Origin of the sequence: Corynebacterium sp. Marseille-P4611 (assembly GCF_916618765.1) — a bacterium.
GTDB classification, from domain to species: Bacteria; Actinomycetota; Actinomycetes; order Mycobacteriales; family Mycobacteriaceae; genus Corynebacterium; species Corynebacterium marquesiae.
Genome location: NZ_CAKAKD010000001.1, coordinates 623,270 through 738,612 on the forward strand (window position 1 = coordinate 623,270; position 115,343 = coordinate 738,612).

Annotated in this window: 102 protein-coding genes and 12 pseudogenes (2 of these 114 running past the window's edge); 57 read left to right on the forward strand and 57 right to left on the reverse strand. The window is 57.6% G+C overall.

Annotated elements, in window-relative coordinates; translation table 11 throughout:
• Together betT and LG376_RS03145 are read left to right on the forward strand one after the other, a co-directional pair.
• Positions 1-735, forward strand: partial view of a choline BCCT transporter BetT gene (betT, locus tag LG376_RS03140; RefSeq protein WP_225746138.1) — the 3' end only. It extends 1,515 nt beyond the left edge of the window; the window shows 735 of its 2,250 coding nt (coding positions 1,516-2,250); its start codon lies beyond the left edge, outside the window; the stop codon is at positions 733-735.
• Between the two features lie 45 nt (positions 736-780).
• Entirely contained in the window at positions 781-2,358 is a 1,578-nt protein-coding gene (locus tag LG376_RS03145; protein ID WP_225746139.1) for an aldehyde dehydrogenase family protein, read from the forward strand.
• Positions 2,359-2,441: 83 nt separating this feature from the next.
• Here the strand turns inward: LG376_RS03145 and LG376_RS03150 are convergent, their stop codons facing one another.
• The 5 genes and pseudogenes from LG376_RS03150 to LG376_RS03170 form a co-directional block, all read right to left on the reverse strand.
• Complete coding sequence (locus tag LG376_RS03150) at positions 2,442-2,987, reverse strand: NADPH-dependent FMN reductase (RefSeq protein WP_049377089.1); 546 nt, start codon at positions 2,985-2,987, stop codon at positions 2,442-2,444.
• 38 nt (positions 2,988-3,025) lie between these two features.
• Positions 3,026-3,715 (reverse strand): alpha-ketoglutarate-dependent dioxygenase AlkB, encoded by a 690-nt coding sequence (locus tag LG376_RS03155; protein ID WP_225746140.1) that lies wholly within the window; start codon positions 3,713-3,715, stop codon positions 3,026-3,028.
• An 843-nt stretch (positions 3,716-4,558) separates the two neighbouring features.
• Complete coding sequence (locus tag LG376_RS03160; protein WP_225746141.1) at positions 4,559-5,296, reverse strand: catalase-related domain-containing protein; 738 nt, start codon at positions 5,294-5,296, stop codon at positions 4,559-4,561.
• Between the two features lie 140 nt (positions 5,297-5,436).
• A protein-coding gene (locus LG376_RS03165; protein ID WP_225746142.1) for an IS3 family transposase occupies positions 5,437-6,629 on the reverse strand; the annotation gives its coding sequence in 2 pieces (ribosomal slippage) (positions 5,437-6,350 and positions 6,350-6,629; 1,194 coding nt in all).
• Between the two features lie 72 nt (positions 6,630-6,701).
• Positions 6,702-8,030 (reverse strand): annotated as a pseudogene (locus LG376_RS03170) (catalase); the annotation flags it as partial.
• A gap of 264 nt (positions 8,031-8,294) precedes the next feature.
• Between LG376_RS03170 and LG376_RS03175 the strand changes: the two are divergent.
• The 6 genes from LG376_RS03175 (at position 8,295) to LG376_RS03200 (ending at position 14,415) form a co-directional block, all read left to right on the forward strand.
• On the forward strand, positions 8,295-10,463 hold the full coding sequence (locus LG376_RS03175) for a glycosyltransferase (RefSeq protein ID WP_225746143.1): 2,169 nt from the start codon (positions 8,295-8,297) through the stop codon (positions 10,461-10,463).
• A 256-nt stretch (positions 10,464-10,719) separates the two neighbouring features.
• The gene (locus tag LG376_RS03180; protein ID WP_225746144.1) at positions 10,720-11,271 is read left to right on the forward strand and encodes a glycosyltransferase; all 552 of its coding nucleotides are present in this window, start codon (positions 10,720-10,722) and stop codon (positions 11,269-11,271) included.
• 47 nt (positions 11,272-11,318) lie between these two features.
• Positions 11,319-12,553 (forward strand): IS3 family transposase gene (locus LG376_RS03185; protein ID WP_172953431.1). Its coding sequence is split into 2 segments (ribosomal slippage): positions 11,319-11,607 and positions 11,607-12,553, totalling 1,236 coding nucleotides; the frame shifts between segments, so codons are not numbered across the junction.
• A complete protein-coding gene (locus LG376_RS03190; RefSeq protein ID WP_225746145.1) occupies positions 12,546-12,785 on the forward strand; it encodes a hypothetical protein in 240 nt (79 codons plus the stop codon). The genes LG376_RS03185 and LG376_RS03190 overlap by 8 nt, the downstream gene beginning before the upstream one ends.
• Positions 12,782-13,594 (forward strand): glycosyltransferase family 2 protein, encoded by an 813-nt coding sequence (locus LG376_RS03195; protein ID WP_225746146.1) that lies wholly within the window; start codon positions 12,782-12,784, stop codon positions 13,592-13,594. The genes LG376_RS03190 and LG376_RS03195 overlap by 4 nt, the downstream gene beginning before the upstream one ends.
• A complete protein-coding gene (locus LG376_RS03200) occupies positions 13,591-14,415 on the forward strand; it encodes a glycosyltransferase family 2 protein (protein ID WP_225746147.1) in 825 nt (274 codons plus the stop codon). Before LG376_RS03195 ends, LG376_RS03200 begins: the two co-directional genes overlap by 4 nt.
• Positions 14,416-14,646: 231 nt before the next feature.
• On the opposite strand, the pseudogene LG376_RS03205 reads toward LG376_RS03200, so the two are convergent.
• The 5 genes and pseudogenes from LG376_RS03205 to LG376_RS03225 all read right to left on the reverse strand — a co-directional run.
• Positions 14,647-14,877, reverse strand: a pseudogene (locus LG376_RS03205) (integrase core domain-containing protein); the annotation flags it as partial.
• A 24-nt stretch (positions 14,878-14,901) separates the two neighbouring features.
• Positions 14,902-16,094 (reverse strand): IS3 family transposase gene (locus tag LG376_RS03210; RefSeq protein ID WP_225746148.1). Its coding sequence is split into 2 segments (ribosomal slippage): positions 14,902-15,815 and positions 15,815-16,094, totalling 1,194 coding nucleotides; the frame shifts between segments, so codons are not numbered across the junction.
• Positions 16,095-16,348: 254 nt separating this feature from the next.
• Positions 16,349-17,107, reverse strand: coding sequence for an ATP-binding protein (locus LG376_RS03215; protein ID WP_049377799.1), 759 nt, complete (start codon positions 17,105-17,107; stop codon positions 16,349-16,351).
• Positions 17,108-17,124: 17 nt separating this feature from the next.
• On the reverse strand, positions 17,125-18,732 hold the full coding sequence (gene istA, locus LG376_RS03220) for an IS21 family transposase (protein WP_198492028.1): 1,608 nt from the start codon (positions 18,730-18,732) through the stop codon (positions 17,125-17,127).
• A gap of 156 nt (positions 18,733-18,888) precedes the next feature.
• Positions 18,889-19,826, reverse strand: a pseudogene (locus LG376_RS03225) (IS3 family transposase); the annotation flags it as partial.
• Positions 19,827-20,323: 497 nt separating this feature from the next.
• Between LG376_RS03225 and LG376_RS03230 the strand changes: the two are divergent.
• Positions 20,324-20,929 (forward strand): sugar O-acetyltransferase, encoded by a 606-nt coding sequence (locus LG376_RS03230; protein WP_225747354.1) that lies wholly within the window; start codon positions 20,324-20,326, stop codon positions 20,927-20,929.
• Positions 20,930-23,197, forward strand: a complete 2,268-nt coding sequence (locus LG376_RS03235) for an ATP-dependent RNA helicase (RefSeq protein WP_225746149.1) — start codon at positions 20,930-20,932, stop codon at positions 23,195-23,197.
• Here the strand turns inward: LG376_RS03235 and LG376_RS03240 are convergent, their stop codons facing one another.
• Entirely contained in the window at positions 23,198-23,968 is a 771-nt protein-coding gene (locus LG376_RS03240) for a TSUP family transporter (RefSeq protein ID WP_225746150.1), read from the reverse strand.
• 113 nt (positions 23,969-24,081) lie between these two features.
• On the opposite strand from LG376_RS03240, the gene LG376_RS03245 reads away from it, so the two are divergent.
• On the forward strand, positions 24,082-25,173 hold the full coding sequence (locus LG376_RS03245) for an AbrB family transcriptional regulator (protein ID WP_225746151.1): 1,092 nt from the start codon (positions 24,082-24,084) through the stop codon (positions 25,171-25,173).
• Here LG376_RS03245 and LG376_RS03250 read toward each other — a convergent pair.
• Both LG376_RS03250 and LG376_RS03255 read right to left on the reverse strand, forming a co-directional pair.
• Positions 25,170-26,840 carry a DUF885 domain-containing protein gene (locus LG376_RS03250; protein ID WP_225746152.1) on the reverse strand — a complete coding sequence of 557 codons (1,671 nt, stop codon included), beginning with the start codon at positions 26,838-26,840 and terminating at the stop codon, positions 25,170-25,172. The two genes, LG376_RS03245 and LG376_RS03250, sit on opposite strands and share 4 nt — an antisense overlap.
• Positions 26,841-26,909: 69 nt before the next feature.
• Positions 26,910-27,479 (reverse strand): TIGR00730 family Rossman fold protein, encoded by a 570-nt coding sequence (locus tag LG376_RS03255; RefSeq protein WP_225746153.1) that lies wholly within the window; start codon positions 27,477-27,479, stop codon positions 26,910-26,912.
• Between the two features lie 108 nt (positions 27,480-27,587).
• Between LG376_RS03255 and LG376_RS03260 the strand changes: the two genes are divergently transcribed.
• Entirely contained in the window at positions 27,588-28,721 is a 1,134-nt protein-coding gene (locus LG376_RS03260) for an ROK family transcriptional regulator (protein WP_225746154.1), read from the forward strand.
• Here LG376_RS03260 and LG376_RS03265 read toward each other — a convergent pair.
• The 13 genes from LG376_RS03265 to kdpF all read right to left on the reverse strand — a co-directional run bounded on the left by LG376_RS03265 (position 28,704) and on the right by kdpF (position 44,044).
• Positions 28,704-29,300, reverse strand: a complete 597-nt coding sequence (locus LG376_RS03265; RefSeq protein WP_225746155.1) for an HAD-IA family hydrolase — start codon at positions 29,298-29,300, stop codon at positions 28,704-28,706. The genes LG376_RS03260 and LG376_RS03265 overlap by 18 nt on opposite strands.
• Before the next feature lie 13 nt (positions 29,301-29,313).
• On the reverse strand, positions 29,314-29,667 hold the full coding sequence (locus LG376_RS03270) for a hypothetical protein (protein ID WP_225746156.1): 354 nt from the start codon (positions 29,665-29,667) through the stop codon (positions 29,314-29,316).
• 82 nt (positions 29,668-29,749) lie between these two features.
• Positions 29,750-30,250 (reverse strand): ferritin, encoded by a 501-nt coding sequence (locus LG376_RS03275; RefSeq protein WP_005326358.1) that lies wholly within the window; start codon positions 30,248-30,250, stop codon positions 29,750-29,752.
• Between the two features lie 285 nt (positions 30,251-30,535).
• Complete coding sequence (locus LG376_RS03280) at positions 30,536-32,017, reverse strand: SulP family inorganic anion transporter (RefSeq protein WP_005326357.1); 1,482 nt, start codon at positions 32,015-32,017, stop codon at positions 30,536-30,538.
• Positions 32,018-32,038: 21 nt separating this feature from the next.
• Positions 32,039-32,551, reverse strand: coding sequence for a phosphoribosyltransferase (locus LG376_RS03285; protein ID WP_005326355.1), 513 nt, complete (start codon positions 32,549-32,551; stop codon positions 32,039-32,041).
• Positions 32,552-32,624: 73 nt separating this feature from the next.
• Entirely contained in the window at positions 32,625-34,028 is a 1,404-nt protein-coding gene (gene amn, locus LG376_RS03290; protein WP_150851022.1) for an AMP nucleosidase, read from the reverse strand.
• 233 nt (positions 34,029-34,261) lie between these two features.
• Positions 34,262-35,410, reverse strand: coding sequence for an MFS transporter (locus LG376_RS03295; RefSeq protein WP_005328255.1), 1,149 nt, complete (start codon positions 35,408-35,410; stop codon positions 34,262-34,264).
• Between the two features lie 884 nt (positions 35,411-36,294).
• Entirely contained in the window at positions 36,295-37,008 is a 714-nt protein-coding gene (locus tag LG376_RS03305; protein WP_225746157.1) for a response regulator, read from the reverse strand.
• On the reverse strand, positions 37,001-39,595 hold the full coding sequence (locus LG376_RS03310; protein ID WP_225746158.1) for an ATP-binding protein: 2,595 nt from the start codon (positions 39,593-39,595) through the stop codon (positions 37,001-37,003). Before LG376_RS03310 ends, LG376_RS03305 begins: the two co-directional genes overlap by 8 nt.
• A 12-nt stretch (positions 39,596-39,607) precedes the next feature.
• Complete coding sequence (locus tag LG376_RS03315; RefSeq protein ID WP_225746159.1) at positions 39,608-40,159, reverse strand: potassium-transporting ATPase subunit C; 552 nt, start codon at positions 40,157-40,159, stop codon at positions 39,608-39,610.
• 17 nt (positions 40,160-40,176) lie between these two features.
• On the reverse strand, positions 40,177-42,240 hold the full coding sequence (gene kdpB / locus LG376_RS03320) for a potassium-transporting ATPase subunit KdpB (protein ID WP_225746160.1): 2,064 nt from the start codon (positions 42,238-42,240) through the stop codon (positions 40,177-40,179).
• A complete protein-coding gene (gene kdpA, locus LG376_RS03325; RefSeq protein WP_225746161.1) occupies positions 42,237-43,952 on the reverse strand; it encodes a potassium-transporting ATPase subunit KdpA in 1,716 nt (571 codons plus the stop codon). The genes kdpB and kdpA overlap by 4 nt, the downstream gene beginning before the upstream one ends.
• A complete protein-coding gene (gene kdpF / locus LG376_RS03330; RefSeq protein ID WP_225746162.1) occupies positions 43,949-44,044 on the reverse strand; it encodes a K(+)-transporting ATPase subunit F in 96 nt (31 codons plus the stop codon). Before kdpF ends, kdpA begins: the two co-directional genes overlap by 4 nt.
• Before the next feature lie 535 nt (positions 44,045-44,579).
• Here kdpF and LG376_RS03335 point away from each other — a divergent pair.
• Complete coding sequence (locus LG376_RS03335; protein ID WP_225746163.1) at positions 44,580-45,569, forward strand: triacylglycerol lipase; 990 nt, start codon at positions 44,580-44,582, stop codon at positions 45,567-45,569.
• Here LG376_RS03335 and LG376_RS03340 read toward each other — a convergent pair whose 3' ends face one another.
• The 3 genes from LG376_RS03340 to bioB are packed head-to-tail and all read right to left on the reverse strand — an operon-like array spanning position 45,570 to position 47,756.
• On the reverse strand, positions 45,570-46,493 hold the full coding sequence (locus LG376_RS03340; protein WP_225746164.1) for a Sir2 family NAD-dependent protein deacetylase: 924 nt from the start codon (positions 46,491-46,493) through the stop codon (positions 45,570-45,572).
• 10 nt (positions 46,494-46,503) lie between these two features.
• Entirely contained in the window at positions 46,504-46,776 is a 273-nt protein-coding gene (locus tag LG376_RS03345; protein WP_225746165.1) for a hypothetical protein, read from the reverse strand.
• Positions 46,776-47,756 carry a biotin synthase BioB gene (gene bioB / locus LG376_RS03350; protein WP_005326317.1) on the reverse strand — a complete coding sequence of 327 codons (981 nt, stop codon included), beginning with the start codon at positions 47,754-47,756 and terminating at the stop codon, positions 46,776-46,778. Before bioB ends, LG376_RS03345 begins: the two co-directional genes overlap by 1 nt.
• Before the next feature lie 78 nt (positions 47,757-47,834).
• Between bioB and LG376_RS03355 the strand changes: the two genes are divergently transcribed.
• Both LG376_RS03355 and LG376_RS03360 read left to right on the forward strand, forming a co-directional pair.
• Entirely contained in the window at positions 47,835-49,145 is a 1,311-nt protein-coding gene (locus LG376_RS03355) for a M20/M25/M40 family metallo-hydrolase (RefSeq protein WP_225746166.1), read from the forward strand.
• A 22-nt stretch (positions 49,146-49,167) separates the two neighbouring features.
• Positions 49,168-49,734, forward strand: coding sequence for a hypothetical protein (locus tag LG376_RS03360; protein ID WP_225746167.1), 567 nt, complete (start codon positions 49,168-49,170; stop codon positions 49,732-49,734).
• Positions 49,735-49,756: 22 nt separating this feature from the next.
• Here the strand turns inward: LG376_RS03360 and LG376_RS03365 are convergent, their stop codons facing one another.
• Entirely contained in the window at positions 49,757-50,062 is a 306-nt protein-coding gene (locus LG376_RS03365) for a CHY zinc finger protein (protein WP_225746168.1), read from the reverse strand.
• Positions 50,040-50,849 (reverse strand): hypothetical protein, encoded by an 810-nt coding sequence (locus LG376_RS03370; RefSeq protein ID WP_225746169.1) that lies wholly within the window; start codon positions 50,847-50,849, stop codon positions 50,040-50,042. The genes LG376_RS03365 and LG376_RS03370 overlap by 23 nt, the downstream gene beginning before the upstream one ends.
• A gap of 219 nt (positions 50,850-51,068) precedes the next feature.
• On the opposite strand from LG376_RS03370, the gene LG376_RS12660 reads away from it, so the two are divergent.
• From LG376_RS12660 to LG376_RS03385, 3 genes and pseudogenes are all read left to right on the forward strand, one after another.
• Positions 51,069-51,122 (forward strand): chloramphenicol resistance leader peptide, encoded by a 54-nt coding sequence (locus LG376_RS12660; protein WP_011113070.1) that lies wholly within the window; start codon positions 51,069-51,071, stop codon positions 51,120-51,122.
• Between the two features lie 21 nt (positions 51,123-51,143).
• Positions 51,144-52,319, forward strand: a complete 1,176-nt coding sequence (gene cmx / locus LG376_RS03380) for a chloramphenicol efflux MFS transporter Cmx (protein WP_005297378.1) — start codon at positions 51,144-51,146, stop codon at positions 52,317-52,319.
• Positions 52,319-52,417: pseudogene (locus LG376_RS03385) on the forward strand (IS481 family transposase); the annotation flags it as partial. The gene cmx (LG376_RS03380) and the pseudogene LG376_RS03385, both read left to right, overlap by 1 nt.
• A gap of 105 nt (positions 52,418-52,522) precedes the next feature.
• On the opposite strand, the gene LG376_RS03390 reads toward LG376_RS03385, so the two are convergent.
• From LG376_RS03390 to LG376_RS03420, 7 genes and pseudogenes are all read right to left on the reverse strand, one after another.
• Entirely contained in the window at positions 52,523-53,359 is an 837-nt protein-coding gene (locus tag LG376_RS03390) for an aminoglycoside O-phosphotransferase APH(6)-Id (RefSeq protein WP_000480968.1), read from the reverse strand.
• Positions 53,359-53,601, reverse strand: a pseudogene (locus LG376_RS03395) (phosphotransferase); the annotation flags it as partial. The gene LG376_RS03390 and the pseudogene LG376_RS03395, both read right to left, overlap by 1 nt.
• A 36-nt stretch (positions 53,602-53,637) precedes the next feature.
• Positions 53,638-54,830 (reverse strand): IS3 family transposase gene (locus LG376_RS03400; protein WP_225746142.1). Its coding sequence is split into 2 segments (ribosomal slippage): positions 53,638-54,551 and positions 54,551-54,830, totalling 1,194 coding nucleotides; the frame shifts between segments, so codons are not numbered across the junction.
• 71 nt (positions 54,831-54,901) lie between these two features.
• A pseudogene (locus LG376_RS03405) lies at positions 54,902-55,467 on the reverse strand (APH(3'') family aminoglycoside O-phosphotransferase); the annotation flags it as partial.
• A 65-nt stretch (positions 55,468-55,532) separates the two neighbouring features.
• Entirely contained in the window at positions 55,533-55,901 is a 369-nt protein-coding gene (locus tag LG376_RS03410; RefSeq protein WP_012360778.1) for a recombinase family protein, read from the reverse strand.
• A 5-nt stretch (positions 55,902-55,906) separates the two neighbouring features.
• Positions 55,907-56,611 carry an IS6-like element IS26 family transposase gene (locus tag LG376_RS03415; protein ID WP_001067855.1) on the reverse strand — a complete coding sequence of 235 codons (705 nt, stop codon included), beginning with the start codon at positions 56,609-56,611 and terminating at the stop codon, positions 55,907-55,909.
• A gap of 156 nt (positions 56,612-56,767) precedes the next feature.
• Positions 56,768-57,583, reverse strand: coding sequence for an aminoglycoside O-phosphotransferase APH(3')-Ia (locus tag LG376_RS03420; RefSeq protein WP_000018326.1), 816 nt, complete (start codon positions 57,581-57,583; stop codon positions 56,768-56,770).
• A 150-nt stretch (positions 57,584-57,733) separates the two neighbouring features.
• On the opposite strand from LG376_RS03420, the gene LG376_RS03425 reads away from it, so the two are divergent.
• Positions 57,734-58,438, forward strand: coding sequence for an IS6-like element IS26 family transposase (locus LG376_RS03425; protein WP_001067855.1), 705 nt, complete (start codon positions 57,734-57,736; stop codon positions 58,436-58,438).
• 17 nt (positions 58,439-58,455) lie between these two features.
• Here LG376_RS03425 and LG376_RS03430 read toward each other — a convergent pair.
• A pseudogene (locus LG376_RS03430) lies at positions 58,456-58,791 on the reverse strand (recombinase family protein); the annotation flags it as partial.
• 125 nt (positions 58,792-58,916) lie between these two features.
• Between LG376_RS03430 and LG376_RS03435 the strand changes: the two are divergent.
• The gene (locus LG376_RS03435; RefSeq protein WP_225746170.1) at positions 58,917-61,802 is read left to right on the forward strand and encodes a Tn3 family transposase; all 2,886 of its coding nucleotides are present in this window, start codon (positions 58,917-58,919) and stop codon (positions 61,800-61,802) included.
• Between the two features lie 39 nt (positions 61,803-61,841).
• A pseudogene (locus tag LG376_RS03440) lies at positions 61,842-62,732 on the forward strand (IS481-like element IS5564 family transposase); the annotation flags it as partial.
• A gap of 104 nt (positions 62,733-62,836) precedes the next feature.
• On the opposite strand, the gene LG376_RS03445 reads toward LG376_RS03440, so the two are convergent.
• Complete coding sequence (locus tag LG376_RS03445; protein WP_053087552.1) at positions 62,837-64,789, reverse strand: DNA methyltransferase; 1,953 nt, start codon at positions 64,787-64,789, stop codon at positions 62,837-62,839.
• Positions 64,790-64,878: 89 nt separating this feature from the next.
• On the opposite strand from LG376_RS03445, the gene LG376_RS03450 reads away from it, so the two are divergent.
• Together LG376_RS03450 and LG376_RS03455 are read left to right on the forward strand one after the other, a co-directional pair.
• Positions 64,879-66,113 (forward strand): IS3 family transposase gene (locus LG376_RS03450; RefSeq protein ID WP_172953431.1). Its coding sequence is split into 2 segments (ribosomal slippage): positions 64,879-65,167 and positions 65,167-66,113, totalling 1,236 coding nucleotides; the frame shifts between segments, so codons are not numbered across the junction.
• A 19-nt stretch (positions 66,114-66,132) separates the two neighbouring features.
• A pseudogene (locus LG376_RS03455) lies at positions 66,133-66,513 on the forward strand (IS256 family transposase); the annotation flags it as partial.
• Between the two features lie 66 nt (positions 66,514-66,579).
• On the opposite strand, the gene pbp2m reads toward LG376_RS03455, so the two are convergent.
• From pbp2m to LG376_RS03470, 3 genes are all read right to left on the reverse strand, one after another.
• Positions 66,580-68,361: a penicillin-binding protein PBP2M gene (pbp2m, locus tag LG376_RS03460; protein WP_225746171.1), complete on the reverse strand. Its 1,782-nt coding sequence runs from the start codon at positions 68,359-68,361 to the stop codon at positions 66,580-66,582.
• 113 nt (positions 68,362-68,474) lie between these two features.
• The gene (locus LG376_RS03465; RefSeq protein WP_012360808.1) at positions 68,475-69,305 is read right to left on the reverse strand and encodes a serine hydrolase; all 831 of its coding nucleotides are present in this window, start codon (positions 69,303-69,305) and stop codon (positions 68,475-68,477) included.
• Positions 69,302-70,162 carry a LysR family transcriptional regulator gene (locus tag LG376_RS03470; RefSeq protein ID WP_049377578.1) on the reverse strand — a complete coding sequence of 287 codons (861 nt, stop codon included), beginning with the start codon at positions 70,160-70,162 and terminating at the stop codon, positions 69,302-69,304. Before LG376_RS03470 ends, LG376_RS03465 begins: the two co-directional genes overlap by 4 nt.
• A 104-nt stretch (positions 70,163-70,266) precedes the next feature.
• Here LG376_RS03470 and LG376_RS03475 point away from each other — a divergent pair, with 104 nt between their 5' ends.
• The 3 genes from LG376_RS03475 (at position 70,267) to aac(3)-XI (ending at position 73,842) form a co-directional block, all read left to right on the forward strand.
• On the forward strand, positions 70,267-71,874 hold the full coding sequence (locus tag LG376_RS03475; RefSeq protein ID WP_225746172.1) for a helicase-associated domain-containing protein: 1,608 nt from the start codon (positions 70,267-70,269) through the stop codon (positions 71,872-71,874).
• A gap of 281 nt (positions 71,875-72,155) precedes the next feature.
• Positions 72,156-73,334 (forward strand): IS256-like element ISCre1 family transposase, encoded by a 1,179-nt coding sequence (locus LG376_RS03480; RefSeq protein WP_013887464.1) that lies wholly within the window; start codon positions 72,156-72,158, stop codon positions 73,332-73,334.
• A gap of 61 nt (positions 73,335-73,395) precedes the next feature.
• Entirely contained in the window at positions 73,396-73,842 is a 447-nt protein-coding gene (gene aac(3)-XI, locus LG376_RS03485) for an aminoglycoside N-acetyltransferase AAC(3)-XI (protein WP_046095284.1), read from the forward strand.
• On the opposite strand, the gene LG376_RS03490 is transcribed toward aac(3)-XI, so the two are convergent.
• A complete protein-coding gene (locus LG376_RS03490) occupies positions 73,839-74,870 on the reverse strand; it encodes a HAMP domain-containing sensor histidine kinase (RefSeq protein WP_046095285.1) in 1,032 nt (343 codons plus the stop codon). The two genes, aac(3)-XI and LG376_RS03490, sit on opposite strands and share 4 nt — an antisense overlap.
• On the reverse strand, positions 74,867-75,535 hold the full coding sequence (locus LG376_RS03495) for a response regulator transcription factor (RefSeq protein WP_193391061.1): 669 nt from the start codon (positions 75,533-75,535) through the stop codon (positions 74,867-74,869). The genes LG376_RS03490 and LG376_RS03495 overlap by 4 nt, the downstream gene beginning before the upstream one ends.
• A gap of 83 nt (positions 75,536-75,618) precedes the next feature.
• Here LG376_RS03495 and LG376_RS03500 point away from each other — a divergent pair, with 83 nt between their 5' ends.
• The 3 genes from LG376_RS03500 (at position 75,619) to LG376_RS03510 (ending at position 77,289) form a co-directional block, all read left to right on the forward strand.
• Entirely contained in the window at positions 75,619-76,206 is a 588-nt protein-coding gene (locus LG376_RS03500) for a hypothetical protein (protein WP_225746173.1), read from the forward strand.
• A gap of 62 nt (positions 76,207-76,268) precedes the next feature.
• The gene (locus LG376_RS03505) at positions 76,269-76,457 is read left to right on the forward strand and encodes a DUF418 domain-containing protein (protein ID WP_225746174.1); all 189 of its coding nucleotides are present in this window, start codon (positions 76,269-76,271) and stop codon (positions 76,455-76,457) included.
• Positions 76,438-77,289: a trypsin-like serine protease gene (locus LG376_RS03510; RefSeq protein ID WP_049147424.1), complete on the forward strand. Its 852-nt coding sequence runs from the start codon at positions 76,438-76,440 to the stop codon at positions 77,287-77,289. The genes LG376_RS03505 and LG376_RS03510 overlap by 20 nt, the downstream gene beginning before the upstream one ends.
• A 162-nt stretch (positions 77,290-77,451) precedes the next feature.
• Here LG376_RS03510 and LG376_RS03515 read toward each other — a convergent pair.
• A pseudogene (locus tag LG376_RS03515) lies at positions 77,452-78,522 on the reverse strand (IS110 family transposase); the annotation flags it as partial.
• Positions 78,523-78,683: 161 nt separating this feature from the next.
• On the opposite strand from LG376_RS03515, the gene LG376_RS03520 reads away from it, so the two are divergent.
• The 14 genes from LG376_RS03520 (at position 78,684) to LG376_RS03585 (ending at position 88,588) form a co-directional block, all read left to right on the forward strand.
• Positions 78,684-79,862, forward strand: coding sequence for an IS256-like element ISCre1 family transposase (locus tag LG376_RS03520; protein WP_013887464.1), 1,179 nt, complete (start codon positions 78,684-78,686; stop codon positions 79,860-79,862).
• A gap of 359 nt (positions 79,863-80,221) precedes the next feature.
• Positions 80,222-80,848: a ParA family protein gene (locus tag LG376_RS03525; protein ID WP_011116990.1), complete on the forward strand. Its 627-nt coding sequence runs from the start codon at positions 80,222-80,224 to the stop codon at positions 80,846-80,848.
• 23 nt (positions 80,849-80,871) lie between these two features.
• Complete coding sequence (locus LG376_RS03530) at positions 80,872-81,300, forward strand: hypothetical protein (protein WP_011116989.1); 429 nt, start codon at positions 80,872-80,874, stop codon at positions 81,298-81,300.
• Positions 81,301-81,325: 25 nt separating this feature from the next.
• Positions 81,326-81,856, forward strand: a complete 531-nt coding sequence (locus LG376_RS03535) for a DnaB-like helicase N-terminal domain-containing protein (protein WP_011116988.1) — start codon at positions 81,326-81,328, stop codon at positions 81,854-81,856.
• A 553-nt stretch (positions 81,857-82,409) separates the two neighbouring features.
• Entirely contained in the window at positions 82,410-82,622 is a 213-nt protein-coding gene (locus tag LG376_RS03540) for a glutaredoxin family protein (protein ID WP_011116987.1), read from the forward strand.
• A gap of 22 nt (positions 82,623-82,644) precedes the next feature.
• Positions 82,645-83,148 (forward strand): DnaB-like helicase N-terminal domain-containing protein, encoded by a 504-nt coding sequence (locus LG376_RS03545; RefSeq protein WP_011116986.1) that lies wholly within the window; start codon positions 82,645-82,647, stop codon positions 83,146-83,148.
• A 77-nt stretch (positions 83,149-83,225) separates the two neighbouring features.
• Positions 83,226-83,483, forward strand: coding sequence for a hypothetical protein (locus LG376_RS03550; RefSeq protein WP_011116985.1), 258 nt, complete (start codon positions 83,226-83,228; stop codon positions 83,481-83,483).
• A 190-nt stretch (positions 83,484-83,673) separates the two neighbouring features.
• Positions 83,674-83,943: a hypothetical protein gene (locus tag LG376_RS03555; protein ID WP_225746175.1), complete on the forward strand. Its 270-nt coding sequence runs from the start codon at positions 83,674-83,676 to the stop codon at positions 83,941-83,943.
• 41 nt (positions 83,944-83,984) lie between these two features.
• A protein-coding gene (locus LG376_RS03560) for an IS3 family transposase (RefSeq protein ID WP_101679514.1) occupies positions 83,985-85,201 on the forward strand; the annotation gives its coding sequence in 2 pieces (ribosomal slippage) (positions 83,985-84,246 and positions 84,246-85,201; 1,218 coding nt in all).
• A 173-nt stretch (positions 85,202-85,374) separates the two neighbouring features.
• The gene (locus LG376_RS03565; protein ID WP_070624364.1) at positions 85,375-85,626 is read left to right on the forward strand and encodes a hypothetical protein; all 252 of its coding nucleotides are present in this window, start codon (positions 85,375-85,377) and stop codon (positions 85,624-85,626) included.
• 280 nt (positions 85,627-85,906) lie between these two features.
• Positions 85,907-86,233 (forward strand): hypothetical protein, encoded by a 327-nt coding sequence (locus LG376_RS03570; protein ID WP_225746176.1) that lies wholly within the window; start codon positions 85,907-85,909, stop codon positions 86,231-86,233.
• Positions 86,234-86,348: 115 nt separating this feature from the next.
• Entirely contained in the window at positions 86,349-86,402 is a 54-nt protein-coding gene (locus LG376_RS12665; RefSeq protein WP_011113070.1) for a chloramphenicol resistance leader peptide, read from the forward strand.
• A gap of 21 nt (positions 86,403-86,423) precedes the next feature.
• On the forward strand, positions 86,424-87,599 hold the full coding sequence (gene cmx / locus LG376_RS03580; protein WP_005297378.1) for a chloramphenicol efflux MFS transporter Cmx: 1,176 nt from the start codon (positions 86,424-86,426) through the stop codon (positions 87,597-87,599).
• Entirely contained in the window at positions 87,599-88,588 is a 990-nt protein-coding gene (locus tag LG376_RS03585; protein WP_011273866.1) for an IS481-like element IS5564 family transposase, read from the forward strand. The genes cmx (LG376_RS03580) and LG376_RS03585 overlap by 1 nt, the downstream gene beginning before the upstream one ends.
• Positions 88,589-88,602: 14 nt before the next feature.
• Here the strand turns inward: LG376_RS03585 and LG376_RS03590 are convergent, their stop codons facing one another.
• Positions 88,603-88,968, reverse strand: coding sequence for a heme transporter (locus LG376_RS03590; protein WP_225746177.1), 366 nt, complete (start codon positions 88,966-88,968; stop codon positions 88,603-88,605).
• A gap of 118 nt (positions 88,969-89,086) precedes the next feature.
• Here LG376_RS03590 and LG376_RS03595 point away from each other — a divergent pair, with 118 nt between their 5' ends.
• The 4 genes from LG376_RS03595 to LG376_RS03610 all read left to right on the forward strand — a co-directional run bounded on the left by LG376_RS03595 (position 89,087) and on the right by LG376_RS03610 (position 92,217).
• The gene (locus LG376_RS03595; RefSeq protein WP_225746178.1) at positions 89,087-89,521 is read left to right on the forward strand and encodes a hypothetical protein; all 435 of its coding nucleotides are present in this window, start codon (positions 89,087-89,089) and stop codon (positions 89,519-89,521) included.
• Entirely contained in the window at positions 89,518-90,318 is an 801-nt protein-coding gene (locus tag LG376_RS03600) for a PrsW family intramembrane metalloprotease (RefSeq protein WP_225746179.1), read from the forward strand. Before LG376_RS03595 ends, LG376_RS03600 begins: the two co-directional genes overlap by 4 nt.
• A gap of 95 nt (positions 90,319-90,413) precedes the next feature.
• On the forward strand, positions 90,414-91,610 hold the full coding sequence (locus LG376_RS03605; RefSeq protein WP_225746180.1) for an HNH endonuclease signature motif containing protein: 1,197 nt from the start codon (positions 90,414-90,416) through the stop codon (positions 91,608-91,610).
• 28 nt (positions 91,611-91,638) lie between these two features.
• On the forward strand, positions 91,639-92,217 hold the full coding sequence (locus LG376_RS03610; RefSeq protein ID WP_225746181.1) for an LURP-one-related/scramblase family protein: 579 nt from the start codon (positions 91,639-91,641) through the stop codon (positions 92,215-92,217).
• Positions 92,218-92,297: 80 nt separating this feature from the next.
• Here the strand turns inward: LG376_RS03610 and LG376_RS03615 are convergent.
• From LG376_RS03615 to LG376_RS03635, 5 genes and pseudogenes are all read right to left on the reverse strand, one after another.
• Positions 92,298-92,933, reverse strand: a pseudogene (locus LG376_RS03615) (IS6 family transposase).
• Positions 92,934-93,026: 93 nt separating this feature from the next.
• Entirely contained in the window at positions 93,027-95,261 is a 2,235-nt protein-coding gene (locus LG376_RS03620) for a copper-translocating P-type ATPase (protein WP_225746182.1), read from the reverse strand.
• Positions 95,262-95,312: 51 nt separating this feature from the next.
• The gene (locus LG376_RS03625; RefSeq protein WP_150851786.1) at positions 95,313-95,639 is read right to left on the reverse strand and encodes a heavy-metal-associated domain-containing protein; all 327 of its coding nucleotides are present in this window, start codon (positions 95,637-95,639) and stop codon (positions 95,313-95,315) included.
• 114 nt (positions 95,640-95,753) lie between these two features.
• Positions 95,754-96,881, reverse strand: a complete 1,128-nt coding sequence (locus LG376_RS03630) for a cell wall metabolism sensor histidine kinase WalK (RefSeq protein WP_005328299.1) — start codon at positions 96,879-96,881, stop codon at positions 95,754-95,756.
• The gene (locus tag LG376_RS03635; protein ID WP_100067814.1) at positions 96,878-97,600 is read right to left on the reverse strand and encodes a response regulator transcription factor; all 723 of its coding nucleotides are present in this window, start codon (positions 97,598-97,600) and stop codon (positions 96,878-96,880) included. Before LG376_RS03635 ends, LG376_RS03630 begins: the two co-directional genes overlap by 4 nt.
• Before the next feature lie 404 nt (positions 97,601-98,004).
• Here LG376_RS03635 and LG376_RS03640 point away from each other — a divergent pair, with 404 nt between their 5' ends.
• Both LG376_RS03640 and LG376_RS03645 read left to right on the forward strand, forming a co-directional pair.
• Positions 98,005-98,580 carry a CueP family metal-binding protein gene (locus tag LG376_RS03640; RefSeq protein ID WP_049378083.1) on the forward strand — a complete coding sequence of 192 codons (576 nt, stop codon included), beginning with the start codon at positions 98,005-98,007 and terminating at the stop codon, positions 98,578-98,580.
• A gap of 71 nt (positions 98,581-98,651) precedes the next feature.
• Entirely contained in the window at positions 98,652-100,133 is a 1,482-nt protein-coding gene (locus tag LG376_RS03645; RefSeq protein ID WP_225746183.1) for a multicopper oxidase family protein, read from the forward strand.
• Between the two features lie 86 nt (positions 100,134-100,219).
• On the opposite strand, the gene LG376_RS03650 is transcribed toward LG376_RS03645, so the two are convergent.
• Entirely contained in the window at positions 100,220-100,417 is a 198-nt protein-coding gene (locus LG376_RS03650) for an exonuclease domain-containing protein (protein ID WP_225746184.1), read from the reverse strand.
• A 135-nt stretch (positions 100,418-100,552) separates the two neighbouring features.
• Between LG376_RS03650 and LG376_RS03655 the strand changes: the two genes are divergently transcribed.
• Both LG376_RS03655 and LG376_RS03660 read left to right on the forward strand, forming a co-directional pair.
• Complete coding sequence (locus LG376_RS03655) at positions 100,553-100,714, forward strand: hypothetical protein (RefSeq protein WP_005326270.1); 162 nt, start codon at positions 100,553-100,555, stop codon at positions 100,712-100,714.
• A 692-nt stretch (positions 100,715-101,406) separates the two neighbouring features.
• Positions 101,407-102,024, forward strand: a complete 618-nt coding sequence (locus LG376_RS03660; protein WP_150850803.1) for a bifunctional 2-polyprenyl-6-hydroxyphenol methylase/3-demethylubiquinol 3-O-methyltransferase UbiG — start codon at positions 101,407-101,409, stop codon at positions 102,022-102,024.
• A 488-nt stretch (positions 102,025-102,512) separates the two neighbouring features.
• Here the strand turns inward: LG376_RS03660 and LG376_RS03665 are convergent.
• Positions 102,513-103,705 (reverse strand): IS3 family transposase gene (locus LG376_RS03665; RefSeq protein ID WP_225746142.1). Its coding sequence is split into 2 segments (ribosomal slippage): positions 102,513-103,426 and positions 103,426-103,705, totalling 1,194 coding nucleotides; the frame shifts between segments, so codons are not numbered across the junction.
• A gap of 211 nt (positions 103,706-103,916) precedes the next feature.
• Here LG376_RS03665 and LG376_RS03670 point away from each other — a divergent pair.
• Both LG376_RS03670 and LG376_RS12670 read left to right on the forward strand, forming a co-directional pair.
• Complete coding sequence (locus tag LG376_RS03670) at positions 103,917-104,102, forward strand: helix-turn-helix transcriptional regulator (RefSeq protein WP_150850804.1); 186 nt, start codon at positions 103,917-103,919, stop codon at positions 104,100-104,102.
• Between the two features lie 199 nt (positions 104,103-104,301).
• Positions 104,302-104,589, forward strand: a complete 288-nt coding sequence (locus LG376_RS12670) for a helix-turn-helix domain-containing protein (protein ID WP_204610597.1) — start codon at positions 104,302-104,304, stop codon at positions 104,587-104,589.
• Positions 104,590-104,607: 18 nt separating this feature from the next.
• On the opposite strand, the gene LG376_RS03680 is transcribed toward LG376_RS12670, so the two are convergent.
• From LG376_RS03680 to LG376_RS03690, 3 genes are all read right to left on the reverse strand, one after another.
• Complete coding sequence (locus LG376_RS03680) at positions 104,608-105,366, reverse strand: SDR family NAD(P)-dependent oxidoreductase (protein ID WP_225746185.1); 759 nt, start codon at positions 105,364-105,366, stop codon at positions 104,608-104,610.
• A gap of 470 nt (positions 105,367-105,836) precedes the next feature.
• Positions 105,837-107,567: a hypothetical protein gene (locus LG376_RS03685; RefSeq protein WP_225746186.1), complete on the reverse strand. Its 1,731-nt coding sequence runs from the start codon at positions 107,565-107,567 to the stop codon at positions 105,837-105,839.
• 29 nt (positions 107,568-107,596) lie between these two features.
• Positions 107,597-108,331, reverse strand: a complete 735-nt coding sequence (locus LG376_RS03690; protein ID WP_225746187.1) for a hypothetical protein — start codon at positions 108,329-108,331, stop codon at positions 107,597-107,599.
• Between the two features lie 1,117 nt (positions 108,332-109,448).
• On the opposite strand from LG376_RS03690, the pseudogene LG376_RS03695 reads away from it, so the two are divergent.
• The 4 genes and pseudogenes from LG376_RS03695 to LG376_RS03710 form a co-directional block, all read left to right on the forward strand.
• Positions 109,449-109,781: pseudogene (locus LG376_RS03695) on the forward strand (transposase); the annotation flags it as partial.
• A gap of 135 nt (positions 109,782-109,916) precedes the next feature.
• A complete protein-coding gene (locus LG376_RS03700) occupies positions 109,917-111,011 on the forward strand; it encodes a hypothetical protein (RefSeq protein WP_196972326.1) in 1,095 nt (364 codons plus the stop codon).
• 594 nt (positions 111,012-111,605) lie between these two features.
• Entirely contained in the window at positions 111,606-114,203 is a 2,598-nt protein-coding gene (locus tag LG376_RS03705) for a type I restriction-modification system subunit M (protein ID WP_023016438.1), read from the forward strand.
• Positions 114,196-115,343, forward strand: the 5' portion of a protein-coding gene (locus LG376_RS03710) for a restriction endonuclease subunit S (RefSeq protein ID WP_133065271.1). It continues 10 nt past the right edge of the window; 1,148 of the gene's 1,158 nt are visible here — the first part of the coding sequence; its start codon is at positions 114,196-114,198; its stop codon lies off the right edge, out of view. Before LG376_RS03705 ends, LG376_RS03710 begins: the two co-directional genes overlap by 8 nt.

A 115,343-nucleotide genomic window follows, 5' to 3' on the forward strand; every position in this document is an offset into this window, starting at 1 on the left:
GATGGCGCGCGCTGGCTGCGCATCTTCTGGTCCGTGACCGTGGGTGCGCTGACCCTGGCGCTGCTGCAGATCGACGGCATCGCCACCGTGCAGTCCGCGACCGTCGTAATGGGCCTGCCCTTCGCGTTCGTGGTCTACCTCATCATGTTCTCTCTGTGGAAGTCCCTGCGCCTAGAAAACGTCCAGCGCGAGGCCCGCACCACCGCTATGCACGGCGTGATTTCCTCCCGTACCGAGCGCGAGCCTTCGGATTCCAACCTCTGGAAGAATCGCCTCGACCGTGCCAATACCTTCCCTTCCAAGCAGGAGATGGATACCTACCTGCGCGAAACCGCTACCTACGCCCTCGAGCAGGTGGCAACGCACATGCGCAGCCGCGGCTACGATGCCCTCTTGCTCACCAGCGAGCTTCCCGACGTCGAACTTCCGCAGCTCGACCTCGAAGTTAAGCTGCACAATGAGCGTATGTTCCGCTACCAGCTCTTCCCAGTCGCGGCCGAGCGCCCCGACTTCAGCACGGGCGAGGGCGACGAGTACTACCGCCTCGAGGTCTACGATATGACCGGTTCGCTAGGCTATGACGTCTACGGCTATTCCGAGAACCAGATCATCAATAACGTGCTAGATCTCTACGAGCGTCACCTGGCCTTCCTCTACATGCAGCAGACCCAGCCGGGCGATTCCGATGTCTCCGATGGCGCCGAGCCCGAGCGCACTTGGCGCGAAGATAGCTAAGCTGGCCATTACAACTACCTCTATGAGAGAAAGGTTGCTTTTCACTTGAGCACCCAGAACACTTTGTTCGACCCCACCCAGACCGAGCTGCTGAAGGTCGTACATGCCGACGGCGCCCCAAAGTCCCTGTTTATCAACGGTAAGTGGGAAGCCGCCCAGAGCGGCGAAACCCGCACCATCATTTGCCCGGCCGATGGCTCCACCGTCGGCCTCGTCTCCGAGGCATCCGACGAGGACACCGAGCGCGCCATCAAGGTTGCCCGTGAAACCTTTGATAACGGCGAGTGGGCCAATACCCCGTCCGCCGAACGCGGCAAGCTCGTCATCCACGTGGCCGATTTCATCCGTGAGCACAAGGAGCTTTTCGCTCAGGCCGAATCCGCCGATACCGGCAAGCGCTACGAGGAATCCTTGGGCGATATGGATGACATCGCCAACGCCTTCGAGTACTTCGGCACCCTGGCCCAGCACCAAGCCGGCCGCGTAGTCGACCCGCAGGATCCCAACTTGCGCTCGCGCATCGACGCCGAGCCCGTTGGCGTCTGCGGACTGATTACCCCGTGGAACTACCCGCTGCTGCAGGTCTCCTGGAAGGTCGGCCCGGCCCTGGCTGCCGGCAATACCTTCGTCCTCAAGCAGGCGGAGCTCACCCCGCACACCGCCATGCTGCTCATGGCCGCCCTCAAGGAGTGCGGTCTGCCGGACGGCGTAGGCAACCTCATCACCGGCGCTGGCGCTAACTGCGGCAACCCGCTCTCCCAGCACCCAGATGTAGACATGGTCTCCTTCACCGGTGGCCTGGTTACCGGCAAGATCATTGCCAAGAATGCGGCTGAGACCGTCAAGCGCACCGCGCTCGAGCTCGGTGGCAAGAACCCGAACGTCATCTTCGCCGATGCCGACTTCGACGTCGCCGTGGACAACGCCCTCAATGGCGCCTTCTTCCACTCCGGCCAGGTCTGCTCCGCAGGATCCCGCATCGTCGTGGAAGAGTCCCTGCACGATAAGTTCGTCGATGCCCTGGTAGAGCGCGCCAATAAGATCAAGATCGGCGGCCCGACCGATGACAAGGCCGAAACCGGCCCGCTCATCTCCGCCGAGCACCGCGAAAAGGTTGCCGCCTACGTGGACAAGGCCCGCGAGCAGGGCGCCAAGATCCTCACCGGCGGCCGCGCTGCTACCAGCGAGGACACCAATGGCCAGCACGGCACTGGCACCACCGACCTGGGCGCTGGTGTCTACTACCTGCCAACCATCATCGATGGCGCAACCCGCGAGATGGACTGTGTCCACGACGAGGCCTTCGGTCCGACCGTGACCATCGAGACCTTCACCACCGAGGAGGAGGCCATCGAGATCGCCAACGACACCGAGTACGGCTTGGCAGGCGCCGTCTACACTTCCGACGCCGGCCGTGCCGAGCGCGTCGCCCGAGCCTTGCGTCACGGCACCATCTGGATCAACGACTTCCACCCATACCTGCCGCAGGCAGAGTGGGGCGGCTTCAAGCAGTCCGGCAACGGCCGCGAGCTTGGCCCCACCGGCTTGGCCGAGTACCAGGAGCACAAGCACGTGTACCAGAACCTCTCCCCTGCCGCTTGGGATCAGTTCGGCCTGCAGTAACTAAGCCGGCCACAGAGCCTTCAGCCTCCGCTGCTCACGAAGAGCGCGGGGGCTGGCTTTTGTATGCGGCCAACGCGAACTGATTATGCAGTAACGGCATCTTCCAGCTCGGCCAGCAAGGAATTGGTGCGTTCTACCTTGGCATCTACAGGGCGGAATTCGCCGTCGGTCCAGTCAGTAAAGAAACCGAAGTCGAGCTGATTGCGCAGCTGTGGCATGGAGAAGTTGACCACGATGGTGCGCCATGCTTCCACGCCGCGGATTGCGCCTGCTGGACCGTAACCGGCGAACGCGACTGGCTTACCGGCCCACTCCCCGGCCAAGCAGTCGAAGGCATTCTTGAATGGACCTGGCACGGAGCGGTTGTACTCCGGGGTAACAAATACGAAACCATCGCAGGCATCCACTGCATCAGACCAAGCTTGCACCTTTTCATCTGCATACTGCTTATTAGCGGTGGCAGGAATGACGTCAGTGGTCAGCAGCGGAACATCAAACTCCTTGAGATCCAGCAGGGTGTACTCCACCCCATCCTGGCGCCCCTGGGCGAGATCATAGAGCCACTCCCCCACTACCTTGCCGGCCGAGTTATCGCGGGTAGTGCCGATGATGATGCCGATACGAGACATAAGAGAACCTTCTTTCCTTCAAGCTTTATGTAACGTCCCTAGCTTACCGCCCGCGCAGATACTTGTCTGATGGTGATGTTGATACGTCCCTCACTCAACCCGCACCCCTCCGGCAACGTTCCATCATTAACGCGCACCACGCCGTGGTAGGCAAAGCGCTTTGGCCCACCAAAGACCACCAAATCCCCAGAGCACAGCGTGATATCATCCCACGGCCGCGTGCGCGATTCGGTATGGCCCATGCGGAAAAGCGCCTCATCCCCAATGGATAGCGAAATCACCGGGGCGGGTGACTCCTCGGAATCATCCACGTGCATGCCCATAGCCGATCCCGGTGGATAGTAATTCACCAATGCCATCTCCGGCACGAAGGTCTCCACCCATGGCTCTAGCTCGGGTGCTACCTCAGCCGCGGCGCACAGTGCCCCCGGAGCAATCCGCCGCAGGCTCTCCGGCACCGGCGGAACCCGCGTGCCGTCCATATTGTCTACATACCGATAGCTGGGATAGTGCCAATACCTCCCCAGATGCAGCTGAAATACGCTCATCTGTCCGCCCGATTTCAGCCGCGGACGCACCATCGCCATCGGCGTAGCCGCATACTCACGCGCAATGCCGCGCATCTCTTCTACTAGGGCCTTCTGCTTATCGACGCCCACCCATCCCGGCACATGCCCCACCCCCGGAGCCACACGCACGCTCGGCCGCGGCAGCGAATCAAAGAGCATGACCTCACCCTAATCCCCTAAGCCCCTAGAATTAAGCCAGTCCAGCTTTCGAGGGCTAGTTAGTTAGAAATATTCCCTCTTTAGATTGATGGAGATGCCAAAGAACCGCAGAGCATCGTTTCGATTTACACGCCGCCGCATCCTATTCGACAGAAATCCTCACTAAGGATGCCTTGAGCGAAAATAGGTTCGGGGGCAAATGCGCCACATCGCTGCCAAAGTTCCATGGCGCTGCCGCATGGATGGATGAATTTCTATACTTCGTTTTGGAAGTGAAAACGCCTGACGGAAAGGCCTTTGTCGACTTTGAAACCATTCTCCACCCCGCGGGAATTTCTAAAATATTCGGTTGAGTATGAAAATGTTCACGACTTATGGGCGTACGACATTGCTAGTGAATCAATCCTCAAGAACCTCGATTTTGAAGAGCCGGACCGTATTACGTGGTTCAAAACTGATGGCGAGAATTTCGTTCCGCCTACATGGAGCGATGTGCTAGCTTTAGCTCACATTTCGGATCGAATATGGATACGGGTTTAAAGGATTACGAGGTTACCCGCTACAAGGAAACGACCGCATGATCGCCACCTGCTATCCACGAGCTGACTCATAACGCACAGCCCGAAAATACCACTGATACGATAGCCCGATTCACCGCTACCTAGGACCTGTCTGTTTTCGGAAGAAGTCTACTCAGGCATTCACTGGGGTGGTTCGATTTAAAACTCCAGCGATCAAAGATTGAACCGAGGTAGAGATGAGTGCGCGCTAGCCGGAAACGCGATTGGCCTCCAACTAGCGCGGTGCTGAAAAACTAGCTCATGGAATGGATGTTTGCCGGTCTTAGCGTTCCCAGACTCGGTGCGATGCGAGGAGTTTCTTTATTGGTTCAGCTGCTTGGCGTGGGGAATCAACGGAAACGATTCCTGGTTGCTCGCTTTTAACGCGTGCGTATTCAAGCGCCGAAGATGCATTGCTGTCAGCGAGAACAATAGCCTTCTTGTGGCGTTCAAACTCGCCGAGCATCGTGGATACTTCAGAATTGTGCGGGGGATCTAGAACTACTGCTGCATCAAACTCTATGGAGCGAGCAGTCAGGTAGGTTCGAGAAACTGACACTTCAGTCTCATCGACAGAGACGGTCCCGCCCTTAGTAGAAATGACCATAGGAACAGCACCCGCGTCGAATAGGTCGTTAAGCAGTTCCCCTACTCCGTCTAGTTCCTGATTCGAATTGATAAGAATTGCAACTCGGCGCCCATCAATGGGCCACGTCTTACCCAACTGTGACAGAGCGGGGGAAGGGCTGGCGTCGGGTACTTCCTGTTGCCGCGGATGCGGAAGGCCCAAATTATCAGCGACAGTTTCTGCCAGCTCTTGGTCTACGTGTGCGAGAACATCGAGGTAGCGCAGCTTAATGGCCTCTTCATAGCACTTGCCTAGTTCAAAGGAGAAAGCTTCGATAAGGTGCTGTTTCTCAGTCTCTGTCAAAGACAGGTAGAACATGCGCGCTTGCGAAAAGTGGTCTTCGAATGAAGCCGGACTCTGTCGAGTTACGTGTCCTTCTACCGGGCGAGGCACATCTATGAATGCACCTTTGTCAATCGGCGTTTCGGTTGGGTTGCCGGCGTCAAGACTATTTGGTTTGTAGGGAGCTATACCAGTATGCGCTGCCTGCTGGTAGGGCCCGACCCCCGGAAAGTGGACACGTCGGGGGTTAACTATGCGACTTTAGCCAGTGTAGCTGAAGTCGCGGCTTCAAAGACATCAGGAGCCACAAGATTGCACCAGGAGTGGCGCCTGCGGGTGTTGTAGCGCATGCACCACCGGAAGACCTCTTGGCGACAGCTAATTGGGTTGTCAAAGACTTTCCGCTCTCGCAGTACTTCCCGCTTGAGCGTGGCGTTAAACGATTCTGCTAGGGCATTATCGGCACTCGTTCCTACCGCTCCCATGGACTGGCGTACACCCAGCGACGAGCAGTAGTTTCTGAACGCTTGTGAGGTGTACACGCTGCCGTGATCGGAATGGAAAATAGCCCCGTCAAGACTGCCACGCACACCGTGTGCGTGGGCTAGAGCATCAATGACCAACGAGACACGCATGTGGTCTGCGAGTGCATAACCTGCAAGTTTACGCGAATAGGTATCAATGACTGTAGCCAAATACATGTTCTTTCCGCACTTACACGGCAGGTAGGTAATGTCGCCGACATACACACGGTTCGGCTCGTCAGCGGTGAATGTACGGCCTACTAGATCTGGCATGACACGGTGACCAGGCTTACGCCTGGTAGTGATGCATCGACGGCGTTTGCTAAAGCCTTTTAGTCCCATGGTTTTCATGATTCGTGCGACCTTCTTGTGGTTGACCGGGGTATACGCCGGGTCTTCCTTGAGGCTTGCGGCGATGCGTTTAGCACCATAAAGCCCGTGCTCATCATCGAAGATGGCCTTGATTCTTGCACCAATAAGACCGTCAGAATATATCTTTAACCTGCGCTTTTTGCGGGTGCTCACCCACTTGTAAAACGAGGAACGATTGAGCTTTAACACATCGCACATCCGCTTAACCGAGTACTCGGTTCGGTGGTCATAGACAAACTGGAAGCGGATCACCAGCGTGTCTCTTCGGCAAAATATTTCGCGGCCTTGCGCAGAATATCGCGTTCTTCGCGCAGCTTAGAGACTTCCTTTTCTAGCTGGCGGATTCGCTCAGAATCATTCGCCTCTTGGGCTTTATCGTGCACGGCTTTTATGCGGGCACGTTTGCCGGTGCCGTACTTCTTGACCCATGAATGTAGCGAGGCTCGGTTGATTCCGAGCTCGGCTGACGCTGAGTTCAACGAGAGGTCCTCGTTGTTCTCATAGAGGGCCACGGCATCGCGTTTGAACTGTTCGGAATACCTGGACATGGTGGTAGATTACCTTTCTTCCCAGCTCGACTGGGCTGGATATCAGGTGTCCACCAAATGGGGGTCAGTTCAGTACATGCCGTCGCGTAGGTTGTCATTGACTGGCGAGTGGGGTCGATTGATAGGCAGCTGGCTGAAGTTGGGTCCGCCCAAACGAGATATCTGTGTGTCGAGATAAGAAAATAGGCGTGCCTGCAAGAGCGGATCGTTGGTGACGTCGATACCAGGAACGAGATGACCAGGGTGGAAAGCGACCTGCTCGGTCTCTTCAAAGTAATTTCCTGGGTTTTTATTGAGCGTTAGCGTGCCAATAATCTCTACTGGGGCAAGTTCTTCAGGAATGAGCTTCGTCGGGTCGAGCAGGTCGATGCCTTCAAACATCTCTTCCTTGGTGTCTGGGAATACCTGGACACCCAGGTCCCATTGCGGGTAAGCGCCGGCTTCGATAGCGTCGGCGAGATCTCGGCGGTGGAAATCAGGATCTACACCACCGGTAATTTGAGCTTCTTCCCACACCTGGGAGTGAACTCCTAGGCGTGGCTTGAAGTGGAATTTGACGAGAGTAGTTTCTCCGGCATCGTTAATCATGCGGAAGGTATGGATGCCGAAGCCTTCCATAGTCCGTAGTGATTGTGGGATACCACGGTCTGACATGTTCCAGAATGTATGGTGGGTGGCTTCGGTGTGTAGTCCGACGAAATCCCAGAAAGTATCGTGCGCACTTTGCGCCTGCGGGATCTCGCGATCCGGGTGGGGTTTTCCGGCATGCACAACGTCGGGGAATTTGATTCCATCTTGAATAAAAAAGACAGGGATATTGTTGCCCACTAAGTCCCATACGCCTTCTTCGGTATAGAATTTCACTCCCCATCCGCGAGTATCGCGCACGGTATCAGCAGAGCCGCGGGAGCCCAAAACGGTAGAAAACCGCACGAAAACGGGGGTTTCTTTACCTTCGGCGAATACACCAGCTTTAGATATTTTAGAAGCCTTGCCGTTAGAGACAAACGTGCCGTGAGCACCTGCACCACGTGCGTGTACTACACGTTCCGGAATTCTTTCATGATCGAAATGGGTTATTTTTTCACGGAAGTGATGATCTTGCATAAGCAGCGGACCACGCTCCCCTGCCCGCAGAGAGTGACTAGTTTCGTTTAGCCGAGCCCCTTGAGCCGTAGTGAGATACTCACCCTGTTGATGACGCGGATCCACATTCCCCGCGCCGATTTTAAAAGGACATCCAGTTGCTGAATAGGCTTCCGGAGGGGTTTGTGAATCGAGTGGTTGGGGTGGTGCAGTGGCCTCATTGGGTTCGCTTACGTGGGGGGTGTGGCCGCCGGGGGTTCCTGGTACCTGATTTCCCTGTGGTGAGGCAGATGGGGACGACTCATCTTGACTCATTGTCTGCTCCTAGACGTGAAACAAATAGTGACACCTTAAGGATAAAGCGAATTTTGAGTTTGCGCAGGAGAAGCAGGAATCAAGAGAGTTTAGCTGGCCGCTGGTTGGGTATCTGAGAGAAAGCGTGCCGTATGCCCGGCGGGGCTGAAAAAGAGGGTTTTAAGCTAGCGGAACCTTCCGTTAAAGGGTTTACTAGAGTGAGGTAAGACATAACTTTCAAAGAAATTATTCTAACTGAGATTTTATTTAAAGGTGAAAATAAGCGTGAGTAGTGCGGGAAAGAGGTCTGCTCTAATAAGGGTGCTTTCCATCCCTGCGGGGCACCCTTATGTTTCGAAGGCGATTTCTCAAGAATTTGTAGAACTGATTCCCGACCCTGTTTTTGACGCCAAGCAGCCAGAGCGGTGGTGGCCGCACCCTAGTTTAGAAAAGCAGTGGTGGGATAAGTATGACGAAGATGTATCGAGAGGGAAAAGAAAGCCAGTAGATGTAGTCCACGTCCACTTTGGGTTTGAGCATCTGACTAAAGAGCAATGCCACGATTTTGTCGACGCCTTACGCGAGCGCAACATTCCTCTTGTCTATACAGTTCACGACATCGATAATCCCCATTTGCAGGAACAAGGACCTTACCATGATAAGGTACGCATTCTTCTTTTCGCTGCTGCGGCTGTCATAACACTGACAAGTAAAGCTGCTAGCCACATTGAGAAATTATTCGACTTCCCCTCCGGCAACATTGAAGTCCTGCCGCATCCGGCTATCGTAGATTCCTTCAGCTCGGAAGGTTTCTCCTCAATGCAGTCCGAAGGTGTAGGAGTCTTTTTGAAATCTCTCCGGGAGAATGTAAACAGGGACCCGGATTTCTACACGGAGATAGCTGATCTTCTTTCTCAACAAGGAGAAAAGTTCAAGGTCTTCATACATAGAGACAGGCCAGACGATCTTCTTATTAACGCCCTTGAACGCGTAGAAAATATCGATCTCATCGAGCATGATCCCTTCGATGATCAGGATCTATTTACCAACGTGGCAGCGTGTAATTGTGTTCTGCTGCCTTATATAAGGGGAACGCACTCGGGTTGGTTAGAAATGTGCCGAGATCTGTCAGTCCCAATTGCGGTGCCGGACTGTGGGTGTTACCTAAGCCAGGCTGATAGTAGAGATGCTGTGCTGGAATACGAGTCTAGTAACGGGAAAGAAGCAGCTAAAGCGCTTGTTCAGCTGTCGCGTTCCGGACATCTTACCTACCAGGGTGATCGAGCAAGGCAAAGTGAAGACCTAAAAAGCGCACATTATCGTATTTACGATGCTGTCCGTGCTAAGCGAATTGCCTTAGTAGCTCCGTCACGTTTTCCCGTGGCTCCGCCATATCCTGGCGGACTAGAAGCCTTTTGTTCAATGCTTGCCCGGCTATTGAGAGAAGCGGGAAACCGCGTGGATCTTTATGCCGTAGAAGGAAGCGAACAGCAATGTAGAGATGTTGTCTTCCCGGGGGTGGACTGGTCTGGTTTTGAGAGCGAGAAAACTGACCACACCTATCCCCCAGGGGAGCGAGAAAAAGAAGACGCTGCTTTTCGTGAGTTAGCCCAGCATGTGCATGCTCAAGCACAAGCCGGAGAGCTCGACGTGATCCACAATAATAGCCTTCACCCTGGTCTTTTTAATTTTGATAAAAAATTACCAATGCTGACAACACTTCACGCACCTGGGTTCGTGGAAGTACAGCAAGGGATAGATACTGCTGCGAAACGACATGGCAAATCGCCGGCTGGAATTTTTAGTGCGGTATCGCAGTCAGTGGCCCGCACTTGGACCGCTCCTGAGCCCATACATATTGTGCCCAACAGCTTTGATCCAGCTGTATGGTTTCCCCGACGTACAGCCTCTGTACCGACAGGTGCTGTGTGGTTTGGAAGAATCGTCCCTGAAAAAGGCTTGCACATAGCAATCGAGGCAGCGCGTGCAAGCGGACTTACTTTGACAGTAATAGGCAGGATCGGCGACGAAGAATATTTTGCAAAGGAAATTCAGCCGAAGTTAGACACTGATATCACAGTTCTAGAAGCTATGCCCCAAGAAGAAATAGCCGAGGAGGTATCACGCCATGAAGTATGCCTTGTTACTCCTTGTTGGGAAGAACCCTTTGGTCTTGTCACTATTGAGGCCATGGCCTGCGGTACTCCGGTAGCAGCGATAGGAAGAGGTGGTATAGCGGAAATATACTCCCGCTTGGGAGACGAATTTTCATCTGCAGTTGCACCCGCCTGTAGCAGGATCGATGAGCAAGTAAGGCGTTTGCAACAAGCGATTGATAGTGCTCGAAAAATCGGTAGGGACCACATCGCCGAAACAGTAAGAGCCTACTTCGGTCCGGAAACCCTTCTTTCCAGCTATTTAGAGCTATACCGTAAGGCGGAGACGATTGGTTAGTAGTCAGCGACAAGGCGGTTTGACAGTTGGCATCTATGCTCACCATCAAGGTTCCGGTCATATCCGGCGGTGCTCGGCTATTGCTAAAGAACTAACAACGCACTTTCCTACGAGTTCCGTCACTATCTTTAGCAGTGCTCAAGGAGCAGACGTTTCTTTACCGTTAGATACAGAGGAACACGGCACTTACCAAGACGTCACTGCCAATGGGCAGTGGCACTGGGCTCCCATTGCGCACGAGGGACTGAGAGAGCGCATGGGACTAATCGCACGGTGGATAGACCAAGAAAAGCCCGATGTTTTCTACGTTGACACATCGGTCGAAGTTAGTCTTTTCGTACGCCTCATGGGTATTCCCGTGGTATCGATAGTCATGCCTGGAACGAGGCAGGACCCCGCACATCAAGAGCTATATCGTATCACCACCGCTTTGGTCGGCGCTTGGCCCGAGACTTTACCTGTGCCTGAAAGTCTTCTTCCGTTTACTAACAAGTTCACCGCAGTTGGCGGCCTGTCACGTTTTAGTACTAAGGGCCTACCCGCAGCTCAACCAGAACGCCAATCTGATCTCGTGGTAGTCCTCCAAGGCAAAGGCGGTACACAATGGGACGATCAGTACTGGCAGCAGGTAGAAAAATATTGCAAACATTGGAAGATTGTCACCCTAGGCGGATCACACGAGGTCGACAATCCCTTTCCCTATTTACAACGCGCCGCCTGCGTCATCAGCGCAGCGGGACAAAATTCAGTAGCGGATATTGCCGCCGCGCAAGCCCCGGCTATTTTAATTCCACAACCAAGAGCGTGAAGTGTCCCAGGTTTTGTTCCGTTTGAGTAGATGGGAAAATCTGGAATATGCCAAGAAAATTTGACCAGGATGCGAAGGATCGTGTGGTCCGTCTTGTAGAGGACCGCATCTTGGCGGAAAATATGTCGATGCAAGCCGCGTGCCAGGCAGTAGCCCCAAAGCTGGGGGTGTCATGGCACACAGCCCGTCAATGGACCCAACAGGCCCGCCGTGCGGGAAACATCCCAGAACCCGTGCCTGAAGATCTGGCCGCCGAAAACGCGAGGCTTCGCCGTGAAAATCAAGAGCTACGCGACACCAATGAACTTTTAAAGGCTGCCTCAGCTTTTTTCGCGTCGGAACCAGGCCCAAAACGTCGGAAATGATCCGGTTCATCGATGAATACCGGAATCGTTTCTCTGTCGAGTTCATCTGTAAGACGTTGAAGAAAAACCGCGCTGGTGGGTTCATCACCTCGCGTGGGTATCGTCAGTCCAAGGCCCGTGGGGTAAGTGCTCGCCGCCTTCGTGATGCTGTGCTGGTTGAACGCATTAGTGCTATCCATCGGGATAATTACGGCATCTACGGTGTGCGGAAAATGTGGCATGCTCTTCATCGTGACGGAATCGATATCGGTCGTGAACAAACCGCGCGGCTGATGCGTCTAGCCGGTGTATCAGGCAAAGGCAAAGGCCGCTCGCCTATGACCACTCGCACACCTCAAAGGCCGGATTTACGCCCGGACTTGGTGGAGCGAGAATTCAAAGCCGAAGGCCCGAACAAGCTGTGGGTGGCTGATATTACCTACGTGCGCACGAAGAAAGGCTTTGTGTATGCCGCGTTTGTCACCGATGTTTACTCCCGACGGATCGTTGGGTGGGCGTTATCAGATTCCATGCGCACCGAAGCGTTGCCGCTGCAAGCTCTCAACCAGGCGATCGCGTCTGCTGAGGAAACAACAGGTCTCATTCATCATTCGGATCACGGCTCGCAGTATGTCAGCGTTGTCTACAACGAGCGTCTTGCCCAGCACGGGATTGCCGCTTCCACCGGAACTGTCGGGGATTCCTATGACAATGCTCTGGCGGAAAACGTTAATGGTTCCTACAAAAACGAGCTGATCCATACTCGCAGGTGGGATGAGGTTGTCGAGGTGGAAATCGCGACGTTTGAGTGGGTGTCATGGTGGAACGAGACGAGGCTTCACCAAAGCTTGGGATACCGAACCCCGGTCGAAGTGGAAACCGAATTTTGGGACCAGCACCCGCCGCAAGCAATAATAGAAATCAAGGCAAATGCCTAGGAACAAAACCCGGGGCACTTCAGCGTTTGATGAGCAATCAGCTACCGCAACCTCGGTAGAAAGTTTGGATCTTGCAGTCGTCCTCGATGAAATGCCTGATTTCTCCCAGTGGCCGCAACTGCTTGAACGTGTCATCAACACTAATCCAGCTTGGGAGCAGTGGGTCAACCCTCACGCAGCAGAGAAAATAGCCCAAGTTATCTATCAAACCGGTAAGGAAGTGCGTCTATGACCGTAGTGGTTACTTTGTGTTCAGCAGACAGGTCTGAGCGCGTTGCTAGACAGAATCTATTCCTTCACGCGGGAACGATCCCGTTCAGGCACGGAATTATTACCCTGGGACCCCAACAGTTTGATGTTCCCCAAGTAGAAAGCATTGCCCACTTTCCACAGTTGCCGGTACATTTATCCGCTGCCAGAAACGCTGCAGGACGCTGGGCTATCGAGCAAGCTCAACCCGGCGAAGCGATTATTTTTCTCGACGCAGATTGTCTTCCTGCCCCCACCCTATTATCCGCCTATGTACAGGCTTGCCAGCAGTTTCCTGGAAGTGTTTATTCTGGTCCCGTGACCTATCTCCAGCAGGACGTCGTGCCTAGACCACACAATGTAGCCTCCTATGACGCGCCGCATCCCGCACGGCCTAACCCGATTGTCGGCGAGCTACAGCAGGCGAGCGGTCAAGACTACGAAGTGTTTTGGTCTCTTAACTTCGCTGCTGAGCGCAACACCTTGAAGCATTGTCTAAATAGTTGGGACGGTTTCGACGAGTCTTTTACGGGTTATGGAGGCGAAGATACTGACTTCGCCTACGAATTACGGGCCCACGATATCCCGCTGTGGTGGGTGGGAAGTGCTCGCGTTTATCACTTATGGCACCCAGTGTCCTCGCCACCGGTGGAACACGTTGAAGACATCATTAAAAATGCAAATCTGTTCTATCAAAAATGGGGTCAATGGCCTATGCGCGGCTGGTTAAAACAGTTTTCTGAGATGGGATTGATTACGTTCAGCGAAAATCGTTGGGAGACAACTAAATGACGTATTACGCACTTGTTGTGGTTCCTGCCCACCAAGAAGAAGAAACGATTGTCGACTGTATACAGTCCATTGACGTAGCAAGCCATGCAGCCCAAGCTTTAGCCAAAGACATTGGATACTGCTTAGAGGTCCACTTAGTAGTAGTAGCTGACAGTTGTAGCGATGAGACAGTATTACGCGCTCGAACATGTAGTACCGGTAGTGTGAAAACCCACGTCGTTGAGGTGCGTTGCAGAAACGTAGGAGCGGTTCGTACAAAGGGGATACTCACTGGTCTGCAACTTATCGGGGCGGAAAACAGCGGAATATTGGATACAAATCGGGTGTGGGTACTTAATACAGATGCCGATTCAAAAGTGTCGCCGCAATGGATGATCGCGCATCTACGGTGGGTTGGCTTAGCTGAGATAGTATTGGGAACGGTCGTTCCAGAATGGGATTCTCACCATTCTCCACAGCTTGTTGCAGAATATGACCGCCTTTATAACCACCGTAATGGGCATCGACATATCCACGGCGCTAATATATCTTTTTCTGCTAATGTGTTTAGCTTGGCAAATGGTTTCCCTGCCCGCAAGGAATCAGAAGACGTAGAGATGGTAAGAAAACTTACCGCCAGAGGTGCTCGTACCGTCTCGATATCGGATGGCCCTGTTTATACTTCAACGCGTGCATCTGACCGAACACCCGGAGGATTTTCTGGATTTATCGCTAACCTTTCGCTAGCCCTACCTATCACTAGCCACGCGGAGAAGCCAACCAAGCAATGCCCGTCAGTGTTTACCTCTACGGACTCTGAAGACGAGGTCGTAGAGTTCTAACTCTCAAAATGAAAGGCGGAAGGGTATAAAACATCTCCCGCCTTTCGCTACCGAATTTTACTCATTCTATAGACCTCCTAGTCGGGCGGCTTGCTAGGAAGCCTACCCAACGCCTCCGCGGAGGTACGCCATCACGATTTACCTAGCACTGTGATTGCTGCCTTTGGTATCTAGCGATTCCTGCGGGCAATTTCTGCACTTTGAAGCGTCCTGGGTTTAGTTCCGCTTCTTTTACGGCCCTGTGTTGATGGGCTGGGTGAGATAGTACTCGGTTTCTACTTCCTGTGGGGTGGCGTAGTCCAATGCTTCATGAAGCCGCTTAGTGTTCCACCAATGCACCCACCGCAAGGTGGCCAATTCGACTTCTCCGACCGACGTCCACGGGCCCTGGGCATGAATCAGTTCCGCCTTGTAGAGACCATTGACTGTTTCGGCTAGAGCATTGTCAGGGCCTGACCCCCGGAAAGTGGACACGTCGGGGGTTAGCTATGCTGCTCTAGTCAGTGTAGCTGAATTCTCGGCTTCAAAGACGTCAGGAGCTGAAAGATTGCACCAGGAGTGCCGCCGGCGTGTGTTGTAGCGCATGCACCACCGGAAGACTTCCTGGCGGCAGGAGATCGGATTGTCAAAGACTTTCCTGTCACGCAAGATTTCCCGCTTGAGCGTGGCGTTAAACGATTCTGCTAGGGCGTTATCAGCACTCGTTCCTACCGCTCCCATAGACTGGCGCACACCCAACGACGAGCAATAGTTCCTAAAGGCTTGTGAGGTGTACACGCTGCCGTGATCGGAATGAAAAATAGCCTCATCAAGACTGCCACGCACACCGTGCGCGTGGGCTAGAGCATCGATGACCAGTGAGACTCGCATGTGGTCTGCGAGTGCATGTCCGACAAGTTTGCGCGAGTAGGCGTCGATGACCGTGGCCAGGTACATGTTCTTGCCGCCCTTACACGGCAGGTAGGTGATGTCGCCTACATAGACCTGGTTTGGCTTATCAGCGGTGAATTTGCGGTCTACTAAATCTGGCATGACGCGGTGGCCAGGCTTACGCTTGGTAGTGATGCATCGGCGGCGTTTGGTAAAGCCTTTAAGTCCCATGGCTTTCATGATTCGTGCGACTTTCTTGTGATTTATCGGGCCAAAGCTCGTATCGGCTTTAAGGCTTGCAGCGATGCGTTTAGCACCATAAAGCCCGTATTCATCATCGAAGATGCTCTTGATTTTTGCACCAATAAGAGCATCCGAACACGTCTTTAACCTGCGTTCTTCGCGGGTTTGCACCCATTTGTAGAACGAGGAGCGATTGAGCTTTAACACGTGGCACATCCGCTTGACCGAGAATTCGGTTCGGTGGTCATAGACAAACTGGAAGCGGATCACCAGTGAGTCTCTTCGGCAAAATATTTCGCGGCCTTGCGCAGGATATCGCGTTCTTCACGAAGCTTTGCGTTCTCTTTTTCTAACTGGCGGATCCGTTCGGAATCATTCGCTGCTTGGGCCTTGTCGCGCGTGCTTTTTGTGCGGGCACGTTTGCCGGTGCCGTACTTCTTGATCCAAGAATGCAGCGAGGCACGGTTGATACCGAGCTCTGCTGATGCTGAGTTCAGTGAGAGGTCCTCATTGTTTTCGTAGAGGGCCACGGCATCGCGTTTGAACTGTTCGGAGTACCTGGACATGGTGGTAGATTACCTTTCTTCCAGCCCGACTAGGCTGGATATCAGGTGTCCACCAAACAGGGGTCAGGTCCTCATAAGAATCGCCGACTGTTCCCACACTCGGACGGATTCCTGACTCAGCTAGCGCGGTGGAATACTTCAGTGACAACGTGTCAGATGCGAGTTTTTGGTACCGGTGTTCTGGGGACTCGGTACTGTCGTGTTCCGGGTAGTTGGTACCGGGCCGAGGGGTGCGTCGGCCCGGACCGTTAGTCTTAGTTGTCTGGGGTGGTGGGTGCGGTGGCTTTGCGCATGTCGAAGTCTCCGATATGGATTCGGTGGCCGTTGTTGAGGCGGCTTACGAGTGAATCGGCTCCGACTCTGTCTGGCAGTGTTTCAACCCAGTAGGCGGCGGCTGATTGGGAGGAGATCAGTGTTGGGAGCCTTCCGTCGCGGTCGAATATGATCTTGGTTAGGTCTTCTTGCCCGCGCTGGTTGATGCTGATGGTCATAAAGTCGTCGATGATAAGGACATCGACGTTGATCAGTTTCCGCATTTTATCGAGGTAGTTTTGGTCAGTCGGTGAGAAGACCGCCAGCATGTCTACAAGTTGATCCAGCCGGTAGTACGCCACGGAATATCCGGCTTTGCATGCGGCGATGCCGATGGCGCAGGCAATGTATGTCTTGCCTGTTCCGGTCGGTGCGAGGATGTGAATATTGGTCGGGTTTTCCCGCCAGTTGGTTGCTGCGATTCGTTTCAGCTGGCGCATGTTGATACCGCGTTGTTCTGCCCGGGTGATTTCAGCCAGGCTTGCATCCGGGTATCGGAATTGTGCCTGGGTGATGGCCTTGGCGATATTGCGCTGTTGGCGTTGTGTGTAGGCTTCTTCGACTGCGGCGAGGAAGATGTCTTCTGGTAGCGCATCCGCATAGGCCTCGTCGTTGACAACCTCGTAGAAGATGTCAGCGAAGGTTGATACGCGAAGCTTGCGCATTTTCGCCCGCACAATCTCGTCGTCGATGCTGCTCATGATTTTTCACACTCCTTCTAGTTTTCGTAGTGGTCAGCAGGCCGGATAAAGACGGCATCGGCCACGTCGCCGGTAAGCGGGGTACTTGGGCGTGGTTGGCGCTTGGACACAGGCTGTGTTTTGGGCCCTGGTGCCCAGGGATGTTGTTGGGCGTGGGCAATGTCAGTCTGGATGCGTTTGATCACTGCCATTGTTGGGGCCAGTTTCTTGTCCACGACCTGCTGGCATGCCGGTTCGAGGGTGGCTTTGTTGTGCTTTTTGCCCAGGTTGGCCAGCACGTTGCGTGCCTGGATGAGTCCGCGGGGTACGGCGGCACTATTGCGGTCGAGGATCATCGCTATGACTGCGTGCGTTGCTGCCCCAAACGACGATGCCCAGGCCAAAAGCTCATCACGGGTAAGCGCCTTGTGGCCTTCATCATCGCCACGCGGCCCATGCTGAGGGTTTGTGGAATACCGGTATTTGAATCCGTGAAGGCGCGTGTGTTCAGCAACAAGCTGCTCCCCGTTGAAGACGCTCACCAGTTGCGGGGTGAGCCTGACTGTTACCGATTCTTCTACCAGCTGAAATGGCACTGAATAGTACTGGTAGTCACAGGTGATGTGCCAGTTGCGATCGACTTTAAGCCGCTTATAAGACACTTCCGTAAACGGCGTCGGCGGAAGGTCTCGCATCATTGGTGCCTCTTCTTTATCAAAGCGCATCTGCCGTGTTGAGCCATCAGGCCGCGTCATTGCGCCGTTGATATCGACAAGACGCTCCGCGATCGCCTCATTAAGCTCATCAAGGCTATAGAAGACTTCGTTGCTGAAGTAACCCAGGATTTTGGTGTAGGCGATTTTCACGGCACGCTCTACCGCTGCCTTGTCGCGTGGCCTGCCGGGCCTAGTCGGCACGATCGTGACGCCGTAATAGTCTGCAAACGCTGCGTAGCGGTCAGTGACTATCCGGTATGTAGAGGTCTTCTTCGGCCGATAAGTCGCCGTAGAAGCATTATCTGGCACGATGACCGCTGGTACTTTGCCAAGATAATTCAACGCCTTAACATGGCACTCAATCCACGCCGGCATCTTCTCATTCGCAGCAGCAGTAACGTACATCAGCCCTGAGTACGGGCTGACCGCGACAAACAATGACGCCTTGAACACGGTGTCACCACTGGCCTGATCCGTCACTGGCACTTTGTCCCCGGCCCAGTCAACGTAAAGCTCTTGGCCTGGCTCATGGGTGATAACTTCGACGAGATCGTTGGCACGCAGAAATTCATTGAGCCCACTGCAGAACTGGGAGTACTGGTACTTTGTCTTATCCGTCGGACAAGGCTGCGACACGTAGTCCATCCACAGCTTATGCCTGGTCACATGCTTCGTACTTTTCAGCTTGCGTGCAAGAGCATGAAAATCAGGCTGGTCGTAGGACATCGTCCGCTTACTCCGGCCATCACTGAATCGATCATCGAACCATCCCGGTGGGAGCTGACGGAAGCGCTCTGGAGTTAGTTCCTCATCGTTGATGACTTTCTTTGCTCGGGATACTTCTCGTCGTGAACATCCCAATGCATGTGTGATCTGCGCGTAGCTAGCACCATCGAGGCACATCGCGATGATCTGTTTGAAGTTGGCCACAAGGACCGGCTCCTTCCAAGTAGAAGTTGACGCAACACCAGCGGATTGTGGTGTCGCCAACATCAACTATGAAAGAAAACCCCTTGCAGTACCGGGTACGTGGAACACCGGTACCAACTACGCAGACTCGCGGTACCAACTACCCCAAATCGACAACACGTACTGGCTGCCCCGATCACTATGGTGAATTAACTGGTTTCCATGGATTCGTCCTGCAGTCGTTAACGCATGTTCCAATGCCTCCATGGGCAGCGCATCGGTGCGCATTGTCGAGCGTGTAGCAACACCAACAATTTTTCGGCTGAAGACATCCACGACAAACGCGGTGTAGGCGAATCCTGACAGGGTACGAACGTAGGTAATGTCGGCAACCCAAAGCCTGCCTGGTGCCTGCGCACGGAAGTTTCGGCGCACTAGGTCCGGGCGATGATCCGGTGTCTTCGGGCTTACCGTTGTTATTGGGGTTCGCCCACGTCGGCGGCCGGAAACACCTGCAAGTTTCATCAGACGTGCGGTCTTGTCGCGACCAATATGAAAGCCTTCACGGTTCATCGCGTGCCACATCTTGCGGATGCCGTAGACCGAGAAATTCTCCGCATGCACACGCTGTATCTCTGGGATGAGCAGGCTATCGCTTAAGGCTCTTGCGCTGGGAACACGTGTGGTGGCTTTGCGGTAGCCGCGTGAAGTAATGAATCCACGATCTGCTTGTTTAAGGACTCGGCAGATGGCCTCGACCCCAAATTGATCTTTGTACGCGTCGATGTAGGAGATCATTTGGTCGTGGGTCGGTCGAGTTCCGCTGCGAAAAAAGCCGAAGCAGTTTTAAGAATCCCGTTTGCTCGTTTCAGTTCGCGGTTTTCGCGGCGCAGACGCCTGAGTTCTTCTTCCATTGTTTCGCCGCCTGAAGCGTCAGAATTATCGCGTACTGAAGCGCTGTCACGGTACCAAGCCCGCAACGTGTGGTGAGATACTCCAAGCAGCTCACCGACCTCCGTGTAGGCGCGTTGCAGTGAGCAAGACTCCAGGCGGACCATTTCGATGATCTGATGGACCGCCTTCTCCTTGAACTCGACGGAATACTTTCTAGGCATAGTTCAATCCTTCCTTAGCTGAGGTAGGAACTAAACCCAGGACGCTTCAAGTACAATTCCAATCTGATAGAGATCCATCTAGCTACGGCCATCGAAAGCCAAGCACCCAGAACCCACGCCGACTGGTCGGTGGTCAAAGACATTGCCTTTTAGAAGGGCGTGAAACAGGGGTTGGTCGTCCACGCAGGAGATACCTACTTATTAGTACGGAAGTCGGTTGTAAAAGTGTGCTAGCATCAGCTGCCAGCTATCGCAGAAAAGTCAACTGGATGGCTTATGAACTCAGCAGCCAAGCTTTATATATGGAGCTTCGCAGCTATCGCGAAATACCCCTTCACTCTTTAATAAAAATAGATTTATTACTACCCGCTACAGAATTGTTTCCACATTCAGCTACACGGCATACAACTGACGCCTTGAACACCCTTGCCTTCCACCGTGATTCAATCGGTGCACAGGGCTGGCAAGACTTGGAGCCCTACAGCTCACGGGAGCGGATGACCGGTGGGGAGTGGTTCCTGCCGAGCATGCCGGAGGCGAAAGAAGAACACCAGCGTACTTTTCGCTTGGTAAAGCAGCTCAACGAGCTGCACAATACGGATCCAGAGCGCGCCAAGGGCATCCTGCGCGAGATACTGCCGGAAGAATCTGCGGTGCCGGGCCTGCACGTTCCGCTGAACCTAGAATACGGCTGCAATCTAGTGTGCGGTGAGCGCGTCTTTATTAATTTCGGTGCCACCATCTTGGCCCAAGCCCAGGTGACGCTCGGCAATGGCGTCATGGTGGGCCCCAATTGCTCCCTGATTACGGTGGGACATCCGGTAAACGATCATGAGATGCGCGCTGGTGGGTGGGAGATAGCCAAGTCCATCACCATCAGTGAGAACACCTGGTTCGGTGCCAATGTCACCGTGCTGCCGGGCATCACCATTGGAAAGAACTGCGTCGTCGGCGCGGGCACGCTTATTGCCACCGATATCCCGGATAATTCGCTGGTCCTGGGATCACCCGGCCGCGTGGTGCGCAAGCTGGAAGACAATGAGGAAGCCTGGGAGCGCCAGGATCTCAACGGCCCCGTCGAAGGTTTTGGAGCCGCTAACTAAATGTTTGATCTCGCTCGCATCGGCGCGGGCCTGCCCGTAGCCGAGACCATCGATTCGCTGCCGAGCACCGGAAACGTTGTCATTCAAGCCCCGCCCGGTACGGGTAAGACCACACTCGTGCCACCGGCGTTGGCCAATCATGCGGTAGGGCGCGGAAAGGTCATCGTCACCGCCCCGCGCCGTGTGGCTGTCCGCGCGGCCGCGCAACGCTTGAGTACTCTCAGCGGCACCCCGGACAAGGTTGGCTTTGCCATCCGGGGCGAGTCCCGCAAAGGCAGTGAGGTCGAATTCGTCACGCCGGGCGTGCTGCTGCGCCGCCTGCTTAAGGATCCGGAACTCGAGGGTGTCGCCGCCGTTGCCATCGATGAGGTCCACGAGCGCCAGCTCGATACGGATCTGGTGCTGGGCATGTGCCTGGAACTAGCCGAGCTACGCGAGGACTTCCGCGTCATCGCCATGTCCGCCACCGTGGATGCGCAACGCTTTTCCCAGCTTATGGACGCCCCCGTCCACGTCACCGAAGCAGCCACCCACCCGCTCGATATCCACTACGCCCCCATGCCGGGCAGGGCGGCGGGAACGAGGGAGTTTTACGGGGACGTCGCCAAGCAGGCAGCCCGCCAGCACGAATCAACGCTGGTCTTTGTGCCCGGCGTACGCGAAGTCAACCTCGTGTGCGATGCGCTGGAAGGCCACAATGTTTTCCCGCTACACGGCAAGCAAACCACCGCGGAGCAAGACGCCGCGCTGTATATCGATGAGCGGCGCATCGTCGTGGCTACCTCTATCGCGGAGTCTTCGCTTACCGTACCGGGCGTGCGCGTGGTGGTAGATGCCGGGCTCTCCCGCGTTCCCCGGCGCGATGCGCAGCGCGGCATGTCCGGCTTGGTGACGGTGTCTACCTCAAAATCGAGTGCCGATCAGCGCGCTGGTCGTGCCGGCCGTGAGGCGCCCGGCACCGTCATTCGCTGCTACTCGCAGGATGATTACCAGCACTTTTCTCCGCATACCACCCCGGAGATCCTGTCTGCGGATCTGACCCAGGCCGCGTTGTTTTTGGACTGTTGGGGCGCGGGCCCGGACTTCCCGTTGCTCGATCCGCCACCGGCCCCGGCCCTGGCATCCGCGCAAGCGACCCTCAAGCGCATTGGTGCCACGCAGGAGCTCGCCCTCCTGCCCACCGATCCACGCCTCGGCGCTTCTTTGCTCCGCCACGGCAGTCAGGCCGCACCCATCATTGCCTCGCTTGCCGACGCCCCCTTAACCCCCGATCTCACCCGTCACCGCCCACCCCAAAGAGAGGTCAAACGGCTTGCACGTCTCGTAGAGGATCTCGGCCCCGCCGATTCCGGAGAGGTCGTAGCCACCGCCTTTCCCGAGCAGGTGGCCAAGCGCATGGGCGAGGATTACCTGCTGGCCAGCGGCACCCGCGCGCGCCTGCTCGATAACTCGGGCTTGGCCGGAGCGCCGTGGCTTGCCATCGCGGAGGTATCCCTATCTAATGCGGGCAATGCCATCATCCGCTCGGCCGCCCGCATCGAGGAAACCGCAGCCCTAGAGACCATCGGCGTCACCGAAGAAACCCGCGCTTTCCTGCGCGATGGCCGTGTGCGTGGCGTCAAGGTCAAGGCCGCGGGCGCCATCACTCTCTCAGAAACCCCAGTCAAGGTCACCGGCCCCGCGGCCGAGGAGGCGCTTGCCGCCGGCATCCGCGAGGAAGGTTTGGGGCTTTTCACCTTCAGCGAGAAAGCCCAAAGCTTAAAAGACCGTTTGCGCCACCTGCACGCCCACTATGGCGAGCCGTGGCCCGATGTCGATTCCGCGGATCCCGCCGAGTGGCTCGGCCCCGAGCTCCGCCACATTGCGGAGGGCACTCCCGCTGCCAAGCTCGACATGTACCCCGCGCTGCAACGCCTCCTGCCCTGGCCGGAAGCCGCCCGTCTGGACGATCTCGCCCCCGAGCGTCTCCCAGTCCCCTCCGGCCGTGATGCCGCCATCGATTGGTTCGGTGACCGCCCCGTGGTCCACATCAAGCTGCAGGAATGCTTCGGCCTGGCCGCATCCCCCAAATACTGCGGCCACCGCGTGCAATTCCACCTGCTCTCCCCCGCCGGCCGCCCGCTTGCGGTTACCGATGATCTCGCCAGCTTCTGGTCCGGCCCTTATGCCGGCGTGCGCGCCGATATGCGCGGCCGCTACCCTAAGCACCCCTGGCCGGAGGACCCGTGGAATGCGATTGCTACCGCGCGCACCAAAAACCGAATATAGTTAGCCCCATTGCTGCCAGCCTAGGTAGCAGCTCATGACCACGACCAAGGTAAGCAGCGCGTAGCGGATGAATTTGGCCCCGCCGCCAAGTACTGTACGAGCGCCGAGAAGTGCGCCGGCGATATTGGCTACGCCGAGCACGATGCCGAGCGTCCACCACACGTGCCCGCCAATAATGAACACGACGAGCGCACCTAAGTTGGTAGCGGTATTGACTACCTTGGCCATGGCCGCAGAGGTCAAGAAATTCTGCGCAAAAATAGAGGTGAAGGCCATGATCAAAAACATTCCGGTACCCGGACCGAAGATGCCATCATAAAAGGAAATGATGCCGGAGAGCACCAAAACCACGACGGTCCGCCAACCACCACGGGTTCCGGCCGAGTCGCTACTGCCAAAGTCTGGCTTGAAGACCACGAAAATGCCCACGGCCACCATGAGCACGATGATGATGGGGCGCATGATGTCTTTATCGAGGCTCGAGGCCACGCTGGCCCCCAACCCGGAGCAGACCAGCGCGATAAGGAGGAAGCGCGCCATTTCTGCCTTGTCCAGCTTCACCTTGCGCGCGAGGGTCACGGCAGCGGATCCGGTGCCGGTTACCGCGGCGAGCTTGCTAGTGCCCAAAGCGGCGGCCGGAGCAAGTCCCGGCAGGACCGCCAGCAGCATCGGGATCAGGATCAATCCGCCACCACCGATGACCGCATCGACCCATCCCGCGGCCGCGGTACCAAAGAAGAGAATTATCCACTGCACCACATCGATTTCCATGCCCCCGATCATAAAACTTAAATGATGTAAGGTGATAACCCGCCTACTGCCCTCTCCGTAGTAGAGCAGAAAGAGGCACTATACTTTTGGCGCAGCAGAACTAGGAGGCTCGCATGGCCGCACAGCAGGAAGGCACCGGGCTTAGTGCCCATACCGTGACACGGTGGGCCATTGTCGTTCCGGCATCGGTCGCACTGGGCTGGCTTTTTAGCATGTGGCACGTACCTGCGGCTTGGATCTTGGCAGCGATCCTCTCCTCCGGCGCCATGGCGCTTTTTACTGGGGAAGATCTGCGCGTGAACCGCAGTTTTTATAGCATGTCGCGTGGTTTTATCGGCATGATGGCTGCCATCCCGCTGACCGTGGTGCCGGTGGGCCAATTGCTTGGCTTCCTGCCTGCCGCCCTGACGATGTCCTTTGTCACATTGATGGTAGGCGTTATCGGTGGCCAACTCTTACACCGCGCGCAGCCACAGGATGTCTCCTCCGAAACCGGCATTTTATCCATGCTGCCGGGCGGTGCTTCGCTGATGCCTGCGCTTGCCGACGAACTCGGTGCCGACTTCCGCTACGTCGCCCTCACCCAATACCTGCGCCTCTTAGTAGTCTCGGTATCGCTACCCGCCGTGGTCGCCTTATTGGACACGCCCGCCGGCGAGGGGGCGGATCTTTCGGTCGACGGCGAAACCACATGGTGGATAGTTGCCCTAGTGGTTGTCATTGCCTGCATAGGAGAAAAGGTAGGCAAGTTCCTCCATCTCCCCGCCGCCGCGGTGCTCGGCCCCTTACTGCTGACGGTTCTAGCCTCTTTCGTGCTGCCGGAGGGCCACACGCTCGAGCCGCTCTACGCCTTTAAGGTGATGGCGTTTTTGTCCATCGGCTGGGTCTGCGGCGGCGGGCTTTCGCTGCCGGCGCTCAAGGCCTTTGCTAAGCAGCTGCCTGCCACGATTTTGTTCATCGTGGTCATCATCGGCATCTGTGCGGCCACCGCCTGGCCGCTGACCAAGTGGCTGCACATCACCTACTTTGAGGCCTACCTGGCCACCAGCCCCGGCGCGCTAGAAACGGTACTCGCACTCTCAGCGGAGGGCGGGGCCGGCCCAGCGGTCATCGCAGTCCAGCTCACCCGCCTCATCGCGGTACTGGTCGTAGCGGGCTACTTGCCACAGCTGCTACGCCTGGCCCAGCGACTGCTGCGCCGCTAGTTATCCAGAACGGCCTCGCGCAGCACGGACATCGGCACGGAACCAAGGGCGAGGGCCTCGGAGTGGAACTCGCGTGCGCTCATGCCCTGCTTCTCGGCCTCGGCACGGGTCTCCTGCCACAGGCGCTGCCCCAATGCACAGGACGGTGCCTGGCCCGGCCAGCCGAGGTAGCGATTGACCTCAAAGTTGAGGTTCGCATCATCCATAGCGGTGTTCTCACGCATAAAGGTCTTCACGTGCGCCTTGTCCCACACGCCGGACGTCGAGCAATCCGGCAACTGCTTGCCCAAGTGCAATCCGATGTCCACGACCACGCGGGCGGCGCGCAGGCGCTGCGCATCCAACATGCCCATGCGGAAGCCCGGGTCGTCCATGTAGCCCAGCTCGGCCATGAGCTGTTCGGCGTAGAGCGCCCAGCCCTCGCCATGACCAGAGTTCCACGTCACCGCGCGGCGCCACAGATTGAGGTCTTCTTGCACCAGCGCAGAGCCTAGCTGCAGGTGGTGGCCCGGCACGCCCTCGTGGTGGACGGTGGTCAGTTCCTGCCAAGTGTGGAAGGTGTCCTGGCCTTCTGGCACGGACCACCACATGCGGCCCGGGCGGGAGAAGTCATCACTCGGCGGGGTATAGAAGATGCCGCCGGTGCCGGCCGGATCGATGCAGCACTCGATCTCTTCTACTTCCTCCGGAATATCGAATTCCTTGCCATTGAGCTCAGCGATGACGCCGTCGGCAGTAGATTGCATCCACTCCACCAAGGCATCGGTGCCGCGCAGGGTATAGCGCTCCTCGTGGTTGAGCTTGCGCATCGCCGAGCGCACCGAGCAATCGGAGCCGTAGAGCTCGTGGGCGATCCTTTCCTGCTCCGCGCGCAGGCTGCGCACCTGATCCAGGCCCCACTCATAGGCCTCATCGAGGTTGACGGCATCGCCCACAAAGAGCTTGGAAAAACGCTCGTAGCGCTCGCGGCCCACGGCGTCCTTGTTAGGCGCCTGGGGCTGCAGGTCATTGGAGAGCCAATCGGAGAACTCGCCAAAGGCCTCCTTGGCCTGGAGCACCTCGGCGGAGTCGGCGTCGAGGCCGAGGGACTCGAGCATCGAGTCGGCGTCGGCAAGCCGCTCGCACTGCACAATGACCTCGGAGATCTGGCGGTGCGGTGCCACCATGCCGTGGGAGGCCGCTTCCTCCAAGGAGCTGCGGTATCCGGCCAGGGAGGTCTTCACCTTGGACAGGCGGGAGCGAATGGCATCGCGGTCCTCGTCCGTGTCCTGCGGCATGAGCAGCAGGGTATCGCGGATGGTCTGGACCGGGGAGGCGATGTTATTTAGGCAGCGCACATCCTCGCTGTGGTGGTGCAGATCTAGTTCAAGGCAAAGGCGATCGCGCAGGACGGCCGCGGTGACATAGTCCACGTCATCAAAGTCATCCTCATCATCGGACTCATCGGTGGTGTCATCCAAGGCATCCAAGTCCGCCACCATTTCGCGGGTGCGGTCTGCGATGGCGGTGAAGTACTCGGGGGAGAAATCCTGCAATTCGCCCTCGTAGCCGTCAATGCCCCACTCGGTGGCATCGGTGGGGGAAAGCTCGGCTAGGTCGTGAACGAAGTTATCGCACGAAGCGTCCAGTAGAGAGGGCTGGCGCTTAGCGGTCTGCTCAGAACTCATAACGAGGAAGTCTATCCCTAAGTATCAGCTATAGGCCACCCAGGCGGACTGAAGTTGCGAACTTGTTAACTAATCGTTGTCCCACTTTGTACCGGGATAGTTCCAGCGGCCGAATTCATCCAGGATATCCTGCGGTTTTTCCTTCATTACCAATGCGTCCACAAAGCGCGGCAAGATGAAACCGGACTCGGCCATGGCGGCGTACATGGCGTAGAAAGGACGCCAAAAATCCTCGGTATTTACTAGGCCCACCGGACCGCGGACGGTACCCAGCTGTTGCAGGGTGAGCACCTCAGTGAGTTCTTCGAGGGTGCCGACGCCACCGGGGAGGCAAATAAAGGCGTCGGCAAGCTGCTCCATGCGCGTCTTACGCTCGGCCATGGATCCCACCACCTCCAGGGTGGTCAGGCCGGGGTGGGAGATCTCCAGATCCACCAGGGACTGTGGCATCACGCCGGTGACGGTACCGCCGGCAGACAGGCAGGCCTCCGCTACCTCGCGCATCAGGCCGATGTTGCCGCCGCCGTAGACCAGGGTCAGGCCGCGTCGGGCCAGCTCCGCGCCCAATTCCTGTGCCGCCTGCGTATAGGCCGGGGAGTTTCCTGTTGCTGAACCACAATAAACCGCTACTGACTGCATGCTCTCCAGCATAGATATTTGCGCCCCCACCACCACCTTTAGACTATTCGGTACATGAACCTTTTATCAGGTTAGACAAAGCAGTCTGGGATGCTTATACTCCTTTTTATGATCAAACCTGGCCCAGTGTTCACGCGGCCCCGCACACCGGCTGCAAAGTGCCTCCATTTGGTGCGTCTGAACCCGATCATCACCCGGAGCGAGTTGGTGGAAGCCACCGGGCTTTCCCAGCCCACCATCACGCGCGCCACTACTTCCCTACTCAACGCGGGCCTCATCCAGGAACGCACCGACCTCACCCAGTCCCGCGGGCGCGGCCGGCCAACGGTGCCGCTTGAGGCGGCCGATAATGACTGGGCGCTCGGCGGAATCTCCGTGGGCACCAAGCAGACCTACATCGGCCTTTATGACATCAAGGGCCGCACGTTGAGCGAAGAGGAATTGACCACCCCGGTGGCTAACCTCAGCGAAGATGACTTCCTCGAGCACATCATGGCCGGCATCAATCGCATGATGACCAACCTGAACCACCGCTTGGTCTCCCTCGGCGTGACTACCTCGGGCACCGTGGATGATAACGGCCTGGTCACCGCGGAAAATCTCAACTGGCACGGCGTGGACATCGCCGAACGCCTGCGCTTCCAGTTCGGCGTGCCCGTGGTGGTCTCCTCCGCCATCCCGGCCATCCTCGGCTCCGAAACCCAGGCGGCCGAGATTGGTACCAGCGAGCGCGTTCTGGTGCTCTTCGCGGATGATTCCATCGGCTCCGCCCTCTCCGTGGAGGACGAGGTCAGCCCCATTATTCCCGTACCCCCGACACACTCCGAGCTGCTGGGCCATGGCGCGTCCGAGCGCCTGCTGGCCACCCAGCACATCCTGGAGGCGATACGCCGCGAGGGCGTGGAGGCAGCCTCGCTTGCCGACGCCGCCCAGGCCGCCGACTCCCACCCCGCCGTCCGCGCCATTTTGGACGAGCGCGCCCGCCAGTTGGGCGCCATCACCGCGGAGCTGGTCAAGGCCCACTCCCCGGCCACCGTGGTTATCGCCGGCGGCGCGTTTACCGACGACCCACAGGCCCCCAAGCAATTTGCCGCCACCGTCCGCGCCTCCGCGGGCGATGAGTTGCAGCTGCGCATGATCCCCGGCCATAAGGAGATTGTCCGCGCGGTAGCCCGCACCGTGGCCACCGACCAGCTCCTGCGCCAACCGCTGGAGCTAGTCCGCTCACTCCAGTGTGCTTAGCACCTCGCGTACCGAGTCGATGCCGCGAAAAAGATGGGCATTGAGCCCGCAGTAGCTAGCACCCTCCACGTAGTCGATGCGGTCATCAAAAAAATAGGTATCTTTCGGCTGCGCGGATAGCGCATCCACGGCTACGCGATAGGCCTCTGGGTGCGGCTTGGCCACGCCAATATCGCAGCTAAACGTCACCGCCGCACAGTCCTCCAACCACGGCTGCTTCTTACGCACTTGGCCCGCCAGCGTGGTGGGAATATTAGACAAGATGCCCACGCTATAGCCTTCCCCGATAAGCCCCTTGACCAAAGCGACCATCTCCTGGTCGGCCTCCAGCAAACCGCGGTTTTCACACGCTACCGCCTCCGCGACGGGTATCTCCCCCAACCCTGCGCGGGCCGCTACCTCATTCCAAAAGTGGCTATCACTAAAGATGCCGGCATCATAGTCCGGGCGATAAAACCCGTAGGCCTCCCACATCGCCTCGGCATCGGATGGCGCGAGGAGGCGCTCCAAGTCCGCATGGCTTTCTGGGGTGGCCGGGCGCATGAGCACGCCGTACATATCAAAGAGGAGTTTGGGCATAACGGGGGCCAGTTTATGCCCGTTTCGGCGCTTGGGTCAGCACGGCTACGATCCCCACACCCGCACCAGCGACAAAAACGGGCAGCATCGCAGAAGCCTGGTCCATGGACAGAGCGAAGATGCCGCCGATGGCACCGAGGAGCAGCATGCCGCCGAGGCTATAGAGCGAGCGCGTGACTACCCCACGCTTGCCGGCGACGCCATAAACCAGCAGTGCGAGCCCGGCGAATGGGCCGAGCATCAGCGCCGCAGTGGTCAGAAATACCCCCAAGGCCATGTGCGTGGACATGATTGCCGCTCCCACGATGAGAAAGAGCGCCAGAACTAACAGGGTTATGGCGCACAAAGCCTTGCGTTGCGTTGACATAGAAACAATCCTCCCACCGCACCGCAGTGCCATGGGAGGATTGAGCTAAATCTTGATGGGTTTGTTATTCACCCACGCGCGCTTAGGCAGCACCGCCATCGGGGCGGCCGGCCAGGCGCTCATCGATACGCAGCAGGCCAGAGCCGTCATTGCCCACCAGCTTGATCTGGTCCAGAATCTCAGAAACGGTAGCTTCTTCTTCCACCTGCTCGCTCAGGAACCAGTCAACGAGCTGGCGGGATTCCAGATCCTGTGCGTCCAGCGCCGCGCGAGCGATGGTGCGGATTTCCTCGGAGACCTTCTGCTCGTGCTCCAGGGAAGCCTGGAAAGCATCCTGCGGGTTAGCAGCCTTCACGGAACCAACCGGGATGTCAGTGAGCTCTACGCGATAACCGCGGGAGAGCAAGTGGTCCGCAATCTTCTCGGCATGCACGCGCTCTTCAGCGGCTTGGCCCATAAACCAATCGCGCATACCCGGGAAGGAGAGGTTGTCCATCTCGAAGGCCAGCTGGGTATAGACCATGGAAGCGCCGTACTCGCTAATGACCTGGTTATTCAGGAGGGTTTGCAGTTTCTCGTCCATTGTAAAAACCTTTCTGTGCAGGGAAATCAATAAGTGCTAAACACTACACTACCGAAGATTCTCCCGTGATCCAGCAAGGCCTACTTAAGTAAACTTGCACGTCATTATGCTTTTTTAGATTGGATAACCTAAGTTAGCCAAGACAAAGCTAGCCATCGCGCGCAGGCAAAGTTCCCCTAAGAACGCGAGGTCATCGCGGATCCTTTGCATTTACGCCAACGCGAACTCAAGGTCAGTTCGGCGCCTACTGCTTGAGCCCTCACACCCCAGTCCATAAATGTGATGTTAGTCACCTAAGCGGCCGCTAAGGTGATTCAGGCGCTGCGCACTAGCTCCCTCCAGGCCACGAAACTCTACTTCGATGCCCCGCTCGGCATATTTCTTCTGCACCGCATCCAGCGTCGCCACCGTAGAGGCATCCCAGACCTCGGCCTCCGTCATATCTACCACTACACGCTGGGTGTCCAGCGTGTAGTCAAAGGCATAGACCAAGTCATTGGAGGAGGCGAAGAACAGCTGGCCACGCACCGCATACTCGGCATCGCCTACTTGCTCTACCTCCACCAGGTGAGCCACGCGGCGGGCAAAGCCAATGGATGCTGTCACCACACCGAGCACCACACCGACCGCCAAGTTATGCGTGGCCAGCGTGCCTACCACCGTTACCAGCATCACCAGCGTTTCTGATAGCGGCATGAGCTTAAGCGTGCGCGGGTGAACTGAATGCCAATCCACCGTAGTTGCGGCCACGATGATCATCACCGCCACCAAGGCGGCCATCGGAATGCGACCGACGGTCTCGCCAAGAAGAAGGCACAGGATAAGGAGGAAGGCGCCCGCGAGGAACGTCGACAAGCGCGTGCGCGCCTGGGATGCCTTCACGCCGATCATGGTCTGGCCAATCATGGCGCACACTCCCATACCGCCGATGGCCGCGGCGAGGATATTGCCCACGCCCTGACCAAAGGACTCGCGCGTTTTATCGGAGTGGGTATCCGTAATATCATCCACCAGCTTGGCCGTTAGCAGCGATTCCATCAGCCCCACCAAGGCCATGCCAAAGGCATAGGGCGCAATCAGCTGCAAGGTATCCAGGTTCCACGGAATATCCGGCACGAAAAGTCCCGGCAGCGAGGTAGGAAGCTCGCCTTGGTCCGCCACATCGGGGACCTGCCACCCGGCCACGACCGCAATGATGCTGACCACCACAATGGTAACGAGCGGGGCGGGAATCACCGTGGTCAGCCGCGGTAGCCCCAACATAATTGCCAAGCCAATGGCCACCAGCACATAGACCATCCACGGCACATCGATAAGGTGCGGCAGCTGCGTGGTAAACATCATGATTCCCAACGCATTCACAAACCCCGTCATCACCGAGCGCGGGATAAAGCGCATGAGCTTGGCGACGCCCACCGCAGCCAAAACTACCTGCATGATTCCTGCCAAGAGCACCGCGGCAACCACGTAGTCATGCCCATGTTCATGCGCGAGCGGTGAGACAACGAGTGCCACCGCGCCGGCCGCCGCGGAAATCATCGCCGGCCGGCCACCGGTAAAGGCAATGGACATTGCCATCACGACGGAGGAAAACAATCCCACCCACGGGTCTAAGCCCGCAAGAATGGAAAAGCTTAAGACCTCTGGGATCAAAGCAAGCGCCACCGCCAGACCGCCAAAGACTTCCTTACGCAGTCGAGCAGGCGAGGAAAATGCATAACGGAAACTGGCGATGACGCCGGTAGGGGCAGGCTGTTCTTTAATCACGCCTGCACATCCTAGTGGACTTTAGGAGCCTTCCTTAAAGGAGCCATCTGCAGTGATTACGGGAAGCACGGACCAGGCGAAGTTGATCCACTGATCGGTCTTCTTCCACGAAAAGTCCGGTTCAAAGATGGTCTTCGGCTTGGTATAAATGACGGCCGAGCGCACCTCGTCTGCGGTTTCCTTCAGCAGATTTACCACGAGATCCAGGGTCTTGCCGGAGTCCGCGACGTCATCTACTACCAGTACCTTCTTGCCCTTTAGCGAATCCGTGTCCAGCTGCGGGGACAAGATGATCGGCTCTTCCAAGGTCTGTCCGATATCGGTGTAGAACTCCACATTGATAGCGCCCATGGCCTTGACACCGATGGCATAACCGATAGCACCGGCTGGGATGAGGCCGCCGCGGGCGACGCCCACGATAAGGTCAGGGAACCAACCAGATTCCACAATCTGTTCCGACAGGTTACGGCTCGCCTCGCCGAAGACCTCCCAGGTGAGGTTTTCCCGGTCCGGGTGGATCCAATTTTCAGTCACGATTGTGTGGCTCCTTTTGCGTCATGGGATTTCTTTGTAGTTTAACGAGCATTGCCTGCCAAAGAAAAGGCACCTACCGGAATGGAACCTCGCCCAAAGTCCGGCGCAGCTTGCGAGTGCGCAGGCGCTCCGGATTTTCGGCTAGATGCTCCATCGCACGCACCGCGCACATCACGTGGGCTTCCTTCGAGTTGGAGTAGAAGGCCTGCGCCTGGGCCGGCAGCTTCGGCACCGCATGCAATGGCAGGTCAGAGACCGAAAGCAGAGTTCCATAAGGAACGCGGTAGCGATAGCCATTGGCCGCGAGCGTGCACGATTCCATATCGACAGCCACCGCGGTGGAGGTACGCAGCCACTCCCACAAATCCCGGTTAGTGCGCCACTCCCAATTGCGATCATCGGTGGAGAGCACCGTGCCTGTTCGCATGAGCGAATTATCGTCGCCGTACACCGCCTTCACCGCAGACTCGAGCATGCGCTGTACCTCCGGAATCGCCGGGATGGGAGAGGTCGCCGCAACCTTTTGGTCCAAGATGTGGTCATTGCGCTGGTAGGCATTGCCCAAAATCAAATCCCCGATGCGCATGCGCCCATCCATGCCAGCGCAGTGGCCGATCATGATCCAGGCCTCCGGCCGCAGCACCGCCAAGCAATCCGTAATGGTCTTGGCATTGGAGGGCCCCACACCGATATTGATCATCGTGATGCCATCACCACCGGCAGTAATCAGATCAAAGCGCGGCATTTGGAAGCGAGAGGTCAAGGTCAGACCATCCACATCGAGGTCCACCGCATCGTTGGGGTGGATGGTCTCGCCATTGGGCAGCACCAAGGCGGTATAGCGCGAGTCTTCCCTGGTCAACTCGCGCAAACCGAATTTCACAAACTCGGTGGTGTGCATCGCGTAGTTAGTAAACAAAATGTATTTTTGCACCGTATCGACCTCGATGCCGGTGTAGTGCTCAATGCGTGCACACGCGATATCAAAGCGCTGGGCGCCAAAATGAAAAAGCGGCTTTTCCGCACCGTGGAAGGCATCCCATTCGCCATCAATGATTGCATCATTGACCTCATCCAGCGTCGGACGCGGAATAGGCCCGCGTTCCTGCGGGGCTTTCCTTGTGTCCTTGATGTACTCCGGTGGAATGCGCTGGTCGGATTGGCCAACAAAGATATCGCACGGATAATTCCCCGCCAGGCGAGTCAGCTGCTCGTGCAGGTAGTCCCGAATGATGTGCGGCTTGGAAACTACCGCCGAGTACTTGCCCGCCTCGTTGACGTAGCCAAACGGCTCGGAACGATCGATGGGCTGCCATTTGCGGATATCCACTGTGACCTTGGGATAAACCACATAGCGATAGTCATCAAGGTTTCCTGATTCCAAAGTCTTGCGCGCAAGCTCGCAGGAATTCTCGTAAATCTCGATCAGGCGGTTTACCGCCTCATCAACGGAGTGGACATGCTGCAGATCGGTCATAAGCGCGAGTGTAGCGGGGACTTCGCAGCGCGGCAGCGGTCCGCGCAGTTCTTTATTCTTTTCCGCGGTAGCTTCAGTGATACCAATACTGACATGATTTACTGCGAGAAAATCAAAGACCTAGGATCAGTCCTTTAAGCTGCTAAGAGTGTCAAAGCAAAGGCCTCAAAGGGAATGCGACGAAGAGCTCGACTATGTCAACTCGGGCATCGTCCCATCAATCCGAAGTATTCCTAATTCACATTGTCCCCAGTATGAGAGCGAGAAGAGGCACTAGCCCCAATACTGCAGACGATTCCTACTAGGACTGCACCTAATGCTCCTAACAGGATTCCCGTGGAGGAGGGCAACAGTAATCCACCCACTGCGGAGCCGACTGCCGAGCCAAGGTAGTTCGCAGATGCATTAGCAGCAACAGCAGTCGCCCCTTCATCAGGGTTTGCACTAAGCATCGAATGCTGCTGCGGTGCCATAGACGACCACCCCAAAAGCCCCCAAGCAAAAAGACACACCACTGCCACCACGTGGCTCGAAGGGAAGAGCAGCAGTAGAGCGAAATCAGTCACGAGTAATGCAATGATAATGACCGTTAGTTTGCGTGAACTATTAACCTTGTCGAGCACCCTCCCAATCCCAAAAGCACCCGCTGCCCCGCCGATACCCCAGACCCAAATACCAGCAATGGTGTCTACCTGCACACGATCAAGCACTACAGGAATATAGGTGTACAACCCCAGCGAACCCACTCCAACAAAGAAAGTAACTAAGATCGTCAGGAAATTATCCACTCGGCCGATGACTCGGAGTCGCTGCCCCAACGAGGAAGAGGGCACAGCTGGTACCACACTCGCTTTGCGCAACGCTAGACCCGCTAACGCCACTATTCCAATGGCCGAGACCAAACCGATGGTAGCCCTCCAGCCTAGCTGTTTAGCTACCCCCAATCCCACCGGTACGCCCACGACAGTTCCCACCGCTAAGCCAGCCAGCACCATTGACAGTGCGCGCCCGCGATACTTTGCTGGGACGGACATCCCCGCTACGGCTGAGGACAACGGCGAATAAATTCCCGCTGCCGCACCTGCGATCAAGCGCGACACGAGAAAAACGCTCACTGTAGGCGAGACTGCAGTCACGACATTCGCCAAAGAAAACACAGCAACAGCTCCAAGCAGACCACTCCGCGGATCTTTGCCTGCCCTACCCGAGAACAGCGGACCAGATATTGCGTACGCGCCGGTGAAGGCGGTAACACCCAAGCCGATCACACTGCCACTTGTACCCAAGTCGTTTGCAATCTGTGATAGCAGTCCAGCGATAACATATGCGTCCAATCCGAGCGCTACACTGCCCAAAACTAACGGCCACAGCTGTTTAAGCATTCGAAATCACCATATCGAGTAAACCAGGGAACCGTTCGTCTAGATCGCCTCTGCGCAAAGAGATAACACAAGTTCGTCCCTGGCTTCTTGTCCACGTCACACCGGCTTCACGCAGCTGCCGAGTGTGGTAGGTCAGGGTAGATCGAGGCAGGTCATCAGCGAGCGTCAAACTATCGTGCTCCTGACCGTCTGCCAGGCGCCTAACCATCTCTAACCGGATGGGATCACTTACCGCAGCCAGAACACGGACGAATTCAAGGTCCTCGGTGGCCGGATGCTCATACTTTCGTGGGCTCATCACAACTCCAATCGTGCAAGAATTCCTGAACGATTGACCACAGTAAGCTACCCGAGAGATTCGTGCAAGATTTCTTGCACGAATTCAGGTGCGCAGATAAAGCCCCACCCAGACAGCGATAAATGAACACCGGAGTCTTGAGGAGCTCTATTTTTAGATACCAAGCTTTCAACCCCAGACGTCTCTAATTCATAACCTTCAACGTTGGCACAATAAATCGAGCCAAGTTTATGAAAGTAGAGAGCCCTATTCCTTCTTCTAACGGTACGTACAACGTAGCTTGATTTAATAGACCCTTCTACCCAAAAATATGCTCGAAAGTTCTTTGGTCAGGAAAGCATGACAGACACCGTCACCTCTTCAGGGAAAAGCAACTAATCTGCAGCACCAGAAATGATTTAGAGAACGAACAATCGCTGGTGACCAGTTGAAATGTTTAGTTCTCACGCACTTGCAGTTGGTTAAATGCGCAGGGCACACCGAAGCCCTCGACGCATAAGCGTTATGGATACCAACTCGCACCCCTCCACTGCACAGAATTGCCACTGCAAGAGTAGTTCCCTGCAGAAAATGGCGTCAGCTACTCCTAGACCCCAGGGGAGGTAATGAAGCGGTATCCCAATCCGGGTTCAGTGAGCAGGTATTGGGGATTAGATGGATCGGTTTCCAGTTTGCGGCGCAGCTGCGAGGTATAGATGCGCAGGTAGTGGCTTTGCCCTTCGAAACCCGGACCCCAAATCTCTGCGAGGAGGTCTTCTTTGCGCACCAAACCGCCGTGGGCACGCAGCAGCGTCGTAAGCACGCCCCACTCAGTAGGGGTCAGGTGAAGCGGCTTTCCTGCCTTGGTGATGGAGTGTCGAGGGACGTCGATCAGCACATCGCCCGCCCGCACCATCGTGGCTTCCCGCTGGGCAGATGGATGCTGGGGACTGCCATGCCGCAAAGCCACGCGCACGCGGGCCAAGAGCTCTTCCATAGAAAAGGGTTTGGTCACATAATCATCAGCACCGCGATCTAGGGCCGAGGCACTAAATAGGGGATCGGACCGGGCCGTAAGAATCAGAACGGGAATTGCTGACCACCCTCGAATCCCATCGAGGACCTCCCGCCCATCCATATCCGGCAGACCCATATCCAAAATCACCACATCGGGCTGTTGCTGGGAGACCACCTGCAGACCCTCCGCCCCGGTGCTCGCTGAATACACCTCGTATCCACGCGCCTTGAAGTTAATGCTCAAGGTGGTGAGCAAACGCGGATCATCATCCACGATGACAATCGTGGCCTTCTTATCAGTCATGGCTTTTCTCCTCCCGCAGCGGGAAACTCAGGATAAAGGTCGCTCCTGGAGTGGCCTCTACGGTGATAGTACCGTCCATGGCCTCCACAAATCCGCGTACGACGGAGAGGCCTAAACCCACCCCGTTGTCATTGCTGGTATCGCCCAAGCGCTGAAAAGCTTGGAAAAGCTCCTGCTGCTTTTCTGGTGAAATTCCCGGCCCTTCATCGCTCACACTCAGCTCCACGCGCTCATCTATAACCTGCGCATCAACGTTGACTGGTCCGCTCGGCGCATAGCGCAAAGCGTTATCGAATAGGTTCGCCAGCACGCGTTCCAGCAAAACGCTATCCGCGCAACAGGTGCGGCCACGGAGTCCAGAACCAATATGAATGCGACCAAGTTGGTCCTTGCTATGTCCAAAGGCACAGGAAGCAATAGCCCGATTGGCTACCTCGTATAACTCCACAGTATCCCGGCGTGCAGTTACCGCTCCTGCACTCAAACGCGAGTGATCCAATAGGTTGGTCACGAGCAGCGTGAGTTGATCGATGCTAGCTGCGGTTTCCGCCAGCAGTATTTCTTGATCCTCTGGACTGAATTCGATTTCGGAATTCCGCAAAGAGGACACAGCCAGCTTGGCCGTTGCTAGGGGCGTGCGCAGATCGTGGCTCACGCTCGATAGCAACGCACGACGCAATTCATCAGCGGCAGCAATGGCATCGGCACGTGCGGCTTCAGCCGAAAGCTTGTCGCGGCGCACTATGCCGGCTAAGTAACCTGCCACAACCGCCACCAAAGCACGGTCGCGGGCGGATAACGCTGGGCCTTCCATCACAATCTGGACCGTAGTGTCCTCGCTGGAGACCAACGTTTCTACCTCACGTTTATGAGTCTTTGCGGGGATATGCAGGTGTCTACTTTGCCGGGGCGAGGCCGCCGAAGCGTGCCAGGTAGAGAGTATGTCCCCGGAGGCGTCAAGAAGCACGGCCTTATGGCAGCCGAAGGTCTCTCCTACCTTGCGAAGCACTGTGTCGATGGGAGATACGTCCGCACGGCGGTTGAGGGCTGCGCGGGAAAAGACCGTCAAGAGCTCAGCATCGCGCGTGGCAATGGCCGCATTATGGTGCTCTATTTTGGTGCGCCGCACTTGTAGGCCCACGGCCAGGGCAATGGCTACCATGACCACGAGGATGACAGCGTTAGCCGGCTCAGCAATATCGAACGTGTACAGGGGCTCGGTAAAGAACCAATTGACCGCCAAGCCCGAGGCAAACGCAATAATTACCGCCGGCCACAGGCCAGCGAGCATGCTCACGAGGAGGATCAGCGCAAAGTAAAAAGCAGAACACGTGCCTGTTCCCAATGCCGAGCCGTCGATGCCTTGCAACAGTGCGGTCAAGGCGATGAAAGCGACAGCTGTGCCCACCCAAGACACCGCCCGGCGCGGAAGGGAATGCAATGGTCGCAGCAGTGGTGAAAGAGGCGAGGGTTTATCGGACGGAAGATTAACAATGTGACAATCGATCTTGCCTGAATCCCGCAACACGGCCTCAGCAACGGTGCCGCGCCAGTGCAGGCCTAAGCGACGCCGTGGTGAAACCCCCAGGACCAACTGGGTGGCGTTAACGCTGCGGGCAAAATTAAGCAGCGCTTCTGGCACCGAGTCACCGGTAACCTGATGCAAACGGGCACCCACGTCCTGAGCCAAGGATTGTAATTTGGCCAGTTGTTGAGCGGAACCTGCAACGGAAGATTCACCGGAAGAAAAGGAGTCCCCAAAAATTACGTGGACTACATGTAGCTCGGCTGAGGATTTGGACGCGATGCGGCGCCCGCGGCGAATGAGCAGTTCTGCGTGCGCGACGTTCTGAATGGCCACGACCACCCGTTCCCGCGCCTCCCAGGTATCAGTAATGTCTTGTTCAGAACGGTAGGATGCGAGAGCCTCATCAACCTGGTCCGCCAACCACAACAGGGCAAGCTCCCGCAGTGCAGTCAGATTGCCCACCCGAAAATAATTATTCAAAGCAGGGGCAATGCGCGCTTCTTTATAGACTTGGCCATCACTCAAGCGGGTGCGCAAGAGCTGCGGGGATACATCCACCAACTCGATCTCGTTCGCCGCACGCACGACCTCGTCCGGCACCGTCTCCTGCGGGGAAATACCGGTGATCTGGTTTATTACGTCATTGAGGCTTTCGAGGTGCTGGATGTTCAGGGTAGAAATCACATCGATTCCTGCGGCTAGGAGTTCCTCTATGTCTTCCCAGCGCTTAGCGTGTTCCTCACCGCGCGGATTGGAATGGGCAAATTCATCGACCAGAACGGTTTCCGGCTGGCGCGAGATGATGGCTGCAGTATCGAGTTCTCCGGTGGATAGCCCGGCGGCGTGGCGCCGCGGGATGGTCTCAAGGCCATCGCACAGCGCCCGAGTGAATTCGCGCCCATGATCTTCCACGATGCCAATGACCACATCGCGGCCGGCCAGCACAAGGCCGTGCGCCTCGTTGAGCATTGCACAGGTCTTACCAGACCCAGGCGCCGCGCCGAGGTAGATCTTCAAAGCGCCACGCTTGGTGCGCGCCGGAACTTTCTTGTCGTTCATATGGCACTCATCTTATGAGCAGGACGGTGGAATGGGCAGTGCTCGGTTGAGAGTAGTGACGTTGACTGCGTCTTCGCCCAGGAACCCGAGGCTGGCATGCTCCGTGTTGTCCTCGATGAGGCTTCGCACATCTTCGGTGCTCATCCCCTGCTCTCGTGCGACACGTGGAGCCTGTAGTTCAGCGTACGCAGGGCTAATGCCAGAGTCGACACCAGAGCCGGAACCGGTTACCGCATCGGTGGGAACATCTTCTGGAGCGGCGCCTTCAAGCTTGGCGATGTCCCCGCGCCGCTCCTGCACGGCTTTTTCTAGCTCGGAGCTACTAGCGCCGTAATTGCTCATGCCTTCGGAACGGGGGAAGAAGTACGGGCCTTCGGTCTGACCATCTTGCAGCTGGGTCGAGCCAGCTAGGCACTCACCTTGGTAAATGAGGTTGCCCTCGGCGGAGTCCGGCTTGATGCGGGAGATTCCCCACACGGCAGCGGGATAAATCATTCCCAGTGCGATAACGCACAATAGTACGGCTACGAATCCAGCGGCGAGGTTACGAAAATAGACACGCATTTTTGGTCCTTCTTTTTCTACATACCTGGAAGCAGGTTGACTACCTGGTCAATGAGCCAGATGCCTAGGAATGGGGTGATCACGCCGCCCAGTCCCCAAATGCCCAGGTTACGGCGTAGCAGGGACGAGGCGGAGGCCGGCTTATAGGCCACGCCCTTGAGCGCCAATGGGATAAGAGCAACGATGATGAGCGCATTGAATACCACTGCAGACACAATGGCGGATTGCGGCGAGTGCAGGTGCATCACGTTGAGGCGCTCGAGGTGCGGAAGCTGGGTAGAAAACAGGGCCGGCAAGATGGCGAAGTACTTCGCTAAGTCATTGGCCAAAGAGAAGGTGGTAAGCGCCCCACGGGTGATGAGCAACTGCTTGCCAATGCGCACGACATCGATAAGCTTGGTCGGATCAGAATCCAAGTCCACCATATTGGCGGCTTCCTTCGCTGCAGAGGTGCCCGTGTTCATGGCCACGCCCACGTCCGCCTGCGCCAGCGCCGGCGCATCGTTGGTACCATCACCGGTCATAGCAACCATGCGGCCATGCGCCTGTTCCTCGCGGATCCTGGCCAGCTTATCTTCCGGGGTGGCCTCCGCGATGTAATCATCGACGCCTGCCTCTTTCGCAATGGCCGCTGCCGTCAATGGGTTATCGCCGGTCACCATGATGGTTTTGATGCCCATCTGGCGCAGTTCGGCGAAGCGCTCCGCCATGCCCGGCTTGACGACGTCACTGAGCTGTACCACCGCAATAACCCTGCGGGTGCCGTCGGATTCTTCCACAGCAACGGGCAGCGGGGTTCCACCGCCTTCAGCAATCTGGGTCACGGAGTCTGCAATTTCTTGCGGCCAGTCGCCACCTGCTTCAGTTACCCACCGGCGCACAGCATCGCCTGCACCCTTACGCAGCTTTCGGTCTCTCAGGTCAAGCCCAGACATGCGGGTAGAAGCGCTAAATGGAATGACCTCGGCGGTCTTTTCTTCCTCTCCTGCTTCGGTAGAAAGGTGATAGTTTTCGGTCAACCACGACACGATGGAGCGACCCTCCGGGGTCTCATCGGCAACCGAAGCAACGCGGGCTATCTCCGCAGCTTCCTGCTCATCGACACCGCGCGCAACGATAAGCCCGGTAGCCTGCCGGTTGCCATAGGTGATGGTGCCGGTTTTATCCATGAGTAGGGTCGCTACGTCTCCCGCCGCCTCCACCGCGCGTCCGGACGTAGCCAGAACATTGTGGTGCACGAGGCGGTTCATTCCCGCGATTCCCACTGCGGATAGCAGGGCAGCGATGGTGGTTGGGATGAGGCAGACCAACAGGGCCACCAGCGAGAGCGGGGAGAGCTCCGCGCCGGTAAACAACCCCATTGGGGCCAGTGCGGTAACCGCAATGAGGAAGAGGATAGTCAGGGTAGACAGGAGGATGCTCAGCGCGATCTCATTCGGGGTCTTGCGGCGCTCCGCCCCCTCCACCAAGGCAATCATCGTATCGACGAAGGTAGATCCCGGCTCCGAGGTGATCTGTACCAGGATGGAATCAGACAAGACCACGGTACCGCCGGTCACAGCACAGCGATCGCCACCGGCCTCGCGAACCACGGGAGCAGACTCGCCGGTAATGGCAGATTCATCGACGGTTGCCGCGCCTTCAATGACGTCGCCGTCGCCCGGGATAGTCTCTCCGGCCTCCACGCGCACGATAGCGCCCTTGGTGAGCTCAGAAGCGGCAATGACCTCGATGCCGCCATCGGTGACCAGGTTAGCGGTGGCGGCATCGCGCACGGCGCGCAAGCTATCCGCTTGGGCTTTACCGCGGCCTTCGGCATATGCCTCAGCGAACGCGGCGAACGCAATGGTAAACCATAACCATACGGTCACCACCCAGCCATAAACGCTGGGGCTAAAGATGGACCACAGGGTAGTCAGCGCGGCGCCTACCCACACCACGAACATGACGGGGTTGCGGGCTTGGGCGAGCGGGGACATCTTGTGCGGCAACGATTTAAACGCTGCCGCAGCCAACCCACTGTTTTTGGTGGCAGAGCGCTGGGGAGTGCGTTGCTCAGTGGTCATAGTTGGTGTTGTCATGAGAGTGCCTCCGAAATGGGACCCAAGGTAAGAACGGGGAAGAAGGTAAGGGCGGCGACCAACACAATGACGCCGATGGTAAGCAGCGCGAAGGTCACACCGGACGTCGGCAAGCTGCCGGCGGTAGTGGCCTGCCGGCGTTGACCGGCTAGGCTGCCCGCCAAGTACAGGGTGAAAACGATGGGGAGGAAGCGGCCCAGCAGCATGGCGATACCGAGGGTGACTTGCCACCAGGGTTCGGTTACCGTCAGGCCCGCGAAGGCCGAGCCGTTATTATTCGACGCCGAGGTAAAGGCATAGAGCACCTCGGAGAGACCGTGCGCGTTATCCGGGGTTCCCGGCGCGCCGTAGTTGGTCGCGGAAAGCTCTACCAGCTTGCGCTGAGCCACCGATGCGCCCACGCCTACCAGGACGAGGACCGGCATGGTGAGGATGTACAAGCTCACCGCGGAGATTTCCTTGCGGCCGACCTTATTGCCCATGAACTCCGGTGTGCGTCCAACGAGCAGGCCGCCGATAAATACGGCGAGGATTGCCACCATCAGCAGACCGTAGAGGCCAGTGCCCACGCCACCCGGTGCAATTTCACCCAGGAGCATATTGAGGATCAACAAGCCACCACCCAATGGTGAGTAGCTATCGTGCATCGAATCGACCGCGCCGGTAGAAGTGCCCGTGGTAGACACCGCAAAGAGTGCGGAGGCGTCAATACCTAGGCGCTGTTCGATGCCCTCCAAGTTGCCGCCGGCTGCCTGGGCTGCCGCACCGGTGGTAGTGTGCTGCGCCCATACCACCAAGGCAACCATAACGGTCCAAATGCCGCCGATGACGCCAAGCAGGGTCCAGGCATGTTTTTGCGATTTCAGCATTACCCCATAGGCACGGATAAAGCAGAAAGAGATAACCAGCAAAGAAAAGATTTCCACGAGGTTGGTAAAACCAGTGGGGTTCTCAAAAGGGTGCGCCGAGTTGGCGCCGAAGATGCCACCACCATTGGTTCCCAGCAATTTAATTGCTTCCTGGCTAGCCACCGGAGCGCGCGGAATATCCACGCCCGCGGAGCTCACCAGGTTGGACCCGAAGGTTTGCATGGTTCCGCCCAAGATAAGGACGAAGGAAATCAATAGTGAAAGCGGCAAAAGAATGCGCACCAAACCGCGGGTGAGGTCAACCCAGAAATTTCCGATGAGGTGCTGTCCGCTCTCAGAGCCCAGCTTGTCACGGCTATATCCCAAGTGACCGATACCGCGAATGAGCGCAACCGCCACACACATGCCGACAGCCGCGGAGGCGAAGTTCTGGACGGTCAGGCCAAGCATCTGCGCAGCATTGGTCAGGGTTTCTTCGCCCGAATAGGACTGCCAGTTGGTATTGGACACGAATGACGCCGCGGTATTAAACGCCATCCACGGTTCCACCGCTGCGGAGCGGGGATTTCCAAAGCTAGGCACAACGGTTTGTAGGCGCTGCACCGCGTAAAGCACGAGTACGGATGCCAAGCTGAAGCCAAGCAATGCACGGCTGTAATTCTTGCTGTTATGCCCGCGGTTTGGGTCAACGCGCAGGACCTTATACACCGCACGCTCTATCGCCCAGTCCTTGTCAGAGGTGTAGCTGCGTGCGATCCAGTTGCCCAAAGGAACATATGCCGCCGCGAGCAAAACGACGAGGGCGAGGAACTGCGGTAACACCGCCCCAATGCTGGCGATCATGCGAAACGCTCCGGATCAACTAAGGAAATGATGAGGTAGATCACCAAGGCCACAACAATGACGAGGCCAATGACCGCTGTAATGGTGTTCATGGTTATGCATCACCGTCCAAAAGCTCGTTGAGGACGGAGGGACAGCCAACCGTCAGGATGGCTATCAGGATTGCCACGATGTCTAACATGTGGGAAACCCCCTTGTGCGAGTGAAACTTTCCTGTGCCTGACAGGTATGCCTGCCAGGTGCCGGTACCAAGGCAGCACCTGCTACGCACAAACGTTAGGACCACACCCCCGCTGCCCTAGGCAATCTTTGCGCTATCTTTACGCCTCCCGCTCGCAATTTTTATATTTCCTTTACACCCCTTTTGCGCCACCTTTTCTTCAGGCCGGGAACCGCCCTTTATCCACAACGAAGGCCCGCCGACAGCGCATCGGCGGGCCTTCTCCCCATGACTAATCTCTCGGTACCCAAGGAGGGAATGGAGCGCACCCTCCTGCAAGCACCGCCCGTGATTAGGCAAGCCTAAGTTTATAAACCTTTCGTAGGATGGTCAAGGGTTTGCCCATAAATTTCTTCACCCCTGACAAAAACACAGTTAACCTGCAATAACGAGTACAATCCGGAACCATGGCTGAGTTGAAATCCACTATTTCCGAACAACTCCGCAAATTCTGGCGTGCCAACGACAAGGATTTGACCGATTCCCCGCGTCGCGGCGTCGCCTCCCCTGCCGAGGCCACGGCACTGCGCGAGGAGGTCGCGGCCGAAATCGCGGACCTCATCAAAGCCCAGAAGGTCAAGACCAGCCCCGGCGATACAGCCCTCGACGCCGATGCCGCCGCTACCCTTCCCCTCGGCGCCCGCATCAAGCCGCGCGGCGTCTTCGAAGATGACTGGAGCGCGCGTCCTACTGCGCAGCGACCCTGGCCGGTTATCCTCATCCACGGCACCTGCGATACCAAAGGCGTATGGCAAATCCTCGGCAATGAACTGCGCCAGGACGGCTGGGCCGTCTTCGCCCCTGATTATGGGCACCGCGCTACCCAGCCGCTCGCGGAATCTGCGCGCCAGCTTGGCGCTTATATCGACACCGTCCGTGCAGCCACCGGTGCGCACAAGGTTATTCTCATCGGCCACTCCCAAGGCGGGCTGCTTGCCCGCTATTGGATGCGCATGATTGGCGGCGCCGAGCACGTCCTCCATCTGATGTGCATCAGCGCGCCAAACCACGGAACTACCTACGGCGGCATCGTCAGCCGCCTCATTCGCACCCCGCGCCAAGAGGCGGTAATGCGCTCCGTCATCGATGGTTGGTTCGGACCGGCGGGAATGGACCAAATTGTCGGCAGCGAAGCCCTACGCGAGGCCAATCGCGATGGCGATTTGGAATCCGGCGTGAGCTATACCTGCATTGCCACCCGGTCTGATGCCGTCGTGGTCCCACCCGAAACCTGTTTCCTCGACCCCCGCGGCGTCGCAGAGGGCACCGTGCGAAATATTTACGTCCAAGACTTCGACCGCCGAGCAGTGGTCATGCACGAGGATATGCCGATGGACAAGCGCGTCCACGCCATCGTGCGCACCATCTTGGAATTAGTAGAGACTATCCCACGCTAGTTAGAGCTCCAGCTCATCAAGCACCGCGTCAAAAGCCGGACCCACCTGCGTGCGCCACAGCGTATCCACTTTCTTATCACCCCGGCCGGGCCCACCATTGATGACGGCCACACGTTTGCCCTGTTTCTTTGCCTCCAGCACAAAGCGATACCCGCTCATTACCGCCAGCGAAGACCCAGCAACCAGCAGCGAGCGCGCCTGTCCTAACACGGCAAAAGCGGCATCACGGCGCTCCGCCGGCACGGGCTCACCAAAGTAGACGACGTCCGGCTTCAACAAGGCAGAACCACAGCGCTCGCACCCTGCCATGCGGAAGGCTGCCACATCGGCCTCATCAAGCGTCACATCACCGTCCGGGTTCACCTGATCCGCCTCCACGACAAGGCGTTCCAGGTACCCCGGGTTCGCTGCAGCTAGGCGCGCATCAAAGTGCGGCCGCGCCTCCCAGTGCCCGCACATCAAGCACACCACGGTTTCCATATCGCCATGCAGCGCCACCAAGTTCGCGGTTCCCGCCTGTTTATGCAGGCCATCCACGTTTTGCGTGACCACACCATTGACCAGCCCGGCGCGCTCCAGTTCCACCAGCGCATAATGCGTGCGATTCGGCACCGCGGAATCCATAACCCGCCACCCCACAAAGCTGCGGGCCCAATACCTATGGCTCGCGGCCGGGTCGTGGCGAAATTCCTGATAGGTCATCGGCCGGTGCCTACTGAGCGATCCGCGCGGGCCCCGATAATCCGGCACGCCCGATTCCGTAGACACCCCAGCCCCAGTCAGCACCATCACTGGGCCCTCGCGCAGCTGCTTGACGACGTCCCCTAAGGCCTTCCCTTCCTCCGTATGCGGCGCCGATTCTTCGACCACTCGGGCGATCGAACGCAGCGCAGACTGGTGGGCAAGGGAAACGGCGGGATCCATGCCCCCGATGCTAGCTTTCGGGCAAATGCTCTACATAAAGCCACTCCGAATCCAGCTCGCCGTGACGCGAGCACGTGGTATGCCAGCCATCGGGACGTACCTGGGCCACCATGCGCCGGCCACAGATTTGGCAGTAGCGCGGCACATCGAGGCCCGCGGCAGCAGCTGGGTGCAGCGTGAAGGCCTCTTCGATTGGCTTACCGGTATTCGGATGGAAAATCGGCTCATCCCCAGCTAGGACGGCAGCAGCCAATTCAGACGTCGGTTCGGATAAGCCAGGCACTACAGGGCCTTAATCGGCAGGTCGATGCGGTGCAACATGTCCACATCCTTTTCAATCTGCTGGCCCAGGGTGGTCAGGTAGTTGCCGGCGATAATGGCGTTGATGCCGCCGAGCAGGCCGCGCTCAGTGCCGTCGTCGCCAAGCGAAAGCTCGCGGCCACCAGCAAAGCGCAAGGTGGTAGACGGCATGGCCAGGCGGAACGCCGCCACGGCGCGCAGGCCCTCGCCCAGCGGAACCAGCGGGCGATCCGCAAAGGGGGTACCAGGTCGCGGATCGAGGAAGTTCATCGGCACCTCGCACGGATCAATCTCTGCCAGCTGCGCGGCGAATTCGGCGCGCTGCTCCAGGGACTCGCCCATGCCGATGATGCCGCCGCAGCAGACCTCCATACCTACCTCGCGCACATAGTCGAGCGTCTGCTTGCGCTCCTCCCAGGTGTGGGTGGTGACCACATTGGGGAAGAAGGAACGGGAGGTCTCCAAGTTGTGGTTATAACGCTGCGCGCCCATATCCTTCAGGCGCTGGGCCTGCTCGCGGGTCAGGGTGCCCAGAGAGCAGGAAATCTCAATATCGACGGCGTCATTAATCGCGGCAATGGCCTCGCCCACCTGGTCCAGCAAGCGATCGTCCGGCGACTTCACCGCGGCGACGATGCAGAACTCGGTAGCGCCGGACTTAGCGGTCTTCTGCGCTGCCTCCACCAGCTCAGGGATGTTGAGGCGCACGGCGCGCACCGGGGACTCAAAAAGGCCGGATTGGGAACAGAAGTGGCAATCCTCTGGGCACCCACCGGTCTTAATGGAGATAATGCCTTCCACCGATACGTCCGGGCCGCACCACTTCAGGCGGGTCTGGTGGGCGATATCGGCAATTTCCTCCAGCTGGGAATCCGGAACCTGCAATACCTGCAGCAGCTCTTCCTGGTTGAGGCCTTTGCCTTGCTCTAGGGCTTTCTCACGGGCGATGTCAACGATGCTCATGGTGCTAAACCCTACTTGAACGGCGTTCAACTTTGGTTAAAACCACATATAAATCTGTACGGAACTACCCTCGGGGGCATGACGCTTTATGATGACACCCTCTCCCTCCTCCAAGAGCTGATCCGCAATGCCTGCGTTAATGACCTCACGCCAGACTCCGGCCACGAGGTGCGCAATGCGGACAGCCTCGAAAAATTCTTCGCAGGTGAAGACGTGCAGATTGAGCGCTTCGAGTCCCACCCGGGCCGTGTTTCCATCGTAGTGACCATCCCCGGCGATCCGGACCAGGAACCGCTGACCCTCATGGGACATACCGACGTCGTCCCCGTGGACGAGCCCAAGTGGACCAAGCCGCCTTTCGAGGCCCTCATCGAGGACGGCAAGCTCTACGGCCGCGGTTCCGTAGACATGCTCTTCATTACCGCCACCATGGCCGCCGTCACGCGCGAGGTCGCCCGCGCCGGTAACACGGGCGGTACCCTCGCCTTCGTCGGCATGGCCGATGAGGAGGCCCGCGGCGGCCTTGGCGTGCGCTTTATGTCCGAGAACCACCCCGATGCCTTTTCGTGGAAGAACTGCCTGTCTGAGACCGGCGGCAGCCACCTGCCCGGCGCGGTGGGCTTTAACGTGGGAGAAAAGGGCGTCGGCCAGCGCCGCCTGCACGTACATGGCGATGCCGGCCACGGTTCCACCCCTTATGGCAAGGACTTTGCCATCGTGAAGATCGGCGAGGTGGCCCGCCGCATCGCCGCCGCTGAGCCGCCCACGGCCTCCAATGAGATCTGGGAAGGCTTTGTGCGTACCTTCAAATTTGATCCCCAGACCGAGCAGGAGCTTATCGACGGCACCGGTGACTACTCCAAGTTCGGCAACCTCGACGCCTATGCCCATGCCTTTAGCCATACCACCATCGCCGAGACCGTCCTGCGCGCCGGCGGCGCCATCAACGTGCTGCCTTCGCACGCTTACCTGGAAATGGACGTGCGCCCCTTCCCCGGCCAGACCCAGGAGGATCTGGATGACTTCCTGCGCAGCGCGCTCGGGGACATGGCCGATGAGGTAGAAATCGAGCACCTCATTACCGAAGATGCCACACAATCCTCCACCGATACCGAGCTATGGCGGGCCATTGAGGCCACCTCCAAGGAATTCTTCCCCGACAAGGACGTTGTCCCAGTTCACGCCACCGGCGGCTCCGATCTGCGCTTCGCCCGCCGCAAGGGCGGCAATGCCTATGGCTTTGCCATGCACGCCGAGGGCCGCGATATGGCCAGTGCCAATTCGCAGCTGCACAGCCACGACGAGCACCTCTACCTAGAGGACCTCGAGCTCACCGTCCGCGCCTACCGCAGCCTGGTCAATCGCTTCCTCGGCCTGTCACAGGCGTAACAAATGTGGCAAGATGTCTGGCATGAGCTTTGCACGTAAGTCCGCGCTGCTTTCTGCAGCTACCGCCCTGACCGTAACCCTCGCCGCCCCTGCCGCTGCCCATGCCGACGCCGTTGATAATCTCCTCGACAAGATGCCTGCCGGCCAGATTTCCTGCTCCCAGGCACAGCAGTACTGGACCAACTCCGCTGACTACAACCAGAAGAAGTCCCAGGCCCTCGCCGTTGCCACCGTGCACCCACGCGGCAACGAGGTCCGCGGCGCCATCGGCCGCATGGATGAGGCCATTGCCCGCTGCGGCCTAAACGGCACCACCGGCCAGGGCAAGCCGGTCAACACCGGCGGCCAGCGCGGCAATGCTCCCGCACCAAAGCTGGCCCCGGCACCGGCCCCTGCCCCGGCGCCAGCTAAGAACGCCAAGGTCATCGAGCTGGGCACCATCCCTGGCCAGCCGACTGTTGACGTCCCCTTCCTAGGCCAGACCTTCCGCATCCCGGACGCGGCCAAGATTGCCCAGAACGCCGTATCCCAGTTCCAGCTGCCACAGATCCCGCAGATCCAGCAGCTACAGCAGCTGTCTTCCTTCTAATATTCTCACTTGGCCGGACCGCTTAGCGGTCTAGCTGAAAATAGATCCCGGCATGCGCACTGCAGCCGGGATTAAACTTATGCCCACAATGGGGACACGCAGGCGCGGCGGAATAGGCGTGGTAGTTCATTTCGGTGCGGCAGGCGCCGCAGAGTACCGAGGGGGCGTCGACAAGCATGGGCCCAAACTCATGCTCCGTAAGCTCGGCGTGGCACAGCGCGCAGGCAAAATACTCGCCACAGGTGGCGCACTTATTGGCCACCACGTCCAGCGGGGAATGCCAATGCTTGCACCGGCCTTGCGCATCAATCGCGCCGTGAATCTTCATGGCCGTCAGCATACGCGCCATTCTGCTGCCACTGGTGCTTCTTTTCCTCGGATTTCTTAGCATTGCGCACGGCCTGAATGCCCACCACGATGGCGATGATGAGTGGTACCCACACCTTGCTGTAATCCATGAGGAATACGAGCCAGTCGGGCAGATCGATGTCGATGTTGAAGTCGAAATTCGGCACCGGCAGCTCTATCTGCGGAAACTCCGGTACGGGGAGCGCGATATCCGGCAGGTTAATCTCCGGCAGCTCCCAATCCGGAAGCAACCGGGACAAAATGCGGCTGATAATCGGACCGAGCACGATCACGCCAATGGCCCAGCCGGACTTGCCCAGCCCGCCTAGAAGCGGGTACAGCACCCGCTTGAAGGAACTTTCCTCCATGGCATGCCGGCGCTTCTCCCCCAAGGAGCCGGCCGGCGGGTCGAGGGCGACTGCCTCCTCGCCATTGCGGTAGTACACGTCCAGGAGCTCGCCAAAGGGTGATGCCTGAATGTCCAGATAAGGTTTGCTGCGCGGGGCGGAGTTCTCGAGCAGGGTGAGGTCTTTTTCGATCTTCTTCTTAAGCGAATAGCGGCCCCCACGCGGCCGATCGTGGCGGCTGCGTACCTGACCATTCACCACAATCTGCAAGCGTGGGCTCGGGTTCTTCTGCCAAAGCCGAAGGCGCTCCGGCAGCGAAGCATCGCCTGGAACCGGGGTGAAATCCTTGGCCTTCTTCGGCCACTCGCCCATCTCCGCGAACTCGGCATCGTATCCGCGCTGCACCTCAATGGTGCCCACCTCGGGGTGCTCTAGGTGTGATGTCCAGGGACGTTGTTCTGGCCCCCGCCCGTAATGACACCGTGCCGATTCAAGAAGTATCTGTCCAGACCGCTTGCCATTGAAGGCATGTTAGAGTTTGGGGCATGTCGAGTCCCGAATCAGACAGGTCAGGGGTTGTCGGTCACACCGCCAGCCCCTTGAACCACTAGTTACGACGCCCACGATCTGTGTGGGCGTATGTCTGGCGTACCCGGGGCGCTGGCCGTGGTGACAAGAAGAACCATTTCTTGATCTCACACCTCGGAGTACTCGATGCCTTTTGCCCTCTACATGCTTGCCCTGGCGGTCTTCGTCATGGGCACTTCAGAATTCATGCTCGCGGGATTGCTCCCCGCGATCGCGACCGAACTTGACGTCTCGGTCGGCACTGCGGGCCTGCTGACCTCCGCATTCGCAGTCGGTATGGTCGTCGGCGCGCCAGTGATGGCGGCATTCGCTCGCCGTTGGCCACCGCGGCTCACATTGATCGTTTGCCTTCTCGTGTTCGCGGGAAGCCACGTCATCGGAGCGATGACACCAGTGTTCTCTCTCCTGCTCATCACCCGGGTGCTCAGCGCTCTCGCAAACGCAGGATTCCTCGCCGTAGCACTGAGCACGGCCACTACCCTCGTGCCAGCGAACCAGAAGGGGCGTGCACTGTCGATCCTGCTCTCCGGCACGACGATCGCAACCGTCGTGGGCGTCCCCGCCGGGGCACTGCTCGGCACAGCGCTGGGCTGGCGAACGACGTTCTGGGCGATCGCCATCCTCTGTATTCCCGCGGCCGTTGGAGTCATTCGTGGCGTCACGAACAATGTTGGTCGGAGCGAGACTAGCGCGACCTCACCAAGGCTCCGTGTCGAGCTCAGCCAGTTGGCGACGCCGCGGCTCATCCTGGCCATGGCACTCGGAGCGCTGATCAACGGAGGGACCTTTGCGGCATTCACCTTCCTGGCACCCATCGTGACCGAGACCGCGGGCTTGGCCGAAGCGTGGGTGTCCGTCGCGCTGGTGATGTTCGGCATCGGATCGTTCCTTGGCGTCACGATCGCAGGACGACTATCAGATCAACGACCTGGCCTCGTGCTCGCAGTCGGCGGACCGCTATTGCTGACAGGCTGGATCGTGTTGGCAGTGGTCGCATCTCATCCCGTTGCGCTTATCGTCCTCGTCCTCGTTCAGGGATTCCTGTCGTTCGGCGTCGGCAGTACTCTGATCACGCGTGTGCTGTATGCAGCATCGGGTGCGCCAACGATGGGCGGTTCGTACGCAACCGCAGCATTGAATATCGGAGCTGCAGCGGGGCCCGTGCTTGGTGCGCTCGGGCTCGCGACCGGGCTGGGGCTGCTCGCGCCGGTTTGGGTCGCTTCGGTGCTGACAGCGATCGCTCTCGTCATCATGCTTCTCACCAGACGCGCGCTTACGAAGACCGCGGCGGAGGCCAATTGATGACCCATCCGAACGCTCTTCTCACTCCTCGTGCCCGTCTCCGGTTAGCTCGGCTGATTGTCGAAGACGGCTATCCGGCCACGATCGCCGCAAAGATGGGGTCGTTTGCGGGAGAGGGCGAAATCCTACGCTAAGGCTTTGGCCAACGATATTCTCCGGTAAGATTGATGTGTTCCCAGGGGATAGGAGAAGTCGCTTGATATCTAGTATGACGTCTGTCGCACCTGCTTGATCGCGGCCGCGATAGCTAGATCGCGTTGCTCCTCTTCTCCATCCGCGTTCCAAGCTGCGGAAAGGCACCCATAAGCGTACGCCTGGTCGAGCAGGCGACGCGGATCGACGTCCAGCGCACGAGAGAATGCGTCCGCCATCTGTGCAATGCGTCTAGGATCGAGACAAAGGTCGTCTCTGTCAGCCGGATCGTAGAACATATTGGCGGCGCCAAAGCCCACTTCACCGACCAGACCGACGGGATCTATCACCAGCCAGCCGCGACTGGAGAACATGATGTTTTCATGATGCAGATCGCCATGTAGCCCACGCAGTTCCGAGGCATTGCTCATCATTTGATCGGCTATAATCGCCGCGTGGACGTAGTCAGTTTGACAACCTGCGTTTTGATCATCGCGCGCCCGCTGAAACAAAGCTGCAAAGCGATCCCGGATCGGGAGAAGGGCAGAAGGCAGGGGTTCCTCAGATGCGGCATACAGCTTCGCCATTAGTTCCGCTGCAATTTCGGTCGCCTGGTAGTCGCCGTGCTCGGCAACGATGTGAGAGAGCATTCGCTCCCCGGCATATTCGAGCAACATCAGATTGTTCTCACGACCGAGCAACCGGACTGCTCCCCTCCCATTGCGCCATACCAGATAGTCGGCCCCGCGCAGTTCATCAGCAATGTCTTCTATAGGTTTCAATCCCTTGACGATTGCAGGAGTCCCGTCTGGCAATGAAACTTTCCAAACGAGGCTGGAAAAGGTGTCCGCAATGAGAACAGGTTGCGAAACGTGCCAATGAGCAGGAAAAACAGGCGGCATGAACATCAACCCCAAGTCAGAGGGTCCAATCGCAGATAGAAGGCAAGGCGTTCGCGGTCGGGGGCTTCGATCCCCAATACATTGAATAGGACAGCGAAGGCGCGCTCTGCTTCATCTGGCGCTGCCCAGTTCTCTTCGGCGTTAGCAATCATGAGTGCCAAATCGGCATAGCGATCTGCTGTTCCGAGCCGCCCAAGGTCGATCAGACCCGTGCATTGAAGAGTTTTAGGGTCCACCATGAAGTTCGGGCCCGACCCCCGGAAAGTGGACACGTCGGGGGTTAACTATGCGACTTTAGCCAGTGTAGCTGAAGTCGCGGCTTCAAAGACATCAGGAGCCACAAGATTGCACCAGGAGTGGCGCCTGCGGGTGTTGTAGCGCATGCACCACCGGAAGACCTCTTGGCGACAGCTAATTGGGTTGTCAAAGACTTTCCGCTCTCGCAGTACTTCCCGCTTGAGCGTGGCGTTAAACGATTCTGCTAGGGCATTATCGGCACTCGTTCCTACCGCTCCCATGGACTGGCGTACACCCAGCGACGAGCAGTAGTTTCTGAACGCTTGTGAGGTGTACACGCTGCCGTGATCGGAATGGAAAATAGCCCCGTCAAGACTGCCACGCACACCGTGTGCGTGGGCTAGAGCATCAATGACCAACGAGACACGCATGTGGTCTGCGAGTGCATAACCTGCAAGTTTACGCGAATAGGTATCAATGACTGTAGCCAAATACATGTTCTTTCCGCACTTACACGGCAGGTAGGTAATGTCGCCGACATACACACGGTTCGGCTCGTCAGCGGTGAATGTACGGCCTACTAGATCTGGCATGACACGGTGACCAGGCTTACGCCTGGTAGTGATGCATCGACGGCGTTTGCTAAAGCCTTTTAGTCCCATGGTTTTCATGATTCGTGCGACCTTCTTGTGGTTGACCGGGGTATACGCCGGGTCTTCCTTGAGGCTTGCGGCGATGCGTTTAGCACCATAAAGCCCGTGCTCATCATCGAAGATGGCCTTGATTCTTGCACCAATAAGACCGTCAGAATATATCTTTAACCTGCGCTTTTTGCGGGTGCTCACCCACTTGTAAAACGAGGAACGATTGAGCTTTAACACATCGCACATCCGCTTAACCGAGTACTCGGTTCGGTGGTCATAGACAAACTGGAAGCGGATCACCAGCGTGTCTCTTCGGCAAAATATTTCGCGGCCTTGCGCAGAATATCGCGTTCTTCGCGCAGCTTAGAGACTTCCTTTTCTAGCTGGCGGATTCGCTCAGAATCATTCGCCTCTTGGGCTTTATCGTGCACGGCTTTTATGCGGGCACGTTTGCCGGTGCCGTACTTCTTGACCCATGAATGTAGCGAGGCTCGGTTGATTCCGAGCTCGGCTGACGCTGAGTTCAACGAGAGGTCCTCGTTGTTCTCATAGAGGGCCACGGCATCGCGTTTGAACTGTTCGGAATACCTGGACATGGTGGTAGATTACCTTTCTTCCCAGCTCGACTGGGCTGGATATCAGGTGTCCACCAAATGGGGGTCAGTTCATTCGGCATGCAGGGATCACCATGGCAAACAACCATATCGGTGCGCTCTTGGTCGAGCCGCACCGGTAGCTCTCGTTCGACACGAGCCAAAAGATCGAGCTGCGGCGTACTCTTGTCCTCGTCCGGTAAGAAGTCGGGATTGACGGCATTGCGGGACACCACATCAACGGCGCGTCCGAACATTCGCGACAGCCTGCGCTCAAACGGACATTGATCAACCGATAGGCTGTGAACAGCGCCAAGTTGCTGCCCCATTGACGGCCACGCTTTGAGCAAATCCGCTCCAGACAGATCAGCCGCCGGTACTCCCGGAATTGCCGTTATCACCAAGCATGCACCCTCCTGTTCCTCCTGCCAGTTGATCACCTCGGGGCAAGCCACACCTCGACCTTTGAGCCAAATGAGGCGGTCACGCTCTCCAGCGAGCTCACCGCGGCGGGAAGCAGGTGCGATTTTCGCGAAGGCATGCCCGTCACCACGTCGAAAAACAAAATCACCAGATTCTCCGCCTCTGACAGGCAACCAGTCAGAATGCGATTCACCAAAAAAATATTAGTTCGATTCAATGGAGGTTCCTTCAGTTTTCTGATGAAGCGCGGAGGTGGCTCAACCTGCGAAAAGAAACGAGTTGCTACGTAAGTCCGAGAACATGCTTTCCATGGTCTCTGAGCTCGCCTTTGGGACCGACATATCGGTAGAGAGTGACGCGCTCGATGCCGAGTTCCTTGCAGAGATCGGAAACTGAAGTATCGCGCTGGGCCATGGCGGCTTGCGCGAGACGCACCTGAGCTTTGGTGAGCGCGAATTTTCGTCCGCCCTTGCGACCGCGCGCTCTCGCGGAGGCGAGACCCGCCATGGTGCGCTCTCGGATCAGATCCCGCTCGAACTCGGCCAAGGTGGCGAAGATTCCGAACACCATGCGACCGGACGCAGTCGTGGTGTCGATCTGAGCGGGCACTGTTGCAAAGTTAGCGATGAGGCAGCCTTTTGTCTTATTCAAAGGCCTTACATTTCAAAAACTCTGCTTACCAGGCGCATTTCGCCCAGGGGATCACCATAATAAAATGCTGAGGCCTGGCCTTTGCGTAGTGCACGCATCACCTCAATACCTTTGATGGTGGCGTAAGCCGTCTTCATGGATTTAAATCCCAGCGTGGCGCCGATTATCCGTTTCAGTTTGCCATGATCGCATTCAATCACGTTGTTCCGGTACTTAATCTGTCGGTGTTCAACGTCAGACGGGCACCGGCCTTCGCGTTTGAGCAGAGCAAGCGCGCGACCATAGGCGGGCGCTTTATCCGTGTTGATGAATCGCGGGATCTGCCACTTCTTCACGTTGTTGAGGATTTTACCCAGAAACCGGTATGCAGCTTTGCTGTTACGACGGGAGGAGAGATAAAAATCGACAGTGCGGCCCCGGCTGTCGACGGCCCGGTACAGATACGCCCAGCGGCCATTGACCTTCACGTAGGTTTCATCCATGTGCCACGGGCAAAGATCGGAAGGGTTACGCCAGTACCAGCGCAGCCGTTTTTCCATTTCAGGCGCATAACGCTGAACCCAGCGGTAAATCGTGGAGTGATCGACATTCACTCCGCGTTCAGCCAGCATCTCCTGCAGCTCACGGTAACTGATGCCGTATTTGCAGTACCAGCGTACGGCCCACAGAATGATGTCACGCTGAAAATGCCGGCCTTTGAATGGGTTCATGTGCAGCTCCATCAGCAAAAGGGGATGATAAGTTTATCACCACCGACTATTTGCAACAGTGCCCCGTCCGGATACTGCCAGATATCGGCGTCCAGGGAGATGTCCTGAAGCGCGGTGTCCGGAATTTCAGGTTTGTGTCTCTACAAAGACTAACTATCAGAAAAACTCATCGAGCATCAAATGAAACTGCAATTTATTCATATCAGGATTATCAATACCATATTTTTGAAAAAGCCGTTTCTGTAATGAAGGAGAAAACTCACCGAGGCAGTTCCATAGGATGGCAAGATCCTGGTATCGGTCTGCGATTCCGACTCGTCCAACATCAATACAACCTATTAATTTCCCCTCGTCAAAAATAAGGTTATCAAGTGAGAAATCACCATGAGTGACGACTGAATCCGGTGAGAATGGCAAAAGCTTATGCATTTCTTTCCAGACTTGTTCAACAGGCCAGCCATTACGCTCGTCATCAAAATCACTAGCATCAACCAAACCGTTATTCATTCGTGATTGCGCCTGAGCGAGACGAAATACGCGATCGCTGTTAAAAGGACAATTACAAACAGGAATCGAATGCAACCGGCGCAGGAACACTGCCAGCGCATCAACAATATTTTCACCTGAATCAGGATATTCTTCTAATACCTGGAATGCTGTTTTCCCGGGGATCGCAGTGGTGAGTAACCATGCATCATCAGGAGTACGGATAAAATGCTTGATGGTCGGAAGAGGCATAAATGCCGTCAGCCAGTTTAGTCTGACCATCTCATCTGTAACATCATTGGCAACGCTACCTTTGCCATGTTTCAGAAACAACTCTGGCGCATTGGGCTTCCCATACAATCGATAGATTGTCGCACCTGATTGCCCGACATTATCGCGAGCCCATCTATACCCATATAAATCAGCATCCAGGTTGGAATTTAATCGCGGCCTCGAGCAAGACGTTTCCCGTTGAATATGGCTCATAACACCCCTTGTATTACTGTTTATGTAAGCAGACAGTTTTATTGTTCATGATGATATATTTTTATCTTGTGCAATATAACATGGGTTGGCACTGTTGCAAATAGTCGGTGGTGATAAACTTATCATCCCCTTTTGCTGATGGAGCTGCACATGAACCCATTCAAAGGCCGGCATTTTCAGCGTGACATCATTCTGTGGGCCGTACGCTGGTACTGCAAATACGGCATCAGTTACCGTGAGCTGCAGGAGATGCTGGCTGAACGCGGAGTGAATGTCGATCACTCCACGATTTACCGCTGGGTTCAGCGTTATGCGCCTGAAATGGAAAAACGGCTGCGCTGGTACTGGCGTAACCCTTCCGATCTTTGCCCGTGGCACATGGATGAAACCTACGTGAAGGTCAATGGCCGCTGGGCGTATCTGTACCGGGCCGTCGACAGCCGGGGCCGCACTGTCGATTTTTATCTCTCCTCCCGTCGTAACAGCAAAGCTGCATACCGGTTTCTGGGTAAAATCCTCAACAACGTGAAGAAGTGGCAGATCCCGCGATTCATCAACACGGATAAAGCGCCCGCCTATGGTCGCGCGCTTGCTCTGCTCAAACGCGAAGGCCGGTGCCCGTCTGACGTTGAACACCGACAGATTAAGTACCGGAACAACGTGATTGAATGCGATCATGGCAAACTGAAACGGATAATCGGCGCCACGCTGGGATTTAAATCCATGAAGACGGCTTACGCCACCATCAAAGGTATTGAGGTGATGCGTGCACTACGCAAAGGCCAGGCCTCAGCATTTTATTATGGTGATCCCCTGGGCGAAATGCGCCTGGTAAGCAGAGTTTTTGAAATGTAAGGCCTTTGAATAAGACAAAAGGCTGCCTCATCGCTAACTTTGCAACAGTGCCTCTGAGCGCCCTTTCCAGTCAGAACCCGCAGGCCGATCTTGCGGTCTGACAGCTCCTTCACCGTGTTGACCAGATGGGCAAGCGATCGTCCGAGGCGATCGAGCTTCCAGACCACCAGCACATCGCCGTCACGCAATGACTTGAGGCAGGCAGTCAAGCCAGGGCGATCATCACGACCGCCGGAAGCAAGATCATCATAGATATTGTCCCGTTCGACACCTGCGGCGCGCAAGGCGTCGTGCTGCAGGTCGAGAGACTGCGAGCCATCGGCTTTGGAGACGCGGGCATATCCGATCAGCATGTATCACAAACGTTGGTTTGAGGCGGCGCTTCGGCCACGATTGCATTGACCTCTGGAAATGTATCTCAACCAGCTTCATAAACAAAGCGTCTTGAACGCTATCAGATTTTGAAAAAGGAACATGTATGCCGCGTCGCGTCACTCTAACCGATCGGCAGAAAGACGCGCTGTTGCGCTTGCCGACTTCACAGACGGATTTGCTCAAGCACTATACGCTGAGTGATGAAGACTTTGGGCATATCAGGCTGCGTCGGCGCGCTCACAACAGGTTCGGCTTCGCCCTGCAATTGTGTGTCCTGCGCTATCCCGGCCGGGTGCTGGCTCCAGGCGAACTGATCCCTGCAGAGGTCATCGAATTTATCGGAGCGCAGCTTGGCCTGGGTGCCGACAATCTCGTAGACTATGCTGCCCGCGAGGAAACACGGCACGAGCATCTTGCCGAGTTACGGGGGCTCTACGGCTTCCGCACCTTCTCCGGACGTGGTGCGAGCGAGCTGAAGGAATGGTTGTTCCGAGAAGCCGAGATGGCGGTGTCGAACGAGGATATCGCCCGTCGCTTCGTAGCCGAGTGCCGACGCACCCGCACTGTCCTTCCCGCGACATCCACGATCGAGCGGCTTTGTGCCGCGGCTCTCGTCGATGCCGAGCGACGCATCGAGACGAGGATCGCCAGTCGGCTGCCTATGTCGATCCGAGAACAGTTGCTGGCATTGCTCGAGGAGACGGCTGATGATCGGGTGACCCGTTTTGTGTGGCTGCGCCAGTTCGAGCCTGGCTCGAACTCTTCGTCGGCCAACCGGCTGCTCGACCGGCTCGAATATCTGCAACGCGTCGATCTCCCCGAGGATCTGCTTGCCGGCGTTCCTGCCCATCGGGTGACTCGTCTGCGCAGGCAGGGTGAACGGTATTATGCCGACGGCATGCGCGATCTCCCGGAGGACAGGCGGCTTGCGATCTTGGCTGTTTGCGTCTCGGAATGGCAGGCGATGTTGGCCGACGCAGTGGTCGAAACCCACGACCGGATCGTCGGCCGTCTCTACCGTGCTTCGGAGCGTATTTGCCATGCAAAGGTCGCAGACGAAGCGGGGGTGGTGCGTGACACCCTGAAATCCTTCGCCGAGATCGGGGGCGCCCTGGTCGATGCACAGGATGATGGCCAGCCGCTGGGCGATGTCATCGCGAGTGGGTCAGGGTGGGACGGCTTAAAAACCCTTGTTGCAATGGCAACCAGGCTGACCGCCACCATGGCCGACGATCCGCTCAATCATGTGCTCGACGGTTATCACCGCTTCCGCCGATACGCTCCACGCATGTTGCGCCTGCTCGATCTGCGAGCTGCGCCCGTTGCACTGCCGCTTCTGGAAGCGGTGACGGCCCTTCGTACCGGTTTGAACGATGCCGCGATGACCAGCTTCTTGCGGCCCAGCTCGAAATGGCATCGCCACCTTCGGGCCCAGAGGGCTGGCGACGCTCGCCTATGGGAGATCGCGGTGCTGTTCCATCTGCGCGATGCGTTCCGCTCCGGAGATGTCTGGCTTACTAGGTCCCGGCGCTATGGCGATCTGAAACACGCACTCGTTCCGGCACAAGCCATCGCGGAAGGCGGTCGTCTCGCTGTGCCATTGCGGCCGGAGGAATGGCTGGCAGACCGGCAAGCTCGCCTCGACATGCGGTTGCGCGAGCTTGGCCGTGCCGCTCGCGCAGGCACGATCCCGGGCGGGTCGATTGAAAACGGCGTTCTGCATATCGAGAAACTCGAAGCCGCCGCGCCGACAGGCGCCGAAGATCTGGTGCTCGATCTCTACAAGCAGATCCCGCCCACGCGCATCACCGATCTCCTGCTGGAGGTGGATGCGGCGACCGGCTTCACCGAAGCGTTCACCCATCTGCGCACAGGAGCACCCTGCGCTGACCGGATCGGGCTAATGAACGTTATCTTGGCGGAAGGGATCAACCTCGGCTTGCGCAAAATGGCGGATGCGACAAACACCCACACCTTCTGGGAATTGATCCGCATTGGACGGTGGCATGTCGAGGGCGAAGCCTATGACCGGGCGCTGGCCATGGTGGTCGAGGCACAGGCAGCGTTACCCATGGCCCGGTTCTGGGGCATGGGCACGTCGGCTTCGAGCGACGGACAGTTCTTCGTCGCTACAGAGCAAGGTGAGGCCATGAACCTGGTCAACGCGAAATATGGCAATACCCCGGGCCTGAAAGCCTATAGCCACGTCTCCGACCAATATGCGCCGTTCGCAACCCAGGTGATTCCTGCAACGGCAAGCGAAGCGCCTTACATCCTCGATGGCCTGCTGATGAACGATGCTGGACGCCATATCCGCGAGCAGTTCACCGACACGGGCGGCTTCACCGATCACGTCTTTGCCGCATGTGCCATTCTCGGCTACCGGTTCGCTCCGCGCATCCGCGACCTGCCATCCAAACGGCTCTACGCGTTCAATCCGTCGGCCGCCCCGGCGCACCTGCGAGCGTTGATCGGCGGAAAGGTCAACCAAGCCATGATCGAGCGCAATTGGCCCGACATCCTGCGCATCGCCGCCACCATTGCTGCCGGGACCGTCGCGCCAAGCCAGATTCTGCGGAAACTCGCCTCCTATCCGCGGCAGAACGAGCTCGCGACAGCCCTGCGGGAAGTCGGTCGCGTCGAGCGCACCCTGTTCATGATCGACTGGATTCTGGATGCCGAACTCCAACGGCGTGCCCAGATCGGGCTCAACAAAGGCGAAGCTCATCATGCGCTGAAGCGGGCAATCAGCTTCCACCGCCGCGGTGAAATCCGCGACCGTTCCGCCGAAGGCCAGCATTACCGCATCGCCGGCATGAATCTGCTCGCCGCCATCATCATCTTCTGGAACACCATGAAGCTCGGCGAGGTCGTTGCAAACCAGAAACGCGATGGAAAGCTGCTATCGCCCGATCTCTTGGCCCATGTTTCGCCGCTCGGATGGGAACACATCAATCTCACCGGAGAATATCGCTGGCCAAAGCCTTAGCGTAGGATTCCGCCCCCTCCCGCAAACGACCCCAAGATGTTCATGGTCTCCCCGATCACTGCCCGGAAATGGGCAGGCCGCTACCGGGAAGAGGGTGAGTTTGGGATGCAGGATCGCTCCAGCAAGCCGCACCGGATCCCAGGCAGGACGCCCGAGCATGTCAAGAAGAAGATCATCAACCTGCGCTGGCGGCTTCGACTGGGGCCAGCCCAGATCGCTGCGCGACTTGGTCTCTCGACGTCGACTGTTCACGCGGTCCTCGTCCGTTGCCGCGTGAACCGCCTCTCGCATATCGATCGTGTCACTGGCGAGCCATTGCGGCGATATGAGCATCCTCATCCGGGATCGTTGATTCATGTCGATGTCACGAAGTTCGGCAACATCCCCGACGGCGGTGGACATCGTTACGTAGGTCGGCAGCAAGGCGCACGGAACAAGCTCGCGACTCCGGGATTACCACGAGGAAAAGATCACAAGCCGCGCACCGGGACGGCGTTCGTTCACACAGTCATCGACGACCACTCCCGCGTCGCATACGCAGAAATCTGGTCGGATGAGCAGGCGAGCACAGCGGTGGGAGTTCTCGAACGCGCCGTGGCCTGGTTCGCCGAACGAGGCGTGACCGTCGAGCGAGTCCTATCCGACAACGGGTCGGCATACAGATCCCACGCATGGAGGGACTTCTGCGCTCGGCTCGGCATCCGACACAAGCGGACACGCCCCTACCGGCCGCAGACGAACGGGAAGATCGAGCGATTCCACCGCACGCTCGGGGACGGCTGGGCCTATGCCAGGTTTTACGGTTCAGAGGCCGAACGACGCCTGGCGCTGCCCGGCTGGCTCCACTTCTACAACCACCACCGACACCACTCTGCGATTGGCGGCGTACCCTTCGACCGACTCAACAACGTCCCTGGACATCACACCTAACCTCCGGACAGTGGACACGTCAGGGTTAGGCCCTATGGCGGAACATACGCTATAACATATGCCTAAACATATGTCCCGCCATATGGCAAGACATATCAAGCCTTCTAGGGCTGGTGTGAGATGAGTTTTTCGTAATTGGCAAACAATAGCTCCTGGCGCTGCCGAACAGTTGTCAGCTTTCGTGGCGCGCCAAACGCTTTATCCACCTCGCGGTCGAGCGCATCATGCGCTTTGATGAGTTCCGGTGCCATCGCGAGTGGGTTGTAGTGCTCGGCCAGCGAGCGTTCTGGGTGCAGCGCGCGGGCGTCGAGCACCTTCTTGCCCGCTTTAATAATTCGCTGCCGCGTCTTCTCGTCGAGTTCTGGCACTGGGAAAGTATTCCACGTCAAAGTGTTAGCAAAACGGAGATCAGACTTGAGTCGTCCTCCGATGCTTTTCTGCCACGTAATGAACATCGACGACGACGCTAGCGCAAACATCAGGCCGTCTGGATCTTGAGCATGGAATACTAGGTCAGAAGCGATTACGTTTGATGGATACCTTTGTACGGTGAAATACGAGCGGCGTTCGCTTACTACCTTCGGCAGGCAAAGGTAATCAGTATCCGGTTGCGACCGCTGGCCGAATAAGTGCGGAGTTTCAGCCATTTTCCGTGTACTTGCCGCTTTACTGTCGGCTCGAAAAGACTTAACCGCTTCTAGACGCTTTTTCAGAACCGGACTCTGGGCAATGTCTGACGGTGCTACATCTACAAGCCATAGACACCACCGATCTAAGCCGTTCATTAGCTCTCGACTACCCCGGAAAGGGCGAACATACTTTGCCGCTACGGGGTCACTCATAACCTCGTCGTATTCGTCGACCTCAACTAGAAGGTTGCCGCCATCTCGCGCCATATTTCCAAAAGTTGCGGGCGATATTTCCGACGAAATAGGATGCCGGGATTTATCGACAAGAACATTAGGGCCGTCTACTAAATAGGCATTAATGGACTGGCCTACTTCCACTGAGACTGGCTCGCCCTTTACATCGGGATAATCCCACAGACGTGGACGTGGTTGACTCTCCTTATCGAAGCCAACAATGACGCAGTGAACAGCAGCTTTACCGGGTGCTTCAGAGTCCCACGCAAACGTGCGGTGAGCGAAACGAATACGCCACCCTGCTTTGAAGATAGGCCCAAATAGCCGTGGAACTTGATCACCTTGAGTAATTGAATTGGTGGTGACAAACGCAAAACGACCCTCTCGGGACTTAAAGAAATCCAAGCACTTTGCATGCCAGCCGGTGACGTAGTCCAAGCGTGAAATGTCCTTAGTGCCCCACAAGTCTCGGAGTTCTTGAGCTTGTTCAGCAGTTCTCGTCGCATGCCCCAAAAACGGCGGGTTACCGAAGATATACGTCTTGGCGGCAGAAGCCGAGAGTATGTCTGCCCAATCAAGCTGCAGGGCATTGCCGTGCACAATGTGCGCGGTAATCTTAATCGGCAACCGCTCCGGAGGCCTACCCACAGCGTTGGCAAGCTCCTTGTTGGCCTGATGGTCAACTAGGAACATGGCAGTCTCAGCAATCTTGGCAGGCCACCAATTCAGCTCAATGCCGTAGAACTGCCCAATGGACAGTTTCTGCTCCCACTCAATATTCAACGACATGCCCGTTTCACCGCGGCGCTGGCGTATAGCGACAATGATGTCGGTTTCAATCCGGCGCAACTCCCGATACGCCAGAAGCAGGAAGTTTCCAGAACCACAAGCCATATCAGCGAATACCAGCTCAGACAGGGAGTCGCGGAAGCGCTCTAATGCGGCCACCGACGTCGACGGAGAAGACACCAACTTATCGGCCTCAGCCCTCAGCTCGTCCAAAAACAGCGGGCCGATGGTCTTCATGATGTTGGCCTTAGACGTGTAGTGTTCGCCGTCGCTGCGGCGCGCTTCCTTCGATTTCACCAATTGGAACAACGAACCAAAGACGGAGACGTCAATGGTCGACCAGTCGAAGTCGCAGGCAGCAAGCAATGCTTCGCGCATCTGGTAGTCGAAGTACTCCGAGGCCAACGGTTCAGCAGATAGGGCACCATTGACATAAGGAAACTTTGAAGTGTCCCAGGTTTTGTTCCGTTTGAGTAGATGGGAAAATCTGGAATATGCCAAGAAAATTTGACCAGGATGCGAAGGATCGTGTGGTCCGTCTTGTAGAGGACCGCATCTTGGCGGAAAATATGTCGATGCAAGCCGCGTGCCAGGCAGTAGCCCCAAAGCTGGGGGTGTCATGGCACACAGCCCGTCAATGGACCCAACAGGCCCGCCGTGCGGGAAACATCCCAGAACCCGTGCCTGAAGATCTGGCCGCCGAAAACGCGAGGCTTCGCCGTGAAAATCAAGAGCTACGCGACACCAATGAACTTTTAAAGGCTGCCTCAGCTTTTTTCGCGTCGGAACTCGACCCAAAACGTCGGAAATGATCCGGTTCATCGATGAATACCGGAATCGTTTCTCTGTCGAGTTCATCTGTAAGACGTTGAAGAAAAACCGCGCTGGTGGGTTCATCACCTCGCGTGGGTATCGTCAGTCCAAGGCCCGTGGGGTAAGTGCTCGCCGCCTTCGTGATGCTGTGCTGGTTGAACGCATTAGTGCTATCCATCGGGATAATTACGGCATCTACGGTGTGCGGAAAATGTGGCATGCTCTTCATCGTGACGGAATCGATATCGGTCGTGAACAAACCGCGCGGCTGATGCGTCTAGCCGGTGTATCAGGCAAAGGCAAAGGCCGCTCGCCTATGACCACTCGCACACCTCAAAGGCCGGATTTACGCCCGGACTTGGTGGAGCGAGAATTCAAAGCCGAAGGCCCGAACAAGCTGTGGGTGGCTGATATTACCTACGTGCGCACGAAGAAAGGCTTTGTGTATGCCGCGTTTGTCACCGATGTTTACTCCCGACGGATCGTTGGGTGGGCGTTATCAGATTCCATGCGCACCGAAGCGTTGCCGCTGCAAGCTCTCAACCAGGCGATCGCGTCTGCTGAGGAAACAACAGGTCTCATTCATCATTCGGATCACGGCTCGCAGTATGTCAGCGTTGTCTACAACGAGCGTCTTGCCCAGCACGGGATTGCCGCTTCCACCGGAACTGTCGGGGATTCCTATGACAATGCTCTGGCGGAAAACGTTAATGGTTCCTACAAAAACGAGCTGATCCATACTCGCAGGTGGGATGAGGTTGTCGAGGTGGAAATCGCGACGTTTGAGTGGGTGTCATGGTGGAACGAGACGAGGCTTCACCAAAGCTTGGGATACCGAACCCCGGTCGAAGTGGAAACCGAATTTTGGGACCAGCACCCGCCGCAAGCAATAATAGAAATCAAGGCAAATGCCTAGGAACAAAACCCGGGGCACTTCAGACCTGCTGTTTACCTACCTGCAACCCCCACCAACAACCATCGACCCCGACAACCTTGCAGCAACAACAAACAGCCTCGAAGGTGGCATCAACGCCCCCATAAAAGAACTAGCCCGCAGACACCGCGGACTATCACTACCGCATCAACGCACAGTGATGGATTGGTGGCTGTATCTACATACAGAAGTCCCTGACGATCCGGTCAAGATCGCCAGGGACCAACGATGGGGTCAAGACGCACTTTCCACAGCAACAGACCTGATCACCCACAACACCACAGCCACTACCAATGACATCGGTGCACCAGCAGAATACGACACCGCCATCGACACCAGCTACCAACACAACCTCGGCATCCAAAAAGGCTGGATCAAATAACCGCAACACGCCCGGAAAAGACACACTTTTCTTTACTTAACCCGTGCTAGAGGTTATGACGCAAGTTTATTGAATTCCAGAGAATTTCTGAACATCCGGCGAGCGAAGGAAACGCCCGGCCATTTCCACAGCTGGCTGAGAAGAATCTCCTTCGATTACAAGGGACGCAATCGCCAATTCCCCTGTCGTTCCAGCGAACCAGCCATTGGAAAGCTTGCCATCAATTTCTGCTGTACCAGTCTTTCCGCCAAGTGCACTAAGATCACTCAACGACCTAGCTGAACCGTGGTCAATTGTTGATTTCATCATCGTCCGGAGGCTTTGAATAGTTGTATCGCTGACATGCTGGTCTGCCTGTTTATTCACTACTGTCTGTTCGCCTTGAATGAGCTGTGGAGGAACAAGCAAGCCGCCGTTAGCGACAGTCGATTCCATGAGCGCAATCCCAAATGGACTAGCTAGAACCTCGCCCTGTCCAATAGAAGCCTCCACACGAGGAGGTCCAGCCGGTGTCCGCGGCACCGAACCAGTAAGTGTGGTCATCCCTGGTACGTCGAAGTCGGAGCCAATTCCGAGTTCTAAAGCAGTCCGTTGCAGATCATCTTCTCCCAAACGATCCGAAATGACCGCTTGGGTTGTGTTACATGATTGGGCGAAAGCTTCTTCCAGTCGAACGCTACCTAGATCGAAGTCATGATCGTTGGGAATCTTGCGTCCAGCGACGGTGATATTGCTAGGACAAGGTAGTTCCTCATCCATGCTGACTGCCCCTGCCTCTAGTGCCGCCGCTGTGGTCACAGTTTTGAACGTCGATCCCGGTGCGAATAGCCCGGTGAGTGCGATTGGCCCTTGGTTATTTGCCTTGTCATTTTGTGCAACGGCAAGGACACCTCCTGTTCTAGGATTGAGCACGACTAGAACTGCGGCACGTTGCTCACTGTCCACTGCTTGTTTTGCTGCGCTTTGCAGTGTGTTATCCAGAGTGGTTGCGATTGGCTGAACTCGGCGAGGCGGCTCAGAGGCTACCGTCGTCATACCTTGTGAACTCTCAGCGCGTATCGACCATCCTGAATTAGCATCGAGCACTGACTCCCAATATTTGTTCAATTCAGCATCCAGCGGAGAGTTAAGAGTTTTGGACACGCTTAAGAGACGCCCCTGCTCCACAGTGGAAATTCCCTCAAAGGTCCTAAGTTGCTCTTGTATCTTCCGGAATTCTTCCTGCCTCAAAGTGAGGAGCACGGTGTCTTCATCCTGAGACTCTCCCAAGGTCTGCTCGATCCACTCCTTAGTCGTTGTGGGAGACACTGGTGCAAAAATCTGGGCCAATTCCTGCGCTCTAGAGGCTATATCTTTGCGACCTCGTACCTGAATAACTTTCGTCCAGGTCATATATTCATTGCCCAAGCGATCTTTAATTGGAAGATCGTACTGTTTATCTTCAGCAAAAAAGAGTGCGGAATCATCGCTCAACTGAGCTTCGAAGATCGAAGGCAACCATTGAGGCTTACCATCCTGTCCACTAAGGACGAGCCGACCATTGCTCTCCAACTCCACACCATCTTTGGACCAAGTCACATGAGTATTCTTCTTTCCATTGGAAATATCAGATGTTTCGATGTTGACCTTCACACCATGAAGTGACTGCCGAAATTCATGAAGGGCGCGCTCCGGGTCTGGATGATCCAGATACCGTGCAGCCTTGCTGTCATCTCCCGCGTTGAAAGCTTTGAGAAATACGTCTGAGTCTGATTCCCACGGTAGAGCTGAACAGCTGCTCAACATCACTGCGGAGAGCGAACAGAGTGCAATCACCGACTGACGGAAACGATTGGGCTTAGTCATCATGGGAGTGATGTTAAGTGAGACGCATTGGATGCCACCAATATCACATAATGCAATTGTCTCATTTCATTCACATATAGGCGATGGTAGAAGTGTGTATTCAAGTGGCAGAAATTCTAACGAAGAGCGTCCACGAGCAGTCTAGCCACTTCGCCAATAGCACCATCGTGAGTACTCATTGCTTGTTCTGGCACCACCTGTTTCAGCATGATGGACACCACAATGGGCTCCTCGCCCTCAACCTGGATAATCGAAGCTTCACCATGGAGAAGTCCTACAGTGCCCGTTTTTCCATAGATATCAACGCCGCTTGGAGGAAAGCCTGAAGGAACACGGTGACGCCACACCTGCAACCCCAAGAGTTCACACATAGATCGACGTACCGCTGCACTATCGTCTTTCCAAACCTGTTCCAAGTCATTAGTTATTTCCGCCAACGAAGAGACTGCAGAAAACGCTATATCTGTACTACTCCCCCCTTGGGATTGAACATATTGACGCAATTGTTTCTCCGCCGTCACTAAGCTATTCCGATCTTGCAAGTCATAATGAGGTGGAAACCGTTTAAGAAATGCTTCTCGAGCCCACGCAGGCAGTAGACGCAAAATCTCGTGGGCGGCCACGTTATCTGACACCGATGCGACTTGTTTCATTAAGTCTCGGAGACTCACGTTCACTGCGTCATCAAAGGCAGCGAACCCATACCCTTCGTAAGTTCCTTTGGACGGTGCAACGTCAACACGAAGACGAGGATCCAGATCACCTCGTTGAATCGCTTCCAAAGTGAGGTGGAGGAGCCGGATTTTATATAAGGATGCCACCGTAATTTTCTCGTCTTGTTTGCGTCCGATAGTCACCCCATCGTGCAGTCGCGATGCACACCACCATCCCTCACACCCCGACCGCGTCAACACGTTTTCCAGGGCCATCTCCATCCGTGCAGTCATTGGTTAATCCTTCGACAAATTCTTTCGGCGACCGCCATGGCCTCGGCGCCATTGTCCATCCCACCTCGGCGAACCACTACATCCACGGAAAAATCGAAACGGGAAGGAAGCTCAATAGCATTGTCAAACTGGTGAAAACCGCGAAATACCAAAGACATCCCCTCCCCTCTTCCAATCAATAAGCCCCTACCTAGAGCATCCTCTGAATCATTAATTTCGCAAGACACACCCGACCGAAATAGCTCTCTCGCCAAACCACTGGCTGCACTTGAAGTGTCATTCAGGTTCTCCACCAGCAGATTCAATTGAGACAAGGTCTTATCCAACCTTGAATACCCCGGCGGCACCACTAGATCACGTGACAGAGAAAACTGCCTCGCACTGCGGTGAGTACCCAAGGGAACCGGAGCTTGAACAAGCCCCGCATGAATAGCGCCTTCTTCAACACGGGCAAGAATCTCAACAGAAGGCAGTGACGACAAAACTACTCCATCATGCTGCTGTGCCTTTGCTGCAATACGCGATCCTATCTCGCTTGGAAGCGCACTACTGATGGCCAAACGAAACCCGCTTTGCGCACCACTTCGGATACCGTCAATCATCGAATGCATAGTCTGAAGATCGCGATTAATCACCCGGGCATATGGAAGCAAGGTCAACCCTGCCTCGGTTAGTTTCACTTCCCCCGCCCCTCGGATAAATAGCGGTGTACCTACACCAGCTTCTAAGCGCTTAATGGCATTGGAGACAGGCGGCTGACTCACTCCCAGTCGCGCTGCCGCCGCTGTAAAACTACCGGTCTCCGCTAAAGCCACGAAATACTGCCATTGGCGCAGATTTCCCGTCTGAGCAATCATGGGTCTCAGCATAGTGGAGCACCACTGCAGCGTAAAATGATGTCTTTGGCTTGAGCAACACCGTCGCGGTGGCGTCGATAAACAAAAAGGAAGTGACACACAGCGTGGGCATTGGAAACGGACCGCTCATTGTGCAGTCGGATAAGACCGTGCTGCTGGAAATCGACCACGAACAGGCGCAGGAGGCGCGCACCGCGCTGGCACCGTTCGCGGAGCTGGAGCGCGCGCCGGAGCACGTGCACACCTACCGCATCACCCCGCTGGCGCTGTGGAACGCCCGCGCGGCAGGGCACGACGCGGAGCAGATCATGGACGTGCTGGAAACCTACTCGCGGTTCCCCGCCCCGCAGCCGCTGCTCATCGACATTGCCGACACGATGGATCGCTACGGGCGGCTGAAGCTCATCAAGCACCCAGCGCACGGGCTCGTGCTAGAGACGACGGACAGGGCTGTGCTGACGGAGATCCGGCGTCACAAAAAGATCAAGCCCATGTTGGGCGCAGAGATCGACGAGGACTCGATCGTTGTGCACCCTTCCGAGCGCGGCAGGCTCAAGCAGGAACTGCTGAAGGTCGGCTGGCCCGCAGAGGACCTGGCGGGATACGTCGACGGCGAGGCACACCCCATCGAGCTGTCGCAGGAACACGAAGAATGGCAGCTGCGCGACTACCAGGAGATGGCGGCCGATAGCTTCTGGGAAGGCGGCTCGGGCGTGGTAGTGCTGCCATGTGGTGCGGGCAAGACGATGGTCGGCGCGGCCTCGATGGCCAAGGCAAAGGCCACCACCCTGATCCTGGTGACGAACACCGTCGCGGGCAGGCAGTGGAAGGACGAGCTAGTGCGCCGCACCTCCCTGACGGAGGATGAAATCGGCGAATACTCCGGAGAGAAGAAGGAGATCCGCCCCGTGACCATCGCCACCTACCAAGTGGTCACGCGCAAGTCGAAGGGCGAATACCGGGCGCTGGAGCTGTTCGACTCCCGCGACTGGGGCTTAATCATTTACGACGAGGTTCACCTGCTGCCTGCCCCGGTGTTCCGCATGACCTCCGACCTGCAGTCTCGCCGCCGTCTGGGGCTCACCGCCACCCTGGTGCGCGAGGACGGCCGCGAAGGCGACGTATTCAGCCTGATCGGGCCGAAGCGCTATGACGCCCCATGGAAGGACATCGAGGCCTTCCTGGATCGCATGTCCCCCGGCGGTCTCTCGTCCGTTCCCCAGTCCCTGCGGTATTTGATTGACGACGCCACCAGGGCATTCCAGCAGGGCTCCGCCACCGAACCCCACTCGGCTCGTGTCCCGTCTCGCGTGGATACTCCCCAGCGCAACATCATGGACATCACTGGGGACTCCACCGAGATCGCCTCGGAGATCGACGGCGCCGTGGAGGGTTTTCGCCGCGCCCACGACCAGGCCATCGCCGTGGACCCGGCGGACGGCACGAAGGCCTCGGACACCCGGACCTTCCGCTCGCCGCGGGAGATCATGTCCGAGCTGCGCCGCGCCTATACCGCGGGCACACAGGTGCGCCTGCACTACGTGGACTATGCGGGTGCCACCAGCCATGACTGGATCTCCATCGTGATGATGACCCCCTCCACCATCTCCGCGGTGCTCGAATCCACCGGGGAGAGCCTCACGATCCAACCCCACCGCATCGCTGCGGTGGACGTGCCGTGCTTGAAGTGTCCCAGGTTTTGTTCCGTTTGATGAAACCCGTTTTTGAAACAACGTACGGAGCACAACGCACGCCGATGCCAAAGCTTCCGCAACATCGACTACCTCATCAAACCCACGACAGTGGGATTCACACCCTCAATCCCCACGCGTGGGTTAAGCGACAAAATGTGTGTCCGGAATCGTTGATTTTCATGCTCTGAACTCCGCGTTTGCGGAAAATATATGCTCCAAAAGCATATATTGGCCCTCTCTTGCGAAAATCCCCGGTGTGGCTGCCATGGTGTGCTACGGAGCGGTGGTTCGGTTGCCCAATGCCAAAGAACCGACCACGCTGCCATTGTGGCGGCGATATGAAACGAAACGGCACCACCAGCAACGGGACGACCCGGTGGCGGTGCAAAATCTGCGGTGCTTCACTGACCAAGCAGCGCAGCGATATCACCAACGCAGCCCTATTTCGTGCGTTCATCCAGCACCTGACCGCCGGGACCAGTCTTGCGGCGATCGCCGGCAACATGAGCTGCTCGACACGTACGCTGCAGCGCAAATTCGATGCCTTTTGGCTGGTTGACGTGCCTGACCCGACCATCGGCCATACAGGCAGGGTCTACGACCAGATCTTCATCGACGGCACCTACACCGCAGGTGGCTGTCTGATCGTGGCGGCAACGCTCGACCACGTCATCGCCTGGCACTGGTGCAAACAAGAAACCACACACGACTACAAGCGCCTGCTCGAGCGCATCGAAGCACCGTTGATCGCTGTGATCGACGGTGGCCGAGGAGCCACAAGCGCAATTAAAACGTGCTGGCCAAACACCAAAATCCAACGCTGCCTCGTGCACGCCCAACGCAGAGTACGCCGCTACACCACCTCACGACCACGCACTGATGCTGGCCGCACCATCTACCGACTCGCGCTGAAACTCACCCGCATCACCACCCTGGACGAGGCTGCACAATGGGGTGCACAACTGCAAGAGTTTCACACGCTCTACAAGGATTGGCTCAACGAAAAGACACAGGTCAAAGACCCGAAAACAGCAAAAGACACACTCGTGTGGACCCATGTCAACGTGCGCAAGGCCTACAACAGTCTCAACCACCTGTGGCGCAATGACCTGCTGTTTGTCTACCTCAAGCCCCCGAAAGGTGTGCTCGAGCCGCACCGGATCAAATCCACCACCAACAGTCTTGAAGGCGGCATCAACGCCCAGCTGAAGCTCCTTGCAAGAACTCATCGCGGCAGACGCGGTGAGCACCAACGCAAAATGCTGGATTGGTGGCTGTATCTGAAAACGGAACTGCCTGGCGATCCAATAGAAATCGCCAGACAGTCCAACTGGGGCCAGAACCAACTCGCCAAAGTTACAACCCTGACCCGAAACGAGAACCAAGCCGACTATGAAACAGGACAACCAGCCCTCTACGACAACGGTATCGATACCGAGTACACACACTCAATCGGCATCCAAAAAGGCCACATCTAACCCCGCGACACGCCGATAGCAGACACACATTTTGTCGCTTAACCCGTTAAGGTGTGCGCATATGACTACAACCAACGAGATCAGGGTCGCGGAGGTAGCGGACGCGGGGGTCGTCGCAAAGCTATTGCGCGATTTCAACACAGAGTTTGATACCCCGGTTCCCGAAGGCCTTGAGGAGCGGTTTGCGCAGATCATCGCACACGACGACGCCTTCGTTCTCCTCGCCGGCGATATTGGTTTCGCCTACGTCACCCTGCGCCCGAGCCCGTATTACGACGGGCCGGTGGCGATGCTCGACGAGCTCTACGTCGCACCTGCCCACCGCAATCGCGGGGTCGGCACGGCGCTGCTGCAGCGGGTCTTCGAGGAGATCCGCAAGCACAGCGCCGGCGAATTACAAATCAACGTCGACGAGGTAGACACCGATGCGCGCCGCTTTTACGAACGCCACGGCCTGACCAACATCGAGCAAGGCTCCCGCATGCTGCTCTACATCCGGGAGCTTTAGGCCGGAAGCGATAGCTTTGCGACGAGCCCACCACCGGCCCGCGGCGCAAGCACCAGGGATCCGCCATGGGCGTTCGCGATCGCATCGACGAGTGCCAGCCCGAGCCCGTGGCCGGCACCTGCGGTGCGTTCGGCGCGCGCGAATGGTTCGGTCCAGGTTGCAACCTCGGCCGCGGAGTAGGTCTCGCCGCCGGATTCCACGGTGACCTCAGCGAAGTTGCCCACCTTGCGCAGGGTGAGCGCGGGGTTGTTGCCGTGGGTGAGTGCGTTGCGCACCAGGTTGTCCACCGCCTGGCGGGTCAGGGTGGGGGAGGCGTCCACGGTCACGGGCACGGCGTCGGCGGGGACGTTGCGGTCGGCGCACACCTCGCGGCACAGTTCTGCCAGGTCGAGGCGCTGCCGGTCGCGCACGTCCACGTTGGCCAGCTGGAGTAGGGCGGCGACGGTGTCGGCGCTGCGGGCGTTGACCTCGCGCACGCGGGTTAGCGTGGGACGCAGCCCGCCGTCGTCGCCGGTCAGGGCCACGTCTGCCATGGTCTGGATGGTTGCGATCGGAGTCTTCAACTCATGGGAGGCGTTGGAGGCGAACCGGCGCTGGCGCTCCACTGCGCCCGCCAATTCGTCGAGCATGACGTTGAGCGCGTCTGCGAGTTCGCCGACCTCGTCGTCGGGACCATGGTGGGTGATGCGGGCTGAGAGGTCGCCGCGGGTGACGGAGGCGGCGTCGTCGGCAATGTCGCGAAGAGGTTTGATCACCAGGCCTGCCACGAACCAGCCGATCACACCCGCAAGCAGGGTCAACAGGGCAAGTACCGACAGGGAGGCGAGGAGGACGCGGCGCAGGATCTCGCTGGTGATCGGCACGGCACCGTCGATGATGACACCGTCCTCCACCGTGGGGAAGGTGGCCGTTACCGGCACCGGGGTGAGCTTCAGGTAGGCATACACCAGCCCGATCAGAGCCAACCCCATCCCAAGCACCGTGGCCACGAACATCACCGTAATGCGGGCCCGCAAACTCAGCCTCATCGTTCCTCCTCCGCCACGTAGTAGCCGGCGCCGGCCACGGTGTGCACGATGCGCGGTTCGCCTAGCTTCTTGCGCAGGTGCGACACCGTCACGCGCGGGGAGTTGGTGAACGGGTCCGCGTTTTCGTCCCACGCCTCCGCGAGCAGGTCCTCGGCAGAGATCACCCCGCCGTCGGCCTCCATGAGTACCTCGAGCACAGCGAACTCCTTCGGGCTCAGTGGCACCGTCTCGCCACCACGGGTGACCTCGCGCCGAAAGGTGTCTAGGCGCACATCCCCGCAGCGATACACCTCGCCGCGCGCCGGGGCGTTGCGCTTCGCCAACGCATTAACCCGCGCGATTAACTCCGGCACCTCGAACGGTTTGGGCAGATAATCGTCGGCGCCGAGCCCGAAGCCTTCCAGCCTGTCGTCCAGGGAGCCGGACGCGGTCAGCATGATCACCCGGGTCGCGGGATGCGTATCGACGACCCACCTGCACACCTCATCACCATGCAACCCCGGCAGGTCCCGGTCGAGCACGACGACGTCGGGGCGGGTGTCGTCGATACGCGAACGCGCCTCCAAGCCGTCATACACGGCACTAGCCTGCATGTTTGCGTTGTTGAGTGCGGTGGCGATGGCGTCGGCGAGATAGGCTTCGTCGTCGATCACAAGTACCCGAATTGTCATGAGCCCGATCGTATCGGCGGGGGTGTTGCGCCCACGTTAACGTCACCGCAACATCTGGCTGCGTAACTTCCACAGCCATGCAGACCCGAAACGTAGGAATCGACGCCGCCCGCGCGGTGGCACTCGTCGCCATGATGGTCGCGCACCTCACCGTCCAAGAGGGCATCACTGCACAGGTGCTGTTCGGCTTCCCGGCCGCACTGTTCGCCTTCATCGCCGGTGTCTCAATGGGGTACATGCGCGCCCAGCCCGCCGAGTTCATCGTGCGCGGCATCCTTCTGATCGCCCTGCACTTCGCGCTCGCCCCATTTTCGGGGTCGATCGTGGTGGTGCTCGGCACCATCGGGGTCTGCATGGCGCTGCTCGCCTGGGCGCCACGCTGGGACACACCACTGTTGCTGTGGCTCGCGTGCGCCCTCACTTTTGGCTCGGCGGTGCTCGCGCCGTCGTCCTGGCCGTACCCGCCCATGATGTGGGCCACGCTCATGATCGCCGGCATCCTGTTCAAACGCTACATGCCGTTGTGGCCCGGCCTCGTGGTCGGCGGGGCGCTGTTCGCCCTGGATGTGGCGCTGCGCTGGACCACACCGTTGCCACCGCTTCTCGACGCCACCGGCCACACCGGAGGACTCATGGACGTTGTGGGCAGCGTGGGGCGTCGATAAGCATCTGCGCCCTGTGCTGCCTGGCGCAACGCTGGCTCGGATGGCTCGCCCCGCTGGGCCGGATGCCGCTGACTCTGTACTGCATCCACGTGCTCACCGCTGAGTGGCTCAACGTTTGGGTGACCGTGGGCGGCGCCATCGTGATCGCTTACGTATGGCTCGCGATATTTCAGCGCGGGCCGCTTGAAACTGTAATTCGCCGCATCACCGCGGTAGTGAAGGAGAACAATCGTGAAAAAGCTCGCAGCTAGCCTCGCCGTCGCAGGCGCCCTCGTCGCCCAGCCCGCATGGGCGATGGAAAGCACCACCTTCGCCGGCGACGTCGACGAAGCCAAGCCCGTGGTCTCCGTGCGTGTCGACGACTCCGATCCCGACGACGGCGTCTGCACCGGCACCGCCATCGACCCCCACTGGGTCATCACCGCCCGCCACTGCGTCGAGGCCGCCGCCAAGCCGGGCGGCTCGGTGCGCACCGGCCAGGGAGACGACCAGCGCGTCTACAAGGTGGACCGCCACGAGGTTGCCCCGCGCGGCGACATCGCCCTGCTCCACACCGAAGAGGAAATGCAGCTAGATACGTTCGCCGAGGTTGCAGACGAGGTCCCCGCCGGCGCTGTGAACATCTACGGCTGGTCCTCCGACGGCTCGGGAGGCTCCACCGAGCTGCCCTCCGCCGAGGCCGAGGTCCGCGGCGATTCCCCGCTCGCCCTTTTCGACGCCCCAACCGCCCTCGAGGTCGCCCTCAAGAACGGCGCCCGTATCCAGCCGGGCGACTCCGGCGGCGCTATCTTCGCCGACGGCAAGGTCGCCGGCATCATGTCGGCTGGACTCTTCGAGGACCCGGACAACCCGACGGAGGAGGAAATGACCTCTAATGCCGCCGTCGCGGTGGCGCCGGTTGCCGAGCAGGCCGAGTGGATCCGAGGCGTCGTCGGTGGTGAGGGTGCGGATTCTTCCGCGGACGCTTCTCCGGAAGCTGAGGCTGAGCCATCGGCTTCCTGGCGCAACGTCGCGATCGGCCTGGGCGTTTTGGCCCTCGTCGTTGCTGGGTTCCTGGTGCTGCTGCGCCGCCGCTCCAACTAGGCTTTGTGTTGAGGGGGTGTTCCTATATAGGTTGTCAACTCCGTGGGTGAGGTTGTTGGGGGTATGAAGGGCTTCTGCTTCGCCGTGTGAATGTTGTTTTCGGGCATCTCGAGGAGCCGATTGGGCTTGCTGCTCAATCGGCTTGGATGGGAGCTGTTGGTTCTAAGCTGCTGTGACCTCTTGGACTGTGGAGATGTCTCGGTAGAGCTCGCCGCTACGCATCATGGCGAAGAGAACGTTTAGGCGTCGGCGTGCGAGTGCGACAACTGCGGCGTTGTGTCTTTTGCCTTCTTTGCGTTTTCGTTCATAGAATTGTCGGGAACGCTCGTGGAATCTGATCGATGCAAAAGACGATTGCCATAGGGCGTTCTTTAATTTTTTGTTGCCAGCCCGGTTGGGCGAATTCGACATGATGGACGTTCCCGACTGATTCGTCCGCGGTGATAGGCCTGCATAGGACGCTAGGTGCGCTGCATCGGGGAAGTCGGACATATCGCCAACGGTCATGAGGATCTGCGCGGCGCTACGCGGACCGATGCCGGGCATGGATAAAAGAATCTCGGTGTGAGGAATGTCCTGGATGAGCTTGAGTACCTGTGCCTCGATTTCTTTACGATGCTCGAGTTTGGCCAATGCATCTTTGGCGGACATTGCTACGCCAAGTTCGGCGTATTCTGCCCCGGCAATGGACACGGTCTGCCCGTGGATGGCAGCAAGCATGGCATCGATGACAGGCTCAGGATTGCGCGCCCTGTGACTGCGCGCAAAGGCTGCCAGACGTGCTCTACCGACGCGTCGAATCTTGGTGGGGCCACCGTATTTCGCAAGTAGGTGGAGGATCCACTTGCGATGAATCACCTGTCCGCGCAGAACATGTTCGAATGCAGGATAGGTTCCCACGAGCGCGGATCGCATCTGGTTAATCAGGCGTGTGTAGGCCCGGGCGAGATCTTCGTCAATACCGTTGAGCACTTTCAGCTGGATAAAGACTTCCTCAACGCGGTCGACGCTGCGCAAGGCATCCGGAAGTTTAAGACCGGCATGGGCGATGACGTAGGCGTCGCGCACATCGGTCTTGGAGTTGCCGACGTGGATGCGAGAGAGCTGCCGCATCGCAAGCCCCGGTAGATAGCGAACGTCGGCCCCCATGTCTTGGGCGACTGCGACGGTTAACCGGCCGATGTTGTTGGGTTGATCGACAATGACAAGAACCGAAGCGTCATCGGCGAGAAAGGGTTAAGCGACAAAATGTGTGTCCGGAATCGTTGATTTTCATGCTCTGAACTCCGCGTTTGCGGAAAATATATGCTCCAAAAGCATATATTGGCCCTCTCTTGCGAAAATCCCCGGTGTGGCTGCCATGGTGTGCTACGGAGCGGTGGTTCGGTTGCCCAATGCCAAAGAACCGACCACGCTGCCATTGTGGCGGCGATATGAAACGAAACGGCACCACCAGCAACGGGACGACCCGGTGGCGGTGCAAAATCTGCGGTGCTTCACTGACCAAGCAGCGCAGCGATATCACCAACGCAGCCCTATTTCGTGCGTTCATCCAGCACCTGACCGCCGGGACCAGTCTTGCGGCGATCGCCGGCAACATGAGCTGCTCGACACGTACGCTGCAGCGCAAATTCGATGCCTTTTGGCTGGTTGACGTGCCTGACCCGACCATCGGCCATACAGGCAGGGTCTACGACCAGATCTTCATCGACGGCACCTACACCGCAGGTGGCTGTCTGATCGTGGCGGCAACGCTCGACCACGTCATCGCCTGGCACTGGTGCAAACAAGAAACCACACACGACTACAAGCGCCTGCTCGAGCGCATCGAAGCACCGTTGATCGCTGTGATCGACGGTGGCCGAGGAGCCACAAGCGCAATTAAAACGTGCTGGCCAAACACCAAAATCCAACGCTGCCTCGTGCACGCCCAACGCAGAGTACGCCGCTACACCACCTCACGACCACGCACTGATGCTGGCCGCACCATCTACCGACTCGCGCTGAAACTCACCCGCATCACCACCCTGGACGAGGCTGCACAATGGGGTGCACAACTGCAAGAGTTTCACACGCTCTACAAGGATTGGCTCAACGAAAAGACACAGGTCAAAGACCCGAAAACAGCAAAAGACACACTCGTGTGGACCCATGTCAACGTGCGCAAGGCCTACAACAGTCTCAACCACCTGTGGCGCAATGACCTGCTGTTTGTCTACCTCAAGCCCCCGAAAGGTGTGCTCGAGCCGCACCGGATCAAATCCACCACCAACAGTCTTGAAGGCGGCATCAACGCCCAGCTGAAGCTCCTTGCAAGAACTCATCGCGGCAGACGCGGTGAGCACCAACGCAAAATGCTGGATTGGTGGCTGTATCTGAAAACGGAACTGCCTGGCGATCCAATAGAAATCGCCAGACAGTCCAACTGGGGCCAGAACCAACTCGCCAAAGTTACAACCCTGACCCGAAACGAGAACCAAGCCGACTATGAAACAGGACAACCAGCCCTCTACGACAACGGTATCGATACCGAGTACACACACTCAATCGGCATCCAAAAAGGCCACATCTAACCCCGCGACACGCCGATAGCAGACACACATTTTGTCGCTTAACCCCCACGCGTGCAATCTTGCTTTGGACATAAAAAAGCTCCCAGGCATCCCCGGGAGCTTGTCTCGGGCATCCCCGAGACGTCGGAATAACCGAAAGGAATCAGTTAAACACTCGACACGATTGATCGTAGAAAACGTAGCCGAAAAAAGCAACAAACTCCCACGTGAGACGTAAAATCAAAGCTCCCAATTAAACATATGCCAAGACATATGTTTAAGCATATGGCTTAACATATGGCAAAACATATGCTAATATGAAACCCACAGCTCAAAGGACACTTTGAGAACACAACACTCGACACCTAAAAGGAGCAGCCATGCCCGTAATTTCCTGCCTCAACGCCAAAGGCGGAACCGGAAAAACCACCAGCGCAATCAACCTCGCCGCCGTCGCCGCCTACCGTGGATACACCGTCCACGTCCTCGACGCCGACGCCGAACAAGGCACCGCCTCCGAATGGATCGAATACGCCAACGACGCCTTCGAAGAAAACCCCAACGCCCCCCACGTTGACGTCGAAGTCGAAGCCGTCAACCGAGGAATCCTCGCGCGCAAGGTAAAAAAATACAGCGACGACCTTGTCATCATCGACGGCCCACCCAGCAATCACAGCATGTCTGAACTCATCATCGAAAACTCAGACTTCGTCGTCATTCCCACCACCGGCACCCACACGGATATGGCACAAACCTGGAAAATCATCGACGTCATTCCAGAAGGCAAACACTACGCCGTACTGCCCACCATCTGGGACAAGCGCAAAAGCACTGCCGACCGCGCCCGGAAAGTCCTTGAAGACGAAGGAATCCCAGTCATTTGGCCCGGCGTAGAATCCCGCGCCTACTTCGACCGCCAATTCGGACACTGGCCCCGCAACAGCGCCAAAGAACTACACGGCTATCCCGCAATCTTTGACAAAATCATCGCCCAAATCACCAACTAACCACACCTTAAAAAGGAGCAACCATGAACGACACCCCAGGACTGGCACGCCCGAAAAAGAAGCAAACCGACGCCCAAGGAAAACCCACCCTCACCAAAGACACCGGACTTAATACCACCAAGGTCACAAAGGCCACCAAGAAAGAAAAGCCCCACCGCACCACCGTCAACCTGCCCTACTCCATCTACAAAGAACTACGCAGAAACTGGGCAGAAACCAGCACCCCTATCTACCGCCAACTTCTAGAAGCCTGGGAACTAATCACCGACCACGGCGCGGACTACCAGCCTGCAGACGCGACCTACAACACCGACGAGCTCACCCGCACCACCACCGTCTACATCCCCAAAGACACCCTGAAGGCCATGCAAAAAATCCGCAGCAAGTATGGAGCCTCCATCGCCGACCAGCTCATCTCCTCCTGGGCTCAACAAACCGGCTGGGAAGGATAACCACCCGCGACACCAAGGAGCCACCATGTCCCACGAGACTCCCCACATCGCCGACCGCGCAGACAACGACCCGCGCGAAGACCCCGAAGCGCTACTTATCGCAGCCCTGCTCTGGAACCGCGACACCACCCAAGCGGTAAACCTGACACAAACACTCACCCCCGCCGACTTCTACTCCACCGACTACGCCGCAATCTTTGCCACCATCAGCCAACAACTCAAAAGCGGCAGACCCTACGACCCCGCCAGCGTGCGCACAGCCCTACACGCCGAAGGCGACCAATCCGGCATACTCACCGATAACATCGACGGACTTATCACCATGCTCACCAACCTAGAGCACATACCGCCGAAAATAACCGACTACGCCGAAGCCGTAGCCTCCAACTCGTATCGCCGCCAATACCGCCACATGGTCGAACGCCTTAACCGCCAGGCGCACACCGCACCAGAAAAAGACCTCTACCCACTGCTAGTAAAAGAAGGTAAAAAACAACGCCGCATTAAAGACCGCTACTACCGCAATCACAAAGACACCCCGCAAGAGCGCCACTAAACCACACCCACCCCACGGTGGCCTTCGCTCCAATTTCCTCGCTTCGCTGCGGGAATTTCCACGACCTTCAATCATGGCCTGACCACCCCACCGCGCACCCGAGCGCAACTCCCGTGGAAAACAACCCCCAACACCACCGTGAAAGACCAGCCACACAGCCACACGCCGCAACCAGTGTCCGTTTCGGCAGATACGCTTTCATCTCCGCCTTCGGCAGCTTAACCCGCCTGTGGCTACGGTCAAGAACTTTCGCGGCATAAACCGCTCCCGCGCGCCCCGAATCCGGGGCGCTTTTCGCTATTTATTCCACGCTTTCTTGACCTCCACCACAGGCGGGCGCAGGCACTACGTGCCGGAGATGAAAGCAAGAAAAATGCACGCCCACACCCCAGACCGACACCACCGGCACCAGTAAAACTACAGGTGGCGGCCACAAACCCCGAACATATGCTAAAGCATATGGCCTAACATATGTCTTGCCATATGTTAAAACATATGTTAAACTAGAGGCATACCGTGACGGAAGGCAACACTCGACCAGAAAGGAGCAGACATGCTCACCATCTACACCAAACCCGGATGCCACCCCTGCCGACTGACCATCAAAACCGCCAACAAACTCGGCCTCAACTACCAAGAAAAACCCGCCAAAGAACACACCGGCTACCTCGCCACCCTCGGCCACGCCAGCGCCCCCGTCATCGTCGACGAAGCCGGCAACAGCTTCTCCGGCTTCCGCCCCGACAAACTACGCCAAGCCGCATAACCCACAAAGCAAGGAGCACCCCATGGCCCAGGACACTGCCGAGACCATCAGCGCCACCATCACCGTCACCAACTCCGAAGCCTGCCTCATCTCCGCCATGCTCACCAGCGGCGACAAAGACACCATCGCCACCATCACCGACAAACTCGACCCCGCAGACTTCGCCAACACCCTACTGGCGAGAATCTTTGCCACCCTACAAGAACTCGTCAACGACAGCCGCCCCACCGACGCCTCCACCGTCCTCAACACCCTCCAAGCCAAAGGCAACCGCGACGGACTCGCCGACGACCAACACCACATCATGACAGAACTGGTCACCCTCAAAATCGTCGACCTCCACCTCGCCGACTACGCCCGCCAAGTAGCCAGCACCAGCTACCGCCGCCAATACCTCCACATGACCGAACAACTCCGCCACGCCGCCGAACACGCCCCCGAAGCCGAACTACTCGACATCATGATCAACCACGGCATAGGCCAACGCAAAGCCTGGCAACGCTACCAAGACATCACCACACTCTAAGCCCAGCAGGGTGTGCACACCCCGCCGATACGATCAAAAGCGTCCTCGAAGTTTCAACCGAAAGGAAGCTTGCCGCCATGGCCTCATACACCCTCGCCGCCTTCACTCTCGCCGCCCTCCTGGCCTTGACGATCCTCGCCCTCAGCGACGCTAATGAGCGCGCGGACATCGCCCTCTTCGGCCTGGCCGTCCCGGCTGTGTTCTGGACAGTCCCACCCGTCGTGCTCCGACTGACGGGATACTCCGCATCCGAAACTGTCTTCTTTATCGCCCTAGCAACCGCGGGGTTTTGGGTCCTGCTGGCCGGGTATCAGCTACGCCAAGCGCTCGCATAAGAGCAGCACACAGGCCATAAACCGCACTAACCCGCCTGCCATATGCCTTAACATACGCTAAAGCATATGGCCTAACATATGTCTTGCCATATGTTAAAACATATGTTAAACTAAAGGCACGCCGCACGGAAGAGACATCTTCCACCACACACGCGGCACCACTCGACACCAACCGAAAGGAACGCCAGACATGGCAACCACCCTAGGACTACTGATCCTCATCGCCGCCACCACACTCATCGTGCCCATTATCAACTACCTCAGCAACGCAGAAATGCGCCTGCGACAGCTACCCGCAGACACCAGCCGCACCATCAAAGAAACCTACCGCCCACTATTCACACTCGCCGCAGCCATAGCCGTCCTACTCCCGCTCCTGGCCAATGTCGCCGTCTTCCCTCAAGGGGTAAAAGCAATCTTCATCCCCTCCGCAATCGCCCTTGAGGTTACCCTCGTTTAGTGGACACCCTATTTGTGCGGATCTTGTGTCCGTAGGAGAGGATGTTCATTGTGAGTCAACAGCGCAAGAAGTACACGCCGGAGTACCGGCGTGAAGCCGCGAACCTTGTAATCGAGTCAGAGCGCCCGATCGCTCATGTGGCTAAGGAGATTGGCGTCTCCGCCGGGCTTTTAGGCCGGTGGGTCAAACTCGAGCGTGAACGCCGAGGGGCCTCGGATGGGATGAGTGAGGCTGATCTTCGTGCTGAGAATGCTCGTCTGCGCCGTGAGTTGGCGGAAGCCAAGATGGATAATGAGTTCTTGTCAAAAGCGACAGCCTTCTTCGCCGCGAAGCAACGCGAGCAGAAAAGTTCGAATTGATGCAGCAGGAGAAGGCAAACTACAGCATCAAACGCATGGCACGGCTATTAAAAGTGTCTCGGTCTGGATACTACAAATGGGCTGATACGCAGCAGAAGCGACTATCTGGCGAAAATGATCGTGCTGCATTTTACGATGGCGTTGACCGAAAGATTCATCAGATTTGGAAAGACTCCGATGAGGTTTATGGTGCTCCGCGGATCACCGCAGAACTTACCGAGCGCTACCAGATCACCCTGAATCGCAAGACTGTGGCTAAGCGGATGCGCATGATGGGCATTGAAGGGATTTCACCGCGTGCCTTTGTCCCGGTGACAACGATTCAATCCAAGCGTAAGTCAGCTCTTCCTGACCTGGTCAAGCGCATGTTTGATACTGGTGAGCTCAACCGAGTGTGGATGTCGGATATTACCTACCTACGCACCAGCGAGGGATGGTTGTACTTGTGTGCGGTCCGCGACGGCCATTCCCGCAGGGTGCTGGGATGGGCAATGGATAGCGTTCAAGATACATGCCTGGTCGAACGGGCCCTGCGGATGGCACATACACTGCGCGGGGACGTTCCTAATGGGCTGGTGTTCCACGCTGACCGCGGAACGCAATTTACCAGCGAGAAGCTCTGGGAAGTCTGCCATAACCTGGGCATTGCTCAGTCTGTGGGGCGTACTGGTGTGTGCTTTGATAACGCGATGGCTGAGTCGTTCTGGTCGACGCTTAAAACCGAGTTCTACGACCGCAAGCGTTGGCCAACCCGTGATGCCGCGCGCAAGGCCGTTGCCTACTGGATGGAAGTCGTTTACAACCGTCGGCGCCGGCACTCTGCACTAGGGATGGTCAGCCCCGTCGACTTCGAAAACCACATTGGTCTAACCACCAGTAGAAAAGAAATAGCTGCCTAAGCACTAGGTAGCCCCACTACGTGTCCACGATTTGCGGGCAACCCCACCCTTAGCGGATTGATCGTCACCCTGGCGCTTATGGCCATTGACACCGCCGCCCGCCTAGAACTGCGCACAACCCCGCAAGCCGCCTACACACTGGTGGGATAACCTAGACCAAAAAGGAGAGACCCATGCCGAAGAAAACCTGGACTACCCCAATCCACGCCCTGCGCACCATTGCCGTCGACACCGACGAGGAAAACCCCGCCGTAGAAATCTACGCAGTAGAAGGCGCAACGCTTGACGAGTTGCAAGCCCGCGCCTACAGCCCGGCAGACGTAGAACTAACCATCAAGGCCCTTACCGAAGCCAAAGACTGCGCCCAGGCGCACTACGACGAGCACGCCGATGCTGAAAACTGGCACGAGGGCAACAACATCTAGACCCTCGCACGCCAAGCCCCAGCCGCCCTGCGGTTGGGGCTTTTTGTATAGCAATGACACTAAGCACACGCACCAGTGGGGGAGTAGGGAGGCGCACGATAGACGGTGTCACCAGGTAAATGTACGCACCACCTGTTAAGGCATATGCTAAGACATATGTTCCGCCATATGTCTTGCCATATGTTAAAACATATGTTAAACTAAAGGCACGCCGCACGGAAGAGACATCTTCCACCACACACGCGGCACCACTCGACACCAACCGAAAGGAACGCCAGACATGGCAACCCAAACCACCACCTTCTACACCCCACAACAACAGCTCCACATGGACGCCTTCGAATGGTGGAGCAACAAGAACCACGGCTTCGTCGTCGACTACGCCTACATCGACACCACCGCACCGACAAAGCACATCCGCCACGAAGCACGGGCCTACCTCTGCGAGATCACCATCAACGACCACCAAGCCGCCGAAATCTGGAACGAACTGCAAAACTGCCGCGCCACCCACCTAGATGTGATGTCCAGGGACGTTGTTCTGGCCCCCGCCCGTAATGACACCGTGCCGATTCAAGAAGTATCTGTCCAGACCGCTTGCCATTGAAGGCATGTTAGAGTTTGGGGCATGTCGAGTCCCGAATCAGACAGGTCAGGGGTTGTCGGTCACACCGCCAGCCCCTTGAACCACTAGTTACGACGCCCACGATCTGTGTGGGCGTATGTCTGGCGTACCCGGGGCGCTGGCCGTGGTGACAAGAAGAACCATTTCTTGATCTCACACCTCGGAGTACTCGATGCCTTTTGCCCTCTACATGCTTGCCCTGGCGGTCTTCGTCATGGGCACTTCAGAATTCATGCTCGCGGGATTGCTCCCCGCGATCGCGACCGAACTTGACGTCTCGGTCGGCACTGCGGGCCTGCTGACCTCCGCATTCGCAGTCGGTATGGTCGTCGGCGCGCCAGTGATGGCGGCATTCGCTCGCCGTTGGCCACCGCGGCTCACATTGATCGTTTGCCTTCTCGTGTTCGCGGGAAGCCACGTCATCGGAGCGATGACACCAGTGTTCTCTCTCCTGCTCATCACCCGGGTGCTCAGCGCTCTCGCAAACGCAGGATTCCTCGCCGTAGCACTGAGCACGGCCACTACCCTCGTGCCAGCGAACCAGAAGGGGCGTGCACTGTCGATCCTGCTCTCCGGCACGACGATCGCAACCGTCGTGGGCGTCCCCGCCGGGGCACTGCTCGGCACAGCGCTGGGCTGGCGAACGACGTTCTGGGCGATCGCCATCCTCTGTATTCCCGCGGCCGTTGGAGTCATTCGTGGCGTCACGAACAATGTTGGTCGGAGCGAGACTAGCGCGACCTCACCAAGGCTCCGTGTCGAGCTCAGCCAGTTGGCGACGCCGCGGCTCATCCTGGCCATGGCACTCGGAGCGCTGATCAACGGAGGGACCTTTGCGGCATTCACCTTCCTGGCACCCATCGTGACCGAGACCGCGGGCTTGGCCGAAGCGTGGGTGTCCGTCGCGCTGGTGATGTTCGGCATCGGATCGTTCCTTGGCGTCACGATCGCAGGACGACTATCAGATCAACGACCTGGCCTCGTGCTCGCAGTCGGCGGACCGCTATTGCTGACAGGCTGGATCGTGTTGGCAGTGGTCGCATCTCATCCCGTTGCGCTTATCGTCCTCGTCCTCGTTCAGGGATTCCTGTCGTTCGGCGTCGGCAGTACTCTGATCACGCGTGTGCTGTATGCAGCATCGGGTGCGCCAACGATGGGCGGTTCGTACGCAACCGCAGCATTGAATATCGGAGCTGCAGCGGGGCCCGTGCTTGGTGCGCTCGGGCTCGCGACCGGGCTGGGGCTGCTCGCGCCGGTTTGGGTCGCTTCGGTGCTGACAGCGATCGCTCTCGTCATCATGCTTCTCACCAGACGCGCGCTTACGAAGACCGCGGCGGAGGCCAATTGATGACCCATCCGAACGCTCTTCTCACTCCTCGTGCCCGTCTCCGGTTAGCTCGGCTGATTGTCGAAGACGGCTATCCGGCCACGATCGCCGCAAAGATGTTCATGGTCTCCCCGATCACTGCCCGGAAATGGGCAGGCCGCTACCGGGAAGAGGGTGAGTTTGGGATGCAGGATCGCTCCAGCAAGCCGCACCGGATCCCAGGCAGGACGCCCGAGCATGTCAAGAAGAAGATCATCAACCTGCGCTGGCGGCTTCGACTGGGGCCAGCCCAGATCGCTGCGCGACTTGGTCTCTCGACGTCGACTGTTCACGCGGTCCTCGTCCGTTGCCGCGTGAACCGCCTCTCGCATATCGATCGTGTCACTGGCGAGCCATTGCGGCGATATGAGCATCCTCATCCGGGATCGTTGATTCATGTCGATGTCACGAAGTTCGGCAACATCCCCGACGGCGGTGGACATCGTTACGTAGGTCGGCAGCAAGGCGCACGGAACAAGCTCGCGACTCCGGGATTACCACGAGGAAAAGATCACAAGCCGCGCACCGGGACGGCGTTCGTTCACACAGTCATCGACGACCACTCCCGCGTCGCATACGCAGAAATCTGGTCGGATGAGCAGGCGAGCACAGCGGTGGGAGTTCTCGAACGCGCCGTGGCCTGGTTCGCCGAACGAGGCGTGACCGTCGAGCGAGTCCTATCCGACAACGGGTCGGCATACAGATCCCACGCATGGAGGGACTTCTGCGCTCGGCTCGGCATCCGACACAAGCGGACACGCCCCTACCGGCCGCAGACGAACGGGAAGATCGAGCGATTCCACCGCACGCTCGGGGACGGCTGGGCCTATGCCAGGTTTTACGGTTCAGAGGCCGAACGACGCCTGGCGCTGCCCGGCTGGCTCCACTTCTACAACCACCACCGACACCACTCTGCGATTGGCGGCGTACCCTTCGACCGACTCAACAACGTCCCTGGACATCACATCTAGGTGCCACGTCTCCATTAGCTTTTCCCTTTCTTAGAGCCCACCACGGCGCCCAGCCTGCTCGCGGCCCATGCCAGGAAAACAAATACGGGGAGGTATATCCAGGTGCCCTCGTTGAAGTAGAGGGACATGGCGGCAAAATAGGCCAACCCTGCCACACAGAAGCTGGTCCAGGAGGCGCGGAAAGTGGCGCCGTCGGCAAGAGCAATGACCACCGTCAGCACGGCCATGAGGATGAGCAGAACTACGCCGGAGACTAGGTGATAGACCGCGGGCGGAAGGCCAACAAAGACCGCGGCCATGGCGATGGGTGCCCACCATTGCCACCAGACGCGGCTGGGCTCGTCTTTCGTTTCCGCTTCTTCTTCTAGCTCCTCAAACACGCACCCAACCTATCACAGGGCTTAAGGAAACTTATGGGGAAGAAATCCTCCCTGCGACCGGCCTAATCCTCCCCGCGGAGGATACCGCGCTGAGCAGTGCGTACCTAGCGTTGAAGGCATGAAAAGCACACCACTCATCCTCGCGGCGGGCGTAGTATTTGGCGCCATCTACGGCACCAATGCGCTCCTGCCAGACATGTATGACAACCCCACCTCTGAAGTGCAGGCCGGAAAGGCCCGCATCCCCGGATTATCCTGCACAGAAGAAGATGGCTCCACCAGCAGTGAACCACGCTGGGACTGTGACGGCACCCAGATCCGCGCTAAAGAAGCCGGCGTACAGGACAAAGACCAAGCCACCCGCCGGTACCTCCGGGCAATGGGTGAAGGTACGGCCATGCCGGAAGGAGACATCGACCGTGACGGGGATAAGCGCACGCTTAGCGATGGCGACCTCGTAGCCATCAGCATCGAGGGCGATGGCCCCACCACGTTCCTCTCCCTGCGCGGACCGCGCGCTGCAGAACTTGCCCAGGAGGTAGAAAAGGCATGAAGAATCTGTACTGGCTATCTATCGCTTTCGGCCTTGTAGTCGCCGGCTTCTTCTTGGCCGATCGCCGGTTTACCGAGGTTGGGCTCATCGGTGCGCTCATCTGCGCTGGCCTGACGCTCGGACTGGGATTCTGGTGGTTTAGGCCGCGGCCGATGTGGCAGGGCATCCTCTGGGGCGCGCTCGCCCAGCCGGTGGTGGTAAGCCTCAACGACCAGATGGTGGGAATTTCAAACAAGCTGGGGCTTGCCTACCTAGACGCGGCTTTTTACTCACCGCTTCCAGAAGAAACCATCAAGCTCCTCGGCGTTGTCATTATCGTTGCAGCCTTTAAGAACGTGCGGCATCCCTACCAAGCCGCCGCGATCGGCATGGCCGTAGGCCTTGGTTTTGATGCCATGGAAAATGTGCCGTTCATCCTCCACGCGGCCATCGATAACTTGGACGGCGACCTCTGGGGCGTCATCATTACCGGTATCGGACGATTCTTCGTTGGCGCCTTTAGCCATGCACTGTATACGGGGGTTGCGGCATGGGGCGTCGGCAAGCTCTATGCGGGCGCGCGCCACGGGTACTGGCAGGTGGCCGGATTCTGGCTGGCCGGTATCGCCCTACATACCTTGTTCAATGGCTCGACCATGATTGCAGGTGAGTGGCCGGCGACCATCCTCGTTATCGCCCTCATCACGTGGGCGCTTATTATCTGGGGCCTGCGATTCATGCGCAAGCAAGATAGGAAATATGCGGCACAAAGCAGCGAAAATGTCCTATCCACTAAAGATCCGGAATATAGCTCCTGAGCTGGCTCAATGCGAAGAAAAAGGCTCGTGTCCGAGGGGTGTTATAAGGTGTGAATCGTACACAAGTTCACACGATAATTTAGGTACGATGCGCCATGGAAGAACCCTACTTTTCCACGACCAACACCACCGACCCCACCACACGCTTAGCCTTTGAGATGCGAAAGGCGGAGTACGAGTTCTGGGTAAACCAAGTCCCAGAACTCGATTCTGATTTCGAATTAGTTACCCAATCCCTCTACCGCACCACCGGAGTTAATGAAGGGCGGATCGGCCATATCCTCATGGCGCTGCACCGCTTGGAAGAGCTGCCCGAGCTCCAAGCGCTGCAGCACCGCCTCTATCACTTGGACCTCGACCGGATTATTGCCATCAATAAGTCCCTCAACCGCTTGGGCAATCCGACGCCAGAGGTGGTGGCGCGCATCGATGAGCAGCTCACCGCTTACCTCACCCCTACCCGGCCCAACCAGGCCATGCGCACACAGGCGCAGATCAAGCGCAAGCTCAACGAGCTCATCAACCTCGCCGATGACACGCTAGCCGTCACCCAGGGCCCTACACAGCCGCGCTACACCATGGAAAATTGGGGCGATAACACCTCGGCGGTGACTTTGAGTGCGGACCCGGCGGTTATCGCGAGCGTCGATAAGTGCGTCCGGCAGACCGCGCTGGAGCTAGATTGCTCGCTTGCCGACGCCGCCGTTGCACTCCTCACCGGCCGCACCCAAGCCCCCGAGATCATCCTCAACGCCTACAAGGCCACCGACGTGCCCAATTCCCCGGCGTTTATCGAATCCGTGGGCTGGCTCGACCCGGCGCGCTCCAATGCGCTGCCCTACACCAAAATCCGGGAGATGGACCCTAACCACGAGGTCAAGGGCTATGTTACTCCCGCCGCCATGGCTGCGTACCTGGAAGGCGTCGATGGCACCTGCCGCTACCCCGGCTGCAACCGCCCGGCATCTGCCTGCCAGAAGGATCACCGCATCAACCACACGGACGGCGGGCCGACCACGCCGGCAAACCTCGCCTGCTTATGCCAGCACCACCACAACATAAAGACCGATGGCCGCGCTTTTTATGTCATGGACCCACACACGCGCGACATCATCTGGCTTTTTGAGGACGGCACCTGGACCACCACCGAACCCTCCGGCCCGCTGGCGCAGAAGAACAAGAACTGGGTGCAGACCTTCGCCCAAACCATGACTGCCCACCGCGCCCGAGCATATGAAGAGGCCCAAGAGCTCATGCGCCAGCAGAAAACCACCCCTAGGGAGGAGGAATAAAACCGCCAGCTTCCCTACAGTGGCTGGCATGACGCAAAATTTATTCGCACTTGACGAGCTCGTAATTACCCAAACCAAGTCCTTCCTCAACGATCAGTTCATGATCACCGATCTAGACGGCACTCCTGTGGGCACTATCCTGCAATCCACCAGTCTCAAAGACATGGTGTTTAAATCCTCTCGCAGCTTGGAGGTCGCACTCACGGATGCTGAAGGCAACCCGCTACAGACGGTCATGACGATTTCGGACCCGCCGAATTTTCTGCGGGATACCTATGAGGTGCACTTGCCGGGAATCGAAAAGCCCATGGCCGTCATTACCAAGCGTTTCTCCATGCTCAAGACAAAGTTGGACTTGACCATGGAGGGCTTTGCCGACGTCGAAATTCACGGCGACTTCTGGGATTGGAACCTTTCCATCACTTCAGAAGATCGCCTGCTTGCTGACGTCTCTAACGAATGGACTGGCATGGGTAATTTCTTCATGGGCAAAAACACGTATCGCCTGCGCATCACGCCGGGCCTCAATGAGCAACATCACGCCGCCATCATCGGCGCCGTGATGAGCATGGATATGCTGCGCACTAAGCAGAAGAACAGCGACTAGAAGGTGTTGTTGCAAAGTTGGGCGGAGAGCAGCGAAGACTCAGTTTCTCATTCCCTGATGGCCGCTGCGTGTGGGCGTTGTTAGGCCGTCTCGAAGACCCGGTTGACGATCACCGCGTCCGGGGTCGGTTGCCCGTAGGCAAACATCACACCTTGCCCTTTCCGCAATGAGTACATCGCCTCCATCCCTTTCGGCCCGAGGATCCGCTTCAGCCGACCATGGTCGCCTTCCAGGATGTGGTTGAGGTATTTCACCTGCCGGTGTTCCACTGTTGGCGGGCAGATTCCCTCTGACTTCAACTCGGCGATTGCCCTAGCTAGGGAGGGTGCTTTATCGCCGTTGATCACTCTGGGATACTCGGCTGACGCATTGGATCTGACGGCCTTGGCCAGGAGACACTTCGCTGCGGCCACGTTCCGCTTCGGAGAGAGGTAAAAGTCCAGGTTCTGGCCACCGGCGGTGATCGCCCGATAGAGGCCTCATCCACCCGCCAGGAACTGGCCTGCCAGTCAGGTACCTGCCGGTACCACCGTGTTTGCTTGTCCAGCTCAGGGGCGTATTTCTGGACCAGCGATAGATCGTGGTGTGATCGACCAGCACGCCCCGCTGAAGTCATCATTTCCGCCAGAGCGCGGTAGCTCACCCCGTAGCGGCAGTACCACCCACTGCCCACAGAATAATGTCACGGGGAAATGACGACCGGGGAAGATACCCATGGCTGTGACTATTTCACGTCACTCTTCCTACTGCCCCAACTTTCCAACAGCACCTTTCAGGGTCATATGGGGGCAGTGGAGAGAAGTGGTGGATCAGTGGACGGCGGTGGATGCCGAAGTAGGCGTGGCGTGTTCCTCTTTCGACTCGGTCGGAGCCAGGTGAGCCGGATCCAGATCAATGCGGCGCAACAGCTGGGCGTTCAGGGCCACCACGATGGTCGAGGCAGACATCAAGATCGCGCCCACGGCCGGGGACAGCACGAACCCGATCGAGGCGAGCACTCCGGCGGCCAGCGGCACAGCGAGGATGTTGTAGCCAGAGGCCCAGATCAGGTTCTGGATCATCTTGCGGTAGCTGGCCTGGGACAGCTCAATCATCGACAGCACTGCCCGCGGGTCATCACTGGCTAGGACCACCCCGGCAGATTCCATGGCCACATCCGTGCCGGCACCGATGGCGATACCGACGTCCGCGCGGGTCAGAGCGGGGGCGTCATTGACACCGTCACCGACCATGGCCACGCTCAAACCCCGGTCCTGCAGCTGCGTGACCTTGGTGTCTTTGTCCTGGGGCAGGACCTCGGCGAAGACCTCATCAATGCCTAGGTCCTGACCAACCGCCTGGGCCACCTGCTGCGCGTCGCCGGTGATCATCGCGACCTTCACCCCGCGGTCCTGCAGGGCTTTCACGGCGGCGCGGGATTCGGGGCGGATCTTGTCCTCGACGGCCACCGCACCGATGATCTGACCGTCACGGACAATATGGAGCACACCGGCCCCACGCCCGGTCCAGGCGCTGGTGGTGTCGGTGAGCTCGGCCGGGGTCGTGAGGTTGAACTCGCGCAGCATGTTCGGCCCACCCACGAGGATCTCAGCGCCATCGACAGTGGCCCGGACCCCCCGGCCGGAGGCGGCGCTGAAACCAGTTGCACGGATTTGCCGACGGGAGGCCTCGGGATGGGCGGCCGCGGCCGCCACGATGGCGCGGGCCACGGGGTGCTCACTGTCGGCCTCCGCGGCGGCGGCCAGGGCCAGCAGCTCGCCCTCGGTGACGCCAACAGCTGCCGCGACACCGGTGACCGCGTGCGCACCCTCGGTCAGGGTGCCGGTTTTGTCGAAGAGAACCACGTCGATGGTGCGCATCCGCTCGAGCGCCATCCGGTCCTTGATGAGCACCCCGGATTTCGCGGCCCGCTCGCTGGAGATCGCAATGACCAGCGGAATCGCCAGACCCAGGGCATGCGGGCAGGCGATGACCAGCACCGTGACCGTGCGCACCACGGCATCGTCCGGGCTGCCGATGATGGTCCACACCACCGCAGTGATCAGAGCGGAGATCAGCGCGAACCAGAACAACAACGCCGCCGCCCGATCCGCCAGGGCCTGGGCCCGGGAGGAGGACTCCTGGGCGTCGGCAACCATGCGTTGGATCCCGGCCAAGGCGGTGTCCCCGCCGGTAGCCTCCACCCGGATGCGGACGGTGTTGTCGGTGGCCACGGTACCGGCGACCACCTTGTCACCGGTGTCGCGGAAGACGGGACGGGATTCGCCGGTGATCATCGCCTCATCGAATTCGGCGGCTCCATCGAGGATGGTTCCGTCGGCCGGCACCCGGGCACCGGCCCTCACCAGCACGACGTCGTCGACGACCAGGTCGGAGATGGCCACGGTGCGGGTGGTCCCGTCGATGACTTTCTCGGCCTCATCCGGCAGCAGGGCAGCCAGCGCGTCAAGCGCGGAGGACGCAGCCCCGAGAGCGGACATCTCCAGCCAGTGGCCCAGCAGCATGATGGTCACCAGCAGGGCCAGCTCCCACCAGAAGTCCAGCTCGAAACCGCCCAGCCCCAGAGTGGTGACCCAGGAGGCGACAAACGCCACGGTGATGGCCATGGCGATCAGGAGCATCATCCCGGGTTGGCGGGATTTCAGTTCTTTCCATCCGCCCTTGAGGAAAGGCGTTCCGCCGTAGACGAAGATGATCGTGCCCAGCACCGGGGGAATCCAGGTGGATCCGGGGAATGCCGGGAGGTGGTAGCCGAGCAGCTGGGCGACCATGGGGCTGAAAATAACGACGGGAATGGACAGAATCAGCGACCACCAGAAGCGGTCCCGAAACATTGCGGTGCTGTGTCCGGCGTGTTCGCCGTGACCATGAACGTGGTGGTCTTCGTCCAGGGCGGAGTGCGGGTGATCGTGGGGCATCGCCTGGCCGTGGGTGTCGGCATGTGCGTGGTGTTCGTGGCCGGCATGATCCGGGTGGTGGGTGTGGTCTGTTTCCGGAGCGGGGTGATCACCATGGTGATCACCCGAATGGTGGGGAGTGCTCATGACGTTCCTTTCGCTCAACCCGGTCGGGGTCGAGATGATGGGTAAAACTGATCAGGATAAGACGGTGTAGCCGGCCTCCTCGATGGCCCGGCGAACCATCTCCGGAGGTACGACACCGGTGACCGTGACGGTGGAAACACCACCAGCAGCGAGATCAATCTGGACGTCGTCGACCTGGGGAAGGGCCTGAAGGGCCTGGGTCACGCTTTTCGCGCAGTGCCCGCAGGTCAGGCCGGTGACCTGGTAGCTAGGGGAGGACCCTCCTGCTGACGAGTCGCTGGTGGCAGGGGTGGAGGCGGTGTCGGCACGTGAGGCAGGTCCGCAACAGCTGCAGCCGTGGGAGGCCATCGGCAAGAGGCGGGGCGGGGAGGTGATCATGGGAAAGCTCCTTCGGTTCGGTGGGGTGCGGCGATGCCGCTCTCTAGCGTATACCCCCTGGGGGTATATTTTCAAGGGGTAGAGGGCACGGCCCTCACGCGGGGCAGGGTGTGGTCACCGAGCAGCCTCCTCACTTTCGGGAGGGGACAGCGGGAGGCGGAGGGCAAACACCGCTCCGCGACCAGGTCCGGGGGAGGTGGCGGTGAGAGTGCCGCCGTGGGCCTCGATCAATGCCTTGGAGATGGTCAGACCGATACCGGCCCCGCCGTTGTCCCGGCTGCGGGCGGCATCCCCCCGGTAGAAGCGTTCGAAGATGTGTCCGAGCTGGTCAGGTGGGATGCCCTCGCCATCATCGGCGACGTGGATGAGCGCGGTGGACGCCCCCTGTCGGTGGACGCTGATTCGGACCTGCCCGCCGGCCGGGGTGTGCCGTAGCGCGTTCGACAGGAGATTGCTCATCACCTGGCCGAAGCGTTGCCGGTCCACGAGCACCCGGGCGGTGTCTGCAATGCTCTCGACCTGTAAATCGACGCCTTTGTCAGCATAAGCTTCCCCCGCGGCAACAGCGGCGGTATGGAGCAGATCCCCGAGCCCTTCCTCCGCCAGGTCCAAATCGATCCGGTGTTCCTGGGCCCGGGAGACATCGTCGATGTCTTCCATCAACCGGGTCAGGCGGGTGAGTTGGTCAGCCATGATCGTGTGGGTGGCATTATTCCAGTCCACGACCCCGTCCTGGAGACCATCGAGGTAGACCGTGAGCACCGATAAGGGGGTGCCCATTTCGTGGGCCAGATCAGAGAGCATCTGGCGGCGGACCTGTTCGGTGTGTTCCAGCCGGTCGGCCATGGTGTTGAAGGCATGCGCCAGGGTGGTGAACTCGGGGCCTGCTTTTCCGGCGGGCACGCGGATACGGGAGTTGCCGGCCGTCAGGCTGGTAGCGGCGTGGGTGAGATCCTGCAGGGGGGTGCGCAGACGACGCGATAACCACAGGCTGGCCAGCAGGGCGCTGATCAAGGCGGTGGGCAGGGCGACGGCCAGGGTGATCAGGTTGGCGCCCCGGTAGGCCTGCTCGGCATGGAACAGCTCCAGCGAGGGGTCCTCCCGGCCGGTCATCAACATATGATCATGGAACAGGGTCGGACCCACCATCGTGGCCACGGCCGCGGCCACCAGCAGGCTAATCACCACGACCAACACCTGGGCGGCCAGGAAGCGGAAGGTCAGGCCGGGTCCGTGATTCATGGCTGCCCCACCCGGTAGCCCACGCCACGCACGGTGTCGATAAACCCCCGGCCCCGGGTGTCGGTGCCGAGCTTGCGACGCAAGTTGCCGATGTGGACATCGACGATGCGTTCATCACCGACCCAGGTGGTGTCCCAGACCTCGGTGACCAGGTCGTGGCGGGTCAGCACCTGGCCGGGGCGCAGGGCCAGGGCAACCAGCAGCTCGAACTCCGTGCGGGTAAGCTCCACGGTCGTCTCCCCCACCCGCACCTCATGGGCGACGGGGTCAAGGATGAGGTCCCCAACGATCAAGGGGGTGGTCACCTGCGGTGGGGTGATGCTGGTGCGCGGGCGGCGCAACACCGCATGCACCCGGGTCACCAGTTCCCGGATGCTAAAAGGTTTGGTGATGTAGTCATCCGCCCCCAGGGTCAAACCGCTGATCTTGTCGTCCTCGCTGCCACGCGCAGTGAGCATGAGGATGTAGCAGTCCGAGAAGGTGCGGATGCGTCGGCACACCTCCAGGCCGTCGAGTTCGGGCAGCCCCAGATCCAGCACCACAACATCGGGGGAAAAGCGACGGGCCTCGTCCATGGCCTGGGTACCGGTGTGCGCCTGGCGGGTATCGAAGCCGGCCCGGATGAGGTAGGAAGCCACCATCTGAGCCAGGGGTTGTTCATCATCGACGACCAGCACCCGCCCCGGGGGCGTGGCGGTGGTCGGTGTGCGGTCAGCCATAGACCCCAGTATCGCTCCGGCCAGGGGGGAATACCACCCTCGCTCAGTACCCGGCGGGGAAATCTTCATCAAATCTTCAAACATCACCCTTCGACCGCCGTCACCCCTGTGTCCCACCCTGGGTCGGCGGCATCGCCTCCCCTGGTCGGTTCAGCAGGCGCCACCAGGGATTTCACTGTCTGCACCGCATACCCGGGGCGGGTAGAAGTACATCACCCACGGCTGTGGGGTGGTGTCCCGGTGGTGACCCAGCCCACCGAATTCACCCCCTTTTCGCCCTGTTATAAGGCTGTGAACAGGGTTTTTGATTTCTAGTCCGTCAGGCACCCGTGCTAGATAAAGGTATGGCATCGACCTTGAGACGGTGTCTTCTCATGGTCTTACCACGATCCAAGGAGATTGACGTGAAACGAGCAGCGATCGCAGCCGCCGCCCTTGCCCTCGCCCTCACGGGGTGTTCGGCTGCCGACCCGGAACCCACCGCCGATGGGACGGTGTCGCAGGACACATTCCTGACTGCCCATGGCCTGGCCGACATGGACGCGGTGGAGATCATTGATCACCTCGACCGGCAGAAGGTCACTGAGCGTCCCACGGATCTGATCGCCTCAGTACGTGCCGATGAACTGCTGCTCTCGAGCGATGACCAGGAAGTTGTACTCGATCTTCCCGACAATCAGACGTATGTCTCGATCGCACCCTATCTCACCTCCACCCACGACTGCTTCTACCACAGCCTCACGACCTGCCAGGGGGAACTCGACAATGAGGATATCCAGGTCACGATCACCGATGAGGCGACCGGTGAGGTGCTGGTGGACGAGACGACAACCACCTTCGACAACGGGTTTATTGGCTTCTGGCTTCCCGATGATGCCACCGGCCTGATTGAGGTCAGCTACCAGGGGCGTACCGGCACCACGGAGTTTTCCACCGCCGACGACGGTGCCACCTGTGTCACAGACCTGCGCCTGACGTGATGGCTCAGCAGGGTCCTCACCTGCGCCTGTCTCCCGTGTCACTGAAATCCTGCACCAAGGAAGGTTAAATCATGATGAACGCGTTTTCCCGACGACAGTTTCTGCTCGGCGGGCTCGTCCTCGCCGGCACCGGGGCCGTGGCCGCCTGCACCAGCGACCCTGGACCCGCTGCCTCGGCACCAGGTTCCTCTCTTCGCCCCACTCCCACCCCCACTGCGCTCGGTGAGCCGACGGTGCGCCGGACACTGAACGCCCGGCCCCTCTCTCTGGATATCGGCGGCATCGAAGCCAAGACGTGGGGATACGTCTCTGACACCGGGGATGCGGCCATTGAGGCCACTGCCGGCGACGTCCTACAGGTCGATATCACCAATGAACTGCCTGAGAGCACCTCCATCCACTGGCATGGCATCGCACTCCACAACGCAGCCGACGGTGTGCCCGGCATGACCCAGGACCCCATTGAACCTGGCGAGTCTTTCTCCTATGTTTTTGAAGTCCCCCATGGTGGCACCTACTTCTACCATTCCCACTCCGGCCTGCAGCTTGATCGCGGCCTCCACGCCCCACTGATCGTCCGTGACCCGCAAGACGCTGAGGACCAGGACGTCGAGTGGACCATCGTGCTCGACGACTGGGTCGATGGCATTCAGGGCACTCCCGACGATGAGCTCGACAAGCTCACCGGAATGGGTTCGGGTGACCATAACGGGAAGAAGGGGATGGGAGGTCACGGCCATATGATGCACGGCACCCCGGACCGGGTACTGGGCGGGGATGCCGGCGATGTGATGTATCCGCACTACCTCATCAACGGACGTATCCCCCGTGCTCACCGGACCTTCGAGGCTCGCCCGGGCGACAAGGCCCGCCTGCGGTTTATCAACTCCGGCGGTGACACCATCTTCAAGGTGGCCCTCGGTGGCCACCGCATGACCGTGACCCACACCGACGGCTTCCCTGTCCAACCCAGGGAGACCGAATCGATCTACCTGTCGATGGGCGAGCGTGTCGACGTCGAGGTCATCCTCGACGACGGTATCTTCCCGCTCACGGCTTTGGCGGTGGGTAAGGACGACCGTGCCTTCGCCGTCATCCGCACCGCCGGCGGCCAGGCCCCCCACCCCGATGTCGACTTCCCCGAGTTGTCGTCCACCGGACTGCTTCTGTCCTCCCTGAAGCCAGCAGACCGTGCACTCCTGCCCGAGGACACACCAGACCGAGAAGTCAGCATCGACCTGGGCGGGCAGATGATGCCGTATGAATGGAGCATTCTCACCGACGGCCAATCCTCCTCCGCGACCGTGCAGGAGGGCCAGCGCCTGCGGATGGTCATGCGCAACAGGACCATGATGCCCCATCCCATGCACATCCACGGCCACACGTGGGCGCTGCCCGGCAGCGGCGGGCTACGCAAGGACACCGTCCTTCTCCGCCACGGTGAAACCATGATCGCCGACCTGATCGCTGACAACCCCGGAGAGTGGGCATTTCACTGCCATAACGCCTATCACATGGAAACCGGGATGCTCAGCTCGCTTCGCTACGAGTAACCCCACAGCAGGGTTGGGTACCGAGGTGGGCGGGGCGTCCCCCGAGTAGTGGACACGACGTTGGCGTCAGGGTTGAGCAGTGTGTGCTAGGAGTCGACGGGATTGAAGTATGCGTCGGCGCGCACGGCAGCAAGTTCAATGATGCGGTCGTAGCGCTTGTTAAAGCCGGTGGTTTCGGTATCAATGACCGCAAAGACCGGCTCGCACGGCATGCGTGGGGTGTAGCGGTTGAGGAGGTTTTCTAAGAAGCCTATGGCCTCAAGCCAAGAGGCCCATACCGACATGCCCACCTAAACGCTATCGAACACTGCAACCAACGTGGATTTCTGTGGATAACCACACTAGCCGTGTGCGGGTTGTCCACAAGGTTAATGTGGTTGGCCTTTCGTAGCGGGCGTGGGTGTGGTTGCCTTAGTGCTATGAGCACTTCGCAGGACTATCCGAACTCCACCCCAACCCCCGCTACTACGACCACTGGGGAGGGACAGGGGCGGGGGCCGAGTTTGCGGGATATTTCCCAGCAGGAATTAAATACTGCTACCCAGTACATGATTGATGAGCATGGATATGCTGCGCACTAAGGAAAAAGGAGCGACTAGGAAAAATAAAAAGAGCCGGAGTGGAAACTCCTGTGGTTTCCACTCCGGATTTCGATGGTGTGATGTTCACGATGGCAGCTCAGCATGGCTTTTCAAAAAGTGTCTCCCGAGCTGCGGATATGGAATCTCCCGAGTATTAATTCCGCTACTAAGGCGCTTCAATCGGCCGCAAATTAGGCCACAGAATCACCGCTAAACCGTTTCCTTCCCTTATCTAGCACATACTGTGGACATGAAAAAGCTCGCCAGCAGGACCAGACGAGCATTAGAACATTTGTTTTATAAAATCTCCCAGAGGTTTATCGGTCGACATTCCGCAACTGGATTGACAGTCTTATTCTTCCGGCTCCTCGGAACGCCAAGGTGCGGTTTCAGAACTGTAAGTTGTAAGCACCATGTCACACCACAGACGAGCAGCATTCACTGCAAGCTCTGCATGCCGCTGCTCTAGCCCCGACCGTAAACTCTTCCATTTCCTTTCCACTCTCAATTCAGTCTCCTAAAAAATACCGAAATAGACGAAACGCAACGCAGGACGCCTCATCTTGCGCTTCCTCTGAGTCTGTTGCGGCGGCAAGTGAACTACAAATTAGTAATGGAACGATTGTCCCAATAGTTAGCTTGCAAGATTCTGACAATTCAGCTCCATCCAATTCGGTAAAATTGACCATGCCATGACAAGTCGCTGGAATCACAACACGGCCTACCATTCTGAACTGCTCGCCGCTGCCCCGGGGCCGGATTCGAAAGTCCTTGACGTTGGTTCGGGAGACGGACTGCTAGTCAGCAAATTCGCGGAGGTAGTCCATGACGTAAGAGGCATAGACTCAGACCCCCATGCAGTCAAACAGGCTAGGACCCTTCTGGCCACCGTCCCAAACGCAACTGTAATTCTCGGCGATGTTTTCGACGCCCCAGAACTACTAGGACAGCAGTTCGATCTCATCACGGCAGTGGCAACACTCCACCACCTCCCACTCGAACCGGCACTCAAACGGCTCGCAGAACTCCTATCACCCGGAGGAGAACTATTCGTGATAGGGATTGCCTCCAACAAAACTGCGGCCGACTGGTTCATCTCCGGAGCACTCGTCATCCCAGTACGTTTGATGAGTAAAGCCCATCGTGAGGAATATTATCCCGGTATGAAGACTTCAAAACCACAAAAGTCGCTGAAAGAAATTTGCGACATAGCCAAAATTGTTCTCCCCGGATGCCGCATTCAACGACGTTTTTACTACCGATACACACTCAGGTGGACTAAACCATCCGGCGGATTTACTAACTCCTAATCCAGCAACCCAACCACCTGGCACCGACACATTCGACAAGTCAGTAGCCCCTCGGTCAGGCCGGTAACCTTCCACCCCTGCACGAAACGGGGCGAGTGAAAAGCATTTTTGGAACCTCATCGACTTTGCTCTCCAAGAGAGCCCAGCACCTCTACTCACACCCCAAAACCGGAAAACCAAAACAGCAGATTGGAGACTCTTTCAAGCTTTCTGCTTTAAGAACGAGCCAAAAGGAAAGATCGACTTACAGAACCGACTTTCCCCTCTCTGTTAGGAAAATTCATAGCGATCAATAAGCGTTGATTTGACCTTTCCTAGGCATTAAATGGTTGTCATTGTGTAAAGTATATTTACGTCACCGACGTTAAAGACATCCGAGGAGGAAATGTGACTAAGCAACGCACCCTGGTAGCAACCGTAAACGTCTTAATCATGATGGCCCTAGTGACTGGGCCCGACCCCCGGAAAGTGGACACGTCGGGGGTTAACTATGCGACTTTAGCCAGTGTAGCTGAAGTCGCGGCTTCAAAGACATCAGGAGCCACAAGATTGCACCAGGAGTGGCGCCTGCGGGTGTTGTAGCGCATGCACCACCGGAAGACCTCTTGGCGACAGCTAATTGGGTTGTCAAAGACTTTCCGCTCTCGCAGTACTTCCCGCTTGAGCGTGGCGTTAAACGATTCTGCTAGGGCATTATCGGCACTCGTTCCTACCGCTCCCATGGACTGGCGTACACCCAGCGACGAGCAGTAGTTTCTGAACGCTTGTGAGGTGTACACGCTGCCGTGATCGGAATGGAAAATAGCCCCGTCAAGACTGCCACGCACACCGTGTGCGTGGGCTAGAGCATCAATGACCAACGAGACACGCATGTGGTCTGCGAGTGCATAACCTGCAAGTTTACGCGAATAGGTATCAATGACTGTAGCCAAATACATGTTCTTTCCGCACTTACACGGCAGGTAGGTAATGTCGCCGACATACACACGGTTCGGCTCGTCAGCGGTGAATGTACGGCCTACTAGATCTGGCATGACACGGTGACCAGGCTTACGCCTGGTAGTGATGCATCGACGGCGTTTGCTAAAGCCTTTTAGTCCCATGGTTTTCATGATTCGTGCGACCTTCTTGTGGTTGACCGGGGTATACGCCGGGTCTTCCTTGAGGCTTGCGGCGATGCGTTTAGCACCATAAAGCCCGTGCTCATCATCGAAGATGGCCTTGATTCTTGCACCAATAAGACCGTCAGAATATATCTTTAACCTGCGCTTTTTGCGGGTGCTCACCCACTTGTAAAACGAGGAACGATTGAGCTTTAACACATCGCACATCCGCTTAACCGAGTACTCGGTTCGGTGGTCATAGACAAACTGGAAGCGGATCACCAGCGTGTCTCTTCGGCAAAATATTTCGCGGCCTTGCGCAGAATATCGCGTTCTTCGCGCAGCTTAGAGACTTCCTTTTCTAGCTGGCGGATTCGCTCAGAATCATTCGCCTCTTGGGCTTTATCGTGCACGGCTTTTATGCGGGCACGTTTGCCGGTGCCGTACTTCTTGACCCATGAATGTAGCGAGGCTCGGTTGATTCCGAGCTCGGCTGACGCTGAGTTCAACGAGAGGTCCTCGTTGTTCTCATAGAGGGCCACGGCATCGCGTTTGAACTGTTCGGAATACCTGGACATGGTGGTAGATTACCTTTCTTCCCAGCTCGACTGGGCTGGATATCAGGTGTCCACCAAATGGGGGTCAGTTCAACTCTTTACTCTCAGGGTTGGGGCAATATCTATGTATACGCTGGCCTGGCAATGCTAGCGGTGGTTTTTGGCGGTGTTGCAGTGGCTCAGGCCGTTGATCTCAGTGACAAAGATGCAAACGCCCGATAGAACAAACAACATGCTAAGAACCACGCGAATTCGGAAAGGGCTAACCCAATCGAAACTTGCGGAATCCGCAGGAGTATCACGCCAAACAATCTATGCCGCTGAGCAGGGAGCCGATCTGCGCCTTTCGGTAGCAAAAAGGGTGGCAAATGTTCTTCAATCAACAGTGGACGAGCTTTTTAGCCACAGCCCGCGGTAAGACGTACGCGCATTCGCCCGATAAAGTAAAGGCTAGGGCATCTCTTATCAACAGGCTGAGGCTACCGGGCTGAACCCTTGAAAGTGGGCATCGGAGATTGAATCTATGCCGTCAATTTGAGGGTACGGAACAAAACCCGGGGCACTTCAATTCACAAATTCGCTATGCGCGATTTACACATTGACCGTAGGGTAAGAGTATGCCGCTGACACTCGTTTCCTTATCAACCGACCCAACACCCGACTTGCTTCGAACACGCATCGGACAAGCACTTCGCCAAACGCGGATAGCACAATCCAAGACTCTCCAAGACGTAGCCGATGAAGCAAACCTGTCACGATCCCACCTATCAGATATTGAACGTGGCAGGAAAGAAGCATCCTCAGAAGTCATTCGCAGCATCCACCAATCCTTAAACCTCAGCATCGACGATTTACTCGACCGCGCCTCACACTCGTCGAATCAGGGCCTGTGCCTAGCAGCCTAAACACATCCAAGCACCGATTTACAGTCCGCCTGAGGCCGTAATCATTTGGCCAGTAACCCAGCGCGACTCTGGCCCCGCAAGGAAAGCGGCTACCTTTGCAATATCTTCCGGGCGGCCCAACCTACCCATAGGGGTCATCTGTGCGAGCTGTTGCCTTAGTTCCGGGTCCGGATTGGCCTCTCGCTGGCCGTCGGTATCTGTTACTCCTGGCCGAATTGCGTTGACCGTAATATCTTTAGCTGCAAGTTCTTTAGCAGCTACTTGCGTCAGTGCTTCCAAAGCAGACTTCCCCGCGCAATACTCAGCGATCCCAGGTTGCGGCAACAAAGTATTCAACGACGAAATATTAATAATGGAACTTCCCTGAGGCATCGAAGGAGCAAGATGCTTAATAAGCAGGAAAGGGGCCGTCGCATTAATAGTGATGGCCTTATTCCATTCGTCTAACTCAGTATCAACTATGGGCCCGATCTCAGTTCCGGCACTGGCGTTGTTGACAACGACATTAAAAGGACCTTCTTGCGCTAGCTCTTTAACCGTTTCTTCGACAGAATCACTGGCACTTAGATCTGCACGTACAGCACGAACCTGATAGCCCCGGGACGACAAATCAGTGACCGCCTCATCCGCAGCGGTGCGGTTACTATTCCACGTCAGTACAACGTCGTACCCACCCCGTGCAAGGGTTTCTACTACCGCACGTCCAATACCACGCGACCCACCAGTAACTAATGCGGCTTTCTTCGTTGATTGTTCCATGCCGTCAATAATCCCCATCCCCACATAAAAAAGCCACGGATTCCGCTCCTAGCGAAATCCCTCCGAACTCGCGAACCCATAACCCATCGTCACATCAAACATTGCCCTCAAACGGGATGTGCGCCCTCAATCCCCGCACGTTCAATCCTCGGCCCTTAAAAACCGGAAAACGAAAGAAACCGGAGGTCACGAACCCTTTCGAGTTTGTTACCTCCGGTGTCGCAGTTTGTTCAACTGCTCATGGTGTGATGTTCACGATGGCAGCTCAACACAGCTTTTCAAAAAGCGCCTCCCGAGCTGTGGATATGAAATCTCCCGGGAATTAATTGCGCCCACACCCTCGCCCTTAGTGGCACAAATACGCCCCTAGAATCGCCACCTCACCAGTCGGCGAGAGTGCCTAGCACAAAGAGGGGACATGAAAAATGCCCACCTAGAAAAGGCCAGGTGAGCATTAAAACATGCGTTTTACAACAAATCCCAGGCAATTAAGTCCGGGGCGGGACTTTGGCAAGGGCACGGCCGGTGTCTTCACGCACCATGCGGAGTCGTCGTGTCATGGAGTCTTGACCTGCGGTTTTCCGCTCGAATGACTCTTGGATCGCAAGGTTCGTCGAGGCCACCCATAAGGCGAGCGTGATGTAGAGCATCGGCTCACGCCGAACACCGCGCTTAAAAGAGTCCATCCCGGTGACATGCGGTGATTTCATGATCGAAAAACGCTGCTCAGTAATAGCGCGGGCCGCCTCATAATAAGTGGCGTGCTCCCAGGAGCCGGGGACAAGTCCCCACTGAGCGCGTTTCCACTGCTCAGGGGTGAACGTATGTGTGATACTTGACCGCGCGCAGCACTTATAGTGATCGGCAGACCAGCTCGGTGAAATCTCCGGGGCGTCTTCGGATGCCAGTGTCATCGAAGCCGGTTTGAGTGGGCATCGCACTCGCCCCTGTACTGCAGGGCAGACCAAATCAATTTTCACGGGCCGCTCGGTATCGGCTTCATCCTTACGAGGACGACCACGACCTTGACGCGCACGATAAGGCCTCGAATTCGTCCCCATGATCAACGGGAAAAGGGCTTCGAGCCGAGCATCCTGGCGCTCGAAACCGTCATCTTCCTCGAGCAGTTCCATGGTGCGGCGAACGATCTTCCCGTTGCCTGCAATGTCGCGTGCAGCAGGGCAATAAAACTCGCCCGCGATTTGCAAAGGACCACTAGCAGGTTCATCCCCAGCTGCGGTGTCAGATGCGAAAATTGTTCGCCAATTTTTGGGATAGCGCACCACGGGCGCATAGCCTGTAGCGAGCAATTCGTCGTTGAAAAACCTTTTCGCGTTATAGCCCATGTCAACGGTCAACAACGGCAAACGACCACGTTGAACGCGCTGGTCAAAACCGTTTTCTTGATGAAATCGGATAGCTCGCGCCAATCCCTGCACCGAGCCCGAGCTCGGCTTATCGATGGAAATTCCTGTAATCACCGGGGCGACCGAGTACACGGCTCGTGGCGGTCCGACGCGACATACAGCAGTAATACCCACGGCCACGCCCCCTTTGGTACTGCGACGATTGCCAAGCTCGGAATGCAACGAATGATCCTCCCGATCCCTGATGTAGTAGCCACCCGAGTAGGCCGCGCCACGGCGTTTCGTGTCACGACTGCCTAGTCCCGTCGACTGGCCTGCCAGGTCGATGATGGTCTCGTCGGCGACGATATCGCCGCGATATCCCTTGGGCGCTTGCTCATGGATTGAGCCTGCTACCAGCGCGTTGACGACTTGATGGAGCCTCTCGGACGCAACCTCGGAGGCCTGTTCTTGCTCGATTGAGCGTGCGGCCAGCATTCGACGGTGATCCCTATTTTTCACACGACGCGCAGGAGCATCAGGCAGTGAATCAAGCGGCTCAAGCCTCCGGGTCAGCCACATGGCAAACGCCCTGTAGGTGCCCTCGCCGCAGGAAAGGTCTAGGTCGAGCCGGGCCTGCTGAGCAGGCTCTAGGGTCCATAGGGTGCGCCAGATCTCCGCCATCGAGGGCACACGACGAATCCCAATCAAAGCCAAACCCACAGTGAGCACGCCCAACATTGAATATCGCGGGCCGGAGGATTTCCGTCCGCCCACGCCACGGTCCTGGCGAAAAAAAAAGTCGATCATTTGGTGCGCACCCGATTTTTCAATAACCGCAGCGCAACTTTCCACATAATCGGGGGAAATCATCACTCTCTGCTCTTGCATTACTACTGTCATCAGAGGTACTCCCCCTCAGATCGCAGCAAAGCTTTTGCTTCGTCTTCCGGTGTATACCGCGGCAGGTCCGCCTCCAGATCATGGAGAACACGCAGATCAGCAATGCCCGCCATTTTCATCAGCATCGCAGCCGGCACCCCCGGGTCAGAGGCCAGTTTTACCACCCAACGATTCCGCAGCGCAGCAGCATTAAATCCAGGAAACCCCAGCTCAACGAGCTCTTCCGACACGTGGCAGACGGCGTTTCGAGGCATGGAATCGCCAACAATAGGAAAAACATATCCGTTACCGACATCGCGTGCCCGCGTCAAAAGCCGGTGACCGCGAACGGGACACACGACAGGCACCACGCGAGAGACTACACCCCGTTTTCGCACCGCGATCTGGACTGCCGTGTGCTCGGGCAGCTCTAGTGGAGAAACGTCGCTGCCGCGTAGCTGCCGGATCTCCTGGGACGACAGGCCTGCCCCAGTGGTGAGATCCAAAATCGTCAGCAACTGCGCCCGCAACATTGGTCGAAGGTTCGCAGCGACGGCGTACAGCTCAGCCTCCAGCGAAAGCTCCGCCGCCGGAACGGCTTTGCGCCGCGGTCCTCGTTGACGATGCGGTTCAGGAAATTCGTGAGGATACAACGTCCGGCCTGCAGCATAGAGAATCGTGCGATAAGTGCGCTGCGACCTGCGACTAAAAATATCATCACGGAAAAGCCACCGATCGACAGCGGGACGCGTCAACGCCCGCTCCTCGTCAACAACGCCACACACGAGTGCCTCATCGTACAGGTACCGCGCTACAACCCGCGCCGCCTTAGCATCAGCAATTTCATCAAGAACACGCGTATGAGCTTGGACAAGCGCTGCTCGGGCGATAGCCTCACTCCGCAGAGGCCCCGCCGGGCGGTGGATTCCCACCTCCCGTAGCCGCAAATAACGATCCTCATCCGGCAGCGTACGCCGAGTCAACCTGCGCACCCGCGACGGCGACGCCTGACCAATCACCGAGACTGTCGACACCTCCCCGGGCACATAGTCCCTGGAAGTGGGCCTCTCGAGAACGGGCGTTGCTGCTGCAAGAGCCGTAAATCTACCCACGCGCGCTCACCGCCCACATACTTAAAACGTTGGATCGGCAGGCACAATTGCTAAATATTTTTAGGCATGACAAAATAGACGCATCTCCATTCATGTAACTCCAAGTGAAGTGATTGGATTCTTTCGCTCAACGTTTTGGTAGAACGTCGGCGACCACAGGGCGCGATCGTGCAGGATCGGGCCCTGAATTTGTTTTCGGATTTGTCCGATAAGCAGTCTTAGGTCACAGATGCACCCCCTGCACCCTGACTATCATCACCACGGAAGCGACCTGCTTCGGAAAGCCACTGCGTCATCACATGCGACATGGAGCACCCGCGCTTCGCTGACTCAGTAGAAAGCTTCGCCACGAATGGCGCAGGCAAGCGTAATTCGACGCGCACAATCGCGTCGTCGGGCACTACCCGATGGGCCTTACGGCCAAAATGCGCTGACGGAATTTCCATCAACCCTCCTTCACACAGCTACCGACTCGCGACACGGGTGTGCCACGAGAACACAGACAAACGCCTGCGCCAGCCAGAAAAAATCTGGTCAGTAGTGACATTAAAGTCACTTCAAATCAGTAACCCTGTGTGGGTTGTGTACCTTCACGTCAAAGCGTGGCCCGTCATGGGCTTTTATAGATTACCGGCTCCAACCGGTACAAAACAAATCATTCAATTACCTGCGCATTTGTCTGAGTTTCCACCACCGATCAACTTCACCCGCGTCATCTTGAGGCAGGTTTGCCATACCGCATGTAGAGTTCTGTGGGCAGAAGCTTCCTCACGTGGCCGACTACCTAGAGGAATCACTCGATGAGCTGTTAGCTTTTACTACCGCACCGAAACCGGTATGGACCAAGACCTGGTCCAATAACCCCACCGAACGGCTCAACCGAGAAATCCGACGTCGCACCGACGTCGTCGGGATCTTCCCACACCGTGAAGCCGTCATCCGGCCGGTCGGGGCCGTCCTTGCGAAACAACACGATGAGTGGATCCAGCAAAAACGCTACATATCGCTAACAAGCCTGACCCAGACCAAGAAGATCATCGCTGCCAACCTCGTCGACGACACTCCCACCGACGACAAGGAGATCGCCGCCTAATGCTTACCCAACCCCGCCCCCGAAACTAACCACATACTCGAAAGCCAGATACACCACTTCCCAGGACTTGACCTAAGGTCTATGCAGGACATCGTTTCTGCGACGCGTCTTCAACTAATGATGTTTGATAGAAACATGACTAAACCACACATCGAAGCCGCCAAAAGAGCCTCTCAAGTGTTGTACAACAGCGTCCTCAACGACCTCGACGAGGACAAGGCAGGTATCGGATGGATGACCGATCAAATCAATTGGAAGCACTCCGCGCTAATCGGCGAGTATCTCCTATCATCAATCAGCGGTGTCGAAACAGCACTGTCCACCAGCGCATTGTGCAATGAAAAATTCAGAGAACTCGAACTCTCTCAGAATATGAAAATTGCCCATGTCCAGAACTCTGACCGTAGCGCGAGGGATCCAATTCCGCCAGAGTTGAGCACGGTCTTTCATTCACCAAACAACGAGCTGCTCCACGTATTTAAAGACCATTCACTCATCTCACTCGCACAAGCACTAGACCGGCTCGCAGCAGTCACAGTCGCAGTCGGCGGGTTCAAAGAAAAACTCCTCCATACCGACTGCGGCAGAATCTTAGATATCGCAGCCAAAGCTCACAAAAACGGGAAATCCGGCAACACACTTCGCCCAGGAATTTTTGCCGACGTCGGAACTGCCGGGAGACAAGAACAAAACAACCTCTTAGGACTATTCCTAGACTGGCAAAGGCATGGTCCAGAAGATTGGCTCCCCTGGCTTAGGCAATATCGCAGCACAATTGTTCACCGCGCCCCATTCGTCAACTGGACCGCTCATACGAAAGGTCCCCATCAAAATCCGGGTGAATCAGTCATTCGACCCTTTTATCTACAACCAGGGTGGGCAGAAAGCGAATCGATGTACCGAACTGCCCGAAAAGGAATCCAAGACCTCCTCCTTATGCAACCAGCTCACACGATCCTGAGCGGATTGACTGAATCTACCGCACAGTATTGTCATTCAGTTCTCCGCTATGCCAATGAGCTTTGGAGTAAACGACGCGCGAACCCCGAACTTATCGTTCAATCCGCCGGAATGTGGCCAGAGCTGGAGTCCTCGAGCAAACTTTCATTCAAGGGATACAGCCCAAATCTCAAGATGGCCGGAAATTTTCTCGCTATCAACCCAGACCGAGTGAAACGACTAAAAGCCACGCAACTCCTAGATCGTCCAGCTGATAAGTGGCGTTCTTAAAGCACTTTGGCAGTCAGGGCATACCAAAACTTCACACGTCCATGTCTTCGGGCGCCGCGCGCAGGTCCTTTTGAATCCGCCACCGGAACTTGCTTAGACGCTTTTTCGTATCCCCCACTGCTTGCAGCGTCGAGCATTAACCGCCGCGTGGTCCGCAAACGCGTTGAGAACATGGTCGCTGTGGCTGCGAACCCAATGGACCCGCACCTCCATGCCCGCTGACTGCGCCTTTTTAATCTCCCGCCAGCAGTAGGCGATGTGCTCGTTACCCAACGAGGATGTGGACTTCCGCCAGTGGTGGAATAAAGCCTCGGTGGAGGATAAGTGACGGCTTGCGCAGCTGATGATGGAGATCCACATCCTTCCCGGAACGGCCGGAAACAAACGATTCGACCCCACGCGAGTCAAAATCGTCTGGAAAAACTAACCCCCGCTGTCCGCAATCGTCAATTCGCTAATTGTGAAACAGTCACAATAATGGCACACTATTTCGGACATCCCGTGGCTGTAATTTCAGAGCCAAAAGACCTGCCGAAGCACTCAGTGTACACAATCGAGCCATGTAGTTAATGCCTTAGTGAAGAAAGTTACCCCGTGAACAAACAAGAACTTGCCTCCCTCATCTGGGAGTCGGCCAACAATATGCGCTCCAAGATTGAGGCCAATGAGTACAAGGACTACATCCTCGGCTTCATCTTCTATAAGTTCTTGTCCGACCAAGTAGAGCAGTTCATGCTCAATAACGACGCTGAACCGGAAGACCTGCCAGATACGCTTGTTGAGACCGACACTGACACCGTGGCCCTGGTGCGTAACAACTTGGGCTACTTCCTCACCTACGAGAACCTGTACTCGACGTGGCGAGACTTGGATAACGACTTCTCCATCGCTCACGTGCGTGAGGGTCTGGCTACCTTCAAGCGCAACATCGCCCCGGAGCGCAAGCACGTCTTCGACGGCATCCTTAACACCCTGGACACCAGCCTGTCGAAGTTGGGTACAACCGACGCTGCCCGTACCTCTGCCATCAAGAAGCTACTGGACCTTATCGATGACATCCCCACTGATGGCAAGCAGGGCTATGACGTGCTGGGCTACATCTACGAGTACCTCATCGAGAAGTTCGCGGCCAACGCGGGCAAAAAGGCAGGCGAGTTCTACACCCCGCATGAGGTCTCTCTCATCATGAGCAACATCGTCGCTGACCACCTCAAGGGCCGCGACGAGATTCAGATTTACGACCCGACCTCCGGCTCTGGCTCCCTGCTGCTTAACATCGGCCATGCCGTCGCCAAGCGCATGGGTGACCCAGACCGTATTAAGTACTTCGCCCAGGAGCTGCGCGAGAACACCTACAACCTCACTCGTATGAACCTGGTCATGCGCGGCGTGAAGGCGGACAACATCGTCGCCCGCAACGGTGACAGCTTGGCCCATGACTGGCCGATGTTCGACGAGGCCGACCCGGTGCAGACCTACAAGCCGCTCTATGTGGACGCAGTAGTCTCCAACCCGCCCTACTCCCAAAAGTGGGAACCCGAAGGCAACGAGGCTGACCCGCGCTTCGCACGGTTTGGTCTAGCGCCCAAGACCAAGGCCGACTACGCCTTCATGTTGCATGAGCTGTTCCACGTTAAGCCTGATGGCATCCTCACCGTCGTCCTGCCGCACGGCGTACTGTTCCGTGGTGGCTCGGAGGCCGACATCCGTCGCAATCTCATCGAAGCCAACCACATCGATGCCATTATCGGCCTGCCTTCCAACATCTTCTACGGCACCGGTATCGCGACCGTCATCATGGTGCTCAAGCAAGAACGTGACCGCGATGACGTGCTGTTCATCGATGCCTCCCAGGGCTTCATCAAGCAGGGCAAGTACAACCACCTGCGCGCCCGTGACATCCAACGCATCGTCGATGCCGTTCACAACCGCGTGGACGTGCCGCACTTCGCTAGGGTAGTGACCCGCGACGAGATTCGCGCCAACGACCACAACCTGAACATCCCACGCTACGTCTCTGCCACCCTGCCGCCTGAGTCTGTAGACCTGTACGCCACTATGCACGGCGGCATTCCCACCAGCGAAATTGACACCCTGGAGCACTACTGGACCGCCCTGCCGGGGCTGCGGGAGGCACTGTTCACCGAGAAGACAGAAGGCTACGCGGAGCTGAAAACGACCAACCTACGCGAGACGATCGACCAGCACCCTGCAGCCCAGGCACTTCGTGACCAGGTTGGCGCTGTACTATCCGACCTGCCGGAGAAACTGCACGCGCTGCTGGTGGATGGCGCAGCTACCGTGCCTATTACTACCACCGAGGACCAGCTCAAGGCCAACCTGTTCGACCGCCTCGATCGCGTGCCATTGGTCGATGCCTACGAGGGCTACCAGGTACTACATGACAGCTGGGTCAAAACCGCCGGTGACCTGGAGATCATCCAGACCGAAGGCCTCGATGCCGTGCGGGTCAATGACCCCGTGATGGAGTGGAAGACCAAAGAAAAGAAGAAGGTCTATGTCCAGGTCGGATGGGACGGGCGCGTTGCTCCCAACGAGTTGGTGCAGACCTTCTACCTGCCGCAGCAGAAGGACCAGGTAACGCAGCTAAGTCGCGACGTGGACACAGCTGTATCTGAGCTGACGCAGCTCGTCGAGGACTTAAGCGAAGACGACAAGACCGATCTGGCCGAGGTACTTAACGACAAACAGGATGCCTTCAAGAAGACCGAGCTAAACAAGGCCATCAAGGACCTGCCGAAGCTGGCCAAGGGCGAGACCTGGCCGGAGGGCAGCACCGAGGCTGCCATGCTCAGCGCCAAGGCGCTCATCGCCCAGCGGGACCAACTCAAGAAGAACCTCAAGACTGCGCAAGAGCAGCTGGAGAAAGACACCCACGCGACCATCGAAGCGCTTACCGACGTGCAGGTGGATGAGGTGCTCACCGCCAAGTGGATTACTGCACTTATGGGTGACCTGCGCGAAATCCCTGGTCATGTGCTCGCTGGTCTTTCAGCCCGCGTACAGGCGCTGCACGACAAGTACGCCGTCGCGCTGACCGACCTCGACGTGCAGGTTCGCGAGACGGAGCAAGAGCTGGCAGGCCTACTGAGCGGGCTTACCGGCAACGCCGCCGACATGCAGGCCCTGGCTGCACTCCAGGAGCTGCTGGGCGGTGGTCGCGATGCGTAGCCGCAACGTGCCCGCACTGCGCCTGGAGGGGTTCGACGGTGCGTGGAAGACGACCAGTATTGGTGCAGTCTCAGCTCTCCACAACGGTCGTGACTACAAGCATCTGGGGGAAGGTTGTATTCCCGTCTACGGGACCGGTGGCTACATGGTGTCAGTGGACCAAGCTCTTTCTCACGATGAGGACGCCGTAGGCATCGGTCGAAAGGGCACCATCAGCAAGCCATACATCCTGAAAGCTCCCTTCTGGACTGTTGACACGTTGTTCTACGTTGTTCCGAACCAAGAGACTGACCTAGCGTTCTTCTACGCATCAGTATTGCAAGTCGATTGGATGGCGAAGAATACTGCAACCGGGTTACCTAGTCTGACTAGCCAGACCATCAACAGCGCAGATATCTCCATTCCGCACACTCTCGAAGAACAGCAGGCCATCGGCGCTATCTTCACCAACCTCGACGATGCCATCAACCAGCACACCAAGAAGCACCAAGCTCTGCAGCAGGCCAAGACTGCGCTCATGCAGCGGATGTTCCCGCAGGAGGGCCAGACGGTGCCGGAGCTGCGGCTGGATGGCTTCGACGGTGAGTGGAAAGAAAGCTCGTTGAATGATCACGTTGAATATTTCAGTGGGCTGACCTATTCACCAGGCGATGTTGTGAAGAATGGGGGCACTCTGGTACTTCGGTCAAGCAATGTGAAAGACGCTACGCTTGCCTTTGATGATTGTGTGTATGTCCGCTCCGGCGTCGTGAACGTACAAAATGTCAAGCCAAACGACATTATTATGGTCGTCCGAAACGGCTCCCGCGCTCTTATCGGAAAGCATGCGTTGGTGAGGGGGGAACTTCCGCCGACGGTCATCGGTGCATTCATGACTGGTATTCGAAGCAAACAGCCTCATTTCATGAGCGCCCTATTCGATACTGAACTCTTCGAGTCTCAAGTTGCGAAATCAATGGGTGCCACCATCAACCAAATTACGGGCGGGATGTTTGCGAAGATGCATTTTTTGTTCCCACCAACCCTCGAAGAACAGCAGGCCATCGGTGCGGTGTTTACACGGCTGGACACGCTCATTGCTACCGAGGCCAAGTACATCGAGTCCCTTAAGCAGGCCAAGGCGGCGCTGCTGCAACGGAT

Excerpts from the sequence above, each read along its gene's own strand:
- LG376_RS03195 (WP_225746146.1), top strand. The coding sequence starts at position 12,782 with ATGACCGTAGTGGTTACTTTGTGTTCAGCAGACAGGTCTGAGCGCGTT.
- LG376_RS03425 (WP_001067855.1), top strand. The coding sequence starts at position 57,734 with ATGAACCCATTCAAAGGCCGGCATTTTCAGCGTGACATCATTCTGTGG.
- LG376_RS03545 (WP_011116986.1), top strand. The coding sequence starts at position 82,645 with ATGGCCCAGGACACTGCCGAGACCATCAGCGCCACCATCACCGTCACC.
- LG376_RS12670 (WP_204610597.1), top strand. The coding sequence starts at position 104,302 with ATGCCGCTGACACTCGTTTCCTTATCAACCGACCCAACACCCGACTTG.
- LG376_RS03655 (WP_005326270.1), top strand. The coding sequence starts at position 100,553 with ATGAGCACTTCGCAGGACTATCCGAACTCCACCCCAACCCCCGCTACT.
- bioB (WP_005326317.1), bottom strand. The coding sequence starts at position 47,756 with ATGAGCATCGTTGACATCGCCCGTGAGAAAGCCCTAGAGCAAGGCAAA.
- LG376_RS03635 (WP_100067814.1), bottom strand. The coding sequence starts at position 97,600 with ATGGCTGACCGCACACCGACCACCGCCACGCCCCCGGGGCGGGTGCTG.
- LG376_RS03420 (WP_000018326.1), bottom strand. The coding sequence starts at position 57,583 with ATGAGCCATATTCAACGGGAAACGTCTTGCTCGAGGCCGCGATTAAAT.
- LG376_RS03680 (WP_225746185.1), bottom strand. The coding sequence starts at position 105,366 with ATGGGGATTATTGACGGCATGGAACAATCAACGAAGAAAGCCGCATTA.
- LG376_RS03215 (WP_049377799.1), bottom strand. The coding sequence starts at position 17,107 with ATGAGCAGCATCGACGACGAGATTGTGCGGGCGAAAATGCGCAAGCTT.
- LG376_RS03255 (WP_225746153.1), bottom strand. The coding sequence starts at position 27,479 with ATGCAGTCAGTAGCGGTTTATTGTGGTTCAGCAACAGGAAACTCCCCG.
- LG376_RS03550 (WP_011116985.1), top strand. The coding sequence starts at position 83,226 with ATGGCCTCATACACCCTCGCCGCCTTCACTCTCGCCGCCCTCCTGGCC.
- LG376_RS03625 (WP_150851786.1), bottom strand. The coding sequence starts at position 95,639 with ATGATCACCTCCCCGCCCCGCCTCTTGCCGATGGCCTCCCACGGCTGC.
- LG376_RS03315 (WP_225746159.1), bottom strand. The coding sequence starts at position 40,159 with ATGCGTGTCTATTTTCGTAACCTCGCCGCTGGATTCGTAGCCGTACTA.
- LG376_RS03180 (WP_225746144.1), top strand. The coding sequence starts at position 10,720 with ATGGGACTAATCGCACGGTGGATAGACCAAGAAAAGCCCGATGTTTTC.
- LG376_RS03600 (WP_225746179.1), top strand. The coding sequence starts at position 89,518 with ATGAAGAATCTGTACTGGCTATCTATCGCTTTCGGCCTTGTAGTCGCC.
- LG376_RS03700 (WP_196972326.1), top strand. The coding sequence starts at position 109,917 with ATGACTAAACCACACATCGAAGCCGCCAAAAGAGCCTCTCAAGTGTTG.
- LG376_RS03505 (WP_225746174.1), top strand. The coding sequence starts at position 76,269 with ATGCCGCTGACTCTGTACTGCATCCACGTGCTCACCGCTGAGTGGCTC.
- LG376_RS03305 (WP_225746157.1), bottom strand. The coding sequence starts at position 37,008 with ATGACTGATAAGAAGGCCACGATTGTCATCGTGGATGATGATCCGCGT.
- kdpB (WP_225746160.1), bottom strand. The coding sequence starts at position 42,240 with ATGACAACACCAACTATGACCACTGAGCAACGCACTCCCCAGCGCTCT.
- LG376_RS03555 (WP_225746175.1), top strand. The coding sequence starts at position 83,674 with ATGGCAACCACCCTAGGACTACTGATCCTCATCGCCGCCACCACACTC.
- LG376_RS03610 (WP_225746181.1), top strand. The coding sequence starts at position 91,639 with ATGACGCAAAATTTATTCGCACTTGACGAGCTCGTAATTACCCAAACC.
- LG376_RS03595 (WP_225746178.1), top strand. The coding sequence starts at position 89,087 with ATGAAAAGCACACCACTCATCCTCGCGGCGGGCGTAGTATTTGGCGCC.
- LG376_RS03630 (WP_005328299.1), bottom strand. The coding sequence starts at position 96,881 with ATGAATCACGGACCCGGCCTGACCTTCCGCTTCCTGGCCGCCCAGGTG.
- kdpA (WP_225746161.1), bottom strand. The coding sequence starts at position 43,952 with ATGATCGCCAGCATTGGGGCGGTGTTACCGCAGTTCCTCGCCCTCGTC.
- LG376_RS03260 (WP_225746154.1), top strand. The coding sequence starts at position 27,588 with ATGATCAAACCTGGCCCAGTGTTCACGCGGCCCCGCACACCGGCTGCA.
- LG376_RS03565 (WP_070624364.1), top strand. The coding sequence starts at position 85,375 with ATGCCGAAGAAAACCTGGACTACCCCAATCCACGCCCTGCGCACCATT.
- LG376_RS03650 (WP_225746184.1), bottom strand. The coding sequence starts at position 100,417 with ATGTCGGTATGGGCCTCTTGGCTTGAGGCCATAGGCTTCTTAGAAAAC.
- LG376_RS03340 (WP_225746164.1), bottom strand. The coding sequence starts at position 46,493 with ATGGATCCCGCCGTTTCCCTTGCCCACCAGTCTGCGCTGCGTTCGATC.
- LG376_RS03295 (WP_005328255.1), bottom strand. The coding sequence starts at position 35,410 with ATGCTTAAACAGCTGTGGCCGTTAGTTTTGGGCAGTGTAGCGCTCGGA.
- LG376_RS03620 (WP_225746182.1), bottom strand. The coding sequence starts at position 95,261 with ATGAGCACTCCCCACCATTCGGGTGATCACCATGGTGATCACCCCGCT.
- LG376_RS03465 (WP_012360808.1), bottom strand. The coding sequence starts at position 69,305 with ATGACTGCACGGATGGAGATGGCCCTGGAAAACGTGTTGACGCGGTCG.
- LG376_RS03685 (WP_225746186.1), bottom strand. The coding sequence starts at position 107,567 with ATGATTTCCCCCGATTATGTGGAAAGTTGCGCTGCGGTTATTGAAAAA.
- cmx (WP_005297378.1), top strand. The coding sequence starts at position 51,144 with ATGCCTTTTGCCCTCTACATGCTTGCCCTGGCGGTCTTCGTCATGGGC.
- pbp2m (WP_225746171.1), bottom strand. The coding sequence starts at position 68,361 with ATGATGACTAAGCCCAATCGTTTCCGTCAGTCGGTGATTGCACTCTGT.
- LG376_RS03235 (WP_225746149.1), top strand. The coding sequence starts at position 20,930 with ATGTTTGATCTCGCTCGCATCGGCGCGGGCCTGCCCGTAGCCGAGACC.
- LG376_RS03570 (WP_225746176.1), top strand. The coding sequence starts at position 85,907 with ATGGCAACCCAAACCACCACCTTCTACACCCCACAACAACAGCTCCAC.
- LG376_RS03470 (WP_049377578.1), bottom strand. The coding sequence starts at position 70,162 with ATGATTGCTCAGACGGGAAATCTGCGCCAATGGCAGTATTTCGTGGCT.
- LG376_RS03500 (WP_225746173.1), top strand. The coding sequence starts at position 75,619 with ATGCAGACCCGAAACGTAGGAATCGACGCCGCCCGCGCGGTGGCACTC.
- amn (WP_150851022.1), bottom strand. The coding sequence starts at position 34,028 with ATGACCGATCTGCAGCATGTCCACTCCGTTGATGAGGCGGTAAACCGC.
- LG376_RS03435 (WP_225746170.1), top strand. The coding sequence starts at position 58,917 with ATGCCGCGTCGCGTCACTCTAACCGATCGGCAGAAAGACGCGCTGTTG.
- LG376_RS03535 (WP_011116988.1), top strand. The coding sequence starts at position 81,326 with ATGTCCCACGAGACTCCCCACATCGCCGACCGCGCAGACAACGACCCG.
- LG376_RS03275 (WP_005326358.1), bottom strand. The coding sequence starts at position 30,250 with ATGGACGAGAAACTGCAAACCCTCCTGAATAACCAGGTCATTAGCGAG.
- LG376_RS03310 (WP_225746158.1), bottom strand. The coding sequence starts at position 39,595 with ATGAACGACAAGAAAGTTCCGGCGCGCACCAAGCGTGGCGCTTTGAAG.
- LG376_RS03390 (WP_000480968.1), bottom strand. The coding sequence starts at position 53,359 with ATGTTCATGCCGCCTGTTTTTCCTGCTCATTGGCACGTTTCGCAACCT.
- LG376_RS03265 (WP_225746155.1), bottom strand. The coding sequence starts at position 29,300 with ATGCCCAAACTCCTCTTTGATATGTACGGCGTGCTCATGCGCCCGGCC.
- LG376_RS03660 (WP_150850803.1), top strand. The coding sequence starts at position 101,407 with ATGACAAGTCGCTGGAATCACAACACGGCCTACCATTCTGAACTGCTC.
- LG376_RS03645 (WP_225746183.1), top strand. The coding sequence starts at position 98,652 with ATGATGAACGCGTTTTCCCGACGACAGTTTCTGCTCGGCGGGCTCGTC.
- LG376_RS03250 (WP_225746152.1), bottom strand. The coding sequence starts at position 26,840 with ATGAGTTCTGAGCAGACCGCTAAGCGCCAGCCCTCTCTACTGGACGCT.
- LG376_RS03270 (WP_225746156.1), bottom strand. The coding sequence starts at position 29,667 with ATGTCAACGCAACGCAAGGCTTTGTGCGCCATAACCCTGTTAGTTCTG.
- LG376_RS03520 (WP_013887464.1), top strand. The coding sequence starts at position 78,684 with ATGCCAAAGAACCGACCACGCTGCCATTGTGGCGGCGATATGAAACGA.
- LG376_RS03335 (WP_225746163.1), top strand. The coding sequence starts at position 44,580 with ATGGCTGAGTTGAAATCCACTATTTCCGAACAACTCCGCAAATTCTGG.
- LG376_RS03670 (WP_150850804.1), top strand. The coding sequence starts at position 103,917 with ATGCTAAGAACCACGCGAATTCGGAAAGGGCTAACCCAATCGAAACTT.
- LG376_RS03155 (WP_225746140.1), bottom strand. The coding sequence starts at position 3,715 with ATGCTCTTTGATTCGCTGCCGCGGCCGAGCGTGCGTGTGGCTCCGGGG.
- LG376_RS03415 (WP_001067855.1), bottom strand. The coding sequence starts at position 56,611 with ATGAACCCATTCAAAGGCCGGCATTTTCAGCGTGACATCATTCTGTGG.
- LG376_RS03245 (WP_225746151.1), top strand. The coding sequence starts at position 24,082 with ATGGCCGCACAGCAGGAAGGCACCGGGCTTAGTGCCCATACCGTGACA.
- LG376_RS03190 (WP_225746145.1), top strand. The coding sequence starts at position 12,546 with ATGCCTAGGAACAAAACCCGGGGCACTTCAGCGTTTGATGAGCAATCA.
- LG376_RS03150 (WP_049377089.1), bottom strand. The coding sequence starts at position 2,987 with ATGTCTCGTATCGGCATCATCATCGGCACTACCCGCGATAACTCGGCC.
- LG376_RS03605 (WP_225746180.1), top strand. The coding sequence starts at position 90,414 with ATGGAAGAACCCTACTTTTCCACGACCAACACCACCGACCCCACCACA.
- LG376_RS03530 (WP_011116989.1), top strand. The coding sequence starts at position 80,872 with ATGAACGACACCCCAGGACTGGCACGCCCGAAAAAGAAGCAAACCGAC.
- kdpF (WP_225746162.1), bottom strand. The coding sequence starts at position 44,044 with ATGAACACCATTACAGCGGTCATTGGCCTCGTCATTGTTGTGGCCTTG.
- LG376_RS03230 (WP_225747354.1), top strand. The coding sequence starts at position 20,324 with ATGACCGGTGGGGAGTGGTTCCTGCCGAGCATGCCGGAGGCGAAAGAA.
- LG376_RS03540 (WP_011116987.1), top strand. The coding sequence starts at position 82,410 with ATGCTCACCATCTACACCAAACCCGGATGCCACCCCTGCCGACTGACC.
- LG376_RS03480 (WP_013887464.1), top strand. The coding sequence starts at position 72,156 with ATGCCAAAGAACCGACCACGCTGCCATTGTGGCGGCGATATGAAACGA.
- LG376_RS03355 (WP_225746166.1), top strand. The coding sequence starts at position 47,835 with ATGACGCTTTATGATGACACCCTCTCCCTCCTCCAAGAGCTGATCCGC.
- LG376_RS03240 (WP_225746150.1), bottom strand. The coding sequence starts at position 23,968 with ATGGAAATCGATGTGGTGCAGTGGATAATTCTCTTCTTTGGTACCGCG.
- LG376_RS03585 (WP_011273866.1), top strand. The coding sequence starts at position 87,599 with ATGACCCATCCGAACGCTCTTCTCACTCCTCGTGCCCGTCTCCGGTTA.
- cmx (WP_005297378.1), top strand. The coding sequence starts at position 86,424 with ATGCCTTTTGCCCTCTACATGCTTGCCCTGGCGGTCTTCGTCATGGGC.
- LG376_RS03525 (WP_011116990.1), top strand. The coding sequence starts at position 80,222 with ATGCCCGTAATTTCCTGCCTCAACGCCAAAGGCGGAACCGGAAAAACC.
- LG376_RS03360 (WP_225746167.1), top strand. The coding sequence starts at position 49,168 with ATGAGCTTTGCACGTAAGTCCGCGCTGCTTTCTGCAGCTACCGCCCTG.
- LG376_RS03490 (WP_046095285.1), bottom strand. The coding sequence starts at position 74,870 with ATGAGGCTGAGTTTGCGGGCCCGCATTACGGTGATGTTCGTGGCCACG.
- LG376_RS03200 (WP_225746147.1), top strand. The coding sequence starts at position 13,591 with ATGACGTATTACGCACTTGTTGTGGTTCCTGCCCACCAAGAAGAAGAA.
- LG376_RS03365 (WP_225746168.1), bottom strand. The coding sequence starts at position 50,062 with ATGAAGATTCACGGCGCGATTGATGCGCAAGGCCGGTGCAAGCATTGG.